The sequence below is a fragment of the Burkholderiales bacterium genome, from assembly GCA_015075645.1.
In the GTDB taxonomy this organism is placed as follows: domain Bacteria; phylum Pseudomonadota; class Gammaproteobacteria; order Burkholderiales; family Casimicrobiaceae; genus VBCG01.
In genome coordinates this window covers 1-115,343 of record JABTUF010000002.1, presented here as the reverse complement: position 1 = coordinate 115,343, position 115,343 = coordinate 1, and the positions used below count along the sequence as shown (strand labels likewise).

Genomic DNA, 115,343 nt, shown 5'->3' with positions numbered 1-115,343 from the left:
GGCCCTCGATGCGCACGATTTCGAGCGTGAGCCCGCGCACGCCCTGCGCGCGTACCCAGCGCTCGGCCTGACGGATCGCCGCCTCGATGTGGCCGTGCGCACGCCAGTCGGCGTCGAAGTGCGGCGACTTCGCCGGCAGGCGGATGTACTCGGTGATCTCGCCGACGATCTCGTCGTCCCAATGCCCGGCGATGCGCCGTTCGAGTGCCGCGGAATCGATCATGGTGGAGGTCCTTCCGTCATCACGCTTCGAGCAGGCCCTTGCGTGCGCATTCATCGAGCGCGCGCTCGACGAACGCGCGCGCGTCGGGGTGTGGTTCGAGCGACGCGGCGAGCGCGCTCCGGTCGCGTGTGCCGTCGAGCCGGGCGAGCAGCGCGCGCGCCTCGGGCTCGTCGATGCGCACCGGCTCGTGCAGGAGGTTGATGAGCGCGCCGCCGCGCGCCGCCTGCCAGCGCGCGAAAGCGAACGCGCGCGGACGCGCGCCGGCGCGCGCTGCCACCGTGACGGGCGTCGCATGCAGGACGAGTTCCCCGCCGAACGCCGCACGCACGACCCGGGCGCGCGCCTCTTCGCTGCGAACACCGTTGGCTTCCAGCACCGAGCGCAGTTCGGGGACCGGCACGCTGCCGGGACGGTGTTCCGTCAGGGTTCGTGCCACCAGCGCGTCCCTCGCGCTGCCATCCTCGATTCCCGCCGGCGCGGTGGCATGAAGCGCATCGATCGCCTGCGGCGAGAGTCGCGCGTGCCGCAGCGCTTCGGCACGCACCAGCAGCGATCGTCGGATCGCGCGCACGCGCGCGAAATCGAGATACTGCTCGCGCGCGATCGGGTCGCTCGAGGCGATGAGCCGCTGGAACGCCGGCGGCAGGCCCGCTGCGCCCATCGTGCCCAGGGCGGCTTCCGCGAGGAAGCCGAGTCCGTGTCGTGACGCCTGCCGCACGAAGGTCGTGAAGTAGACCGCCTCGCCTGCCTGCTCCCCGGGGTCGGCGGCGCGCGCGGTGGCATCGGCTTCGTCGTCCTCGGCGAGCCCGACCGCGAGTGCGGCCGCCATGCCGCCTGCCGTCCGCCAGGCGCTTGCGAGGTCATCGCGCACCCTCACTGCGCCGTCGCGCCGTTCGCGCTCCGAGGCGACGCCGGAGGTTTCCAGCCGGACCGCGTCCGCGCCGATGCGGTGCAGGTAGCCGCCCGGCAGCACGCGGTAGCTCGTCAGGACGACGCCCTGCGGCGCCAGACGCTGATGTGCCAGCGCGAACAACGCGTCGCGCTCGGCGGGTGCCATCGTCGAGCCGATGCCGTGTGCGACGACACAGTCGAATGCGCCCTCGGGCAGTGCGGCGTGGCGCACGTCGCCTTCGATGAGTTCGACGTTGGCGAGCCCGAGTTCCGCGGCCGCTTCGCGCGCACGCGCGAGCAGCGTCGCCGAGCGTTCGCACCCGACGAAACGCGCACGCGGATAGCGCACCGCCCAGGGCAGCAGGTTGGCGCCGTCGCCGCAAGCAGCGTCGAGGACATGCGCCGTCGCGGGATCGGCGGGAGTGAGGCCGAAGAGCGTGGCGATCGCGGCCATGCGATCAGGCGCGCTCGGCGCATCCGGGCGGCGAGGGTATGCGCCTTCGTCGGCGGTGATGGGCATGCTGTCCGGAATCGCTGCCGGCGTGGATCGCCTGGGCCGGGCCCGGCAACCGGCCCGCGGCCCCATTGTAGCGGTCGATGCGCTCAGGCCTCGATCACGCCGATCCGCGCGAAGTGGGCGAGGTGCTCTTCCACGGCAGCCACGCGCGTGCCTGAGCCCGCCGCCAAGCCTTCGAGTGCGGCGGCCAGATCCGCTCGCGTGCGCGTGCCGTCGAGAAGCGGCAGCAGGCGTCGCTGGACCGGGTCGTCGAGCCGCACCGATTCGTGTCGCAGGTTGACCACCCACCGATGCCGGCTCGCCTGCCAGCGGGCAGGCGCGAACGCGCGCGGTCGCTCACCCGCGCTGCGCGGAATGTCCACCGGCCAGGCGAACGGAACGAGGACCTGCATCAGGCACGCGGACAGCAGCAGCCGCTCGGCCTGCCCAGGCGCGGCGAGCGCGGAGCCCGGCCCGCTCCCGGTCGCGATCCAGGCTGCGAGGTCCGCCACCGGCTCGCTCGACGGATGGCAGGCGACGAGCCTTGCGATCAGCCGTCGCTGGATGGAGGACGGCGAGCGATCGCGCGCTGGAGGCGCCGGCGTCCGCGGATCATGCCGCTCGACCGTCGAGTTCGACGCCGCGACGTGCATCGGGGCAAGAGCCTCGGGCGCGAGCGGGTGGCCGAGGTCCCGTTCCGCGTGCACGAACAGCGATTCGCGGAAGCGCCGCATCCGCAGATGGTCGATCACGTGCTCGCGCTCCATCCGTTCCGCGCTCGCGAGCCACGCGTTCATCGTCTCGCCGTACGCAGGGGCGGGATGGCGGTAGGGATCCGCATCGGCGAGCCACGCGAGTCCGTGGTCCGATGCTTCCGCCGCGATGTCGCGCAGGAACACCGGGTGGTTGACCGGCGCGAAATCGTCGTGCATCAGCGCGAACGTCTCGCGCTCGACCACGTCGCGGAACTCCTGCGCGAGCCCGGCGGCAAGGCCCGGCTGGTTCGCCATCGCATCGGCGACGCGCCCGGCCATCGCGCGGATCTCGGCGACTTTCGCCACCGGATCGGCGATCCCCGCCACGTGCGGTCGCAGCAGGCTCCAGGCGACGCCGCGCAGCGCGCACCCGGGCAGCACGTTGTGGCTGACGAACGCGATGCCCTGCGGGGCGAGTCGCGCGCGGATCGTGTCGAACAGCACGGCCCGCACGGCGGCGGGTACCCACGAGTAGAAGCCGTGCGCGACGATGTAGTCGAAGCTTCCGACCTCCGAGGGAAGGTCGCGCAGGTCGCCGTCGATCAGTTCGACGTTCGCGAGGCCGAGTTCGCGGGCCATCGCGCGGGCGACGGCGATCGCGTCGGACGCGAGGTCGATGCCGACGAACCAGCCCTGCGGCGCATGCACCGCCATCGGCAGCAGGTTCCCGCCGTCGCCGCAGGCGATCTCGAGGACACGCGCGGTCGAGGGCTCGGGTGCGTCGAGGCCCATGAGCCGCGCGATCGTCGCGATGCGCGCGGGGGTGCTGTTCGCGCAGGGACGGCTGTCGTAGGGCACCGCCCGGTACGACGCGCGGATCTCCGCCGTCGCGGCGTCTCCTGCGGTGTCGTGCGCGCCTTCCTGCATCACGATCTGCGACGGGCGACCGCTGGAGCGACGATGCAGGCGCGCGCGAGCCCGCCCGACCACGCCACGATGGTTCCGCGCAGTCGCGCCGGCTACTTGCGCCAGTAGCCGTTGGCGGCGGCGATCGTCTGGAAGTTGAGCGCGACCACCTGCGACGACGCGATGAGCGCGTCCGCGTCCTCGGCATACGCCGGGCGCAGCTTCTTCAGCACCGAGGTGTCCGGCTGCGTGTACTTGACGCCGCGCCGCGAGAGCGTGATGGCGAGTTCGAATCCCGCCTGCGGCGTGTCGGTGATGAGCGTGGAGAGCCAGGTGTCGGACATGGGAAATTCCTTCGCGAGGGGAGACGGGAAGCGTGACGCGCGCCCGGCGATGCAGCCGGGTGCGGGCGGGCACGATTGACGGCCCGGATGCGGCATTGGCGGCATCTGGCGTCCCCACGGGGATTCGAACCCCGGTTACCGCCGTGAAAGGGCGATGTCCTAGGCCTCTAGACGATGGGGACCCGGTTGCTGCGAATGCCGCCGGCTGTTCCGCCCGTGCGATGACGCGTACACGCGCGGGGCCGTTCGTTCGGTGGTGGAGGTAAGCGGGATCGAACCGCTGACCTCTTGCATGCCATGCAAGCGCTCTCCCAGCTGAGCTATACCCCCACGGCGAATCCGAAATTATACACGGGGCCGGCCGTCGCCACAATTGCGCGCGCGCGGCCCGCCGACACCCCGGCGCGCTGCGCTATCATGCCGCGCGCGCCTCCGCCGATCATCCTCGTGCCGCTTCCCGATTCCCGCAACGCCAAGCCGCCCGACCTCGCCGGCCGGGTGATCCTCGTCACCGGAGCGACCGGCGGCTTGGGCGAGCCGCTCGCCCGCGCCTGCGCGGCCCTGGGTGCGACCGTCGTGCTCCACGGCCGCCACGTGCCGAAGCTCGAATCGCTCTACGACGCGATCGTCGCGGCGAACCATCCGGAACCGGTGATCCTGCCGCTCGATTTCGCGAAAGCGGAAGCCGCCGACTTCGGCAACGTCGCCGCCGCGCTCGAAGCGCAGTTCAGGCGCCTCGACGGAATCGTGCACACGGCGGCGATGCTCGGTTCGCTCGGCCCGATCGAGCACCAGTCGTTCGACGCCTGGCTCGCGCTTCTGCGTGTCAACCTCGCCGCGCCGATGGGCATCACACGCGCCCTCGCGCCGCTGCTCGCGAAAGCGGCCGATGCCTCGGTGGTGTTCACGCTCGACGATCGCGGCATCGCGCCGCGCGCCTACTGGGGCGGCTACGGCGTGACCAAGGCGGGCGTCGCGGCGCTCGCGCGTGAACTCGCCGACGAATGGGAGTCGCGCGCCAACCTGCGCGTCAACGCGGTCGTTCCCGGCCCCATCCGCTCGCCGCTGCGCGGCCGCACGCACCCGGGCGAGGATCGGACCAAGCTGCCCGAGCCCGGCGAACTCGTCCCGCTCTATCTCCACCTCCTCGCAGGCCAGCCGAAGAACGAGAGCGCACGGCTGATCGAGGCGCGCGCCTGGCTCGCCGGGGCTCCTGCCTCGACTCCGCTCGTCGCGTAGCGGAGCAGCACCCGCAGCGCCCGGTGCGCCTCGCGCGAAACCGCGTCGGCGGGTACCGCCCGCGAGCGGGTCCGCCGTTCGCCTTCCGCGCGCCACACGATCGTGGCGGACGCAGGAAACACGACGCTGCCCGCGGCCAGCGCCCCGGGGATCGCCCGTCCGTCGGCACTCAACGCCACGACCGAGCCATCGGAGCGCACCACCATCCCGACGATCGACTCGCTCGCGCGGGCCAGCGCCTGCGCCCCGAGCGCGACGACCAGCGCCGCGAGCGAAGTGCGCAGCGGGAACGAGAGCGGCAGAAGCGTCACCAGCGGCAACGTGACCGCGCACGCGCCCGTGACGAACGCGCGCAACGCGCGTGAATCGGCGAAATCGAATCGGCAGGAAACGACCCGGCGCATCGGCTCATCGGAACGCAACGGTCCCTTGCCGCGCCATCGGCCGGACGGCCGATGCGCCGGCCGTCGCGAAGGATCCGGAATCGTCAGCCGGGCGCGGGAGCCTCGCGCGTGGCGGCCGCGTGCTTCGCGAGTTGGAGCCAGGTGTCGACGACGGTATCGGGATTGAGCGACATGCTCTCGATCTTCCGGTCGACGAGCCAACGCGCGAGGTCCGGGTGGTCGGAAGGACCCTGGCCGCAAATGCCGACGTAGCGGCCCTTGCGCTGGCAGGCGTCGATCGCCATCGCGAGCATCGCCTTCACCGCGTCGTCGCGCTCGTCGAACGTCGTGGCGATCGGGCCGCCGGCGTCGCGGTCGACGCCGAGCGTCAGCTGCGTCATGTCGTTGCTGCCGATCGAGAAGCCGTCGAAGTGCTCGAGGAAGCGGTCGGCCAGCACGGCGTTGGACGGCAGCTCGCACATCATGACCACGCGCAGACCGTTCCGCCCGCGTTCGAGCCCGTTCTTCGCGAGCAGGGCGTTGACGTCCCTCGCCTCGGCGAGCGTGCGGACGAACGGCACCATCAGCTCGACGTTGGTGAGCTCCATGTCGTCGCGCACGCGCAACATCGCGCGGCATTCGAGCGCGAAGCAGTCGTAGAACGACTCGGCGAGGTAGCGCGACGCGCCGCGGAAGCCCAGCATCGGGTTCTCCTCGTGCGGCTCGTAGCGCTCGCCGCCGACGAGGCTGCGGTACTCGTTGGACTTGAAATCGGACAGGCGGACGATGACCTTCTTCGGCCAGAACGCGGCCGCGATCGTCGCGACGCCCTCGGCGATCTTCGCGACGTAGAACTCGACCGGGTCGCCGTAGGCGGCGATGCGCGGCGCGATCTGAGCCTTGAGATCGGCGGGCAGCGTCGCATACTCGAGGAGCGCCTTCGGATGGATGCCGACGTTCCGACCGATGATGAACTCGAGGCGCGCGAGTCCCACGCCTTCGTTGGGCAGGCGCTGGAACGAGAACGCGAGTTCCGGGTTGCCGACGTTCATCATGATCTTCGTCGGGCACGGCGGCATGCGATCGAGCGCGACGTCGGCGATCTCGATCCCGATGATGCCCCGATAGACGTGGCCGGTGTCGCCCTCGGCGCAGGACACCGTGACTTCGGCGCCCTCGGCGAGCGTGCGCGTGGCATCGACGCAGCCCACCACCGCCGGAATGCCGAGTTCGCGCGCGATGATCGCGGCGTGGCAGGTGCGCCCGCCGCGGTTGGTCACGATCGCCGCGGCCCGCTTCATCACCGGCTCCCAGTCGGGGTCGGTCATGTCGGTCACGAGGACGTCGCCCTCGCGCACGCGATCCATCTCGGCGGCCGACTTCACCAGCCGCACGACGCCCTGCCCGATCTTCTGTCCGATGGCGCGTCCGCTCGCGAGCACCGGTCCGGTTCCCTTCAATCGGTAGCGCCTCAGTTCCGAGCCGCTCTCCCGCGACTTCACGGTTTCGGGCCGCGCCTGCAGCACGTAGAGCCGGCCATCGACGCCGTCGCGGCCCCATTCGACGTCCATCGCCCGCCCGTAATGCCTCTCGATCGCCACCGCGATGCGCGCGAGTTCGACGACCTCGTCGTCGGAGATCGAGAAGAGGCCCCGCTCCGCTTCGGGAACCGGCACGGTCGCGGTCGAACGTCCTGCCGAGCGATCGTCCGCGAACACCATCTTCACCGCCTTGCCGCCGACGTTCTTGCGCAGGATGGCACCTCGCCCCAGCGCGAGCGTGCGTTTCGACACGGTGAACTCGTCCGGATTGACGGCGCCCTGCACCACGGTCTCGCCCAAACCGTAGGACGAGGTGATGAACACCACCTGGTCGAACCCCGACTCGGTGTCGAGCGTGAACAGGACGCCCGAGGCACCGCGGTCGCTGCGGACCATCCGCTGGACGCCGGCCGACAGCGCGACATCCGCGTGCGCGTAGCCCTGGTGCACCCGATAGGCGATCGCGCGATCGTTCCACAGCGAGGCAAATACCTCGCGAATCGCGTGAAGTATATTGTCCAACCCGCTGATATTGAGGAACGTTTCCTGCTGTCCGGCGAACGATGCGTCGGGCAGGTCCTCGGCGGTCGCGGACGACCGGACGGCGTAACTGCCGCCGGGCGACGCGTTGTCGAGGCGCGCATGGGCCGCGCGGATTTCCGTTTCCAGCGCGGCGGGCAGTGGCGCCTTCGCCACCCAGCCACGGATCTCCGCACCGGCCTTCGCCAGCGCAGTCACGTTGCCGACATCGAGCGATGCGAGTCTCGCCGCAATGCGCTCACCCAGTCCTTCGTGGGCAAGGAATTCGCGGAAGGCGTCGGCCGTGGTGGCGAATCCTCCCGGAACCCGGACGCCGGCCCCGGCGAGCTGGCCGATCATCTCTCCGAGCGATGCATTCTTGCCGCCGACGCGGTCGACGTCGCTCATTCGCAGCCGTTCGAACGGAACGACGCGCGCTTCCCCACTCATCCTCGACTCCCGCGGCGCATGGATCGGATTGCGCCGCCTGCCGCGTTGCAGCAACGGGTCGCCGGCGCGGCGCTCATTCTACCGCGCGCGGATGGGAGAGGCCGGTTTGTTGCGCCGCGATGGCGCGCGTTCAGCCGCGAGGCAGGTCGCCGGCGAGCGGAATCTCGTCCGTGCCCCCGCCCTCATCGTCGCCGGTCATCGTGGCCACGCCCTGCGCGTTCCGTCGGCCGCGCGCGGCGCGCCGCAGGTTCCGGTAGAGGTCCGGATGCGATTCCTTGAGGTAGCTGATGATCTCGAAGTCGATCCGCTTGACCTGCGTGAGATCGATCTGCTCGACGTGGACCAGCCGCAGCAGTTCGCGCACCGGTCGCGGCATCTCCCGGCCGCTCTCGTAGCGGGATCCTCCGCTTTGCGTGACGCCGATCTGGGTCCAGAACTGTTCCTGGTTCAGGCCCAGCCTGCGCCGGATCTCGCGCGGATTCAGGACACGGTCGAGCAGCTTCACCTTCCGATCCCTCCGTGATGCGTGCCGGGCGGTGCGACGGTCGCCGCACCTATCCCAATGGCATATTTTTCACCGGATGACCCGGTTTCCGCAAGGGTCGCCGACAGGCGGCGATCCGCCGGGGTTCCCGGAGCGCGGCTGTTAGAATGCCACGATGATGCCGCGGTACGACCTCCACTGCCATTCGACCTCATCCGATGGACTTCTATCCCCAGCCGCGGTGGTCGCCCGCGCCGCCTCCCGCGGCGTCGACGTTCTCGCGTTGACCGACCACGACGACATCTCCGGCCTTGCCGAGGCCTCGCGGGCGGCGGTCGACGCCGGGATCGGGTTCGTCCCGGGCAGCGAACTGTCGGTCAACTGGGAGGACCTGACCGTCCATGTGGTGGCGCTCGGCATCGATCCGGGCGACCGGACGCTCACCGCCGGCCTGCGGTCGATTCGGGAGGGACGGACCGGGCGCGCGAAACGGATCGGAGAGTCGCTCGCCGCCGCGGGCATCCCGGGCGCCTACCAGGGTGCGCTCGCCTTCGTCACGAGCGAGGAACTCGTCTCGCGTACCCATTTCGCGCGCTGGCTCGTCGAGACCGGCCGCTGCCGCGACATCGGCGACGTCTTCAAGCGCTACCTCGTGCCCGGCAGGCCCGGCTACGTCGAGCACGAGTGGACGACGTTGCCGCAGGCCATCGGCTGGATCCACGGCGCCGGCGGCGTCGCGGTCCTGGCGCATCCGGGCCGCTACAAGGTCGGCGGCGAACGCCGCATGACGCAGCTCATCGACGAGTTCACCGCCGCAGGTGGCGACGCGCTCGAGGTCCTGTCGCCTTCGCATTCCGCGGCGCAGGTGGCGCAGTTCGCGACCCACGCGCGGTTGCGCGGCCTCGCCGCGTCGACCGGGTCGGACTACCACGGACCCGGCGAGAGCTGGCTCGACCTGGGCGACCTGCCGCCCCTGCCCGCCGGCCTCGAGCCGGTGTGGTCGCGCTTCTGACCGGACAACGGCCGCCCCGCCCGCGCTCGCGGCCCCCACCGATGCCGTCGCGGCGCACCGTGTTCTTCCTGTCCGACCGGACCGGCATCACCGCCGAGATGCTCGGCAACAGCCTGCTCTCGCAGTTCGAGGACGTCGCGTTTCACCGGGTGACGGTGCCGTTCGTCGACTCGCCGGAGAAGGTCGACGAGGCGATCCGGCTCGTCAACGACACCGGCACGAAGGAAGGTCGGCGCCCGATCGTGTTCTCCTCGGTCGTCGACGAGGCGGCGAGCGAGGCGATCCGCGTGCGCGCGGAAGCATTGACGCTCGACCTGTTCCAGATCTTCATCGCGCCGCTCGAAGCCGAACTCACGGCGAAGAGTTCGCACGCGGCCGGACGATCGCACGGGCTCGCGAACAGCCACGAGTACTTCGCGCGGATGGAGGCGATCAACTTCGCGCAGGCGCACGACGACGGCGCCGCCACCCGGGACCTCGGGAAGGCGCAGGTGATCCTCGTCGGCGTCTCGCGCTGCGGCAAGACGCCGACCTCGCTCTATCTCGCGCTGCAGTTCGGGGTCCGGGCGGCGAACTTCCCGCTCACGCCGGACGACTTCGCCGATCGCCGGCTGCCCGGCTCGGTGCTGGGCCACCGGCCGAAGCTCTTCGGGCTCACGATCCAGCCCGAGCGCCTGCGCGAGATCCGCGAGGAACGACGCCCGGGCAGCCGCTACGCGTCGCTCGACAACTGCCGCTACGAAGTGCGCGAGGCCGAGGCGATGATGCAGCGCGAGGGCATTCCATCGGTCGACACGACCACCAAGTCGATCGAGGAGATCGCCACCACGATCCTCCATCGCGCGAAACTCGAACGGCACGTCTACTGAAGCGAGGACCGCGATGCTCAAGGGAATACCGCCGCTCCTGACGCCCGACCTCCTGCACGCGCTCGCGTCGATGGGGCACGGCGACGAGATCGCGATCGTCGACGCCAACTTTCCCTCGGCCTCGCTCGGCCGCCGCGTGATCGAGACCGTCGGCGCCGGATCGCACGAGGTGCTGGCGGCGGTACTGGCGTTGATGCCGCTCGACACCGGCGGAGACACCCCGGTCTGGACGATGGAAGTGATCGGCGATCCGGAGGCGATCCCCGAGCCGGTGGCCGATTTCGCCGCGGTGCTCGCCGACCAAGATCTCGGCGACGTCGAAATCGGGCACCTCGAACGCATGGCGTTCTACGCGCGCTCGCGCGAGGCCTACGCGGTCGTCCGCACCGGAGAACTGCGCCCCTACGGCAACGTGCTGCTCGTCAAGGGCACGGTGAACCGTCTCGGCGCGCTCACGCCCGCCGCGTGATCGTCGTCTTCGGTTCGATCAACGCGGACCTGGTCGCGCGTGTCGCGGCGCTGCCGCGCGAGGGCGAGACGCAACTCGCCCGAGGATACGCCGTCCATGCGGGCGGCAAAGGGGCGAACCAGGCGCTCGCCGCCCGCCGTGCCGGCGCGGACGTGGTGCTCGCGGGTGCCGCCGGTGACGACAGCTTCGCCGAGGTCGCACTTTCGTCGCTGCGCGCGGCGGGCGTCGATCTGTCGCGTGTGGCCGCGGTCGACGGCCCGACCGGCCTCGCACTGATCCACGTCGACACCGAGGGCCGCAACACGATCACCGTCGTGCCGGGCGCCAACGCGCGCGCCCGGGAGAACCTGATTTCCGACGCCATCCTGACGCCTGCGACGACGCTCGTCCTGCAACTGGAAGTGCCGAAGGGCGAGGTCGATGCGCTCGCAGGCCGTGCGAAAGCGCGCGGCACGCGGGTGATCGTCAACGTGGCACCTCCGATGCCGCTGCCCGCGACCCTGTTCGAGGCGACCGATGTGCTGGTCGCGAACGAGCACGAAGCGGCGGTCGTCGCTCGAGCCGCCGGCCTTCCCGCGGAGCCGGACGCGTTCTGCGCAGCCGTCGCGGAACGCTTCGGCCGCGCCGCGGTCGTGACGCTGGGCGCGCAGGGGCTCGTCGCGGCCGACGCGAACGCAGGCTATCGCGTGCCGGCGAGAAGCGTCGCGGTCGTCGACTCCACGGCGGCGGGCGACGCATTCGTCGGCGCGCTCGCGGCGGCGCTCGATCGGGGTTCGCCGTTCGTCGAGGCCCTGGCCGAGGGATCGGCGGCCGGCTCGCACGCCTGCACGCGCGAGGGCGCGCAGCCGTCGATCGGCGCGCGTTCCGAGTGGATCGATGCCGCGCGCGAACTCGCCGCGCGGGCGATCGTTCGGGCGCGCTAGAATCCGCCATCGCCGCACGGGAATCCGACATGCTCCGCCGCCTCGCCCTGGTCACGTTCGCCGCAGCGTTCCTCGCAGCAGCGCCGGCACGTGCCGCCGATCCGGACTACTCCGACATCTGGTGGGCCACAGCAGGCAGCGAATCCGGCTGGGGAGTCAACTTGGTCCAGAGTCCAGGCTTCATCTTCGCCACCTTTTTCGTCTACGGCCAGGATGGAAAGCCGACGTGGGTCGTCGCGTCGTTGTATCAGGCCGGTGCCGGCAGCTACTCCGGCATTGTCTACCGCTGCGTGGGGACCTGGTATGGCGCGCCATGGGTGCCGGGCAACGCGAGCTGCACGCCGGCCGGCGACGCCCAGTTCGTCGCGCAGAGCGTGACCCGCGGCTCCTTCACCTATCGCATCGATGCGGTGCAGGTGGCGAAAACCATCGAACGCCAGAGTCTCACGCCCATCGATCTCGGCGGCGTCTACCTCGGCGGGATGCTGATCAAGAACTCCGCGCAATGCGCGTCGGGCGCCAGCACGACGCCGTACGCCTACCAGCTCATCGTCACCGAGAAAGCCAACTCGACGCTCGAAATCGACCAGATCACGCTCGAGGGCGCCACCGACTGCATCATGGAAGGCATCACCTTGCAGACGGGTCGGGTGCGGACGATGCCGAGCGGGAACTACAGTTGCGGCGGCACGACCTCGCCGGTGAACATCACCGACATGCGGCGCACGTCGAACGGCGGCATTGAACTCGCCTGGACCGCGCCGCTCGGCAACGGCTGCATCGAGGCCGGAACCTTCAGCGGTACGCCGCAGCAGTGATGCGCCGCGAACGACCCCGGCGTCCCTGCCGGGTTCACCTGGACGTTCCGACCCTTCCGCGCGCGATCTCGTAGAGCGCCACCGCCGCCGCAGCTGCGGCGTTGAGCGACTCGGTGCCCCCGGGCATCGGGATCGTCACGACCTCGTCGGCTTCAGCCAGAAGCGCCGCCGAAAGTCCCGATCCCTCGTTGCCGATCGCGAGCGCGATGCGGCCGTCCGCACGAACCCGCGGCAGCGGCACGCCCCCGTCCACCACCGTCGCGAGCATGCGTCCGCCGGCGGCGCGAAACGCGCGCGCGGTCGCGATCAGATCCCCGTCCTCGTGAATCGCCACCCGGAAATGCGCGCCCTGCCCGGCGCGCAGCACCTTCGGCGCCCATGGGAATGCGCAGTCGGGCGACAGGACCACCGCATCGACGCCGAAGGCGGCGGCCGAGCGCAGCATCGAGCCCAGGTTCCCGGGATCCTGGATCGCCTCCAGGAACAGCACCAGCGCGCCGCCGATCGCGGAGATCGCCGCAGGGGCCGGTGCGGCCGCGACCGCCAGTACGCCGATGTCCGGGGGAAGCGCACCCAGGCCGTCGAACAGTGCCCGCGGCAGCAGGAGCACGCTCGCCGCGGGCACCCTTGCAACCAGCGCGGCGATGCCCGGCCGGATTGCGGCGTCCTCGTTCACGACCAGCGCCTCGGGAGCACCGAAGCGCGCGAGGTACTCGGAGACGACGTGCTCGCCTTCGAGGATCGCCCGCCGGGCCCGGCGACGGTCGCGCGACGATGCGATGAGGCGCGCCACCTCGCGCAGCCGCGGGTTGTGGCGCGACGCGATCCGGATCATGCGCCGCCGTGCGTCAGCGCGCGGCCGGCGCGGCCTTGGGCAGGGCGCCGGGCTGGATCTGGAAGAATACTTCGTCGTTCCGGATCATGCCGAGTTCCGAGCGGGCGCGCTCCTCGATCGCCTCGCTGCCGGACTTGAGGTCGCGCACGTCGGCGTCGAGCGCCTCGTTGCGGGCCCGCAGCTTCTCGTTGCCCGCACGCTGCAGGGCGACCTGCCGGTCGAGCTCGCCCACCGCGAGCCAGCCGCCCTTGCCCAGCCACATCGGTATCTGCAGCGCGGCGATCGCGGCCAAGAAGATCAGGGCGAGCCAGCGCATTACTCGTCAACGTCCTGCTTCGGGAGGGGGCGTCATCCCTCGAGGTTGAAGAAGGCGTCGCGCCCCGGATAGGACGCGGCGTCGCCCAGGTCCTCCTCGATGCGGAGGAGCTGGTTGTACTTCGCGATGCGGTCGGAGCGCGAGAGCGACCCGGTCTTGATCTGGCCGGCGTTGGTGCCCACCGCGATGTCCGCGATGATGCTGTCCTCGGTCTCGCCCGAGCGGTGCGAGACGACCGCGGTGTAGCGGGCCCGGTTCGCCATCGTGATGGCGGCGAAGGTTTCCGAGAGCGTGCCGATCTGGTTGATCTTGACGAGGATCGAGTTCGCGACGCCCTTCGCGATCCCCTGCTTCAGGATCTTCGTGCTGGTGCAGAAGATGTCGTCGCCGACGAGCTGCACGTCGCGGCCGAGACGCTCGGTCAGCGCCTTCCAGCCGTCCCAGTCGTGCTCGGACATGCCGTCCTCGATGCTGACGATCGGATACTTGCCGCACCAGGTGGCGAGCACGTCGATCATCTGCGCGCTCGTCAACACGCGGTTCTCGCCCTCCAGCCGGTAGGCGCCGTCGACGAAGTACTCGGACGCTGCGCAGTCGAGCGCGAGCGCGATGTCGCGCCCCGGCTCGTAGCCGGCCCGGTCGATCGCCTCGACCAGCAACTGCAGCGCCGACTCGTTCGACGGCAGGTCCGGCGCGAAGCCGCCTTCGTCGCCCACCGTCGTCGGCATGCCGCGCGCGTCGATCAGCTTCTTCAGCGTGTGGAACACCTCGGCGCCGTAGCGCAATGCCTCGCGGAACGAGGGCGCGCCGAGCGGCACGAGCATGAACTCCTGCAGGTCGATCTTGTTGTTCGCGTGCGCCCCGCCGTTGATCACGTTCATCAGCGGCACCGGGAGCTGCATCTCGCCCGCGCCCCCGAGGTAGCGGTAGAGCGGCAGCGAGGACTCCTCGGCCGCGGCCTTCGCGACCGCGCAGGACACCGCGAGGATGGCGTTCGCGCCGAGCCGGCCCTTGTTCTCGGTGCCGTCGAGCTCGCAGAGCGTCTTGTCGATGAGTCCCTGCTCGGTGGCGTCGAGCCCGAGGATCGCCTCGCAGATCTCGGTGTTGACGTGCTCGACCGCGCGCGTGACGCCCTTGCCGCCGTAGCGCTTCGCGTCGCCGTCGCGCAACTCGACCGCCTCTTTCGACCCGGTCGAGGCGCCGGAGGGCACGGCCGCGCGGCCCGACACGCCCGATTCCAGCACGACGTCGGCTTCGATGGTGGGATTGCCGCGGGAATCGAGGATCTCGCGGGCGATGACGTCGACGATGGCGCTCATTGGCAGGGATCAGGGATCAGAGGTCAGGGATCAGAAGCGGCAGCGGCAATCGAACGCCGGTGGCGCGGCATCGAGCCGCGATGGGAGCCCGCGATGTGCGATGAATGGAGGGATCATGCACCGTCCAGGGCGCCCACGCGGGTGGGCATGATGGTGGCCGGTACGGATCATCGCGAGGCCATCAGTTCGGCTTCAGGCAGGCTGCGGCGCTTGACCGAGACATCGAGTTCGACGAGCGTCTCGAGCAGCGCGCGCATCCGCGGCAGCGGCCAGGCGTTCGGGCCGTCGGAGAGTGCCTTCGCGGGGTCGGGGTGGGTCTCCATGAACACGCCCGCGACACCGGCCGCGACCGCCGCACGCGCGAGCACCGGCACGAACTCGCGCTGTCCGCCCGACGAGGTGCCCTGCCCGCCCGGAAGCTGCACCGAGTGCGTCGCGTCGAACACGACCGGGCATCCGGTTCCGCGCATGATCGCGAGCGAGCGCATGTCCGAGACGAGGTTGTGGTAGCCGAACGACGCCCCGCGCTCGCACACGAGGATGTTGTCCGCGCCGCTCGCGGCCTTCGCCTTAGCTACGACCTGCGTCATGTCCTCCGGCGCGAGGAACTGGCCCTTCTTGATGTTGACCGGCCTGCCCGAGCGCGCGACCGCCTGGATGAAGTCGGTCTGCCGGCACAGGAACGCCGGCGTCTGCAGCACGTCGACGACTTCCGCGACCGTGGCGATCTCGTCCGCTTCGTGGACGTCGGTCAGCACCGGCACGCCGACCTGCCGCTTCACTTCGGCGAGGATCGAGAGCCCTTCGTCGATCCCCGGGCCGCGGTAGCTCGCGTGCGAGCTGCGGTTCGCCTTGTCGTAGCTCGACTTGAAGACGAACGGAATGCCGAGCGCCCCGGTCATCTCCTTCAGCGCACCGGCCACGTCCACCTGCAGCGTGCGCGACTCGACGACGCAGGGACCCGCGATCAGGAACAACGGCCGGTCGAGGCCGACGTCGAAGCCGCACAGATTCATGAAGCGCGAAGGGGGAAGGGGGAAGGGGGAAGAGTGCCGCGTTGCCGACGCGAACGCTCCCGTAAAGGTGACGAACCGAGTTCGACCCCGACGCGCGCATCACGCCGCCGCACCCTTCCCTCTTCCCCCGTCCCCCTTCCCGGCATGTCCCCTTCTCCCTTCCCGGCACTTCAAAGGGAGGCGACCAGTTCCGCCACCGCCGAAGCGGAATCCCCGCCGGCGCCGCGACGCGCGAGCCCGGCGCGCACGAAGCTCACGAAGAGCGGATGCCCGCGGCGCGGGTTCGACGTGAACTCGGGATGGAACTGGCAACCGAAGAACCACGGGTGATCGGCGAGCTCGATCATCTCGCACAGGTCGCCCGCGGTTTCGCTCTTCGCGCGCGCGCTCACCACGAGACCGGTCGCCTCGAGGCGAGGCAGGTAGTGGTTGTTGACTTCGTAGCGGTGGCGGTGGCGCTCGGCCACCGTGATCGAACCGTAGATGCGGTGCGCGAGCGAGCCGGGCACGACCTCGCAGGGTTGCGCGCCCAGGCGCATCGTGCCGCCCAGGTCCGAACTCTCGGTACGCCGTTCGATGTTGCCATCGCGGTCCTGCCACTCGGTGATGAGCGCGACCACCGGATGCGGCGTGTCGGGATCGAACTCGGTCGAATTCGCGTTCGCGAGACCGGCGCGGTGGCGCGCGTGCTCGATCACCGCGAGCTGCATGCCGAGGCAAATGCCGAGGTAGGGGACGTGGCGCTCGCGGGCGTAGCGGATCGCCCGGATCTTGCCCTCGACGCCGCGCTTGCCGAACCCGCCAGGCACGAGGATCGCGTCCATGCCCTCGAGCGCCCCGACGCCGTCGCGCTCGATCGCCTCGGAGTCGACGTAGTGGATCTCCACGCGGCTTCGCGTGTGGATGCCGGCGTGGATGAGCGCCTCGGAGAGCGACTTGTACGATTCGGTCAGATCGACGTACTTGCCGACCATCGCGACGCTCACCGTGTGCTCGGGATGCTCGAGGGCGTCGGTGAGCCGGTTCCATCCCGACAGGTCGGCCGGCCTCGGGTCGATCGCGAGCTTGCGGCACACGATCGTGTCGAGGCCCTCCGCGTGCAGCGCGGCGGGGATCTTGTAGATGGAATCCGCGTCGAGCGCCGGAATGACGGCCTCGGGCGCGACGTTGGTGAACAGCGCGATCTTGCGCCGGTCGCCGTCGGGAATCGGACGGTCGGCGCGGCACAGCACGACGTCGGGCTGGATGCCGATCTCGCGAAGCTCCTTCACCGAGTGCTGCGTCGGCTTGGTCTTCATCTCGCCCGCGGTCGGGATGTACGGGACGAGCGTCAGGTGGATGTAGCAGACGTTCTCGCGGCCGACCTGGATGCCCATCTGCCGGATCGCCTCGAGGAACGGCAGGCTCTCGATGTCGCCGACGGTGCCGCCGACCTCGACCACCGCGACTTCCGCGTCTCCCGCGCCCGCCGCGATCCACGCCTTGATCTCGTCGGTGATGTGCGGAATGACCTGCACGGTGCCGCCGAGGTAATCGCCCCGCCGCTCCTTGCGGATGACGCTCTCGTAGATCTGGCCGGTGGTGAAGTTGTTGCGCTTCCCCATCCGCACGTCGGTGAAGCGCTCGTAGTGCCCGAGGTCGAGGTCGGTCTCGGCGCCGTCCTCGGTCACGAACACCTCGCCGTGCTGGAACGGCGACATCGTGCCGGGATCGACGTTGATGTAGGGGTCGAGCTTGAGGTTGGTGACGCGGACGCCGCGGGAAGTGAGGATCGCGGCCAGCGACGCGGCGGCGATGCCCTTCCCCAACGAGGAAACGACGCCACCGGTCACGAAGACGTACTTGGGCATGGAATGCCTAAGGGGCCGGAAATTGTCATTCTACCGAATGCCCCCGTCCGCGCCAAGACGATTCGCCGGAGAGCGATACGCGGGACTACAATGGCGCCGCGTCTTCGTCGATCGAAGCAGCGAATGGGTGTTTCACTCCTTCGCGCACCGGAGGTTCGCATGAACGACACCACGCTCGCCCGCCAAGACCCCCGGCTCGACCCGTCACGCGTCATTCGCGCGCCGCGCGGCACGGCGCTCACCTGCCGCAGCTGGCTCACCGAAGCCGCGTACCGGATGATCCAGAACAACCTCGACCCGGAAGTCGCCGAGCACCCGCAGCACCTCGTCGTCTACGGCGGCATCGGCCGCGCGGCGCGCGACTGGCCGTCGTTCGACCGTATCCTGGCGACGCTACGGGAGCTTCGCGACGACGAGTCGCTGCTCATCCAGTCGGGCAAGCCGGTCGGCGTGTTCAAGACCCATCCGGACGCCCCGCGCGTGCTGATCGCGAACTCGAACCTGGTGCCCAAGTGGGCCACCTGGGAGCACTTCCACGAGCTCGACCGCAAGGGCCTGTTCATGTACGGGCAGATGACCGCGGGCAGCTGGATCTACATCGGCAGCCAGGGCATCGTGCAGGGCACCTACGAGACCTTCGCGGAGGCCGCGCGCCAGCACTACGGCGGCGACTTCGCCGGCCGCTGGATCCTCACCGCGGGACTGGGCGGCATGGGCGGCGCGCAGCCGCTCGCCGCGAGCTTCGCCGGCGCGACCTCGCTCGTCGTCGAGTGTCAGCAGGCGAGCCTCGACTTCCGGTTGCGCACCCGCTACCTCGACAAGCAGGCCCGCGACCTCGACGACGCGCTCGACCTCGTGCGCCACCACACCGCCCACCGCGAGGCGGTGTCGATCGGGCTCCTCGGCAACGCCGCCGACGTGCTGCCCGAACTCGTGCGCCGCGCGAAGGCCGGCGGCCCCCGCCCCGACCTCGTCACCGACCAGACCTCCGCGCACGATCTCGTCCACGGCTACCTGCCGGCGGGCTGGAGCGTCGAGCGGTGGAAGGACGCGCAGCGCGATCCCTCGCTGCACGCTTCGCTCGTCGACGCCGCGTCGGCTTCCTGCGCGGTCCACGTGCGCGCGATGCTCGACTTCCACGCGATGGGCGTGCCGACGGTCGATTACGGCAACAACATCCGCCAGGTCGCGCTCGACCGTGGCGTGCTGGACGCCTTCGCCTTCCCCGGTTTCGTCCCGGCGTACATCCGCCCGCTCTTCTGCGAAGGCAAGGGCCCGTTCCGCTGGGTGGCACTGTCCGGCGATCCCGAGGACATCCGCAGGACCGACGCGAAGGTGAAGGAACTCTTCCCGGAAAACCGGCACGTCCACCGCTGGCTCGACATGGCGGGGAGCCGCATCGCGTTTCAGGGCCTGCCCGCGCGCATCTGCTGGCTCGGCCTGGGCGAGCGCGACCGGGCCGGACTCGCGTTCAACGACATGGTCGCCTCGGGCGAGTTGAAGGCGCCGATCGTCATCGGCCGCGACCACCTCGACACCGGCTCGGTCGCGAGTCCCAACCGCGAAACCGAGGCGATGCGCGATGGCACCGACGCGGTGTCCGACTGGCCGCTCCTGAATGCGTTGCTCAACACCGCGGGCGGCGCGACCTGGGTGTCGCTGCACCACGGCGGCGGCGTCGGCATGGGCTACTCGCAGCACGCCGGCATGGTGATCGTCGCCGACGGCACCGAGGCGGCGCGCCGCCGGCTCGCGCGCGTGCTGGTGAACGACCCCGGATCCGGCGTGATGCGCCACGCCGACGCGGGCTACGACTCCGCGATCGAGACCGCGCGTCGCCACGGACTCGTCCTTCCGATGCTGGGCGCCTGAGCAGGTCGGCCTTCAGGCCGACATCTGCCCCTGTAGGTCGGCCTTCAGGCCGACAGGTTCCGAAGCGCGCCGCATCGCGTCGGGCTGAAGCCCGACCCACGGGAGCGGTTGTGCGTCGGCCTTCAGGCCGACAGGTTCCGAGCGCGCCGCATCGCGTCGGGCTGAAGCCCGACCCACGGGAGCGGTTGTGGGTCGGCCTTCAGGCCGACGGGTTCCGAAGCGCGCCGCATCGCGTCGGGCTGAAGCCCGACCCACGGGTTCGCGATGTCGGGCTGAAGCCCGACCCACGACATCTTCGTAGATCGGCCTTCAAGCCGGCGCCTTACCCTCCGACCAACGCGCGAGACCCGCCGCAATCCGGGAGCGCACCGCATCGCGCCCGACGAGTTCGAGCACGGCATCGAGCGACGGAGTCTGCGTCGTCCCCGCCACCAGCATCCGCAGCGGCATGAAGAGCTGCGGCGGCTTGAGTCCGTGCTTCTTCGCTTCGGACTTGAGGCGCTCGCCGATCGCCTCGCGCGTCCACGGCAGGTCTTCGAACGCTTCGGCAATCGCCGCAACCGCAGGCCGGTTCTGCTCGGTCAGGTGTTCGGCGACCTTGTCGCGCGGCGGATGCGGCATCGCGTAGAAGTAGTGCGCGGCGTCGGCCATTTCAGTGAGCGTGCGGACCCGATCGCGGAGCAGCACCGCGACCGCGCCGGGATCGGGACCTGTCGCAGGGTCGAGGCCGGCGCGCTCGAGGTACGGTCGTAGTCGCGCGCCGAGTTCGGCGGCGTCCATCCGCTTCATGTGCTCCTGGTTGACCCAGTGGAGCTTGTCGGTGTTGAACCGCGACGGCGCCGGATTGATCGCGTCGAGGTCGAACCACGACACGAACTCCGCCGGCGAGAAGACCTCGTCGTCGCCGTGCGCCCATCCGAGGCGCGCGAGGAAGTTCACCATCGCCTCCGGCAGGTAGCCCGCGGCCTCGTACTCCATCACCGACACGGCGCCATGGCGCTTGGAGAGCTTCTGCCCGTCCTCGCCCAGCACCGTGGGCACGTGCGCGAACACCGGCGACTCGCGGCCCAGCGCCCGGAAGATGTTGATCTGGCGCGGCGTGTTGTTCACGTGGTCGTCGCCGCGGATCACGTGGGTGATGCGCATGTCGATGTCATCGACGACCACGCAGAAGTTGTAGGTCGGCGTCCCGTCGGCGCGCGCGATGACGAGGTCGTCGAGTTCCGCGTTCGCGAACTCGATGCGGCCCTTGACCCGATCGTCCCACGCGACACCTCCGCCGTCGGGATTGCGGAAGCGCACGACCGGCGCGACGCCCGGCGGCGGCACGAGCCCGTTCGCCGCCGCATGCTCGGGGCGCCAGCGACCGTCGTAGCGCGGCTTCTCGCCCGCGGCCATCTGCCTCGCCCGCAGCGCATCGAGTTCGTCGGTCGACATGTAGCAGCGGTAGGCGAGTCCGCGCGCGAGCATGTCGTCGATGACCGCACGGTAGCGATCCATCCGCTGCATCTGGTAGTACGGGCCTTCGTCGTAGTCGAGCCCGAGCCAGGCCATGGCGTCGAGGATCGCCTGCACCGCCTCCGGCGTCGAACGTGCGAGGTCGGTGTCCTCGACACGCAAGACGAAGGCGCCGCCGTGCCGGCGGGCGTAGGCCCACGAGAAGAGCGCCGTGCGGGCGCCCCCGAGGTGCAGGAAGCCGGTGGGGCTGGGGGCGAAGCGGGTGCGGACGTCAGTCATCAGGTATCAGGTATCAGGTATCAGGTATCAGGTATCAGGTATCAGGTATCAGGTATCAGGTAACAGGTATCAGGTAACAGGTATCAGGTAACAGGGAACAGGGAACAGGGAACAGGGAACAGGGAACAGGAATCGGGGGTCGACAATGGATCGCCACAGAATGTGCACAGTTTACGTGCCTGTCCCACGCTCGCCCATTGCGCGAGCCGCGGCCTCTGATCCCTGTTACCTGTTACCTGTTACCTGTTGCCTGACGTCGATCGCCCGCCGCACCAGCGCGACGTGCTCGCGCAGCGTGTAGGCCTCGCTGGCGTGACTCGCGGGCACGCGTATCCGCACGGCGGCAGCCTCGAGCAGCAGGTTGATGAGCGCAGGCGGCAGGTCGTCGCGCGCGACGAGCATGGCCTCGGTGGAGATGAGCGTCACGTCCTCCGGAGGGAGGTCGAGCCCGAAATCGACGACCCCCATCGGCAGCACGAGCCTCGTGATGTGGTCGAACCTGCGCTGGTAGGCCGCCGCGCGCCGGAAGTTCATGAGCTTCAGGTCCCGGTCGTGCAGTGCCTGGAAGATCGCCGGCGCATGGACGCCACCCACGAACATCGCGGCGTCGACGCGCCCCTGCTGGAGGGCGCGCAGCGCCTCGACGCCTCCGATCGGATCGAGCGTGGTGTTGAAACCGGTCAGGTTGTTCGCCGCGAGGAGCGGTTCGATGAACGGTTTCACACCCTCTTCAGGATGGCCGATGGCGATCTTCCGGTAACGCAGTTCGTCCAGGCGGTCGAGCGTCCGGGGGCCGCGAGTGAACACCCAGAGCGGCTCGTAGTAGAGCGCGGCGAGCATGACGACGCGGTCCGGTTTCCTCATCACGCCGCCATGCATGAACGCCACGTCCACGCCCGACCCGGGATCGGCGATGAGCCGCGCGTTCTCGGCGACACCCTTGGACCCGCGCTCGACCAGCGTCACGCCGTCGCGCGCGAGGGTCGCACGATAGCGCGCCGCGAACGCCGAGTACTGGCTGCCCGCCGGACCGGTCGCGATCGTGATCGTGCGCGGGATCGACGCCTGCAGCATCCATGCTCCGATCGCCGCGAGCAGGATGAGCATGCCCACCACCGCGGTGCCTCGAAGGAGCCTCGTGTGGGTAGGGCTCATGGCATCACAGCATGGCCGCCGTCGGGAAACGACCATGGCGGGCATCGGGAGGCTCGGTCGCTCCGGCCCGACGGGCGTGCCGACCATGCGGTCGCGCGGTCCGATCGGGATCCGGCATCTCGACGCGGCAGGCGGCGGCCATTCGCCTGGGTTCGGGACCCTTCATGGCGCAATCGGGAAGCCTTGGGCAAAATCGTTGGAAAATCCAGCAATTGGGTACTGCCCTATCGCTGCGGAGTCGTTAACGCACCAGGATGCGGCACTTTCACGCACCATTCTGGTGCGCCTGGCTCTGGACCAGCCTCCGGCGCGCTTCCGCCGTTTACTCGCCGCCGCCCTTTGTGCTCTAATGCAGGCTCCTGTCTGGGTTCGCGGGGCGTTTAGCTCAGTGGTAGAGCACTGCCTTCACACGGCAGGGGTCGCTGGTTCGAACCCAGCAATGCCCACCACATCGAACCAAGGGGTTATGCGCAAAGCGTAACCCCTTTTTTTTTGCCGGCCGCGCCCACGCGATCCCGATTGCCCGGCGCTCAGGAACGCGAACCCGCGCGCGGAGCCTGCGGGCGGATCGAGGCGACGGCGCGCCTGATCGCCTCGATCGCCTTCGGCCGCGGGAAGCTCTTGCGGCACGCCACCGCGATCCGGCGCGTCGGAACCGGCTTCGCGAACGGCACCGGCACCACGAGCTGGCTGTGGAAACGCGGCGTCAGCGCATCGCGCGGCAGCACCGACACGCCGAGCCCGGACGCCACCATGTTGCGGACCGTCTCGAGCGAATTGGTGCGCGCGGTCGGCACGTCCTGGCGGTTCAGTTCCGGACAGGCGTCGAGCACCTGGTCGCGGAAGCAGTGCCCGACGTTCAACAGGATCGCGTGTTCGCCGGCGAGTTCGTCGGGATGGACCGACTTGCGTTTCGCCCACTTGTGGTTCGACGGTACGACGACCTGGAACGGCTCCTCGTAGAGAAACTCGCTCTGCACGCCGGGCGGGGCGAACGGCAGCGCGATGATCGCCGCGTCGAGCCGCCCGCTCTTCAGCTCGATTTCCAGCACTTCGGTCAGGTTCTCCTCCAGCTCGAGCGGCATCCCCGGCGCGAGCTCGTGGAGCGCGGGCACCAGGTCCGGCAGCAGGTAGGGGGCGACGGTGTAGATGACGCCGAGCTTGAGCGGTCCGGCGAGCTGGTCGCGTCCCGCCTGCGCGAGTTCGCGGATCCGGGAAGCTTCCTCGAGCACGCGCTGCGCCTGCTCGACCACGCGCTCGCCGACCGCCGTGATGCTCACCTCCGACTTGCCCCGCTCGAAGAGCTGCGCGCCCAGTTCATCCTCGAGCTTCTGGATCGCGACCGACAGCGCCGGCTGGCTGACGAAGCACTTCGCCGCCGCGCGTCCGAAGCTCCGCTCCTGGGCGACCGCGACGATGTAGCGCAGCTCGTTTAACGTCACGTCCGCCTCGTGGCGAGGTAGCGGGCGAACGCCGCGCCGGTTTCCGGATGCTTGAGTCCGTAGTCGAGCGTCGCCTCCAGGTAGCCCAGGCGCGAGCCGCAGTCGTAGCGCCGGCCGTCGAACGCGTAGGCCAGCACCTTCTCGTCGGCGCACAGCCGCGCGATCGCGTCGGTCAGTTGGATCTCGCCCCCCGCGCCCGGCGGCATCGTGCGCAGGTGATCGAAGATGCGAGGCGAGAGCACGTATCGGCCGACCACGCCCAGGCGCGAGGACGTCGCGCCCGGCTTCGGCTTCTCGACGATCCGGTCGACCGGCGCGAACCCGCCCGGAAGCGCGTCCGCCTCGACGATGCCGTAACTCTGGACCTCCTCGGGCGCCACGGTCATCACGCCGATCACCGAAGCCTCCTCGCGGGCGGCGAGGTCGACCATCTGCTTCATCACCGGTACGCGCGCGTCGATCAGGTCGTCGGCGAGGAACACCGCGAACGGCTCGTCGTCGATCACCGGCTCCGCGCAGAGCACCGCGTGTCCGAGCCCGAGCGCCTCGGTCTGGCGGATGTAGATGCAGTTGATGCCGGCCGGCGTGGCCGACTGGACCTGTTCGAGCAGCCGGGTCTTGTTGCGCAGCGCAAGTTCGGTCTCGAGCTCGTAGGCCTTGTCGAAGTGGTCCTCGATCGCCCGCTTGCTGCGCCCGGTGATGAAGATCATGTCGGTGATGCCCGCCGCCGCGGCCTCCTCGACCGCGAACTGGATCAGCGGCTTGTCGACGATCGGCAGCATCTCCTTCGGGCTCGCCTTGGTCACCGGCAGGAACCGGCTGCCGAGCCCGGCGACCGGGAACACCGCCTTGCGGATCCGTCTCATCGTTTTCCCTTCCCCGCGATCAATGCCTTCAGTCCGTCCTCGTCCAGCACCGGAATGCCGAGTTCACCGGCCTTCGCGAGCTTGCCGCCCGCGTCGGCTCCGGCGACCACGTAGCTCGTCTTCGCCGAGACGCTGCCGGCAGCCTTGCCGCCCGCAGCCTCGATCATCGCCTTCGCCTCCTCGCGGCTCAACGTCGGCAGCGTGCCGGTCAGCACCAGCGTCAGGCCGGCGAGCGCGCCTTCCACCTCGCTTCGCGCCGGGGCGTGTTCGGTCCAGCGCACGCCCGCCGCGCGCAGCCGTTCGATGCCCTCCCGGTTGTGCGCCTCGGCGAAGAAGCGCGCGATGCTCTCCGCGAGCACCGGCCCGACCTCGTTCACTTCGAGGAGCGAAGCCTCGTCCGCGTCCATCAGCGCGTCGAGCCCGCCGTAGTGGCGCGCGAGGTCGCGCGCGGTCGACTCGCCGACGTGGCGGATGCCGAGCGCGTAGATGAAGCGCTGCAGCGTCGTGTCCTTGCTCCGTTCGATCGCGGCGACCAGGTTGCCGGCGCTGCGCTCGGCCATCCGGTCGAGTGCGGCGAGCTTCGCGACGCCGAGCGTGTAGAGGTCGGCGGGCGTGCGCACGATGCGGCCGTCCACCAACTGGTCGACCAGCTTGTCGCCCAGGCCTTCGATGTCGAGCGCCCGCCGGCTCGCGAAGTGCAGCAGCGACGCCTTGCGCTGCGCCGGGCACACGAGTCCGCCGGTGCAGCGGGCGACGACCTCGCCCTCGAGGCGCACGATCGCGGAATCGCATTCCGGACACCGTGTCGGCATCTCGAAGGGCCGGGCGTCGGGCGGACGCCGCTCCGGCAACGCGCGCACCACCTGCGGGATGACGTCGCCGGCGCGGCGCACGATCACCGTGTCCCCGATCATGAGGTCCCTGCGCCGGATCTCGTCCTCGTTGTGCAGCGTGACGTTGGTGACCGTCGTGCCGCCGACGAACACCGGATCGACGCGCGCGACCGGCGTGATCGCGCCGGTCCGCCCGACCTGCACGTCGATGGCGACGAGGCGTGTCGCCATCTCCTCCGGCGGGAACTTGTGAGCGATCGCCCAGCGCGGTTCGCGGGTGCGGAAGCCGAGCCGCTCCTGCAGCGCGAGGCTGTCGACCTTGTAGACGACGCCGTCGATCTCGAACGGCAGTTCGTCGCGTCGCGCCTCGACGGCTTCGTAGTACCCGGCGAGCGCTTCGCCGCCGCGGGCGATCTCGCGGTCGCCATTGACCGGCAAACCGAATGCCGAGAGCGCGTCGAGCAGCGCGGACTGCGTCGCCGGAAGCGTCCAGCCTTCGGTCTCGCCGATGCCGTAGGCGAAGAAGTGCAGGGGGCGCTGCGCGGTCATCGCCGGGTCGAGCTGGCGCACCGCGCCCGCCGCCGTGTTGCGCGGATTGACGTACAGGCGCAGTCCGGCCGCCTCCTGCCGCGCATTCAGCTCCGCGAAATCTTCGCGCGTCATGTAGATCTCGCCGCGCACCTCGAGCACCGGCGGCACCCGGCCGTCGAGCTTCTGCGGGATCTCGCCGATGGTTCGGACGTTGGCCGTCACGTCCTCGCCGGTCTCGCCGTCGCCGCGCGTGGCCGCGACCCGCAGCACGCCGTCCTCGTAACGCAGGCTCATCGCGAGGCCGTCGAACTTGAGCTCGGCCATGTACTCGACCGGCGGATCGTCCGGCAGAAGGCCGAGTTCGCGGCGCATGCGCGCGTCGAAGGCGAGCGCACCCTCGGCCGTCGTCAGGGTCTCGGTCTGGATCGAGAGCATCGGCACGCGATGGCGCACCGGGGCGAACTGCGCAGCGCGGCTGCCGCCGACGTGCTGCGTCGGCGAGTCCGGAGTCACGAGCGACGGGTGCGCCGATTCCAGCGCCTCGAGTTCGCGATAGAGCGCGTCGTACTCGGCGTCGCTCACCGAGGGCGCATCTTCGTCATAGTAGCGCCGGTTGTGCTCGACGATGGCGGCGCGAAGCGCCGCCGCCCGCTCGCGTGCCGCGGCGCTCGCGCCGCGTTCCCGGGCGGTGCGCGAGGCCGCCATGGCCGTTCAGGCCGCGAAGAGCTTGTGCGCGCGCGGGCTGCCCGGGTCGATCTGCGCGCGGGCGAGGAGTTCGCTCGCCTGGGCCACCTGCGTACGGATCGCCGCCAGCGCGGTATCGGTGAGCGGGCGCTGGTTGTCGTCGACGAGTTCCCCGCCCAGCGTGTGGGCCATGCGTTTCGCGGCGAGCCGGAGCTGGTCGAAGGCGCGCGGAGGGTCGGCCACGCGCGGCACGTCGAGTACCAGCACCACCCCCGGGAACGACGACGCGCGCATCGCGTCCGCGGTGAACAGCTCGCCCCTGGCGTTCTGCAGCGTGTAGAGCACCGCGCCGGTCTCCTCCTGCACGTACTCGAAACGCCCGGTCGGGGCGAGGCGGAATCCCGCGGCCTCGGCTACGCCGCGGAGCTTGGTGCCCGGGATGGGTGAACCGTCGGCCTTCTGGATCGTGAGCCCGATCTGCATGTCGAGTTCCGCGCACAGGCGGTCGAGTTCCTCGGCCCGCACCGCCTCGTCCTCCGCAGTCGCCGCGGACCAGGCCGCCGGGAGACGGGGCGCAAGTTCTGCGACCACCTGGTGGAACGCCTCGATCTGCGCGCGGGTCGCCGCGCCGTTGCGGTCGGCGAGCAGCAGGCAGGCCGCGAACTCGCCGAACTCGCCGGGCGTGTCTCCGGTCACCCGCTGCCAGGTCGCCTGCGCGTCGCGCCGGCCGAACCAGCGCAACGGCTTGCCCAGTCGGGCGTGCAGTCCCGCCGCCAGCGTTCCCGCCGCGGCAGGCTTCACCGGCTGCAGCGTCACGACGCATTCGATCTCGGGGTCCGGCTGCGGATGGGTGCCCTGCGCGGCCGGCGGATCGGCCATCGCGCTGCGGGTGATCGGTGCCGCCAGGCTCTCGCCGGCGTCGGCCGCCTCGTCCGCGAGCGTTTCGGTCTCCTCCATCGGAATGCCGAACGGCTCGCCGCTCACCGGTATCGTCGACGCGGGCGACGCGGCGCTCGCCGGGCCATTCGCGAGCGTCGGCTCGACACGCCCGCCGGGTCGCGCACCGCCGTTCGCCCGCGCCGGCGCTTCAGGCCGATGCCGCGCGCGGCGAAGCTGCCAGGCGTTGTAGACGACCACGCCCAGGACGAGCGCGATGCCCGCGACGATGAGACCGATCTGGAGCGTGGAGAGCCGCATGGGCACCGGACGGAAAGGAGCCGTCCGATTATAGACCCGCGTCGGGCGATAGCCGACGCGCCGCGGCCATCAGGCCGCCTGCGGCGTCCGCATCGCGAAGTCGATCGCGTCGGCGATGTCGACGGCGACCACGCGCGAGACGCCCGGCTCCTGCATCGTGATCCCGACGAGCTGGTTCGCGATCTCCATCGTGATCTTGTTGTGCGAGATGAACAGGAACTGGGTCTCGCCCGACATGTCGCGCACCAGCCGGCAGAAACGTTCGGTGTTCGGATCGTCGAGCGGCGCGTCGACCTCGTCCAACAGGCAGAACGGGGCCGGGTTGATCTGGAACAGCGCGAAGACGAGCGAGGTCGCGGTGAGCGCCTTCTCGCCGCCCGACAGCAGATGGATCGAACTGTTGCGCTTGCCCGGCGGCTGCGCGAAGACCTGGACCCCGGAGTCGAGGATCTCCTCGCCAGTGAGGACGAGTCGCGCCTGGCCGCCGCCGAAGAGCGCCGGAAACAACTTGCCGAAGTTCGCGTTGACCACGTCGAAGGTCTGCTGGAGCAGCGCCCGTGACTCCCGGTCGATCTGGCGGATCGCGGCTTCGAGCGTGCCCATCGCCTCGGTCAGGTCGGCGGCCTGCCGGTCGAGATAGTCCTTGCGCTCGCGCGACTGGGCGAGTTCGTCGAGTGCCGCGAGGTTCACCGCGCCGAGTTCGGCGATCGCCGCGGTGAGTCTCGTGATCTCACCGGGCAGGGTCGATGCGCGTCCCCATGCCTTCAGGGCATCGGGCAGGCCGACCAGGTCGGCGTTCGCCTCGGCGAGTTGCTCGGTGAACTGCGCCTCGGCGAGCATCGCCGCCTGCGTCTTCAGTTGCAGGTCCTGGATGCGGGTACGCGCCGGCTCGAGCGCCTGCTCGCGGGCGAGCCGCGATTCGTCGCCGGCGCGAAGCTCGGCGCCGAGCGTCTCGACCCGGTCGCGCGCGGCGGCCAACGCCTGCTCGGCCTCGGCACGACGCGCGAGCTGGCGCTGCAGCGCCTCCTCGACCGGCGACCAGTCGATCGCCTCCCGTTCGCCCGACAGGCGCGCGAGCATCGTCTGCTGGCGGCCGGTCTCCGCGACGAGCCCGGCACGGCGCCGTTCGAGTTCGGCGAGGCGGTCGCGCGCGCTGCGCTCGGCGAACTCGGCCTCCTGCGACGCACGCTCGCAGGCACGCAGGCGCTCCCGCCCCGCGGCGAGCGCGGATTCCTTCATCGCCCGCTCGTCGCGGGCGACATCGCGCGCCGCCCGCCGGTCGTGGAGCCCCGACTGGAGGTCCGCGATCGCACGCACGATCGCCTCGCGCTGCGCCTGCTCCTGCTGCAGGGCGGCGTCGAGATCGGCATCGTCGCGGGCGAGTTCCGCCCGCCGCTTCGATGCGGCTTCCGCGGCTTGCCGCAACTGCGCGAGTTCGAGCTCGAGTTCGTGGCAGCGTCGCTGCTGCGACGCCAGCGCCTGCGATTCGAGGTGCCAGGCCTGCTGGCGGTCCGCCTGCTCGCTCTCGACCGCATCGAGGCTCGCGCGCGCGGCCGCCGCCGCTTCGCGCAGGCCCGGAAGCCGGGAGGCGAGCGCTTCGAGTTCGGACTGGCGCGCGAGCACGCCGTGCAGGTCCCCGTCGGGGCGAAACAACGTCACGCTTTGCGCGGTCACGAGGTGCCCGGCCGGCGTCACGAACGTCTCGCCCGCGGCGAGCGACTCCCGGTCGGCGAGCGCGTGCGCGAGCGAGTCGCGGCAGCGGACGCCATGGAGCGTGTCGGCGAGCAGGCGGGCGAGTTCGGGACGTCGCATCCGCACGCGGGCGAGCAGGCCGTCGCCGCCCGCCGCAGGCAGCGGCTGGGCGGGCGCCGCCGCGAACACCGCCATCCGGACCGGCGGCGCCTCGCCCCTCTGCTCCCAATCGAGCGCACGGTCGAGCGTTTCGACCTCGACCGCTTCGAGCCGCTCGCGCAGCACCGCTTCGAGCGCGTCGTTCCAGCCCGGCTCGACGTCGAGCGCCGTGTAGAGCTGCGCCGCGCGCGCGAGCCCGGCCCGGTCGAGCCAGCCGTCGCGATCCTCGCCGTGGCCGACCTTCGCCTGCAGTGTCGCGAGCGCCTGCTCGCGCGCTTCGAGCTCCGCGAGCGCACGGCTCGTTCCCTGCCAGGCGTCGCTCGCCTCGCGCGAGCGCTCCTGCAACCCCTGTACGGCGGCGTGCAGCGCATCGAGCGAACTCTGCTTGCCCGCGAGGTCGGCCTCCTCCTGGGCGAGCTGTTCGGCGACCTCGCGCAGCGGTCCGCTCTCCTCGGTAGGCAGCGCTGCCAGTTCCGCCGCGACACGTGAGCGCCGGTCCGCGAGCTGCGCGATCATGCGCAGCGAATTTTCGCGCCGCGTCTCGGCCACGCGCGCTTCCTGCTCGGAACCCGCGATCGCCGATTCCGCGTCGGCGAGCGCGCGCGCCGCCCCGGCGAGCGCCTCGTCGAGCGCGGGCAACGCCTGCTTCGCCGCATGCTCGTCGGCGGCGAGACGTTCGCGCACGCCGATCGCCCGCTCGAGCGTCGCGTCGAGCGAGGCCCGCTCGCCGTCCAGGGATTCGGACTGCACGGCGAGCGAGGCGAGCTGGGCGGTGAGCTCGGCGACCTGTTCGCGGATGCGCGATTCGGAGTCGCGCGCGAACGCGAGTTGCTGCTCGAGACGCGACACCTCCGCGTTCGCTTCGAAGAACCCGCCCTGCCGCTCGTGCAGCGCGTCGCCGGCGGCGTAGTGATCGGCGCGCAGGGTCTCGAGCGCGGCCTCCGCGCCGCGAAGTTCCGCCTGCAGCGACTCCAGCGCGTTGGTCGCGGCCGCGAGTTCCTGGCTCGCCCGGTCCCGCGCGCGCATCGCTTCCTGCTGCTTCGCGTACCAGGCGAGGTGCTGCGCCTGCCTGAGCCGCGCCTCCAGTTCGCGGTATTCGGAGGCGACCTTCGCCTGCCGCTCGAGACGTTCGAGCTGCCCCGCGAGTTCGATGCGGATGTCCTCGACGCGCGCGAGGTTCTCGCGCGTGTCGGAGAGCCGCCCTTCGGTTTCCTTGCGCCGCTCGCGGTACTTGGAGACGCCCGCCGCCTCCTCGAGGAACACGCGCAGTTCCTCCGGCTTCGCCTCGATCACCCGCGAGATCATGCCCTGCTCGATGATCGCGTAGGCGCGCGGCCCGAGCCCGGTGCCGAGGAAGAGATCGAAGATGTCGCGGCGGCGAACCGGAATGTTGTTGATGTAGTAGGTGCTGTCGCCGTCGCGCGTCAGCACCCGCTTGATCGCGAGCTCCGCGTACTGGCCCCACTGGCCGCCGATCCGGCCGGCGCTGTTGTCGAACGAGAGCTCGACCGAAGCCCGGCCGACCGGGGCTCGGTCGCCCGCGCCGTTGAAGATGACGTCCTGCATCGACTCGCCGCGCAGCGCCGAGGCCTTCGACTCACCCAGCACCCAGCGCACCGCGTCGATGACGTTGGACTTGCCGCAGCCGTTCGGGCCGACGATGCCGACGAGTTGTCCGGGGGTCGCGATCGTCGTGGGATCGACGAACGACTTGAACCCGGCGAGCTTGATCTGGGTGAGGCGCAAGGGCGGGAAACGGGTCGGAAGCGGGGCGCGTAACGCTCCGGCGCAACGCGAAGCGGCACCGGGCAGGACAATCGGCGGATTATAGCGGAACCCGGTGTCCCGAATGAGCGGCTCCAGCCGCCCCGCCGACACGCCGCGCGCCTTGGCCGGTCAGGCCGCCGCGCTCGCGGCGCCCCGCGCGGGAAGGCGCCCTTCGGCGACCGCATGACAGGCGACTTCTCCGCCCGCGCCATCGGACGCCGGCGTCGGCGCCTCGCGCCGACAGCGCTCGTTCGCGTGGGGACAGCGCGGATGGAACGCGCAGCCCGCGGGGGGGTCGAGCGGATTGGGCACTTCGCCGGCGACCGCGATGCGGGAGGCGCCGGTCATCCGCAGGTCCGGCACGGCGTCGAGCAGCATGCGTGTGTACGGGTGCAGCGGCGCACCGAACAGTCGCTTCGTGGAAGCGATCTCGACCACGCGCCCGAGGTACATGACCCCGACCCGGTCCGCGATGTGGTGGACCACCGCGAGGTTGTGCGAGATGAAGAGGTAGGTGAGGCCCAGGCGGCGCTGCAGGTCGCGCATCAGGTTCAGCACCTGCGCCTGCACCGACACGTCGAGCGCCGAGGTCGGCTCGTCGCACACGAGGAACGCCGGCTCGGTGGCGAGCGCACGCGCGATCGAGATGCGCTGGCGCTGTCCGCCGGAGAACTGGTGCGGGTACTTCTCGCCGTCGGCCGCCGCGAGTCCCACCTGCGCGAGGAGCGTCCGTACCCGCTCCGCGATCGCGGCCCGCGGGGGCGGATCCTCCTGCGTGACGAGCGGCTCCGCGACGATGTCCGCGACTCGCCAGCGCGGGTTGAGGCTCGCGTAGGGATCCTGGAAGATCATCTGCATCGACCGCCGCGCGCGCCGGCGCCGGCGAGCGTCGATCGCCTCCGCGCCCGGCCCGGCGAGCGCGATGCCATCGTAGGCGATCGTGCCCTGCGTCGGAGCGTGGAGCCCGACGATGAGTCGTGCGACGGTCGACTTGCCGCAGCCCGATTCGCCGACGAGACCGAGCGTTTCGCCGCGATGGATCGCGAACGTCACGCCATCGACCGCGCGCAACAACGCACGCGGCTTGCCGCCGAGCACGCGGTCGAGCCACGGCGGCGACACGTCGAACGTGCGCGCGACGCCCGACAGGCGCACCAGCGCGTCGGTCACGGCCGCTCCGTGCGGCGCAGGGCGCGAACGCCTCGCGCAACCGCGGGGACGACGGCCCCGCGCCTCACGCCGCCACCGCGTCGGCCGCCGCGACCCAGCACGCCACCCTCGTCCCGCCGGCGGATTCGAGTTCCGGGCACGCGACCCGGCAGCGCTCGACCGCGACCGGGCAGCGCGGATGGAACGCGCACCCCGGCGGGATCGCGTCGAGTCGGGGCATGGCGCCGTCGATCTGCGCGAGACGCTCGACTTCCCCGCCGATCGACGGGATCGAACCCATGAGCCCTGCCGTGTACGGATGCCGCGGCCGGTGGATCACCTCGGCCACCGGACCGATCTCGACGATGCGTCCGGCGTACATCACCGCCACGCGGTCGGCGGTTTCCGCGATCACGCCCATGTCGTGGGTGACGAGCATCACCGCGGTGCCGTGCTCGCGGCACAGGCGCTTCAGCACCTGGATGATCTGGGCCTGGATCGACACGTCCAGCGCGGTCGTCGGCTCGTCGGCGACGATGAGCTTCGGCTGCGCGCACAGCGCGAGCGCGATGACCACGCGCTGGCGCATCCCGCCGGAGAACTGGTGCGGATAGTGGTCGACGCGCCGATCCGCGGCCGGGATGCCGACTTGGTCGAGCAGCGCGACCGCCCGTGCGCGCGCCTCGCCCTCGCTCATCGGCAGATGGGTCCGGATCGTCTCGACGAGCTGGCGGCCGACGGTGTAGAGCGGGTTGAGCGAGGTGAGCGGATCCTGGAACACCGCGCCGATCTCGCGGCCGCGGATCCTGCGCAGGTCGGACGCCGGCAACGCGTCGATGCGCCGGCCGTCGAGGCGGATCTCGCCCGCGGCGATCCGTCCCGGCGGATCGATGAGCCCGATGATCGCCGACCCGGTGATCGACTTGCCGGCGCCGGACTCGCCGACCACGCCCAGCACCTCGCCGCGAGCGATCTCGAAGCTCACGTCGTGGACCGCCACGAGCGTGGCGCGCCGCGTCGGAAACTCGACGCGGAGGCCCTGCACGGCGAGGAGCGGGCCGGAGGCCGTCATCGTCAGGTGCGCGACGGTCGCGGCCACACGCAGCCGGAGATCGGCTCCTCGTGGTCGATGACCGGCACGAACTGCGGCGACAGCGGGTTCGCGAACTGGGCGTTGACGTAGTAGCGGGTGCAGGGCGCGACCTCGAGTTCGAAGTCGACCGTGGTGCCCCGGAACCCGCCGTGCCGCGGCGACGAGATCACGATCCGGTGCAGGCCCGGTTCGACCTGGACCGGCGCCCCGCCGGCCCAGCCCGATGCGCTGCCGACCGAGACGATGTCGACCGCCCGCCGGTCCATGATGGTCACGTTGAAGCGATCGCCGGTGACTTCGCTGTAGGGCGTGGACATGCTGGCGCACGATGCGGTCAGCACCGACGCGACCATGGCGATGATGGGGGTACGCATGGGTTTGCCTCCTCGTGTCGGCGCCGGGGTATCCGGCCTCCGTCGTGCCCAAACGCGCGAGCCCACCGCTCCGCCTACCGGAGCCGGGGGTTGAGGGCGTCGCGCAGCCAGTCTCCCAGCAGGTTGATCGACAGGACGATGATCACCAGCGCCGCGCCCGGGAACACGGTGATCCACCACTCGCCCGAGAACAGGAAATCGTTGCCGATGCGGATCAGCGTGCCGAGCGAGGGCTGGGTCGGCGGCACGCCCACGCCGAGGAACGACAGCGTCGCTTCGATCACGATCGCGGTCGCGATGTTGATCGTCGCCAGCACCAGCACCGGCCCGAGCACGTTGGGGAGCAGGTGGCGGCGCATGATCCCCAGCGGGGCGACGCCGATGACGCGCGCGGCCTGCACGTACTCCTTGCTCTTCTCGACCATCGTCGAGCCGCGCACGGTGCGCGCGTACTGCACCCAGTTCGACGCCGCGATCGCGAGGATCAGCACCGCGATCGCCACCTCGCCGTGCGATTCGTGCGGCAGGACGGCGCGCGCCACGCCGTCGATCAGGAGCGCGATCAGGATCGCGGGGAACGAGAGTTGCACGTCGGCGATGCGCATGATCACCGCGTCGGTGCGCCCGCCGACGTAGCCCGCGACGAGCCCCAGCCCCACGCCGACGATCACCGCCAGCAGCACCGAGGCGAACCCGACGAAGAGCGAGATGCGCGCGCCGAACATGATGGTCGAGAGCACGTCGCGTCCCTGGTCGTCGGTGCCGAGCAGGAATCCGCTCTTCGCGCCGTCCTGCCATGCGGGCGGGGCGAGCGCGTCCAGCAGGTTGAGCGACGCGAGGTCGTAGGGATGCTTCGGCGCGAGCCAGGGCGCGAACAGCGCCGCCACCACGCATACCACGAGCACGGCGAACGACGCCATCGCCACCGGGGAGCGCCGGAAGCTCCACGCGACGTCGCCGTCCCAGAAGGTGCGCGCCTTTGCCGCGAGCGATGCACGCGCGGGCGCGGTGGCCGTCATCGGATGGACTCCGCTCCGGCGTGGAGATGCGCGCGACCGGATCGGCCCGTGCCGGCGCCCGTCCGCACGGCAACCGGGCTCATGCCGGGGCGAGCGGCATCGCCCGCTCGGCGAGCGTGGCGAGGTATCCCGCGCCGACCGGGATCACCTCGTCGTTGAAATCGTAGCGCGTGTCGTGCAGGAAGCAACCGTGTCCATCGCCCGCACCGCCCTGCCCCAGCCGCGCGTACGCGCCCGGCCGGCGCTGGAGCATGAACGAGAAGTCCTCGGCGCCCATCGACGGATCGAGGTCGCGGATCACCCGGTCGCTGCCGACGATCTCGTCGGCGACCTGCGCCGCGAACTCCGCCTCGTCGGCCGAGTTGATCGTCGCCGGATACAGGCGCTCGTAGTCGAGCGTCGCGCTCGCGCCGAACGCCGCGGCGACCGAGCCGACGAGTTCGCGCAGGCGCATCTCGATCGTGTCCTGGACCGTCGCCTTGAACGTGCGCACCGTGCCCACGATCTGCGCGGTCCTCGGCACGACGCTCATGGCGCCGGGGTGTCCCGCCTGCACCGAGCACAGGCTGACCACCGCCGTGTCGATCGGCGAAACGGTGCGCGACACGATCGACTGCGCCGCGGTGATGATGTGCGCCGCGACGACGACCGGATCGATCGTGCGATGCGGGTGCGCGCCGTGGCCGCCCTTGCCGGCGATCGCGATCGTGACCCGGTCGGCGGCCGCCATCATCGGGCCCGGACGGACCGCGATCGTGCCCGCCGGCAGCCCCGGCCAGTTGTGGAGCGCGTAGACCTGGTCGGCGGCAAAGCGCTCGAACAGCCCGTCCTCGATCATCGCGCGTCCGCCCGCGTAGCCCTCCTCGCCGGGCTGGAAGATGAGCGTCGCCGTGCCGTCGAACGCGCGCGTCTCGTGCAGGTAGCGCGCTGCCGCGAGCAGCATCGTCGTGTGCCCGTCGTGCCCGCAACCGTGCATCCGCCCGTCGTAGCGCGAACGGTGCGCGAACTCGTTCTCCTCCTGCATCGGCAGTGCGTCCATGTCGGCGCGCAGGCCGACCGAGCGCCCGCTCGCGGTCGATCGTCCGCGCACCACCGCGACGATGCCGGTCTTGCCGACGCCGGTGTGGTACTCGATGCCGAGCGACGCCAGCCGCTCGACCACGATCCGCGCGGTCCGGTGCTCCTCGAAACCGAGCTCGGGATGCGCGTGGAGGTCGCGCCGGACCGACGTGAACTCGTCGTGCCAGCGGCGGATGTGCGCGACCGCGGGGTTCACGGAAATGATCCCGGGTTCAGGGCGATGCCGCGGCGCGGCGGGCCGACTTCCGTCATGCGTGCTCCTAATGCGCGGAACCGCGCTCGATGCGCAGCCGCGGATCGACCGCGTAGTACAGGAGGTCGACCGCGAGGTTGATCACGACGAACACGACCGCGATGAAGCACAGGTAGGCGGCCATGACCGGAATGTCGGCGAAGTTGACCGCCTGGATGAACAGGAGTCCCATGCCCGGCCATTGGAACACGGTTTCGGTGATGATCGCGAACGCGATGATCGCCCCGAGCTGGAGTCCGGTGATCGTGATCACCGGGACCAGCGTGTTGCGGAGCGCGTGGCCGAAGTGGATCGCGCGGTCGGTGAGCCCGCGCGCGCGCGCGAACCGGATGTAGTCGGTCCGCAGCACCTCGAGCATCTCCGCGCGCACCAGCCGCATGATGAGCGTGGTCTGGAACAGCGCGAGCGTGATCGAGGGCAGGATCAGCGACTTGAGTCCGCTCGCGGTCAGGAGCCCGGTCGTCCACCCGCCGATCGACACGACGTCGCCGCGCCCGAAGCTCGGCAGCCAGCCCAGTTGCACCGCGAACACCAGGATCAGCAGGATGCCGATCAGGAAGGTCGGCAGGCTCACGCCGACGAGCGAGGCCGCCAGCAGCACGTGCGCGCCGACGCTGTGCCTTCGGAGCGCCGTATAGACGCCGGCCGGGATGCCGATGGCGAGCGCGAGGATCGCGGCAGCCATCGACAACTCGAGCGTGGCGGGCAGACGCTCGGCAAGCAGGACCGACACCTTGCGGCCCTGCCGCAGCGACACGCCGAAGTCGCCCTGCACGGCGTTCTCCACGAACCGCGCGAACTGCACGTAGAACGGCCGGTCGAGGCCGAGTTCGTGACGCAGGCGGACGCGATCCTCGGTCGTCGCGTCCTGGCCCACCATGAATGCGATGGGGTCGCCGGTGTAGTTGAACAACGCGAACGCGATCAATGCCACCACGCCGAGGACGGCGAAGGTCTGCGCGATGCGGCGAAGGACGAACGCGAGCATCGTCAGCCGATCCGGGTTGCCCGCCCGGACGACCCACCGGGCCCCGGCCGTGATGCGGTCAGGGTCAACGAGTGTCGCGCGGTCATCGGTCCGGGTCGTCTCTCCGTCCTGCGGTGCGGCGGATCATGCCCGAATCCCCCGGGCGACTCAACGCGGTGCGGCGACGCGCGCGGCCTTCGTCCGCGCCGCGCGCGTCGCGAAGAGGCAGATGCCCGCGGCGACCGAGACGTTGAGGCTCTCGACGCTGCCGACCTGCGGGATGCCGACGATGCGGTCGCATGACGCGCGCGTCAGCCGGCGGAGCCCGCTGCCCTCGGCGCCCAGCACCCAGGCCACCGGTCCAGAGAGATCGGCGTCCGCGATGTCCTCGCCGCCGGTGTCGGCGCCGAGGATCCACACGCCGCGCGCCTTCATCGCCGCGAGCGCGCGGGCGAGATTGGTCACCGTCACGACCGGCACCGTGTCCGCCGCCCCGCTCGCGGCCTTCGCGACCGTCGCGTTCAAGCCGACCGAACGGTCCTTGGGGACGATGACCGCCTGCGCGCCGAAGACGTCCGCATTGCGCAGGCACGCGCCGAGGTTGTGCGGATCGGTCACCCCGTCGAGCACCAGGAGGAGCGCAGGTTCCACGAGCGCGTCGAGGACGTCGTCGAGCGTCACATGCGGCAGCGCCGCGTCGATCTCGGCCACCACGCCCTGATGGCCGGCATGGCCGGCGAGTTCCCGCAGGCGCGCATCGTCGACCGGATGCACCGGAATGCCTGCCGCTGCGGCGCGCGAGGCGAGATCGCGCATCCGCGGATCGTGACGCCGGGCGTCGGCGTAGATGCCGCGCACGCTCGACGGATGCGTGCGCAGGCGGGCGGTGACGGCGTGAAAGCCGTAGAGGAGGCGCGTGGGCATCGGGAGGGTCGTCCACCCCCATGCTAACGTACCGGCCCGATGCTCGCCGACGCCCGCCAATTCCTCGAGGTGACGCTGCTGGCGATCGCCGCGCTGCTGCCGATCGTCAATCCGATCGCCGGGGCGTCGGTGTTCCTGCAGAAGACCGCCGATCTCTCCCGGGACGACCGGCGCAAGACCGCGCTGCGCGTCGCCCGCTACGGATTCGCGCTGCTCCTCGCCTCCGCGTTCGTCGGCGCCTACGTGCTCGACTTCTTCGGCCTGTCGATCCCGGTGGTGCAGGTCGCCGGCGGACTCGTCGTGTCGTCGCTCGGCTGGGCGCTCCTCGCGCAGGGAACGTTCGTCGCCGAGAAGGCGCGCGCCGATGCCGCGACGCCCACGCCCGAGGACCTGCGCAGCCGGGCGTTCTTCCCGCTGACGATGCCGTTGACCGTCGGCCCCGGCTCGATCTCGGTGGCGATCACGCTCGGCGCGAACCCGCCGGGGAACTACCGGATGCTGGCGGTCACGCTCCTCGCGCACGCCGCGGGACTCGCGATCGTGGCGCTCGCCATCTACCTCACCTACGCCAAGGCCGACGTCGTGCTGCGGCGCCTCGGGACGACCGGCGCGGTGATCGTGACGCGACTGTCGGCGTTCATCCTCTTGTGCGTCGGTGTCCAGATCGTCTGGAACGGCGTGCGGGCGCTCCTGCTCACGCTTCCCGTCCGATGAGCGCGGTCCGGCTGCGGCAGTAGCGGCTGGCGGGTCGCGATTCGGTCGGCTATAATGGAAGGCTGTGCTGTTGTAGCTCAGCTGGTAGAGCAACTGATTCGTAATCAGTAGGTCGGTGGTTCGAGTCCACTCAACAGCACCACCTCCCCCGGGCCGCCGTGGGTAGCGCCCCGACCCGCGTTCCCGCCACGCGTTGATGCCGACCTGCGGGTAATCGCCCGCGTCCCGGATCAGTACGGCACGCAGGCGAACACACGCGTCGCGCCCTGCCCTTCGAAGATCCACCCGTCGGAGGCCATCGCCTCGGCGGTGGCCATCGACGTCGTGTAGCGGTGGTTCGGCGCGCCGCCGGCCATCGCGTTGAACAGCCGGTAGAGCGCGCGCGTCCCCGGCGGACACCCGGGCGCGGGATCGGGCGACGGCAGCGCAAGCGCGAAGGCGATCTTCTCGAAAGTCCACGCCGGATCGGCTTCGAGCAGGCTGCACTCGTGCGCGTAGGGCGAGTAGAAGTGCGACGACAGCGGCGCGAAGCCGACGCCGAAGAGCCGGCACACCGGCTCGTTGCCCGGCGAGGGGGCCTGAGCGACGCGGAATCCCTCGCCGGTGCGCATCCAGCCGGAGAACGCGCCGGCGTCGAGCCCGGCGATCTCGTCGGCGTCCGCCGAGACGAAGTAGTGATCCATGGCGCCATGGTGATACTCGATGGCGCGCCGATCGCCGGTCGGATAGGCGACACGCGCATCGGCCTCGTGGAGACCGGAACCGGTCGACGCATAGAGCCGGTAGGCCACGAACGGATCGAACGCCGCGGAAAGCACGACGTCGTCGTCGAGACCCTCGTCGAGCGCGGTCCAGGACGCGCCGCCGTTGCCGCTGCGAAAGATCCCGCCGCCCGCCTGCGTCAGGTGCAGCGCGCCCGCGGTCGACGGATCGGGCACGATCGACGTCACCGCACCCGTCCCGAGCCCGCTGGTGCGGCGCGACCATGTGGCGCCGCCGTCGCCGGAGAACATCACGTAGTCCGGATCGCGGAAGCCCACCCAGATGCGTTTCGGGTCGGCCTTGTCGACCACGATCGTCGTGATCTCGTTGCCGAGTTCGGTCGCACCGGGGAAGGTCGCGACCGCGGTCCAGGTCTCTCCGTCCGACGACTTGTAGAGCTGCGGCGCCCCGGCGGTCATCGCGATGCCGCCCGCGTAGATCATGACCGGCGCGGCCTGCGTGGTCGCCATCGCCCGGACCAGGACCGGCGGCGGATCGCGCGGCACCCACGACCCGCCGTCGTCGGTGGACACGAAGATGCGGGCGTCGAGTCCCGCTTCGTTGGGCGAGTAGGCGTACAGGTACACTTCGCCGGAGAGCGCGCCGTACGCGAGCGGCCCGAAGCGCGTCATCGGGCCGAACGCCGCGATCCGCTGGTACCAGGTGATCCCGCCGTCCTCGCTCTGGCTCAGTTCGGCGTCGCCGCCCTCGCCGTCACCGAGCGCGCCGAACGCGACCTCAGCGCGGTCCCGGCTGGCGGCGAGGAGCCGCCGCCCGCCGCCGACTTCGGTCCAGGTGGCGCCCGCGTTCGCGGAGCGGGCGTAGCCGGCGCCGACACCCGGCGGATCGGTCAGGTAGCGCACGACCGCGCTGCGCGTGTCGAGGATCAGCACGCGCCCGCGGCCCGGGGCGCCGGTCGAGCGGTCGAGCGGCGTGAACGAGGCGCCGCCGTTCGTGCTGAAGAGCACGCCGCGCGATGTCGCCACGTAGACGCTCGCCGGGTTCGCCGCGTCGACCGCGACGGCAGAACTCATGGTGCCGGACGCAAGCACACCCGCCACCGCGAAGCTGGCGCCGAGGTCGTGGCTCACGAGCACGCGGCGCGTCGCGCATTCGAGGCCGTAGACGCGCGACGACGGCGCGCTCGCGAACGCGAGCTCGCACAGCGCGAGCGGCCCGGGGACCTGGGCCACGGGCAGGAACGTCGCACCGCCATCGGTCGAGCGCAGCAGCGATCCGGCGCCGTTCTGGATGAGCGCGACGCCCTGGCCGGCGGCGAGCACGCGCACATCGGCCGCGGCGGTGGCCCATGACGCCGGAGCGTCGAGCAGCCGGTGCGCGATCGTCGCGGGCGAGCGCAGCGCGGCGTACACCGTCCGCGTCGACCAGTCGACGGCCAGCGCGTCGAGGTCCGAGGGAGTCTGGTCGAGCGTCCAGGTCGCGCCGCTGTCGTTCGAATGCGCGATGTCGCGCCCGGCGCTCACCACGAGTTCGCGGCCGTCGACCGGGTTGACCGCTCGGACCACGGGCGGCGCGTCCCCGCCCGCGGCGAACGGCAAGGTGAGCGGTGCGAAGCTGCGGCCGGTGTCGAGGCTCCGCAGCACGCCGCCTTGCGTCGCGGCATAGATCGTCACCGGCGCGCCCCCGAGGAACGGGCGGCCGGTGACGCCTTGCCGCGCGCTCGCGGCCCAATGCGCGCCGCCGTCCGAGGTGAAGAAGGTCGCGGCAGGCGCGACGCCCTCCACGGCACCCGCGACGAGCAACGCGACGCCGCCGGTCGCAGGATGCGTGGCGACGGTGCCGAGCGAAGGCGCGCCGCCGCCGTCGGCCGGTCCTGCGGGCGTCCACGGAGCGGCCAGCGCGGCAGCCCCGAAAGCGCAGGCCATGCCTGCGAAGGCCGCGCGGACAAGGACGGACGTGCAGCGAAGCGAACGGACCATCGCGAAGACTCCCCTTCGGCGTCCCCGGCACACTACCGCAGATGCATCAGGCACAGTGCGCGAAGGCGACGAACGGGCGGGCGAATATTCCGCGTCGCGTGAGCGTACGGGGTCGCAAGATCCGACCGGGCGTCAATCCGCCGCCCTCGTCAGCGCGGCGTCGCGCATGCACAGCGCGATCCACTGCGCGGTCAGCTTCTCCTGCACCGCGTTCTGCGCGAGGCGCGCCCCGAGCGCGGGGAAATCGACCCGGTCGAGGTCCTGGTCCTGGTTGAAGCAGGAGAACACGTAGCTCGTCCGGCCGGTGACCGGGTCGCGGTGCACCTGCAGGCATTGCGCGCAGATCTCCTTCATCATGCACTGCATCGGCGAGTTGATCGATCCGATCGCCGCGTGGCCAGGCTTCATCCACGGGGCGAGCACGGTGTGGCGCGCCGCGGCGACGGCCGCCATCATGCCGTCGGACCCGATCGCGACGATGCGGTCGGGCCGGTTGAACGCAATCGCCTGCGGCCCGAGGTCTCCGCGCGCGTAGGCCACCATCGCCTCGACGATGTTGCCGACGCAGGCGCGATCCTGCGGCCGGGTCGGGACGAATCCGGGTGCTTCGTCGCAGCACCAGACGACGACATCCGCCGCGGCTTCGATCTCGGCGACCTTGTAGCGGTCGATCCGGTGGCGGTAGCCGGCGAAGTACAGGACCTTCGATCCCGCCGCACGGAACGCCCTGCCGATCGAGAGCAGCACCGCGTTGCCCAACCCGCCGCCCGCCAGCACGACCGTCTCCCCCGGTTCGATGTCCGTGGGCGCTCCGGTCGGTCCCATCAACACGACCGGCTCGCCTGGCTCGAGGTTCGCGCAGAGGTCGGATGAGCCGCCCATCTCGAGCACGATCAAGGACACGAGTCCCCGCTCCGGGTCGACCCATGCACCGGTGAGCGCGAGCCCCTCCATCGCCATGCGCGTGCCGCGGCGCACCGGCGCGAGGACCTCGTAGTTCTGCAGCCGGTAGAACTGGCCGGGCCGGAAGTTGCGTGCGGCCGAAGGCGCATGCACGACGACCTCGACGATGTCGGGCGCGAGCCGCTCGACTCGTTCGACGCTGGCGCGCAGGCTGCGGTCGAGCGTGGCGAAGAACGCGGCATCGGCGAGCGGCGACGCCGGCGCGACGCGCGCGAGCATCCGCGACACGATCGGATAGCCCTGCTTCGCGCTCGACATCGCCTTCACGACGTTGCCGAAATAGGACGGATGCAGGTCGCCGAAGAAGCTCGTGGCGCGGCCGTCGTCGCGGATCGAGGTCAGCACCGCGGGCACCGCCGGCTTCGGGAGGCCCTTGACCGGCTTGACCGGCGCTCCCTGCTCGTCGACGAGTTCGAAGTACTTGCCGTCGAGGCGGAAACGTTCGCCGTCCTCGCGCGCGAGCACGGTGTTGGGCTGGGTTCCGGCGGCGACGAGGATCGTGGCGGCAGGGATCGTCGTCCGCGCGTACTCGTGCCAGACGCCGTCGCCGTCGTTGTGCTGCGCGGAGACCTCGAGGCCGCACGCCCGGCCGTGCTCGTCCACCTCGACCCCGAGCGGCGTCAGGCCTTCCGCGAACCGGATGCCTTCCTCGAGCGCTTTCTCGACCTCCTCGTGGTTCAGCGTGTACGACGGGCTGTCGACGAGCCGGCGGCGGTAGACGATCGTCGCTCCGCCCCAGTCGCGGAGGAGCCGCGACACCTGCGCGGGCCGTCCGGCGCGCGCCGCGGTCTGCCGCTCCGCGCGAATCGCGCGCCCGTGTTCGAGGAATCGCTGAGCGACCGAGCGTTCGGCCGGCGTCCACGTACGCTCGACCGCTTCGCGCCCGTGGGTTTCCGTCAGGATCTCGTAGCGCGACAGGAACTTCTCGACCTGCACCGGGTAGTAGGCGAGCGATTCGGTCGCCGCGTCGATCGCCGTGAGCCCGCCGCCGATCACCACGATCGGCAGGCGCACTTCGACGTTCGCGAGCGAGTCGGCCTTCGCGGCGCCGGTGAGTTGCAGCGCCATCAGGAAATCCGACGCCGTGCGCACGCCGTTCGCGAGCCCGTTGGGGAGGTCGAGGATCGTCGGGCGCCCGGCGCCGGCGGCGAGCGCGATGTGATCGAACCCGGCGGCGAAGGCGTCCTCGGCGGTCAGCGTGCCGCCGAAGCGCACGCCGCCGTAGAGCGCGAACGACGCTCGGCGTTCGAGCAGCAGGCGGATCACCTTCAGGAAGTTCTTGTCCCAGCGCACGGTGATGCCGTATTCGGCGACACCGCCGAAGCCCGCCATCACGCGATCGTCCAGCGGTTCGACGAGCGCCGAGAGGTCGCGCACCGGTTCGAACGCGACCCGCTCGCCGGCGAGCGTGACGCCGGACAACGACGGCGGCAGCGGCTCGATCTTGAGGCCGTCGATCGCCGCGACCGCGTGCCCATCGTTCATCAGGTGGTGCGAGAGCGTGAACCCCGCGGGCCCCATGCCGACCACCAGCACCCGCCGGCCGGAGGCTTCGCGCGGCACCGGCCGGCGCAGGTTGAGCGGATTCCAGCGGGTCAGCAGCGAATAGAGCTCGAACCCCCAGGGCAGCGCGAGCACGTCCTTCAGCACGCGGGTCTCGCTCTGCGGTATGTCGACCGGGTCCTGCTTCTGGTAGATGCAGGCCTTCATGCAATCGTTGCAGATGCGATGGCCGGTCGCGGCCAGCATCGGGTTGTCGACGCAGATGGTGGCGAGCGCGCCGATCGCCCAGCCGCCGGCACGCAGCTTGTGGAACTCGGATATCCGCTCCTCGAGCGGACATCCCGCGAGCGTCACGTCGAACGGGCTCTTCCGGAACGGAATGCCCGGGGTCGAACCGTCGGCGGACTTCTTCTCCGGTAACCCGCGCGAGCAGGAATCCTTGCCCTGCTCGTGGCACCAGATGCAGTAATTCGCCTGGTCGAGTCCGCCGACGAGGTCGGTGCCCGGGTCGGTCAGCGCGAAACCGGTTCGCTCGCGCCGATGCGACGCGTCGAGTTCCAGGGCCGCGACACCGGCGTGGGTCGCCGGCACGACCGGGACGAGCTTCATCGGATCGAGCTTGCGCGGCGCGCGGAACAGCACACCATCGCGATGCACCGCCCTGCCTTCCGGCGTGTGGGCGGCCCACGCGGCATAGCGCAGGGCGAGATCGAGGGCGTCCGCGTTCGCCGCCTCGTCCCGCTGCCAGGCGGCCACCGCGTTGGCGAACGCCAGTTCGTGCCGGCGGCCGACGATGGGCGCGCCGATGCGGGCCTCGAGCGCGGCGCGCAGGGCCGGACCGTCGAACGACTGCGCGGCATCGGCCTTGTGGGCGTTCATCGCCTTGCGCTGCACGAACAGCCGCTTCGCCGCGTAGAGCGGCGCGAGTTCGTGCTGCGCGGCTTCGAGCGCGCGCACCTCGTCCTCGATCCCGAAGAGCGAGGCGACGAAGTCCTCGACGTGTGGGCCGAGGTCGACCATCAGGTCGCCTTCCGCCTTCGTCCCGAGCGCATCGGGCGCGTGACGGGCATCCCGCAGCCGCGCTGCGAGCGTCGCGTCGGCGGCGTCGAGATGCGCGAGGAAGGCGGCGTCGATCCGCCGCGCGCCCGCGGTCGAATAGAGGTCGGCGAACGCGAGTCCGTGGGCGAGACGCAGTGGCCGGACGGTGGTGGCGGTCATCGTCGATTGCGGCGGAAGCGGTGGCCGATCATGGCATGCGTCCGGCGGGTCCGACCGCGGGTCCGGAAGCCGTTCGCCGGGACTTGATGCGCGTCAATCGAGGCACGCTGCCGGCTTCGCCGGTCGTCGCGGCATGCGCGCGATTTCGGCGGCCCGAGCGAGGGCGTCGCACGCGCGGCGACCGGCCGCACGCCTTCAGGACGCGGCGGCCATGCGCCGGAAGCCGTCCTCGAAGTCGGCGATCAGGTCGTCGGGATCCTCGAGGCCGACGTGCACGCGCAGGCAGGGGCCGCCGGGCTCGAGCCGAGATACCGAGCGCAGCCGGTCGGGGTCGGTCGGAATGACCAGACTCTCGAAGCCGCCCCAGCTCCAGCCCATCCGGAACAGGCGCATGTGGTCGAGCATCGCGGCGAGGGACTCGCGCCGCGGGCCGGGCTCGAGGACGACCGAGAAGAGCCCGGTCGCGCGGCGGAAGTCGCGTCGCCACAGCGCGTGACCGCGCGCGCCGGGCAGCGCCGGATACAGCACCTCGCGCACCTCGGGGCGCCCCGAGAGCCACGTCGCGACCTTCGTCGCGCTCGCCTGATGGCGGTCGAGCCGCGCGGCGAGCGTGCGCAGGCCCCGCAAGCCCAGGAAGGCGTCGTCCGACGAGACCGCGACGCCCATGTCGGTCCACAGCCGGTGCATCGGTCCCGCGGTCGCCTCGTTGCAGACGATCACGCCCAGCAGCACGTCGGAATGTCCCCCGAGGTACTTGGTGCCCGCGTGTACCGACACGTCGACGCCGTGGTCGAACGCGCGGAAGCCGAGCGGCGTCGCCCACGAGTTGTCGAGCACGACGAACGCGCCGTGCCGGTGCGCGATCTCGGCGATCGCGGGGATGTCCTGCACTTCGAACGACAGCGACCCCGGCGACTCGGTGAACACGACGCGCGTGTTCGGAGTCATCTGCGCTTCGATCGCCGCCCCGGCGAGCGGGTCGTAGAACGCGACCTCGATGCCGTTGCGCACCAGGTGGTTCGCGGCGAAGCGGCGCGTCGGCCCGTAGACCGAATCGGTGATGAGCACGCGGTCGCCCTGCGACAGCAGCGCGAGGAGCGGCAGCGTCGTCGCCGCGAGCCCGCTCGGCACCGCGAATCCGCGCGCGCCGCCCTCGAGCGAGGCCACCGCCGCCTGCAGGTCGGTGACCGTCGGCAGGCCGTGCAGGCCGTAGCCGATGCCCGGATGGCGTCCCTCCGCCGAGGCTTCGAGCACGTCGAGCGTCGGGAAGACGATCGTCGAGGCCCGGTAGACCGGCGTGTTGACCGCACCCAGGTGCTTCGCCGGTTCGCGTCCGAGGTGGACGACTTCGGTCTCGGGCTTCATCGATCGAGGTGCGTCGCTCATGCGTGGGTCGCCTTCGTGGCCGGTGGGCAAGCCAAGGCGGCGCAAATGGCATCGACCTGGGCCTCGAGGGGCAGGGTCACATCGATGTCGAGCGCATCGTCCGGAGCCTCCAGCGTCGCGAACTGGCTCGCCAGGAGCGATGCCGGCATGTAGCGATGCTTGCGGACGGCGAGCCGCGCGGCGATCGTCGCCTGGTCGCCGATCAGGTGGACGAAACGGACGGCCGATCCCGCCGCGATGCGCGCCCGATACGCCGCCTTGAGCGCCGAGCAGGCGAGCACCGCGCTGCCTCCGCCCGCGTCGATCGCGCGCAGCTCGGTCGCGAGGCGGTCGAGCCAGGGCCAGCGGTCTTCGTCGGTGAGCGGCGTTCCCGACGCCATCTTCGCGACGTTCTCCGGAGGATGGAAGTCGTCGGCGTCGAGGAACGGGCAGCCGAGGCGCGACGCGAGCGCCGCACCGACCGTGCTCTTGCCGCAGCCGGTCACGCCCATCATGACGACGATCATCGCTTCGGACCCGCGCCGGCGCCCTGGACCGCGTGACCGCCGAACGCCTGCCGCATCCGCGCCAGCATCCGGTTCGCGTAATCGCCCTTGCCCTGGCTCGCGAACCGGTTCATCAGCGCGACGGCGAGCACCGGCGCGGGCGTGCCCTGCTCGATGGCCTCGGCGACGGTCCAGCGGCCTTCGCCGGAGTCGGCGACGTGCGGCGCGATCGCGTCGAGGTCGGCGTCGCTCGCGAGGAACTCGGCGGTCAGGTCGAGGAGCCAGGATCGCACGACGCTCCCGCGGCGCCAGGTCTCGGCGAGACGCGCGACGTCGATGCCGAACTCGCGCTTGCCCTTCAGGAGCGCGAAGCCTTCGGCATACGCCTGCATCATCCCGTACTCGATCCCGTTGTGGATCATCTTGGCGAAATGTCCGGCGCCGGCGGGGCCGCAGTGCATCCAGCCCGCATCGGGCGCGGGCGCGAGCACGCGGACGAACGGCTCGACCGCGCGCGCGCCCTCGGCCGAGCCGCCGAACATCAGCGTGTAGCCGTTCGCGAGGCCCCACACGCCTCCGGAAACGCCGCAATCGACGAACAGCAGCCGGCGCGCCGCGAGGTCCTGCGCGCGCCGCTGCGAATCCCGGTAGTTGGCGTTGCCGCCGTCGACGATCGTGTCGCCCGGGGCGAGATGCGCGGAGAGCGTCGCGATCGTGGTCTCGGTCGCCGAGCCCGCGGGCACCATCGTCCACACGACCCGCGGGGCCGGCAGGGCGTCGACCAGCGCGGCGGGCGACGATGCCGCGGACAGCACGCCTTCAGCAGCGAGTGCATCGGCGGCGCCGGGCGTCGCGTCGTGCCCGACCACGCGGATGCCGCCGCGGGAAAGACGCCGCGCCATGTTCCCGCCCATGCGGCCGAGCCCGACGAGTCCGATCGAGGGAGCAGTCATGCGTAGGCGCGCGAGCGCGCGGTGGCACGGCGGATGACGCCGCTCAAGGCGCGATTGTACCGGCTGGCCCGCCCCGCGACGCGGCAGCGTCGCGCGACGCGACGAGCGCGGCGATCACGAGCAGGCCGCACCCGGCGAGCATCGCCGCGGTCGGCCGTTCCCCGACGAGGACCGCGGCGAGCGCGATGCCGTAGACCGGCTCGAGTGCGGCCACGACGCTCGCCGCATGGGCCGTTACCCCTGCCAATGCCGCGACGAAGAGCGTGTGGGCGAGCGCCGTGCAGCCGAGCCCGAGGATGAGCAGCAGTCCCAGTTCCGCGGGTGTCGGCCACCGGACACCCGCAGGCCACCACGCGAGCACCGGCACGAGCACGGCCGCCGCGAATGCGTTCTGCCACAGCGCGATCGAACGCGCCGCGACCGTGCGGGCGTAACGGCGATTGCGGACCGCGAGCCAGGCGAAGGTCGCACCCGAGAGGACGCCCCACGCGAGACCGCGAACCGCGGCGTCACGAACGTCGATGCGCGGCACGGTGAGCACGAGGCCCGCGACGACCAGGACGGCGACGGCCCAGTCGCGGCCGCGCCCGCGCCGCTCGCCGGTCGCGCGCTCCAGGATGAGGGTGAACAGCGGGAAACTCGCGTACCCGATCAAGCCGACCGCCACGCCGGCGTCCTGCACGGCCGCGAAGAACGCGACCCAGTGCAGCGCGAGGACGAGACCGTTCGCCGCGAGGCCGGGCGCCGGCCGGCGCAGTTCGCCCATCGCGACGGCGACGAGCGTAAGTGCCGCGGCGGCGATCGTCGTTCGTCCGAAGACGATCACGACCGGCGGGAGCGCGAGCCAGGCGCCGAACAGGCCCGCCAGGCCGAACAGCGCGACGGCGAGGTGCAACGCCACGAGGTGTCGGAGGGAAGGCATCGCCGGTCGCCGGGCCGATTCTGCCATGCACGGGCCGCTCTCCCCTGGGGCTCGAACGCCCCGCTGCGCTAGAATCCGGCGCTTCCGCCCTGCCCCGCCCGTTCCCCTGGAGAAGCCGATGCCCGTAGCGCGCAATCCCAAGGCCGTGCTCGCCGACGTGATGAAGTCCCCCACGCCCGGCGTCAAGGTCGCCGTGTCCGACATCGACGGCATCCTGCGCGGCAAGGTGTTGCACAAGGACAAGTTCGCTTCGGCGCTCGAAGGCGGGTTCGGCTTCTGCGACGTCGTCTACGGCTGGGACATGCACGACGTCTGCTACGACAACACGACGACGACCGGCTGGCACAAGGGCTATCCGGACGCGATGGTGCGGCTCGACCTCGCGACCCACCGCAACGTCCCCTGGGACGGCGGGATCGACTTCTTCCTCGGCAACTTCGTGCGGATCGAGAACGGTCGCGAGGTCCCCTACCCGCTCGACGGCCGCCAGGTGCTGAAGCGCGTGCTCGCGCGCGGCGAGCGGCTCGGGCTGAAGCCGATGTGCTCGCTCGAGTTCGAGTTCTTCAACTTCGCCGAGACGCCGCAGACCTGGGCGGCGAAGAAAGGCGTCGGCCCCGAACCGATCACGCCGGGCATGTTCGGCTATTCGCTCCTTCGCGCGAGCCACGCGCGCGACTACTTCAACGCGCTCTTTTCCGAACTCGCCGCGTTCGGCGTGCCGATCGAGGGCCTGCACACCGAGACCGGTCCGGGCGTGTACGAAGCGGCGATCGCCTATTCGGACGCGCTGGAGGCAGGCGATCGCGCGGTGCTCTTCAAGACCGGCGCGAAGGAGATCGGCGCGCGCTTCGGAATCATGCCGAGCTTCATGGCGAAGTGGAGCCAGCACTACCCGGGCTGTTCGGGCCACGTCCACCAGAGCCTCTCGGACGGCTCGAAGAACGTGTTCCACGATCCCAAGGGCCGCGCCGGCATGAGCAAGCTCTTCGAGAGCTATCTCGCCGGTCAGGTCGACACGCTGCTCGCGTTCGCCCCGATGTTCTGGCCGACGGTCAACAGCTACAAGCGCCTGGTCGACGGATTCTGGGCGCCGGTCAAACCGACCTGGGGCATCGACAACCGCACGGTGAGCTTCCGCGTGATCCCGGGAAGCGCCAAGTCGACCCGGCTCGAGACGCGCTGCCCGGGCGCGGACGTCAATCCGTACCTCGCGCTCGCCGCCTGCGTCGCCGCCGGACTGCACGGCATCGAGAAGAAGCTGAAGCTCACCGTCCCGCCGATCGAGGGGACGAACAAGGGCGCCGAACACATCCCGCGGGCGCCGCGCTCGCTCGCCGAGACCACCAGGGTTTTCCGCGCGTCCGAACTCGCGCGCGACTGGTTCGGCGACGAGTTCGTCGACCACTTCGCGGCGACGCGCGAATGGGAGCACCGGCAGTGGCAGGACGCGGTGACCGACTGGGAACTGAAGCGCTACTTCGAGATCGTCTGATGCGCGTCGTGCGGCACACGGTCCGGCTGGCCGGCGCGCTGCTCGCGGCCGCGGCCCTCGCCGCCGCGCCGATCGCCCCGGCGGCGACGCTGCGCATCGCGAGCGCGAACGACCCGCAGTCGCTCGACCCGCATGCACTCGCCCTGCTCTACCATTCGCGCGTCGTCACCCAGATCTACGAATCGCTCGTCAACCGCGACCGCGACTTCCGGCTGGAGCCTTCGCTCGCGCTCTCCTGGCAGGCGGTCGACGCGCGCACCTGGCGCTTCCGGCTGCGACCGGGCGTGCGCTTCCACGACGGCGCTCCGTTCACCGCCGACGACGCCGTGTTCTCGATCGAGCGCGCGCTCGCGAAAAACTCGCAGCGGGCGTTCCAGTTGCGCGGCGTGACCGCGGTCCGGAAGGTCGACGACCACACGATCGATGTCGCGCTAGCCGCGCCCGACGTCGTGCTGCCGGAGAAGCTCATCTTCATCGGGATGATGAGCAAGGCCTGGGCCGCGAAGCACGACGTCCTCAAGCCGCAGGATTACAACGCGAAGCAGGAGACCTGGGCGGTACGCCACGCCAACGGGACCGGGCCCTACAAGCTCCAGTCCTACGAGTCCGACCACCGCGTCGTGCTGGTCGCGCATCCTGAGTGGTGGGGCAAGCGCGGCAACGTCGACGAAGCGGTGTTCCTCGTCATCGGTTCGGACGCGACGAGGCTCGCGGCGCTCGCGTCGGGCCAGGTCGATTTCGTGATCGACCCGCCGTTCCAGGACGTCGGGCGACTGAAGAAGGATCCGCGCTTCCGGATCACCGAGACGGCCGATATCGGCACCCAGTACCTGGGCTTCGACCAGGCGCGCGCGGAGTTGCCGGGCTCGGACGCGAAGGGCCGCAATCCGTTCCGGGACCTGCGCGTGCGCCAGGCGGTCGCGCACGCGATCGACACCGACGCGATCGTCGCCAAGGTGCTGCGCGGCCAGGGCACGCCGATCGGCTCGTTCGTCTCGAGGCTCGTCGACGGCTACGACCCCGCGCTCGACCGGAGGCTCGCCTACGATCCGGCGAAGGCGCGCGCGCTGCTGAAGGACGCGGGCTGGGCCGAGGGTTTCAGCGTCGGCATGGACTGCGTGTCGATCACCTGGCGCGCGGCCGCCTGCCAGGCGATCGCCGGCATGCTCGCGCAGGTCGGCATCAAGGTGAGCCTCGCGACCGCCCCGGCCGCGCAGTTCTTCCCCAAGCTCACGCAGGCGCAGTCGTCGCTGTTCGAGTTCGGCTGGACGCCGACGACCGACGCCTGGACGATGCTCAACTCGACCGTGCGTTCGTTCGACGCTGCGGGCACCGGCACGTTCAACGCCGGCCGCTACGTGAACCCGAAGCTCGATGCGACGATCGACGCCATCCGCATCGCCCCTTCGATCGAAGCGCGGCGCGCGCTGGTGCGCGACGCGCTCGCCATCCTCCACGCCGACCTGCCGCTCGTCCCGCTCTACCGGCGCACGCTCGCCTGGGCAATGCGGCCGGGCATCGAGGCCGCGATGTGGCCCAACGACATCCTCGAACTGCGCCTCGTGCGCGTCACCTGACCGACATGACCCTCGACAAGTTCTCCTTCCCCACCGCGATCACCTTCGGCCCCGGCGCAGCGAAGCTCGTCGGACCGCATCTGCGGGAGCACGGCATCGCGCGCCCGCTCGTGGTCACCGACCGCGCGCTCGCGGCGCTCCCGGTTGCGAAGTCGCTCGTCGAATCGCTCCGGCACGCGGGACTCGAGGCCGCCGTGTTCGACGGCATCTGGGGCAATCCGACCGTGGCCCAGGCGAACGCCGGGGCCGCCGCGTTCCTCGCCCACCGCGCGGACGCCGTCGTGGGCCTGGGCGGCGGCGCGGCGCTCGACGTCGCGAAGATCGTCGGCGCCGTGGCGAAAGGCGGCGGCAGCGCGCTCGAATACGCCTGGGACCATCCGCAGGTCCGCCCGATTCCCGACGCGCTGCCGTACTTCGTCGCGCTGCCGACGACCGCGGGCACCGGTTCCGAGGTCGGCCGCTCGGCGGTCGTGTCCGAGGACGACACGCACGTCAAGCGGATCGTGTTCTCGCCGAAGATCCTCGCGAAGCAGGTGTTCGCCGATCCCGAACTCACCGTCGGCCTGCCCCCCGCGGTGACCGCCGCGACCGGGATGGACGCGCTCACCCACAACGTCGAGTCCTGGCTCTCGCCGGCCTACCATCCGCTGTGCGACGGCATTGCGCTCGAAGGGGCGAGAATCGCGGCGCGTGCGCTGCCGACGGCCGTTCGCGACGGCGCGAACTTGCACGCGCGCGGCGAGATGCTGATGGCCTCGATGATGGGCGCGATCGCGTTCCAGAAGGACCTGGGCGCGGTCCATTCGTGCGCGCACGCGCTCTCCACCGTCGCCGACCTGCACCACGGGCTCGCGAACGGCGTGATGATCGACCACGTGATGGGCTTCAACCTGCCCTCCGCGGTCGCGAAGATGGCCGAACTCGCACGGGTGTGCGGCGCGCCGGGCGCCGCGTCGGGCAGCGAAGAGGCCCGCGCCGCGTCGTTCCTGCCGTGGCTGCGCGAACTCAAGGCTTCGATCGGCATTCCCGCGAAGCTCTCGCAGATCGCGGGCGGCCGGCCGGTGACCCGCGCCGATATCCCGCGACTGGTCGAGGTCGCGTTCGCCGACCTCTGCCACCAGACCAATCCGCGCAAGTGCGGCAAGGCGGACTTCGAGGCGCTGTTCGCGAGCGCGCTCTGACCGGAGGACCCGATGATCCCCGACATGGTCAAGATCGGCATCTCCGCGTCGTTCTTCCACGAGGATCCGAAGCGCGCGATCTTCAAGGGGATGACGCTGCAGTACATCGAGCAGAACGTCGCGCACTGGCTGATGCAGCGCGACGTGCTGTCGTTCATGATCCCCTCGCCCGACGGGCGCACGCGCCGCGAGACCTCGCGCGTCACGCTCGACGCCTACGCGCGCGAACTCGACGGACTGGTGCTGATGGGCGGCTCGGACGTGTGCCCCGAGACCTACGGCGAGAAGGCGTTGCGCCCCGAGTGGAACGGCGACCGCATCCGCGACGAGTACGAGATCGGGCTCATGAACGCGTTCGTGAAGCTGCACAAGCCGGTCCTCGGCGTCTGCCGCGGCGCGCAGGTCATCAACGTCGCGATGGGCGGCACGCTGTGGCAGGACATCGGCAGCCAGCTCCCGAACGCGCTGGTCCACCGCAACTGGGAGATCTACGAGCAGAACACGCACGCCGTCTCGATCGTGCCCGATACGCCGCTGGCGAAGCTCTACCCGGGTATTTCCGTCGTGAAGACCAACTCGATCCACCATCAGGCGGTGAAGGACCTCGGACGCAAGCTCACCGTCGAGGCGTGGTCGGAGCCCGACCGGATCGCCGAGGCGATCCGCTGGAGCGGCCCGTCCTACGTGTTCGGCGTCCAGTGGCATCCCGAATTCCACCCCGAGGGCGATCGCTCGTACATCGACGACCGCCCGATCCTCGACGATTTCCTGCGCCACGCGCGCAACCACAAGTCCGCCGCCTACGCCCTATGAAGATCGTCAATCCCTGGTCCGGCGCCACGATCGCCGACGTTCCCGCCGACAACGCCCGCTCGGTGGCCGCGAAGTACGCGCGGGCGCGCGCCGCGCAGCCGCGCTGGGCCGCCGTGCCGATGAAGAAGCGTCTCGACGCGATCGCGAAGTTCCGCGCGGCACTGGTCGCGCGCGAGGACGAGCTCGCGAAGACGCTCACGCAGGAGGTCGGCAAGCCGATCCGCCAGTCGCGAAACGAGATCAAGGGGCTCCTCGGCCGGATCGACTTCTTCCTCGCGCAGTCGGCGAAGACGTTGCGCGACGAGAAGGTGTTCGAGGACAGGGGCGGCAAGCTCGAGGAGCGCATCAGCCACGAACCTCTCGGCGTGATCGCGAACATCTCCGCGTGGAACTACCCGTATTTCGTCGGCGGCAACGTCTTCGTCCCGGCGCTCATCGCGGGCAACGCGATCCTCTACAAGCCGTCCGAGTACGCGACGCTGACCGGCCTCGCCATCGCCGAGATGCTGCATGCGGCGGGCGTTCCCGACGACGTGTTCCTCCCGGTGATCGGTGCGGGGGACGTCGGCGCCGCGCTGCTGAAGCAGCCGGTCGACGGCGTGTTCTTCACCGGGTCCTACCCGACCGGGCAGAAGATCGCCGCGGCGGCGGGCAAGCGGATGGTGAAGGTCCAGCTCGAACTGGGCGGGAAGGACCCGGTCTACGTGTGCGAGGACGTCGACATTCAGGCAGCCGCGGCTGCCGTTGCCGACGGAGCGTTCTACAACACCGGCCAGTCGTGCTGCTCGGTCGAGCGCGTCTACGTGCACGAGGCGATCGCGAAGCCCTTCATCGAGGCGTTCGTCGAGGAGGTCGCGAGCTTCCGGATCGGCGATCCGATGGACGAGGCCACCTACATCGGCGCGATCACGCGCAAGCCCCAGCTCGACGTGCTGAAGAGGCAGGTCGCCGACGCGAAGAAGAAGGGAGCGACGCTGCTCCTCGGCGGCAAGCCGCTGCCCGGCAAGGGCAACCGCTTCGAGCCCACCGTGCTCACCGGCGTCGATTCGACGATGGCGGTGATGCGCGACGAGAGCTTCGGCCCGATCATCGGCATCGAGACGGTCGCGGACGACGACGAGGCGCTCGCGCGGATGAACGACTCCGAGTACGGCCTGACCGCCGGCGTCTACACGAGCGACGCGAAGCGCGCGAAGGCGATCATGGCGAAGCTCGAAGCCGGATCGGTCTACTGGAACTGCTGCGACCGCGTGAGCCCGCGCCTGCCCTGGTCGGGCGTCAAGCATTCCGGCATCGGACTCACGCTGTCGACCTACGGCATCCAGACGTTCACGCGGCCGAAGGCCTGGCACCTGCGCGGGGGGTGATTCGGCCTGCGGCGGGGTACCGCCGCCAGCGTGCATGTCGACGAAAGGCGTTCGGCTGAAGCCGAACCCACAGGGTCTCCGATGCCTCCGAGCCTCACGTGGGTCAGGCTTCAGCCTGACGCGACCTCTCGCACAGCTCTGCCGCCCGCAGCGTGTTCGCGAGCAGCATCGCGATCGTCATCGGCCCCACCCCGCCGGGCACCGGCGTGATCCAGGATGCGCGCGCTCGCGCGGCATCGAAGTCCACGTCCCCGACGAGCTTGCCGTCGTCGCCGCGATTGATGCCGACGTCGATCACGATGGCGCCCGGCTTGATCCAGTCGCCGGCGACGAACTTCGCCCTGCCCACGCCCGCCACGACGATGTCGGCCTGCCGCACGACGCCAGGCAGGTCGCGCGTCGCCGAGTGGCAGATCGTGACCGTGCAGCGCGCCATCAGCAGTTCGAGCGCCATCGGGCGGCCGACGATGTTCGACTGGCCGATGACCACCGCGTGCTTGCCCGCGAGCGGCTCGTCGGTCTTCTCGAGGAGCTTCATGCACCCGAGCGGCGTGCAGGGGCGCAGCGTCGGTCGCTTCAGCACGAGCCGCCCGACGTTGTACGGATGGAAGCCGTCGACGTCCTTCCCCGGATCGATCCGCTCGGTGATTCGCTCCGGGTCGATGTGCGCAGGCAGCGGTAGCTGCACGAGGATGCCGGAGACCGCGGAGTCGGCGTTGAGGCGATCGATCAGCGCGAGCAACTCCGGTTCGGGCACGGTCGCGGGGAAATCGTAGGCGAACGAGCGCATGCCCACGGCCTCGGTCGTCCTGCGCTTGTTGCGCACGTAGACCTGCGACGCCGCGTTCTCGCCGACCAGCACGACCGCCAGGCCCGGCGCGGACCGTCCGGACGCGACGCGCGTGGCCACCGCGACGCGGACGCCGTCGGTCGCCTCGGCCGCGACCGCCTTGCCGTCGAGGATCCGGGCGGTCATCGTACGGGTCTCCTGCGGCGGAACGGATCGCGCGGCATCGCTACAATGGGCTCGTGATCGAGGCCCGCATTCTACCCGCGCTCCACGCGCGGCTCGCCCGCGCGTTCGCGCCACCACCGGTCCCGCTCGTTCCGTTCGACGTCGACGGCTTCACCGTCGGCGAACTCACGGTCGAACGTGCCAGACGCATCGCGGCGTTCGACGACGTCTTCGAGATCGACGAGCGGCGGGTCGCGTTCACCGCCACCTGCAGGACCGCCGACGATCGCACCGCGGCGATGGCGCGCGTCGCCCGGACGCTCGCGTCCGAGGGTGCGCTCAGCGCGTGGCGCGACGAACGCTACGACGTTCGTGCCGGGGCCGGCGGACCGGTCGCCTTCCTGCTGGAACGCGCCGCGGCGCGCTACTTCGGCGTGCACACGGCGGCGGTCCACGTGAACGGCCTCGTCGACGAAGGCGCGCGCGCCTCGATGTGGGTCGCGCGGCGCAGCCCCGCGAAGGCGATCGATCCGGGCTTGCTCGACAACCTCGTCGGCGGCGGCGTCGCCGCGGGAGCGAGCGTCGCCGCCATGCTCGCGAAGGAGGCCTGGGAAGAAGCCGGCATCGACGCAGCCCTGGCGGCGCAGGCACGACCCGAGGGCGTCGTCACGATCCGCAGGCTGCAGCCGGACGGCGTGCAGCACGAGACGATCCACGTGCACGATCTCTGGCTGCCGCGCGGATTCGTCCCGGCGAACCAGGACGGCGAGGCGGTCGAACACCGGTTGGTTCCGCTCGATCGTGTCGCCGCGCTCCTCGCGAACGACGACGGCGACGAGGTCGTGACGGCCGATGCGAGCCTCGTCGCCCTCGACGCGCTCATCCGCCTCGGCGCGATCGACGCCGACGACCCGTTCTACTCGTGGCTCGCGGCGCTGTGCGGCGAGGGGCGTTGAGCGGCGTCGGTGGGTCGGCCTTCAGGCCGACATCAGGGATCAGGAATCAATCAGGACGCAAAGGACAGACGCGCCGGCGACTCCCGGGGCGGCGCATCGAGCGCCGGTGAGCGTCCTCGGTGTCAGGCTGAAGCCCGACCCACAGCGGGGCTCCCGTCGGGCTGGAGCCCGACCCACAGTGCCCAAGCCCCAACCCCGTCGGGCTGAAGCCCGACCCACAGCGGAGGCTACGCGGCGACGCGCGCCGAGGACGGCGTCACCGTGCGGATGCCCATCGCGCGCAACGCATCGCCGATCGCGAGCGTCGCCAGGTGCATCTCGGAGGGCCCGATGGCGCCGATGCAACCGACGCGGAACGTCTCGAGCTGCGTGAGCTTGCCGGGATAGAGGACGAAGCCGCGTTCCCGCACCTCGGCGTAGAACCGCTTGAATTCGTAGGCGGGATCGGCCGGAGCATGGAACGTGTAGATGATCGGCGCCTGGATCGCCGGATCGAGGAACACGCGGAACCCCATCGCCTTCATGCCGGCGACGAGCGCCGCACCGTTCGCCGTGTAGCGTGCGAGCCGCCCGGCCTGGCCGCCTTCGGCCGCATGCTGTTCGAGCGCCGCATGGAACGCCATGACGACGTGCGTCGGCGGCGTGTAGCGCCATTGCGTCGTCTTCTCCATGTAGGTCCACTGGTCGAAGAGGTCGAGCGCGAGCGAACTCGACCGGCCCTCGCAGCCCTCCAGCGTCGCGCGCCGCACGACGACGAAGCCCATGCCGGGGGGGCCTTCGATGCACTTGCCGGACGCCGCGATCACCGCGTCGATCGGGGTGGCCGCGAGGTCGATCGGCAGCGCGCCGAACGAACTCATCGCATCGACCAGGAGGCGCCGGCCGTGGCGCGCCACCACCGACGCGATGCCGGCGAGCGGATTTGCGATCCCGGTCGAGGTCTCGCAGTGGATGAGTCCCACATGGGTGATCGATGCGTCCTTGCCGAGCAGCCGATCGACGTCCTCGGCGGTCGTCGGCACGTCGTCCGCGGTCTCGAACACCGAGACGCGCCGCCCCATCATCTGCGCGAGCTTCGCCATGCGCTTGCCGTAGGCCCCGTTCACCAGCACGAGCAGGTGGCCGTCGCGCGGCACGAGCGAATTGACCGCGGCCTCCACCGAGAAGGTGCCGCTGCCCTGCATCGGCACGCAGACGTGGGTCGCGTGGCCGTTGACGATGTCGAGCACGCGCGCGCGGACCTTCGCCGTGACCGCGTTGAACGCGGCATCCCACGAGCCCCAGTCGCGCAGCATCGCCGCCTTGGTTTCGAGCGTGGTCGTGAGCGGTCCGGGGGTGAGCAGGATCGGATCGCGGGATTGGTTCGCCATGTCGATGTTCTCCGGGAAAGTCAGGTCCGCGCGGCCGCGCGCCAGGCCTGGGTGCGGCGGAGCAGCACCCGCGTGACGATCGCGTAGAGGACGCACACCGCGGTGGACGACGCGACGATCAGCGTCGCCATGCCCGCCGCGGCGCCGATCTCGCCCGCCTCGTCCATGTTGAGGATCGCCACCGAGGCGACGCGCGTGTCGGGCGCGTAGAGGAAGACCGCCGCGGAGATCGTCACCATGCCGTTGACGAACAGGTAGCGGCCGATGTCGAGGACCGCCGGCAGGCACACCGGCACCGTCACGCGGAAGAAGGTCCGGTAGAACGGCACCTTGAGCGAGGCCGACACCGACTCGAACTCGTCGTCCATCGCCTTCAGCGCCGTGACCGCGGTCATGTGGCTCGACGTGTAGTAGTGGACGATCGTCGAGAGCACGAGGATCGTCATCGTGCCGTAGAGCCCGTTCAACGGATTGTCCGGGTGGTTGAAGAAGAAGATGTAGCCCAGGCCCAGCACCAGGCCCGGCACCGCCATCGGGATGGTCGCGACGAGCCGCACGAATCCCTTCAGGGTCGCCATGCCGCGGGTCTTCTCCAGCAGATAGGCGACGGCGAAGATGAACACGGTGCCGAAGAGCGCCGAATAGAACGCCATCTTCAGGCTGTTGAAGTAGTCGACGATCACGCCCGCGTCGATCAGCCCGTAGACGTAGTGGCGCAGGCTGAACGACAGGTCGTAGGGCCAGAGCTTGATGAACGACGTGTAGACCGCCATGCCGAGCACGGCGAGCAGGAAGAGCGCCACCAGCGAGCAGAAGGCGAGCATCGCCCGGTCGAAACCCGGCGACGGCCTCGGAACGTAGGGCACCGCCCGCGACGAGAACTGGGCCTGCAGGCGCCGCCGCATGATCCAGTCGACGGTGAACGCGAACAGGACCGGGAGCAGCAGCACCAGGCTCACCACCGCGCCCTTGTTGAAGTTCTGCTGGCCGATCACCTGCTTGAAGATGTCGATCGCGAGCACGTCGAAACTGCCGCCGATCACCTTCGGGATGCCGAAGTCGCTGACCGTGTAGGAGAACACCACCATCGTCGCGCTGACCAGGCCGTACTTGGCGCCCGGCAGCGTGATCGTGAAGAACCGCCGCCAGGTCGGCGTGCGCAGCGATTCGGCGGCCTCGTAGAGCCGGCCGTCGGCGAGCAGCAGCGCGGTCAGCACGATCATCAGCGCATGCGGAAAGGTCGCGTAGACGGACGACAGGATGATGCCGATCGGGCCGTAGACCGAAGCGCCGAACAGGAGCCCCTTGAGCAGGCCCTGCGTGCCGAACCACTGGATGAACGAGATCGCCGACATGAGCGACGGCGCGAGGATCGGCGTCAGCGCGATCACGCGGAAGACCGTCTTGCCCGGCATGCACGAGCGCGTGAGCGCGTAGGCGTAGGCGAACGCGAGCGGCACGGTGACGAGCGTCACCGTGGTCGCGACCCAAAGCGTGTTCCAGACCGACTGCTGCAGGGCGGGTGTCGCGAAGTACTCGCGGAACAGCGCGAAGCCGATGAACGCGCCGTCCTTGTCCTGGACGCTCTTCACCAGGATCATCGCGAGCGGCCCGATCAGGCACAGCGCGAGCGCGGCGCAGCACACGACGAGGAGGCCCTGCGCGAGCCGGTCGTGCCAATGCATCGTCGGGCCCGCCACCGCGAACCGGCCCGGAGGCAGGGCGACGGCAGGCGTGGCCACGTCAGGACAGGACGCGCATGGCCGACGCGGGCAGGCTCACCCGCACCGCCGAACCCGGCTCGAGCCTGCCCGCATCCACCTGCTGGCGCGGCACGCTCGCGATCAACGCGGGCGTGCCCTCGGCATCGAGCGCGATGCCGACCATGCAGAACGCGCCGAGGAACTCGACCTTCGCGACCTTCGCCGCCAGCGCGTCGGCCGCGGCATGGCCATTGACATGAACGCCGATCTCCTCCGGGCGGAGGTAGAGCTTGACCGGCGTGCCAGGCGCGACGTCGGCCCGCTCGGCCGCGAGCATCACGCTGCCGACCCGGTACCGCCCTGCTCCCTCGGCGACCGCCGGCAGCACGTTGATCTTGCCGACGAAGTCCGCGACGAACGGCGTGGCGGGCCGCTCGTAGACCTCGCGCGGCGTACCGACCTGCTCGATGCAGCCGGCGTTCATCACGACGACGCGGTCGGCCATCGACAGCGCCTCCTCCTGGTCGTGCGTGACCATGATCGTCGTGACGCCGAGCCGCTGCTGCAACGCGCGGATCTCGCCGCGCAGCCGCACACGCTCCAGCGCGTCGAGCGCGGAGAGCGGCTCGTCGAGCAGCAGCAGCCCCGGCGCGGTCGCGAGCGCCCGCGCCAGCGCGATCCGCTGCTGCTGCCCGCCCGAGAGCTGCCCGGGATACTTGGGACCGGCGTCGGGCAGGCCGACCAGCTTCAGCAGTTCGGCGACGCGCGAGCGAACGGCGTCGCGCGCGGTGCGCCGGTTGACGAGCCCGTAGGCGACGTTGTCGGCGACCGTCAGGTTGGGGAACAGCGCATACGACTGGAACACGATGCCGTAGTCACGCCGGATCGCCGGCAGCCGCGTGATGTCGCGGCCGTCCTGGACGATGCGGCCCTCGTCCTGGTGCTCGAGGCCGGCGACGATGCGCAGGAGCGTCGTCTTCCCGCAGCCCGAGGGCCCGAGGAACACCATGAGTTCTCCGCGCGCGGCGTCGAGCGACACGCCCTTCAGCGCCTCGAAGCGCCCGAAGCTCTTGCGGATGCCGGTCAGTTCGAGGTAGCGCGCGTTCGCGTCGGCCACGTGCGGTCCCGGTGTCGGCGATGGAAGCGAAACGGGCGTCCCGCGGCCGCGGGACGCCCGGCCCGTCTTGCGGTTACTTCTTCTCGGACTTCGCGTCGTAGCGCTTGGTCCACTCGGCGAGGATCTTGTCCCGATTCTTCGCCGACCACGCGAAATCGTTCTTCGTCAGGCGCTGCTCGTAGTCCGCCGGCACGTAGTCCAGCGGCTTCGCGATGCCGGGCACCGCCACCACCGCGAAGTTCTTCGAGAACAGCTCCATCGCCTCGGGAGTCGCGAGCCAGTCCATCAGCTTCTTCGCGGCGTCGAGTTTCTTGGTGTTCTTCATGATGCCCGACGACTCGAGGTCCCAGCCCAGGCCCTCGGTCGGGAAGATGATGTCGATCGGCGCGCCGGACTTCTTCGTGGTGACCGCGCGGTACTCGAAGGTGAGCCCGATCGGGAACTCGCCCGCGCCGGCCTGCCGGCAGGGCTTGCTGCCCGAGTGCGTGTACTGCGCGATGTTCTGGTGCAATCCGTCCATGTACTTCCAGGCCTCGGCCTCGCCCCACATCTGGATCCAGGCGGCCACGTCGAGGTAGCCGGTGCCCGACGACGCGGGATTGGGCATCACGATCTTGCCCTTGTAGACCGGTTTCAGCAGGTCCCTCCAGGTCGAGGGCTTCGGGAGGCCCTGCTTCTGCGCTTCGACCGTGTTGAAGCAGATGGCGGACCCGTAGACGTCCATCCCCACCCACGCCGGGGGATTCTTCGGATCGCGGTACTTGGCCGAGATCTTGTCCAGCCCCTTCGGCGCGTAGGGCAGAAGCATGCCTTCGTTGTCGAACACGGCGAGGCTCGAGGCCGACACGCCGACGACGAGATCGGCCTGCGGATTCGCCTTCTCGGCGAGGAGCTTCGACGTGATGACGCCGGTCGAATCGCGCACCCACTTGATCGCGATGTCGGGGTGCGCCTTGGTGAACGCCTGCTCGTAGGCCTTGATCTGGTCGGTTTCGAGCGCGGTGTAGACGAGCAGTTCGGTCTTCTGCGCGGTCGCGGCGCCGGCAACGGCGAACGTCGACGCGGCCAGCGCGGACAAGAGCCAGCCCAGGGGTCGTGCGGGTTTCATCGGTGTGCTCCTCGGATTCTCGAAGGGATTGCGACGGCGGCGCCCGTCGCTGCGGGCAGGACGATCAGCGCGAATGCTACGCGGGGAGCCACGAGCGGGCAACGCGGACCGTTCATCCGCGGCCTGCCCGGTCGGCGAGGGACGGGGCCGGCCAACCTGGCGCGGTCGTCGGCGCCGCGGCCCGGTTCGCATATTGCATCGCAGCGCCCCTTTCGGTTTTGCAGATTGTTGACAATCTACACCCGGACGATTCCAATAGGCAACATGCCCAAGACACCCGAACGCCCGCGCGAAGCCGCACGCGACGCGACCGACACGCTGGCGCTGGTGCGATCCAGCTCGCTGCCGACGCTGGCGCAGCGCGAAATCGAGCGGATGATCCTTTCGGGCGAACTCGCGGTCGGCGCCAAGCTGAACGAGGCCGACGTCGCGGAGATGCTCGGCGTGTCGCGCGGCCCCGTGCGCGAGGCCTTCCGTGCGCTCGAAGCCGCCGGCCTCGTCCGCCTCGAGAAGAACCGGGGCGTGTTCGTCCGGCAGATCGGCGTCGCGGAGGCGGACGAGATCTACGAGTTGCGCGCCGTCCTGGACGAGTTCGCCGGACGCCGCGCGTCCGAGCAGGCCGGCGCGCTCGATGTCGCGGACCTCCGTTCGCGGGTCGACCGGATGGAACGCGCCATCGCGGCCAACGACCTCGACGCCTATCACCGGGCGAACCTGGCGTTCCACGATCGCGTGATCGAACTCGCCGGCAACGCGAAGCTCGCCGCCCTCTACCGCCGCCTCGTCAACGAGCTGTCGCTGTACCGTCGCACCACGCTCGAAGGCGAAGGCAACTCGATGCGCTCGCTCTCCGAGCATCGAGCGATCGTCGACTGCATCGCGTCGGGCCAGGCCGCCGCCGCCGGGCGCCTCATGCGAGACCATGTCCTCGCGAGCCGCGAACGGATGCACCGAAGCAACGATTCCGCGCACGTCGCCACCTGGACAGAGCGCAACCGCACGTCCGCGTGAGGCGCGCGCGGCGACCCTCACCCGATCCCCCGACCTTCCATGAATCCCGTCTCGCTGAACGGACGCAGCTACCACCCCCCCCGCGGCCCGGTCGTCGTCGTGTGCGTCGACGGCTGCGAGCCCGACTACCTGAACCTCGCGATCGGGGCCGGCGCCGCGCCCTGGCTCGCCGGCCTCGTCGGCCGCGGCACCTGCCTCACCGCGGATTGCGTGGTGCCCTCGTTCACCAACCCCAACAACCTGTCGATCGTCACCGGCGCGCCTCCTTCGGTCCACGGCATCTGCGGCAACTACTTCTGGGACCGCGACCTGCAGGCCGAGGTGATGATGAACGACCCGAAGTACTTGCGCAGCCGCACGTTGCTCGCCGCGTTCGCGGACGCGGGCGCGAAGGTCGCCGTCGTGACCGCGAAGGACAAGCTGCGCGCGCTGCTCGGCCACGAGCTCAACGGCATCTGCTTCTCCTCCGAGAAGGCGGACCAGGTCACGCGGCAGGACAACGGCATCGAGGACGCGATGTCGCTCACGGGCATGGCGCTTCCCTCGGTGTACAGCGCCGCGCTCTCCGAGTTCGTGTTCGCCTCGGGCGTCGCGCTCATGGAACAGCGGCGCCCCGACCTCATGTACCTGTCGACCACCGACTACGTGCAGCACAAGCACGCCCCGGGCACGCCCGGCGCGAACGCGTTCATCGCGATGATGGACGGCTACCTCGAGAAGCTCGACCGCCTCGGCGCCACGGTGGTGCTGACCGCCGACCACGGCATGAACGCGAAGACCGACGCGTTCGGCCGGCCGAACATCGTGTTCCTGCAGGACCTCGTCGACCACTGGTACGGGCCCGGCGCGGCCCGCGTCATCCTGCCGATCACCGACCCCTACGTCGTGCACCACGGCGCGCTCGGGTCGTTCGCGACGATCTACCTGCCGCAGGAGAGCGTCGGCGATTGCGAAGTGCGCCTGCGCTCGGTGCCGGGCATCCTGCAGGTGAATGGACGCGACGAGGCGTGCCGGCGCTTCGAACTGCCGCCCGACCGCGTCGGCGACATCGTCGTGGTGTCCGAACGGCTGTGGGCGCTCGGGACCGGCCGCACGAAACACGACCTGTCGGGTCTCGACGCGCCGCTGCGCTCGCACGGCGGCGTGTCCGAGCAGCAGGTTCCGCTGATCGCCAACCGTCCGGCGCACGCGCTGCCCGAGCGGCGCTGGCGCAACTTCGACGCGTTCGACCTCGCGCTCAATCGCCTGGAGCGGGTCGCATGAACATGATGGCGGAACTCGCCGGCGTGCGCGACGGCCACGTCCTCCGCGAGAAGATGCGCATCGGCGGCGCGCGCGCGGGCGGCGTGCGCACGCTCGACGTGGACAACCCGTACACCGGGGCGGTCATCGGCACCGTCCCCAAAGCCGCGGTCGAGGACGTGCGCCGCGCCTTCGCGATCGCGCGCGCGTACAAGCCGACACTCTCGCGCTTCCAGCGCTACGACATCTGCAGGCGCGCCACGGAGTTGATTCGCTCGCGCACCGAGGCGATCTCCGACCTGATCACCGCGGAATGCGGGATCGGCAAGAAGGATTCGCGCTACGAGGTCGGGCGCGCCTGCGACGTGTTCACCTTCGCCGGCAACGCGGCGCTGGCCGACGACGGTCAGGTGTTCAGCTGCGACCTCACGCCGCACGGCAAGTCGCGCAAGGTCTACACGCTGCGCGAGCCGCTGCTGGGCGTCATCAGCGCGATCACGCCGTTCAACCATCCGCTGAACCAGGTCGCGCACAAGGTCGCGCCGTCGATCGCGACCAACAACCGGATGGTGCTGAAGCCCGCCGAGAAGACGCCGCTCTCCGCGATCCTGCTCGCCGACATCCTCTACGAGGCCGGCCTGCCTCCCGAGATGTTCCAGGTGGTCACCGGGGACCCGCGAGAGATCGCCGACGAGATGCTGGTCAACCCCGACGTCGATCTCGTGACCTTCACCGGCGGCGTCCCGGTCGGCAAGTACATCGCCGCCAAGGCGGTCTACAAGCGGCAGATCCTCGAACTCGGCGGCAACGACCCGATCATCGTGATGGAGGACGCCGACCTCGACGAGGCTGCCGCGCTCGCCGCGGCGGGCTCGTACAAGAACTCCGGCCAGCGCTGTACGGCGGTGAAGCGGATGCTCGTCCACGAGAAGGTCGCGGACGCGTTCGTCGAGCGGCTCGTCGCCCGGACGAAGGCTTGGTCGTACGGCGACCCGATGGACGATGCGCTCGAGATGGGTACGGTCATCGACGAGACCGCCGCGAAGGGCTTCGAGGCCCGGGTCGACGACGCGGTCGCCCGGGGCGCGCGGCTCCTCGTCGGCAACGTCCGGCATGGCGCGGTCTACTCGCCCACCGTCCTCGACCGCGTGGACCCGGCGATGAACGTCGTGGCGACCGAGACCTTCGGCCCGGTCTCACCGGTCATCCGCTTCCGCGACATCGCGCACGCGATCGCCATTTCCAACGGCACCCCGTACGGTCTATCCTCGGCGGTGTGCACCAACCGCCTCGACTACATCACGCGGTTCGTGCGGGAACTGAACGTCGGCACGGTGAACGTCCGCGAGGTGCCGGGCTACCGGCTCGAACTCACGCCGTTCGGCGGCATCAAGGACTCGGGATTGGGCTACAAGGAGGGCGTGCAGGAGTCGATGAAGAGTTTCACCAACGTCAAGACCTATTCGCTGCCGTGGTAGACAGATCCGTCGCTGCCGACCATCCCGCGGCGGACGGCACGCGCACGGTCCCGCGGCAGGCAACACGCGTCCCGGACACGAGCGAGGGGGACGTGAACCTCTCGCCGCTGCGGCAGGCGTGGGAACGCGACCACGTGCGCGGCGCCACCCGCGCGCTGCTCGACCGTGACGCGGCGGCCTACCTGCATCAGTCGCTGTCCACGCCCTGCTTCGACGCGCTGGTCGAGGCCGACGGCATCTGGCTGACCGACGCGGACGGCCGCCGTTTCATGGATTTCCACGGCAACAACGTCCACCAGGTCGGCTACCGCCATCCGCGCGTGATCGACGCGGTCAAGCGCCAGCTCGACACGCTGCCGTTCTCGCCGCGCCGCTTCACCAACGCGACGGCGGTCGAACTCGCCGAGCGGCTTTGCGCGCTCGCCCCCGATCCGCTCGGCAAGGTGCTGCTCGCGCCGGGCGGCACGCTCGCGATCGGCATGGCGCTCAAGCTCGCGCGCCTCGCGACCGGACGCCACAAGACGGTCTCGATGTGGGATGCGTTCCACGGCGCCTCGCTCGACGCGATCTCGATCGGCGGCGAGGCGATCTTCCGCCGCGACATGGGCCCGCTCATGCCCGGCGCGGAGCACGTCCCGCCCTGCGACCCGCACGCCTGCCGCTTCCGCTGCGGCGGGATTTGCGATGCCAGTTGCGCCGACTACGTCGACTACGTGCTGGGCAGGGAACAGGACGTCGCCGCGGTCGTGGTCGAAACCGTGCGTTGCACCGACGTGCAGATCCCGCCCGAGTCCTACTACCGCCGCCTGCGCGCGGCCTGCGACCGCCACGGGGCCCTTCTGATCCTCGACGAAGTGCCGATCGGGCTCGGACGCACCGGGACGATGTTCGCGTTCGAGCGCTACGGCATCGTTCCCGACATGGTCGTGCTCGGCAAGGGCCTGGGCGGCGCGGTGTTCCCGATGGCGGCGTTGATCGCGCGCCGCGACCTCGACCTCGCCGGCGACCGTGCGCTCGGCCACTACACGCACGAGAAGAGTTCGGTCGGATGCGCCGCGGCGCTCGCGACGCTCGACGTGATCGAGGACGAACGGCTGCTCGAGCGCGCCCGGAGCCTCGGCGCCCGCGCGATGGAACGCCTGCGCGCGCTCGAGTCCCGCCATCGCCTCGTGGGCGAGGTGCGCGGCGTCGGCCTGCTGCTGGGCGTCGAACTCGTCCGGCCCGACGGTTCGCCCGCGCGCGACGAGGCCGAGCGCGTGATGTACGGCTGCCTCGCGCGTGGCCTGTCGTTCAAGATCGGACAGGGCAACGTCGTCACGCTCTCGCCGCCGCTCGTGATCGGAGAAGGCGATCTCGATCGCGCGCTCGACATCCTCGAAACCGTGATCGGCGAGGTCGAGTCGGCCGCAACGGCCTGACCGGCACCATGCAGACACTCCTCAATCTCCTCGCCGGCGTCGCGCTGCTCGTCTGGGGCACGCACATCGTGCGCACCGGCATCCTGCGGCTGTACGGCGGGGACCTGCGGCGCATCCTGCGCAAGAGCGTCGCGCGGAACCGCATCGCGGCCTTCGCGGCCGGCGTCGGCGTCACCGGGCTGATCCAGAGCTCGACCGCCACCGCGCTGATCGTCGCCGCCTTCGCCGGCCAGGGCCTCGTGACGACGACGAGCGCCCTCGCGGTGATGCTCGGCGCCGACGTCGGCACGTCGATCGTGACCGCGGTCCTGTCGTTCGACCTCTCGTGGCTCGCACCGCTCCTCATCTTCTCCGGCGTGGTCCTGTTCCTCGCGCGGCAGTCGACCAACGCCGGCCGCTTCGGCCGCGTCCTGATCGGACTCGGCTTGATCCTCTTCGCGCTGCAGTGGATCCGCGTGGCCGCGCAGCCGATCGTCGACGCCGCCGGCGTCAAGGTGCTGTTCGCCTCGCTCACCGGCGACGTCCTCCTCGACGTGCTCGTCGCCGCGCTGGTGACCATCCTGTGCTATTCAAGCCTCGCGGTCGTGCTGCTCGTCGCGACGCTCGCGCACCTCGGGGTCATAAGCCCCGCGGTCGCGCTCGGCCTCGTGCTCGGCGCCAACCTCGGCAGCGGCGCGCTCGGCATGCTCTCGACGCTGAGTTCCCCTCCGGAGGCGCGCCGCGTCACGCTCGGCAACTTCCTGTTCAAGCTGATCGGTTGCGCGATCGCGATTCCGCTGGTGGATTCGATCCAGCGGTTGGTCGAGAGGATGGCCCTCAACCCCAGCCAGGAGGTCGTGGCCTTCCACGTCGTGTTCAACCTGGGCATCGCGCTCGCGTTCATCTTCTGGACCGAGAAGATCGCGCACGTCGCCGAGCGCCTGCTGCCGGCGAAGCCGATCGAGGACGACCCCTCGAAACCGCGGTTCCTCGACCCGTCGGCGCTGGAGACGCCGACGCTCGCGATCAGCAACGCGGCCCGAGAGGCGATCCGCATCGGCGATGTCGTCGAGCAGATGCTGACCGGGACGCTGACCGTGCTGAAGACCAACGACAGCGCGCTCGCCCGCCGCCTGCGCGACATGGACGACGTCGTGGACTCGCTCTATACCGCGATCAAGCTGTACCTGACCCAGATCTCCCGCGAGGCGCTCGAGGAGAAGGAGGGTCGCCGCTGGGCCGACATCGTCTCGCTGACGATCAACCTCGAGCAGGTCGGCGACATCATCGAACGCATCCTGTCCGACGTCGAGGAGAAGAAGATCGAGAAAGGCCGCAGCTTCTCCGAAGCCGGCATGGCCGAGATCTGCGACCTCCATGCCCGGCTCGTCTCCAACCTGCGCCTCGGCATGAGCGTGTTCCTGAACGGCGACCTCAAGAGCGCGCAGGAACTGCTCGCCCAGAAGGTGCTGTTCCGCGACCTCGAGCGCGCCTACGCCGACTCGCACCTCGGCCGCCTCGCCGGCAACACGGTCGAGAGCATCGAGACCTCCTCGCTCCACCTCGACCTCATCTCGGACATGAAGCGCATCAACTCGCACGTGTGCTCGATCGCCTACCCGATCCTCGAGCAGGCCGGCGTGCTCGCGCACACGCGGCTCAAGACCGCCGAACCGGACTCTGCGCCGGGCGGCCGCGGGCGGCGCTGGAACAACAAGAACAAGCCCACGACGGCGTGATCTCCGAGCGATGACGCCGGCGGACATCACGCTGCCGGTCACCCTCGCCGTGCTCGGCGCGGGCTTCCTGCACGCGCTGTGGAACGCGATGCTCAAGGCCTCCGGCGGCGATCCGCAGCTCGACATGGCGCTGATCGTGGCGGGCACCTGCGTCGTCGCTGCGGCGTGCCTGCCGTTCGTGCCTGCGCCCGCCGGGGCCGCATGGCCGTACATGGCCGCCTCGGCGATCGTCCATTTCGGCTACTACGTGACCCTCGCCGGCGCGTATCGGCGCGGCGACCTGTCGTTCGCCTATCCGCTGATGCGCGGCGTCGCGCCGCTCGTCGTCACGCTGCTCGGTATCCTGTTCCTGGGCGAGCATCCGAGCTCTTCGACGCTCACCGGCATCGTGCTGATCTCGCTCGGCATCCTGGTCATCGCGTGGTACGCGGGCGGCCGCCATACTGCCGCGTCCGCCGGCTGGGCGCTGGCGAATGCGGTCATCATCGCGATGTACACGCTGGTCGACGGCGCCGGTGCGCGGGCCTCGGGCAGCGCGGCCGGATACGTGGTCTGGCTCTGCTTCCTCGAGGGGTTCCCCTATCTCGGCTGGATCGCGGCCACCCGCGGCCGTGCGGCGCTCGCCTACCTCACGCCGCGCTGGCGCCGCGGCATCGCCGGCGGCGCCGCGAGCCTCGCCTCCTACGGCATCGCGCTGTGGGCGATGACGCGCGCGCCGGTGGCCGTCGTGGCGGCACTGCGCGAAGTGTCGGTGCTCTTCGCCGCGGCCATCGGCGCGATCGTGCTCAAGGAAGGATTCGGCTGGAAACGCATGGCCGGCGCGGCGGCGGTGGTCGCCGGCGTGGCCGCGCTGCGGCTGTGACGACGAGGAACCCGTGACTCCTTCTCTCCCCTCGCATGCGCGCGTCGTGGTCGTCGGCGGCGGCATCGCCGGATGTTCTACCGCCTACCACCTGACCAAACTCGGTTGGGGGGACGTCGTGCTGCTCGAACAGGGCAAGCTCACCTGCGGCACCACCTGGCACGCCGCGGGGCTCGTCGGCCAGTACCGCGCGACGCGCAACGCGACGCGCATGAGCCGCTACGGCATCGAGCTCTACTCGACGCTGGAGCAGGAGACCGGACTCGCCACCGGCTGGAAGCCCTGCGGTTCGCTCAACGTCGCGCGGACGCCGGAGCGCCTGAAACTCTTCCGCAGGCAGATGGCGCGCGCCAGGAGCTTCGGCATCGCCTTCGAATTCATCTCCCCTGCCGAAGCCGGCCGGATCGCGCCGATCCTGCGCACCGACGACCTCGCCGGCGCGGTGTGGATTCCCGGCGACGGCAAGGCGAACCCCACCGACCTCACGCAGTCGCTCGCGCGCGGGGCACGCATGGGCGGCGCCCGCATCGTCGAGGGCGCGCGCGTGACCGGCGTCAGGACGGAACGCGGCCGCGTCAAGGGTATCGACGTGTCCTGCGACGGAGCAACGGCGTCGATCGACTGCGAAGTGATCGTCAACTGCGCCGGCCAGTGGGCGCGAGCGTTCGGAGCGATGGCCGGCGTCGAGGTGCCGCTGTACGCCGCGGAGCACTTCTACATCGTCACCGAACCGGTGCCAGGCGTCACGCCGGACCTGCCGGTCATGCGCGACCCGGACGGCTACATCTACTACAAGGAGGAAGTCGGCGGCCTCGTGATGGGCGGATTCGAACCGGTCGCCAAGCCCTGGACGGTCGACCCGATCCCCGAGGGCTTCGAGTTTCGGCTGCTGCCCGAGGACTGGGACCACTTCGAGGTCCTGATGACGAACGCGATCCACCGCACCCCCTGCCTCGAGACGGCACAGGTGAAGCTCCTGCTGAACGGGCCGGAGAGTTTCACCGGCGACGGCAACTTCATCCTCGGTGAAGCGCCGTCGCTCGCCGGCTACTTCGTGTGCGCGGGGTTCAATTCCGCGGGCATCGCCAACTCCGGCGGCGCGGGAAAGCTCGTTGCCCAATGGATCGTCGACGGCGAGGCGCCGCTCGACCTGTGGGACGTCGACATCCGCCGCTTCGCGCCGTTCCACGCGAACCGCCGGCACCTCGCCGATCGCACCGTCGAGTCGCTGGGCCTGCACTACGCGATGCGCTGGCCGCGCGAGGAACTGCGGACCGTGCGGCCGCTGCGCCGCTCGCCGCTGTACGATCGCCTGGCGGCGAAGGGCGCCGCGTTCGGCAGCAAGCTCGGCTGGGAGCGCGCCAACTACTTCCTGCCGCCGGGCGCGAGCGAGCCTCCGCCCACGCTCGACACCCCGGAGTGGCTGCCGTGGGTGCTCGAGGAGCAGCGGGCCTGCCGCGAGGACGTGGTGGTGTTCGACCAGACCTCGTTCGCCAAGTTCGTGCTGAAGGGGCGCGACGCGCTCGCGGTGCTCCAGCGCCTGTGCGCGAACGAGATCGACGTCCCGCCCGGCCGCATGGTGTACACCGCGATGCTGAACGCGCGGGGCGGATTCGAAAGCGACCTCACGGTGCTGCGCGTCTCCGAGCGCGAGTTCTTCCTCCTCACCGGCTCCGCGCAGGCGACGCGCGACTTCTCGTGGATCGAGCGCCACATCGAGCCGGACGAGCACGCGTCGCTCGTCGACGTCACCGGCGCGTGGTCGGTGATCTCGGTGATGGGACCGAAGTCCCAGGCGCTGCTCGCCTCGCTCTCTCCGGATGCCCTCGGCAGGGACACCCTGCCCTTCTCGCAGGTCCGCACGGTCGACGTGGGGTACGCGCGGGTCCGCGCCGCGCGCATGAGCTACGTCGGCGGGCCGGGCTACGAGCTCTACGTGCCGGTCGAGCAGGCGCTGACCCTGTACGACACGCTCATCGACGCCGGAGGGCGGTTCGGACTGAAGGACGCCGGGTACTACACGATCGACGCGCTGCGGATCGAAGCCGGACGCCGCGCCTGGGGCGCCGAACTCTCGCCGGACGAGACGCCGTGGGAAGCCGGTCTGGACTTCGCCGTGAAACTCGACAAGGCCACGCCGTTCCTCGGACGCGACGCGCTCGTGCGGCAGCGCGAGACGGGCGTGCGCAAGCGGCTGGTCCAGTTCACGTTCGACGATCCCGCGGCCTTTCCGTGGGGCGGGGAGCCGCTGTTGATGGACGGACGCAACGTCGGCGAGCTGACGAGCGCCGGCTACAGCCGCAAATTCGGTCGCGCCGTCGCGCTGGCCTACGCGCGCTCCGAGGTCCCGCTCACCGACGAGGCGATCGCCGCGGCGCGCTACGTCGTGGACATCGCGGGCGTGGCGTTCGCGGTGACGCCGCGGCTCGGTCAGGCGGGCAAGGCCTGAGCTTCGCGCGTCCGCCGGTCCGTCAGCGTGCCGGATGTCCGACGGCTCGAGCCATGCGGCCGGTCATTTCAGGACCTTCTCGACCTTCCCGGTGTTCGCGTCGACGATGACGAGCGGCGGCGAGGTTCTCCCGTCCGCCTTGGTGAACTGGACGTTCCAGGTGGCGTGACGCGTGGACGGCGCGGCTGCGGTGCCGATCTGCACGAAGAAGCCGTCGGCGAGCGGCTTCGCGCCGTGCTCCTGCGCGATCGCGAAGAGCTTCGCGCCGTCGAGCACGAATCCCGCCTTCAGGTCGGGAAGCCTCCCGGCCGATCCGGGCTGCGCCCAGCAGTTGAGGCCTCCGCGAAAGGTGTTGATCGACACGTTGGCGTTGGCCGACGGCGAGAAGAACGTGACCGTCCAGGCCTCCGACGAACCGTCGGCCTCGAGCGGCCCGAGGATGGTGTTCGTGATGCGCGCGGGAACGACGTCGGCCTTCCAAGCCTTCGCGCGCCCTTCCGCCATCCGGTAGATCTCGTCCAGCTTCACGGCTGGCGCCGCGAGCGTCAGCGGCCGGCACGCCTCCTGGGCGTTCGCCGTCGCGCTCCAGGCGAGCGCGATCGCCAGCGTGATCGGCGCGGCACGATTCATGAACATCCTCGGCCTCCAGGCGGACGGGGCGAGCGCGTTACTCTACGCGAGTTGCGACCGCCCGTGACGGTTCCCCGCCGTCGAATGCGCGCGCTGCCCGGCGGGCGCGGCGCGCGCGGGTAGAATGCGGTCAGGACGCGCCGATGATCCAGCACCGCCCCTCGCCGCCCGCCCGCCGCGGACGAACGCCGTCGGAGACGTCGACCGGCGCGGCCCAGGTCCAGAGCCTCACCCGCGGGCTTTCGATTCTCGAGTGCCTCGCCCGCGCCGAAGGCGGGCTCACGCTGACCGACATCGCGCATCGCGTCACGCTGCCGCCGTCCACGACGCATCGGCTGCTGTCGACGCTCGAGCGCGGCGGCTACGTCTACCAGGCGGGCGACCTCGGGCTGTGGTACGTGGGGCTGCACGCGTTCACCGTGGGCTCGAGCTTCCTCGCGTCGCGCGACTGGGTGGCGCAGAGCCATCCGTACATGCGGAGGCTGATGGAGCAATCCGGCGAGACCGCGAACCTCGCGATCCTCGACGGCACCGAGGCCGTGTTCATCGACCAGGTGCAGTGCCGCGAGACGATGCGCACGATCGTGCGGCTCGGCAGCCGCGTGCCTCTGCACGCGTCCGGCGTCGGCAAGGCGATCTTCGCCGCGCTCCCCGACGAGCAGATCGAGGCGATCCTCAAGGTCAAGGGCCTGCAGCGCATCACCGAGAACACCATCACCGTGCCCGAGACGATGTGGGCGAGCCTGCGGGTGATCCGGCAGCGCGGGTTCTCGTTCGACGACGAGGAGCACCTGATCGGCACCCGCTGCGTCGCCTCGCCGATCTACGACGAGCACGCGGAGGCGCTGGGCGCGATCTCGCTCGCCGGACCGGTGTCGCGCCTGCCGGACGCGCGCATCCGGCACCTCGGTCCGGTCGTCGCGCACATCGCCGAGGACATCACCCGCACGCTGGGCGGCAAGTGGCCGCATCCGCATTGACCGCGTCGCAGCGTCCGCCGGCTCCGGGCGCGGCGAGCGGTGCATGATCGCCTGCCCGCGCTTCCGTCGCGCGGGCAGTGTCGCTGACGACCGTCACCCCATGCCGAAGGATGCGTCCGCCACAGCCGGCACCGGCTGGCTCGAAGCCGCCGGTTTCGTGTTCGCGATCGGGGCGCTCTCGCTCGTGTACGCCATCGGGCACCAGCAGGGATCCCACCCGGTCGCGTTCGTGCTCTACGCGATCCTGGGTTCGTCGCTCCTGATCCTCGCCGCGACCGGTCTCGGGGGCGACGTGATCGCCATCGCGCGGCACAAGATGAGCTGGCTCGCCGGCACGGCGATCATCCTGGTCGAGTTCTTCTACTTCCTCACCATCTCGTACGTGTCCCCGGCGCACGGCAATCTCGTGCTGCGCTTCGCCATCCCCATCGCGATGGTCGCCGGCTTCGTCCTGTTCGGCCGCCGTGCGACGCCGCTCGCCGCCGCCTCGACCGCCGTCGTGACGCTCGCCACGCTCTACGTCGTCGCGATCACCGATCCCGACGTACGCCTTCCGATGACCGCGACCGGGCTCGCCGGGAGCGTGGCGCTGGTCGTGCGCGGCTTCGCGGGGGAATTCCATCCGTGGAATCGTGCCGCGACGAACGTGCGCGAGAAACTTCGCGTCACCGGCATCCTGCTGCTGTTGGCCTCGATCCTGTGCCTCGCATTGGCATCGGTCACGGCGGTGGCGATCGCCGCGTGGGCGCTTCCGCCGCTGCGGTTCGTGCCGACCGGGGCGCAGATGCTGCACCTGCCGACGATCGTGCTCGGCGCCCTCGCGGGCGGCGGCGTCTTCGCGCTGATGAACGCGCTCAACTTCTCCGCCGTCGTGAAGATCACGACCGAGAACATCATGGCGGTCATGGCGCTGTCGCCGCTGACCGTGTGGCTGTTCCAGGAATTCGGCGTGGCGGCGGGCTGGATCGCGGTGACGCGTCCGGAACCCCGGCTCGTCGCCGCGATGGCGGTCATCGTCGCCTCGGTGCTGGTGATCGTGTTCGCCAGCCGCCGCGGCACGCCCGACTCCCGGAATGCCCACTCCCGCCGCCGGGCTCGCGTGTGATTTCGGTCGCGCTCCCGCCGGTATGCACCGGCGCCCGAGCGCGAGACAATGGCTGCGTACGGATTGGAGCCACGTCCTGCCCATGGTCGATGTCGCGCGCGCCTGCGCTCTCCTCGCGATCGCCTCCGCAGCCGGGTTCGCGCAGGCGCGGCCGCTCTCCGGCCAGGCGCCACCGCCCGATCCCGCGCTGCGCGCGCGAATCGCCGGAGCCGACGTCGCCGCCGGCGAGCGGACATTCGAGCGGCGTTGCGCGACCTGTCACGACATCGCCAGCGACGGCGCGCACTCGAAGGGGCCGCTATTGTGGAACGTCGTGGACCGCCGCGCCGGAGCGTCGCCCGGCTTCGCCTATTCGGACGCGATGCGCCGCTCGGGCCACCGGTGGACGCTCGAAGCGCTCGACTACTATCTCGCCGACACCGAGCGGGCGGTGCCGGGACGCTCGATGGACTTCACCGGTATCCTGGACGCGAAGTCGCGCGCGGACCTGATCGCCTACCTGCGCACGATGAGCGACGCGCCGCGCTAGCCGAGCGAGGCCGCGGGGCAGAGCTTCGTTTCGCGCGCACGAGGCGCTGCCCCGGCCCTCCCGCCCGCGCCCTCGCCCGCGACGTGCAGGCCGGACGCCGGATTCACCGGCGGACCATCCGCTCCCACCGCCGCGCGAGGTTCGGCTTCGCCGGCGGCCGCCAGCGTGACAACAGGTCATCCATCGCGCGAAAGTCGTTGCACAGGAGCGCGACGTCGCACCCTGCGGCGAGCGCGGCGTCGGCGCGCGCCACGATGTCTCCGGCGCCCCGCGCTCCGGCCATCTCGAGATCGTCCGAGAAAATCAGGCCGTCGAAGCCAAGCCGCTCCCGCAGGATCTGTTGCAGCCAGACGGCGGAAAAGCCGGCGGGCTGCGCGTCGACCTCCGGGTACACGACGTGCGCCGGCATGATGCCCTCGATCCCCGCCTTGACGAGCACGCCGAACGGAACGAGGTCCCCGTCCGCGATCGCGCGCATCGGCCGTTCGTCGACCGGGATCTCGTGGTGCGAATCGGCCGCGACGTGGCCGTGCCCGGGAAAGTGCTTGCCGACCGCGGCCATCCCGCGGGAGCCAAGGCCCCGGCACAGCGCCACGGCGAGGTAGGCGACCGCATTGGGGTTGCGGTGGAACGCCCGGTCGCCGATGACGCCCGAGGCGCCCCAGTCGAGGTCGAGCACCGGCGTGAACGCGAAGTCGACGCCGTGCGCTCCGAGTTCGGAGGCGATCGTGGCGCCCAGGGCCTCGGCCTCGCGGGCCGCGCGCTTCACGTCGGCGTCGAAGGACTCGCCGAGCGTACGCATCGGCGGAATCGCGGTGAAGCCCGCGCGGAAACGCTGGACGCGCCCGCCCTCGTGGTCCACCGCGATCGGCAGCGCGGGGGCGCGCAGCGCGCGGATCGTGCCGATCAGCGCCTTCAACTGCGCCGGCTCCGCGTAGTTCCGGGTGAACAGGATCACGCCACCGACGAGCGGATGGGCGAGGCGCTCGCGATCGCCGGGGGTGAGTTCGAGCGCCTCCACGCCGAGCATCGCCGGTCCGCGCGGCATGCCGGTCATGCGGCGCCCTCGCGGATCAGGCGCTTCATCTCGCGGACCGCTTCGCGCATGCCGACGAACACCGCGCGCGACACGATCGCGTGGCCGATGTGGAGTTCGCGCACCCCCGGCAGCGCAGCGACCGGCTGCACGTTGAAGTAGTTGAGCGCGTGACCGGCGTTGAACCGCATGCCGGCGGCGCGGATCGCCTCGCCCGCCGTGCGGATCTTCGCGAGTTCGGCCACCACGGCGCGACTCTCGGCATCGCGCCCCTTCACGTGGAACGCGTCGGCGTAGGGACCGGTGTGGATCTCGCACACGCGCGCGCCGATCGCCGCCGCGGCCTCCACCTGCCGCAACTCGGCGTCGATGAACACGCTCGTGTTGATGCCGGCGTCCGCGAGCCGCAAAACCGCGTCGGCGAGCGCGGCGCGCCGCCCCGCGACGTCGAGCCCCCCCTCGGTGGTGATCTCCTGCCGCCCTTCGGGGACGAGCATCGCCATCTCGGGCTTCACACGGCAGGCGATCGCGACCATCTCGGGCGTCGCCGCCATCTCGAGATTGAGCTTGATGTGCGTGAGTTCGCGCAACCGCCGCACGTCCTCGTCCTGGATGTGCCGGCGGTCCTCGCGCAGGTGCACGGTGATGCCGTCGGCGCCCCCCAGATGCGCCTCGACCGCGGCCCACACCGGATCGGGCTCGTAGGTACGCCGCGCCTGGCGAATCGTGGCGACGTGGTCGATGTTGACCCCCAGTTCGATCATTCCGGTCCTTCCTCGTCGAGCGCCTGCAGGTCGCGCACCACCTTGCGGCTCATGATCGTGCGCGACTCGAGATGATGGTCGATGACTTCGCGCATGAGCCGCTTCGCCTCGACGGCGGTGGCGGCATCGTCGAAACGGCCCGAAGCGAGCGCGACGAGCGTTGCCCCGCGCACGAGCGGCCAGCGCACCCCCGGCGGCGGCTGGCGCCGCTGCGCGCCCTTGTCGAACGCGTAATGGTAACGCGCGCCGGGATCGATCGCCGCGCCGCTGTCGGCCTCGACCGCGAGTTCGAGCGCGTAGCCGAGTTCCGCGAGCAGCCCGACCTCGAAGCGGCGCAGGACCGGCGCCTGCGCGTCGCCCCGCGCGAGCGACGCGAGCGCAGAACGGTACGCGTCGAAGAGCCGCGGATGCGGATCCTCCCGCGGCAGGAGCTTGATCAGGAGTTCGTTCAGGTAGAAGCCGCACAGGAGCGAGGAGCCGGACAGGAGCGGCAGACCGCCGCGCCATTCGGCACGCAGCAGGGTCTTCAGGTCGCCCGCGCCGGACCACGAGATACTCACCGGCTGGAACGCCTGGAGCACGCCGTGAAGTTCGGATCGCGGTCGCTTCGCGCCGCGCGCGACCATCGCGACGCGACCGTCCTCGCGCGTCAACGCCTCCACCAGCAGGCTCGTCTCCTTGTACGGCCAGCGGTGCAGCACGAACCCCTCGCGGTCATCGCGCCGGTCGATCTCGCGGCGAGGCATCGCGTCGGGACGAGCGGTCAGTAGCCCAGGCGCGCGAGCGTGGCGTCGCTGCTCGCCCAGCCCTTCTTCACACGCACCCACACCTCCAGGTGCACGCGCCCGCCGAAGAGGCGCAGCATCGACTTGCGGGCCTCGGTCGCGATGGTCTTCATCGTCGCGCCGCCCTCGCCCAGGAGGATCGCCCGCTGGCCGGGCTTGTCGACCCATACGACGGCGTGGATGCGGCGCGCGTCGCCTTCGTGCTCGAACGACTCGATCCCGACCGTCGTCGCGTAGGGCACCTCGTCGCCCAGGCGCCGGAAGATCTGCTCGCGCAGGTACTCGGCGGCGAGGAAGCGCTCGTCCCGGTCGGTGAGTTCGTCGGGGCCGTAGAGCGCCGGACCGGGGGGCAGCAGCTTCACGATCTCGGCCTCGAGGAGCGCGAGCGCGGTGCCGCGTTCGGCGGAAATCGGCACGATCGCCGCGAACTCGCGCATCGCCGCGACCTCCGCGATCCGGGGCAGCAACGCCGTCTTGTCCGCGATCGCGTCGACCTTGTTCAGCGCCGCGATGACGGGCTTGCCTTCGGGAACCAGGGCGAGCACGCCGCGATCGGGTTCGGCGATGCGCGCGCCGTCGACCACCCACACCACCGCATCGACGTCGGCGAGCGCCTCTCGCACCGCGCGATTCAGGCGCGTGTTGAGCGGTGAGGCGTGCCTCGTCTGGAAGCCGGGCGTGTCGACGAACACGATCTGCGCCTGTGGCCGGCTGACGATGCCGTTGATTCGGTGGCGCGTCGTCTGCGGCTTGCGCGACGTGATGCTGATCCGCTCGCCGACCAACGCGTTGAGCAGCGTCGACTTGCCGACCGACGGCCGGCCCACGATCGCGACGTGTCCGCAGCGATGCCCCGACGGCGCGGCGAAGGTCATGGCGTCACGCGGACCGGCCGCGAGCGTCGGTGCCGGGCGCAGCGACCTCCGACCACGCGCGGCTCGCGGCGTCCTGCTCGGCCGCGCGACGGCTCGATCCCGCGCCGCCCGCGGAGATACCGAGCGAGGGGATCCTGCATTCGACCGCGAACTGCTGCGCATGCGCTTCACCGTGAACCCCGACGACCGCGTACTCGGGGACCGGCAGCCGGCGCGCCTGCAGCCACTCCTGCAGGCGGGTCTTCGGATCCTTGTGCAGCGTGGTGGGATTCGCGTTGGCGAGTTCCTCGCCGTAGGCCGCGATGATCACCCGGCGCGCGGCCTCGAAGCCGGCGTCGACGAACACGGCGCCGAACACCGCTTCGAGCGCATCGGCCAGGATCGATCCGCGCTTCGCCCCGCCGCTCTTCAACTCCCCCTCGCCCAGGCGCACGTCGTCGCCGAGTTCGAGGCGTCGGGCGATACGGGCGAGCGTCTCGCCATTGACGAGGCTCGCGCGCGCGCGAGAGAGGTCGCCTTCGTCGGTTCCCGGGAAACGTTCGTAGAGCGCGAGCGCGACGACGCAGTTCAGAACCGCGTCGCCCACGAACTCGAGCCGTTCGTTGTGGCGCGCGCCGTGGCTGCGGTGGGTCAGCGCCTGGGCGAGCAGCTCCGGCCGGCCGAAAGCGTGTCCCAGGCGGACGGACGCGTCGGCCATGCGCGGCGCTAGCGCTGGACCGAGACGTCGAAGTCGAGCAGCAGGCTCACGTTGCCGACCAGGTGGAGTTCGCGCTGCCACGCGACGGTCGCCGTGATGACGTTGCCTTCCTTGACGACGTTGAGATCCGCGGAGGTGACCGAGTCGATGTAGTCGGCCGCGACGTACTTGTCGAACGACTTCTTGATGACCGGCAGCGTCGGGTCCGGCGCGTCGCGCAGCGCCTTCTCGACGGCGGAGCGTACCGTGAAGTACTCGATGTAGGCGGGCACCACCCGGAAACCGATCGCCGCGACGATCACGATCACCGTCGCGACGAACAGGAACGCGATCATCGACAACCCGCGCTGCGAGCCTGCCTTGCCCCTCATGTCGCCTCCCCTCACCGGATGCCGCTCCCGACCCGCTTGAACGCGAGGCTCGAGATGTCGTCCCAGTTGAACCAGATGAAGAACGCGCGGCCGCGAATGTGGTCGTCCGGCACGAAGCCCCAGTAGCGGCTGTCGTCGGAGAAATCGCGGTTGTCGCCCATCATGAAATAGTGCCCCGGCGGCACTTTGCAGGTGAAGCCCTGGCTATTGTATTCGCAGTGCTCCCGCCCGGGGAACGACCGGACGTTCTGCGGGTAGATCGACGGCGCCTGCGGGCTCACCGAGATGGTGTAGGCGTGCTCCTCGTTCCCGGCGTCGGCACGCTCGATGAACCGGTCGGTCGTCTCGAACCGCAGTCCCTCGAGCCAGCTGTAGGTGCCGTCGGGCGAGCGCGGCAGCGGCTTGCCGTTCACCGTCAGCGACTTGTCGCGGTACTCGACCACGTCCCCCGGCAGGCCGACCACCCGCTTGATGAAATCCTGCGACGGGTTGACCGGATAGCGGAACACGACCACGTCGCCGCGCCTGGGATTTCCGGTCGGAATCACCTTCTGCTCGACGATCGGCAGCCGGATCCCGTAGGCGAACTTGTTCACCAGGATGAAATCGCCGACCTCGAGCGTGGGGCGCATCGACGACGACGGGATCTTGAACGGTTCCGCGACGAAGCTCCGCAGCAGGAACACCACGAGCAGCACCGGGAAGAAGCTCACCGGGTACTCGATCCAGGCCGGCGCGGGAACGTCGGGCGCACGGCGGCGTGCGAGCACGAAACGGTCGAACGCCCAGACGACTCCGGTCGCGAGCGTGAGGAGGAAGAGGATCAGCGCGAAGTTCATCGTGGAAGGCGGTCCTGCCGCGGCAAGGGTTCGGGCGGGCGGGCGGATTCTCTCATGGCGCCCTCGCGAAGGGCGCGCCGCCGGTATCCGGGGATGCGGTTTCCGTCGCCTCGAACCGCGTCACTTCTCGCCCACCTTCAGGATCGCCAGGAACGCTTCCTGCGGGATCTCGACGCTGCCGACGGCCTTCATCCGCTTCTTGCCGGCCTTCTGCTTCTCGAGCAGCTTGCGCTTGCGCGTGATGTCGCCGCCGTAGCATTTCGCCAGCACGTCCTTGCGCATCGCCTTGACCGACTCGCGGGCGATGATCTGCGCGCCGATCGCCGCCTGGATCGCCACGTCGAACATCTGTCGGGGAATGAGACCGCGCATCTTGTGCACCACCTCGCGGCCGCGGAACTGCGCGACCGCACGGTGCACCATCACCGACAGCGCGTCGACGCGGTCGCCGTTGATCAGGATGTCGAGCTTCACGACGTCCGCCGCGCGGAACTCGAGGAACTCGTAGTCCATCGACGCGTAGCCGCGCGACACGCTCTTCAGCCGGTCGAAGAAATCCATGACCACCTCGGCGAGCGGCAGTTCGTAGTGGATCACGACCTGCCGCCCCCGGTACTGCATGTCCTTCTGCACGCCGCGCTTCTCGGTGCACAGCGTCAGCACCGGGCCGACGTACTCCTGCGGCACGAGGATCGTGACGGCGATGACCGGCTCGCGGATCTCCTCGACGCGCGAGAGGTCGGGGAGCTTCGACGGGTTGTCGATCTCGGCGAGGGTCCCGTCGCGCAGGAGCACTTCGTAGATCACCGAGGGCGCCGTGGTGATCAGGTCCATGTCGTACTCGCGCTCGAGCCGCTCCTGGACGATGTCCATGTGCAGGAGCCCGAGGAAGCCGCAGCGGAAACCGAAGCCCAGCGCCTGCGACACCTCCGGCTCGAAGTGGAGCGACGCGTCGTTCAGCTTCAGCTTGGTGAGCGCCTCGCGCAGCGCCTCGTACTGGTTCGACTCGACCGGATAGAGACCCGCGAACACCTGCGGCTTCACCTCCTTGAACCCGGGGAGCGGCGCGCCCGCCGGACGCTGCGCGTGCGTGATGGTGTCGCCGACCTTCGCCTCGGCGAGCTCCTTGACTCCGGCGACGATGAATCCGACCTCGCCCGCCGAAAGCGATTCGCGCGCCACCGATTTCGGCGTGAACACGCCGACCTGCTCGCAGAGGTGCACCGCGCCCTTCGCCATCAAGAGCACCTTGTCCCGCGGACGAAGCACGCCGTTGACGACCCGCACCAGCATGACGACACCGACGTAATTGTCGAACCACGCGTCGATCACCAGCGCCTGCAGCGGCGCGTCGTCGTCGCCCGAGGGCGGCGGCACGCGCGCGATCACCGCCTCCAGGATGTCGTCGATGCCGAGACCGGTCTTCGCGGAAGCGCGGATCGCGTCGGTCGCCCCGATCCCGATGATGTCCTCGATCTCCTCGATCACACGCTCGGGTTCCGCCGACGGGAGATCGATCTTGTTGAGGACCGGAATCACCTCCACGCCCTGCTCGATCGCCGTGTAGCAGTTGGCGACGGTCTGCGCCTCCACGCCCTGAGAGGCGTCGACGACGAGGAGCGCGCCCTCGCAGGCCGCGAGCGAACGCGACACCTCGTAGGCGAAGTCGACGTGGCCCGGCGTATCGATGAGGTTCAGGCGGTAGGCGACCCCGTCGCGGCCGGTGTAGGCGAGCGCGGCGGTCTGCGCCTTGATCGTGATGCCGCGCTCGCGCTCGAGATCCATCGAGTCGAGCACCTGCTCGGACATCTCGCGGTCGGCGAGGCCTCCGCAGCGCTGGATGAAGCGGTCCGCCAGCGTCGACTTGCCATGGTCGATGTGCGCGATGATCGAAAAGTTGCGGATGGGTTTCAAGGGTGGCGGCAAGCGCGGGACCGGCGGCAGGCGCCGTCGGGTCCGCTGACCGGAAAACCTTGAATTCTAACGGATTTCCAGATTGCCCGCGACCGATGCGCGCGCGAGGCGGCGTTCGAGGGCCGGCGCGTCGAGCGACAGCTCCGCCAGCGGCTCGCCGTCGGGTGCCGCGCCGAAGAGCAGCACCGGCACCCGCGTGCCGAATCGCGGTTCCCACTCCGGGTGCAGGTCGAGGTCGATGTCGACGATGCGATAGCCGTGGCGCGCGGCGACCGGAGCCGCGGCGTCGCGCATGACGTCGCACAGGCTGCACCAGCGGCGCACGAGGAGCGTCAGCGCAGGCCCGCGCTCCTCCGCGGGTGCCTGCGGTACCGCAGGATGGAGCAGGTGGCGGCGACGTGTCATCGCATTGCCCGTGGTGCCGGCGTCAATCGGGACGTCGCAACGGCGCTCGACGCGCCGCACCCGATGAATCCGGATCCGCCCCTGCGCGGCATCGACGCGAAACGCGTCCGGCTGAAGCCGGACCCACGAGGATGTCGCAGCGGCGCTCGATGCGCCGCCACCGAAGACTTCGCCGCAACTGCCAACTGTCAACTGTCAACTGACTACGGTTCGCCGTTGAGCATCCGCACCGTCGCATAGAACTGGTTGTCGCCGCGCCGCAGGCGCAACGTCACCGCCGCCCCCTTCTCGAGCTTCGCCAGGAACTCGTTCACCTGCGCCGCGCTCCTCGCGTCGGACGCGACGCCCTTGCTCACGATTTCGAGGATGACGTCGCCGGGCTGGATGTTGCCGCGCACCGTCGGGGCCACGTCTTCGATGAGCACGCCCGCGCGCACGTCGAGTTCGCGTTTCTGCTCGTCGGTGAGGTCGGAGAGCACGAGCCCCATGCGGTTGGGCTTGGCTTTCTCCTTCGGCGCCGGGGCGGTACGGCGCTGCGCCTGTTGCGCGTCCTCGCGCAGTTCGGCGACGGTGACCGACATGTCGCGCTGCGAACCCTTGCGCCAGACCGTGATCTTCACCGTTTGCCCGGGACGCAGTGCGGTGATGATGCGCGGCAGATCGTTCGACGCCTTCACGTCGCGTCCGTCGGCCTTGAGAACGATGTCGCCCGGCTCGACGCCCGCCTTCTCGGCCGGACCGCCCTTCTCGACCGAGTTCACGAGCGCGCCGACCGGGCCCCTGAGCCCGAAGGCCTCGGCCGCTTCCTTCGACACTTCCTGGATGGTGACGCCGATGCGTCCGCGCGTGACGCGCCCCTTGTCCTTGAGCTGGGTCACCGTGTTCATCGCGACATCGATCGGGATCGCGAACGCGAGCCCCATGTAGCCGCCGGTGCGCGAGTAGATCATCGAGTTGATGCCGATGACCTCGCCCTTCAGGTTGAACAGCGGGCCGCCGGAATTGCCGGGGTTGATCGCGACGTCGGTCTGGATGAACGGGACGAGGTTCTCCTGCGGCAGGTCGCGCCCCTTCGCGCTGACGATACCGGCCGTCATCGTGTTCTCGAGGCCGAACGGCTTGCCGATCGCCACGACCCATTCGCCGACCTTGAGCTTGTCGGGGTCGCCGATCGAGACCCTGGGCAGGTCCTTCGCGTCGATCTTGAGCAGCGCGACGTCGGTGCGTTTGTCGGCGCCCACGACCTTCGCGATGTACTCGCGGCGGTCGGACAGGCGCACCTTGACTTCGTCCGCGCCGTCGACCACGTGCGCGTTGGTCACGACGAAGCCATCCGACGCGAGGATGAATCCCGAGCCCGTGGCCTGCGCTTCCGGATCCCGCGGCGCGCCGCGACGCGGAGGAATCGGTCCGAAACGACGGAAGAACTCGTAGAACGGGTCGTCCTCGGAGAGTTCGGGCATCGACGGCGCGCGCCGTGCGCGCTGCGTCACGTCGATCGACACGACCGTCGGACTCTGCTTTTCGTAGAGTTCGGTGAAGTCGGGAAGTCCCGCGGCGAGCCGGCCCTGCGCGGCGGCCGGCGCCGCGGCGAACGGGCCGGCGAGCGCGAAGGCGAAGAAGGCGGCGGCAAGGGAAAGGGACGTCGTTCGGATCATGGATTCCTCGTGACGGAAGGGATGCGTCCGTCGGTCGCTCGTTCAGGTGGCTCCGGTCGGGTTCGAAACGCCGGGCGCGGCCACTCGTCCGGCGAATGCAGAAGGCGCGGTTCGACGCGCGTGGCGATCGCGGCAGACCGTCGCGTCACCGGCGCGTCACCGAGTTCGCGAGCATCCGCACCGTCTCGGCCGGAACCTCGCCCAGCGCGGTGATGACGTAGTCGTCCAGCTTGACGGAATACTGATTGATGCCGCCCATCCGGGCGCGCCCGATGCCGCGCTGCCGACCGCCGCGCTGCTCGATGAACACGCTGATCGACACCAAGCCATCCGAGAACACGATCTGCGACAACGCCCCCGGCCGGTCGCGCAGGTCGCGGCGCACTTCCATGATCTTCACGAAGCCGTCCGGCACCTTCGGCACGACCCAGCCCGTGTCGACGATCTCCTTCGCGTCGAATTGCGCCCGCTTCTCGCGCCAGCCCGCGGGGAGATCGGTGAACGTCGGGCGCGCCGCTTCCGGATCGATCGCCCTGCCGATCGCGAGATCGGAGAACGCGAATTGCTCCACCGGCTCGCCACGCTCGTTCAGCGTTCGCGCCTTGAGCAGCATGCCCGTCGCGGGGTCGGTCCAGAATTCGTGGCTGTAGCGCAGGCCGTCCTTCGGCTCGAAGCGCCACGAGCGGGCGTCGATGCCGGCGACTCGTCCGCCCTCGCCGGCCTTCACGCGGTAGTACTGCGAGAGCGAGGCGAGCTGCTGCGGAGAAAGCGACGGGAACGCGTTGCGAAAGGTGCGCGGCTCGGTGCGGACGAGCTTCGCGTCCGGATAGTAGCAGCGCACCTCCCCTTTCGCGCGAATCACCTCGCGTGCCGGGCCGTCCAGACTCACGAGCTTCTCCTGCTCCTCTCCGGCGTCGTTCACGTGGACGATGCGCGAGGACTCGACCGAGTATCCGCGCTGGTAGACGATCGTGCCGGTGTAGCTCAGCGTGCGCGCGGCCTCCGCCGCGCGGGTCAGCACCGTCTTCGCATCCTGCGCCGCCAGCACGGCGGACGCCGACGCGAGCGCCGCGCTCGCGACGGCGATCGCCGCGGCACGGCGGACGAACCGCGCGATCGCAGGCGCGGTCGGTGCGTTGCCCGGTGTCATCGCGCCGGTGCCTGGACCGGCACGAAGTCCGCTCGCTGGATCGGCGCGATACCCTGGATCGGCGTCGACGGAGAGAAGTCGCTGTGCGCGGTCAGGTATTCGGCGGGGATGACCTGCGGACGGAGCGCCTCCGAACGCATGCCGGCGGCGTCGCGCGCGAAGGCGACCGCCTGGTTCGGCGCGTCGGTGATCGAGACCGCCGTCCAGCCGACCACGGCTACCGCGGCGACGGTCGCCGCGGCCGCCCAGGCCCAGGCGGCGGGCCGCTCGGCCCGCCTGCGGGGCGCGAGCACCGTGGGCTCCTGCGCGAGCGCGATCGCGACGCGCCGCGACACGCGTGGCGCGACGGTGCACTCGCCGCGCAAGGCATCGCCGATCGCGTGGTAGCAGGTCCAGGCCGCGGCCGCGCCGGACGACCTCATGGCGCCGAGGACGCGGTCGACCGCGTCGTCGTCCAGTTCGCCGTCCATCAGGCGCGAAATGTCCTCGTTCATCACCATCTCCGGTTCTCGTCCGTCCCGAGCAGCGGACGCAGGTCCGCGGCGATCGCCTCGCGCGCCCGGAAGATCCGGGATCGCACGGTACCGATCGGGCAGTTCATCACGTTCGCGATCTCTTCGTAGCTCAGGCCCTCGATCTCGCGCAGCGAAATCGCGGTCCTCAGATCCTCGGGCAACGCGTCCATCGCCTTGTTCACGGTCCGGGCGATTTCCCGTCCCAGGAGCTCGCCTTCGGGCGTCGCGGCGTCCCGCAACCCCACCGCATCCTCGAACGACTCGGCCTCCTCGTGATCGAACTCCGTCGACGTCGGAGCCCGTCGCCCGAGCGCGACCAGGTAGTTCTTCGCGGTGTTGATCGCGATGCGATAGAGCCACGTGTAGAACGCGCTCTCGCCCCGGAAGTTCGGGAGGGCGCGGTAGGCCTTGATGAAGGCCTCCTGCGTCACGTCCTCGACCTCGCCGGGGTCGCGCACCATCCGCGACAACAGCCGCCCCAGCTTGCGCTGGTACTTCATCACCAGCAGCTCGAACGCGCGCTTGTCTCCCCGCTGCGCCCGCTCGACCAGCTGCTGGTCGACTTCTCGATCACCCATCCGCCGGTCTGCTCTTCCCTGAGGGGCTGGTTGTCATGCCCGCCGGCCGGCAGGCGCGAGTCCGGATCGACCCGTCACAAGATCCGGTCGGCCGCCCTCCGCGGACTCCGGACACGCGCTTGCGAACACAGACCGCCGGCGAGGCGCCGAGTTCACCGGGATGGTGGGGAGGCCCGCATTGCGCCTGCCGCTCAACCTTTGTCCAGGACAACAACGCTTCTGAGGACTCCCGTGGCCGTCCCGCGCGCATTGTGCAGCACCTCGGTCGCGAACGGCAGCAGTTCTTCACGAGCCTCACCCACGAGGAGCCCCAAGGCGTCCAGCACGCCCACGGCAATCGCCATCCGGGCACGACCGCCGCCGTCGGCGACCTTGATCGCGATGCCCATGCCCTGGTGCACGAGTCCGATCGCCTGCACGCCTTCGGCCCCGACCTTCGAGATCCAGGCGCCGCGGCCCGAACGCATCAACGCGAGGTCCCCGCCCCCGGTACCGGACACGTACTCCGGGTGCGCGACCATCGCTCCCGCGAGCGTCCGGCAAGCCGCGGCATCCTCTCCCGGGTGCCCGGATGCGATGCGTGCGAACGCCAGTGCGAGCCTGGAAAGCGGCAGAGCATAGTTCGGCGCCGAGCAGCCGTCGACGACCGGAACGAGATCGTCGACCCGCACGTCGGCGAGACGACCGATCGCTGCGCGGATGGCCTGTTGCAGCGGGTGGCCGGAAGCCAGGTAATCCGCCCGCGACCAGCCGTGCAAAACGCAGCAGGCGAGCATGCCGGCGTGCTTGCCCGAGCAGTTGTGCCCGAGCGGCGAATAGGGGGGCGGCGGCGGCGCCTCGCCCAGCGCATCGTAGACGTACGGGGCATGACTCCCGCACCGGAGGTCGGCGACCGTGCATCCGGCGCGCGCGAGCACTTCGGCGACCGCCGCCTGGTGACGCGCTTCGCCGGAGTGGCTCGCGCAGAGGAGCGCCACCTGCTCGCCCGAGAGACCGAAGCGCTCCGGGCCGCCGGCCACGACGAACGGCAGCGCCTGCAGCGGCTTCAGCGAACTGCGCGTGAACGTCACGTACCCCGGATCGCCCGCGGACGCGACGAGGCGCCCGTCGGCATCGACGACCGCGACCGATCCGGCGTGCACGCTCTCGATGCGCCCGCCGCGTTCGACGACCGCGAGCGAAACGTGCGGCCAGGCGCGATCGGCGATTCCGGTCATGCGCCTAGCCTCTGCCGACGATGTCGCGCCCGGTCATGTCCGGGCACCGGTGGCCCGGGCGAGGGCGTCGCGCACCAGCGACGCGATGTCGCCGACGCGTTCGGTGAGGATCGACGAGTGCGTGCCCGCCAGGACGTGGCTTTCGACCGACCCGGCGTGGGCGCTCCAGCCCATGTCCTCGGCAACCTGGCGCATGCGCTGCTGGGCGCGCACGACCACGACGTGGCCACGGTACCGGCCCGCGGCATACCGGTCGATCGCGCGGGCGTAGCGCAACTCGGCGTCGGAGAGCCGGTCGCGCGGCTCCACCGCTTTCGCCTGGCCGTCTGCGTCGAACTTGAAGTAGGCGCCCTTCCCGTCGCCCTCCGGGGCACCGGGTCGCGGCGCGGCGGTCTCGACGAGCACGACGGCGGGAACACACTCGCCTTCTGCCTCGAGTTGGCGCGCCATCTCGAACGCGACGAGGCCCCCCGCGCAGTGGCCTCCCAGCAGATACGGGCCGGTGGGCTGGACGGCGCGCAGCGCCGCCAGCCGTTCCTTCGCCATCGCCTCGATCGATTCGGGAATGGCGGGTTCGGCGAGACCGTGCGGATGCACGATGAACGTCGGCTGCTCGGGCCCCAACGCGCGGGCGAACGTCTGGCTGTAGAAACCGCCGCCGGTGAAATCGCCGTGCAGGTAGGTGAACGGCGGCAACGAGCCGGTCTCGTTCACGCGAAGGATCGGATCGTCCGGCGCGCGAGCGCCGCTGCGGATCGCGTTCGCGAGTCCCGCGATCGTGTCGTCGGTGAACATCGTCGTGAGCGGCAGCGCGTAGCCGGTCTTGCGCTCGATCGCATCGATCAGCCGCGCCGCGAGGAGCGAGTGTCCGCCGACCTCGAAGAAGCGGTCGTGCACGCCGACGCGAACGCCCAGGAGGTCGCGCCAGAGATCGGCGAGCACGCGCTCGAACATGTCGCGCGGCTCGACGTGCACGCCATGGTTCGGTTGCGCGGTGTCGCCCGGCGGGGGCAGCGCACGACGATCGACCTTGCCGTTCGCGCTGAGCGGCAGCTTCGGCATCCAGACGATCGCTCCCGGCAGCATGTACTCGGGCAGGCGCTTGCGCAGTTCCCGCAGCAGGTTCGGCGGCGCGGTCGCGGGATCGGCGGGCACGACGTAGGCCACCACCTGGCGCGTGTCGGCCGTCGTCCCCGCGAGTTCGACGACCGCCTCGCGCACCGACGGGAGTTCGGCGACCGCCGCCTCGACTTCGTCGAGTTCGATGCGGTGTCCGCGGACCTTCACCTGTCGGTCGAGGCGGCCGAGGTACTCGATCGCGCCGTCGTCGCGCATGCGCACCCGGTCGCCGGTCCGATACAGCCTGCGTCGGCCGAGCCCCGGGTGTTCGAGCTCGGCAAAACGCTCTCCGGTGAGATCCGGATGCCCGAGGTACCCCAGCGCGAGTCCCGGCCCGCCCAGCCACAGTTCGCCGCCCTCCCCCGGTGCGGCGAGGCCGCCGTCGGAGCGCAGGACGAACGCGTCGGTGTGCGAGATCGGCCGGCCGATCGGCACCGACGCGCTGGCTTCGTCCACCGCACGCACCTCGTGCCAGGTCGCGAAGGTCGTGGCTTCGGTCGGTCCGTAGACGTGCAACAGCCGCTCCGGCGGACCGGCGCGAAGGACTTCGCGCACGAAACGAGGCTCCACCGCCTCGCCGCCGAACAGCACGCAACGCACCGGCGCGAACGCGGCGGGGACGTCGCGGGCGACGGTGTTGAACAGCGCGGTGGTGATGAACAGGACCGACACGCGCTCCGCCGCGAGGGTCGCGGCCAGCGCACGCGGCGCGAGCGCGGTGGTTTTCGCGATCGGGACGATGCGCCCGCCGTTCAGGAGCGCGCCCCACAATTCGAACGTCGATGCGTCGAACGCGGGGTTCGCCATCTGCGCGACCGCGTCGCCCTCGCGCACCTGCAGGTAGTCGGTGTCGAGCACCAGTCGCAGGACCGCGCGATGCGGCACGACGACGCCCTTGGGCGTGCCGGTCGATCCGGATGTGTAGATGACATAGGCGGCGTCCGCCGGATCGATGGCCACCTCCGGGGCCGACGCGGGGAACAAGGCGATGCGCGCGCGTTCGGCGTCGGGGCAAAGCATCGCGACGCCGTCGTGCGCCATGCGCCCGGCCGGCACGTCGTCCGCAACGACGGCCGACACTCCGGCATCGCGGAGCATGAATCCGATCCGCGCGGACGGCAGGTCGGAGTCGATCGGCAGGTACGCCGCGCCCGCCTTCAGCACCGCGAGCCAGGCGATCGCGATGTCGGCGGCCTTCGCGCGAGCCACGGCGACCCGGTCGCCCTTGGCCACGCCCGCCGCAACGAGCGCATGGGACAGCCGATTCGCCTCTTCGTCGAGTTGCCGGTACGCGAGCGTGCCCACGGCGTGCGCCTCCGGGTGGCGCGACACCGCGTCCGCGAATCGCGTCACGATCGTTCCGGACGGCGCGTCGGCGGTCGTGCGCAGGTTGATCGCGACCATCCGCGACCGGTCGGCGTCGTCCATCAGCGCGAGCCGTCCGATCGGCGTCGCGGGAGCGTTTGCCGCGTTGACGACGAGCGATTCGAACTGGCGGGCCATGCGCTCGATGGTCGGCGCGTCGAACAGGTCGGCGCAGTACTCGAAGTGGGCGATGAGCCCGGCCGGTTCGTCGGAGAGCGTCAGCAGCAGGTCGAACTTGGCGTGCGGCCGCAGCGCAGGCTCGCGTCGGACTCGCACGCCTTCGAACGCGAGTTCGGCCTCCCCCGCCTCGCGCATCGCGAACGTGACCTGGAAGACCGGATTGCGCGACGGGTCGCGCGGCAGGGCCAGCGCGTCGACGAGCCGCTCGAACGGAACTTCCTCGTCCCGGTACGCCTCGACGAGCCGATCGCGCACGCGTCCGACGAATTCGGAGAAGCCCGCATCGACCGACAAGTCGATACGCACCGCGAGGGTGTTGGCGAAGAACCCGATCAGGCCGGCCAGTTCAGGGTGCGTGCGCGCGGCGATCGGCGTGCCGATCGCGAAGTCGCCCTCGCCCGAGAGGCGCGCGAGGAGCACCGCGTACGCAGCGAAGAACACGATGAACGGAGACACGCCGAGTTCCCGCCCGACGGTCTTCAGTTCGTCGGCGGCCGCAGCCGGCAGAGCCCGCGACACGACGGCGCCGCGGAAGCTCTGCAGCGGCGGGCGGACGCGATCCGTGGGCAACGCGAGCACGGGCACGCCGGCGAGGCGCGCTCGTGCTGCGTCGAGACGCCGTTCGATCGCCCCCGCGCCGGCACGGACATGTTGCCACGCCGCGAAATCGAGGTAGTCGATGGGGAGCTTCGTCCAGCGCGGCGACGCGTGGGCACGCGCCGCCGCGTAGGCGGCCGTCAGGTCGCGCTGGAAGACCTGCGCGGAGAGCCCGTCGCTCATGATGTGATGCCACACGCGCAACAGGGCATGCCGATCCTCGCCCAGCCGGAACAGCGTGAACCGGACCGGGGCGGCGGCGGCGAGGTCGAAGGGCCGCGACGCGCGCTCATCCACCGCGACGGCGAGCGCGGCCTCCGTTCCCGTCTCCGCGCCCGCGACATCGACGATCTCGAGCGACGCCGCGGCCGCCGGGTCGCTCACCTGGTGCGGCACGCCATCGACCGACAGATAGCGCGTGCGGAGCATCGCCTGGCGATCCACGACGGCCGCGAACGCGGCTTGCAGCGCCGCGACGTCGAGCGGCCCGTCGAGGTACCACAGCCGCGACTCGTGGTAGGCGTCGCTCGCCGGATCGAGCCGCTGCAGGAACCAGGCGCGCGCCTGCGTGTGCGTGAGCGGCACCGGCCCGCGCCCATCGCGCGGGCGAATCGCCTCGGGCGCCGCCGGTCGCCCGCGTGCCTCGCGCGCCGCGTCGATGCGGCGCGCCATGCCCTCGATCGTGCCCGCGTCCTCGAACAGCGACTCGACCGGCAGCGTCACTCCGAACACCGCGCGCACCTGATCGAGCAGCGCCGCACCGCGCAGCGAATCTCCGCCGAGCATGAAGAAATTCGCGTCGCGCCCGATCGCGCCGGTGCGCAACGCCGCCGACCACAGTCCCGACAACGCGATCTCGAGCGGCGAGGCCGGACCAACGACAACAGGCGGCGGCTCGGGCGCGGGGTCGGTGCCGAGCCCGACGAGCGCGGGAAGCGAGCCGCGCATCACCTTGCCGACGCGGTTGCGCGGCAGCGCGTCGACGATCCACAGGCGCTTGGGCGCGGCCCTGGCGCCGAGCGTCGCGCGCGCGCGTTCGAGCAACGCGGCGGCGTCCGGCGTCGTCCCCGGCGCGGGCACGATCGCCGCGACCACTTCCTCGCCGAGACTCGGGTGCGGCATGCCGAACGCCGACGCGTCCGCGACCCCCGGCAGCGCGCGGAGCGCATCGTCGATGCCGGTGGGCGCGATTTTCTCGCCGCCGCGATTGATGACGTCCTTCACCCGATCGACGATGCACAACTCGCCTGAGGGGTCGAAGCGCGCGAGATCGCCGGTCCGAAAGCCGCCGTCGAGCCACGCGTCCGCGGCCCCATCGTCGCCATCGAGGTAGCCGTCGAAGACCTGCGGGCCGCGGGCCACGATCTCGCCCACCGCTCCAGCGGGCACGTCCCGGCCGGCGCCGTCGACCAGACGCACGTGGGCGTCGATCGGCCGCCCCGACCCCCCGGGCAGCCGCCGGGCCGGCGGCAATTCCTGGATCGACACGGTGCCCGCCTCGGTGACGCCGTAGTGCTGCAGCACGGGCGCCCCGAGCGCGGACTCGAGCCGGTCGCGTTCGTTCGCGCTGAACGCCCCGGTGGCGACCACGGCGAACCGCAGCCGTCGGGCCGGCAACCGCGGACCCGGGGGCAGGCGCACCAGCAATTCTCGCGCGGCGGCGAAGGTGAGCGGGAAGTAGCCGACCGGGTCGCGCTCCACCACTGCCCGCAGTGCCGCGATGTCGGAGTCCGGCAGCACGTGCACCGACCCGCCGTTCGACACGCAGAGCAGGAAGGCGGTACGCGCGCCGAACGCATGATGCAGCGGGACGGCGTGCCAGGCGACGTCCGCTGGCGACATCGCGAGCCGGGAGCCCATGTCGCGCGCCTGGGCCATCAGCGACCGGTGCAGCAGCGGCACGAGCTTCGGCCTGCCGGTGGTGCCCGACGTCGCGGTCACGAGCGCCACCTCCGGGCGCGCGAGCGGAGGATGACGCCGGTCCGGAATCGGCGCGATCGGCTCGAGCGCGAACGCCCCGGCCACGCCCGGCTCATCGTCGATCGCACGGAGCAGAATCGCCGGCGAGCGACGCGCCGCCCGCGAGAAAGGATGCGACGCATCGTCGGGAACGATCACCGCGCGGGCCCGGGCGCGCGCGAGCACCTCGACGTACTGTTCCTCGCTCGACGCGCTCCCGAGCAGCAGGAAGCACGACGCGGCCGGGGCGGCGGCGAGGAGCGCCATGTCGCGCGCGCGATCGCCTGCCGCGGCCACGACGACATCGCCGCGCCGTATGTCCCACGCCGCGAAACGATCGCGCAGTGTCTCGACGCGCCGCGCGAACCCGGCCCAGGTCATCAGCGCACGGCCGTCCTGTCGGATGAACGGTGCGTCGGGTTGTCCGCGTGCGATCGCGAGGAGCCTCGCCGTCAGGTCGGGATCGTCACTCATTTCGAACGCGCGCCCGCGGTACCTCGCGGCGCGTCCGCTCGCGGGGTTGCTCCCAGCGCACGTTCGATCGACCGCGCCATCCCGTCGAGCGTCTCGTCGCCATGGCCGGGTGTGGGCGCCGGCACCTGGACACCGAACGCCGCATGGATGCGCGCGACCAGGTCCTCGGCCGACCCTGCGTCCCCCCCCAGCGAATGGAAAGTCGCGCCGGAAGGCACCCTGGGCACCCCCAGCACCGAACACCACAGGGCCATGAGGGCCGCCGCGAACGGGGACGGCGGCGGATCGTCCGGCGACGCCGCCGATCCGACCGACGCGGCAGACGCGAATCGCACGCGCAGCGACGTGCGCAGCACCTTGTCGGCGCGATTGCGCGGCAATGCGTCGACGAACCACAGCCGGCGCGGCGCCCGGCGCGCACCGAGCCGCACGCGCACCGCGTCGAGCACTTCGTGCTCCGTGACCGTCGCCCCTTCGCCACGCACGACCGCCGCGACGATTTCCTCGCCCAGCGTCGGGTGCGGGATTCCGAATGCTGCCGCATCGACGACGCCCGGAATCGCGCGAAGCGCCGCGTCGATCTCGAGGGGCGCGATCTTCTCGCCACCCCGATTGATGACTTCTTTCACCCGGCCGACGACGTAGAGGTCGCCGGCCTCGTCGAAACGCGCGAGGTCGCCGGTGCGAAACCAGCCGTCGAGGCGCGATCCCGCATCGAGCGCCGCGTCATCGAGGTAGCCGTCGAATACCTGGGGCCCGCGCACCAGGACCTCCCCTGCTGCGCCACGAGGAGGAACTTCGCCGTCATCGCCGAGCAGGCGGATTTCCGCCAGCAGCGGGGCGCCTGCGCTGCCGGGCGTCCGCGGTTCGGGAGGCAGGCGCTGGTGCGTGATCACGCCGGTCTCGGTCGTCGCGAGACCGGTCACCACCGGCACCGCGAACCGATCCTCCAGACGACGGATCTCGTCGGGGTCGAGCGTTCCGGACGCGACGCGCAGGAACCGCAGCGCCGGCGACCGCAGCGACGAGTCGCGGTCGGCACGTTCGAGCAGCGCCCGGAGGATCGTGAACGTCGCGCTCAGGAAGGTGATCCGGCCCCCGCGCAGCGCGGCGACGAGCGATTCGACGCCGCCCTCGGGCAGGCAGATCACAGAGCCGCCGTGCATCACCGGCAGCAGGAACGCCGTCCGCTGGCCGTTCGCGAGGTGGATCGGTGTCACCAGGGCGGAAACGTCGTCGCGCACGATCCGCAGCACCGCTCCGAGGGCATCGGAGATCCGGACGATCGCGCGATGACTGTAGGGAACGAGTTTCGGCCGATCGGTCGTGCCGGACGTAATGCCTACGTACGCCCAGCCTGGCGGATGGATCGGTCGCCTCGGCGTCGGCACGGGGGAGGGCGCGTCGCACGACAATTCGAATGCTCCGGCGTCCTCGCAAGGGCTCGCGACGATCGTCGGGAGGCCGAGTGCACGCGCCGCGGCCCCGAGCGCCCCGAATGCGCCCGCCGGAACCACCACCGCACGCGCCGACATGCGCGTGAGGAGCACCCTGCATGCATCCTCGGTCGGCCCGCCCGGGATCATGGTCACGGTCGACGACACCGGCGCGCAGGCGAAGAGCGTCGCGGCCATCGTGCGGTCGGCCGTCGACACCGCCACGATGTCGCCCCGGGCCAGGCCCCAGGCGGTGAACCGTTCGCGAACCTGCGCGACATGGCAGGCGAGAGCGCCCCAGTGCATGGTCGGGCGGCCCGGCACAGCGAGGAACGGTGCCCCCGGACGCGAAGCCGCGTGCTGAAGCAACCGGGCCTGGACGTCTTCGGTCATCGCGTGGTGGGCGGAGGGTTCGACATGGCAGGCGCGATCATAGCCTTCCGCAGGTCGGCGCGGCCTGCGCGACGATACAATGGGGCGCATGGACTTCCGGGTCGCACGCGTGCCCCTCTTGTTCATCCTCGCCGTGGGCACGGCGACGGCCCAGACGGATCCTCCGGGAGTCGTCGTCGACGCGTTTCCGGTCCGGACCGTTCGCATCGTGGCCGCACAGCAGCCCGGCAGCGCGAACGACAACGTTGCGCGCATTCTCGCCGACGCACTCGCGGAAGCCTGGGGCCAACCCACCGTCGTGGAGAACCGCCCGGGGGCGAGCGGTGCGATCGGCACCAAGTTCGCCGCCCAGTCGGCGCCCGACGGCTACACGCTGCTCGTCGGCGGCATGAGCAACATGCTGAGTTCTCCTGTGCTCGATCCGCGATATGGCATCGACGCTGCGCGCGACTTCGTTGCGATCGGACGCATCGCCTGGGTGCCGTTCGTGCTCGCCGTGCATCCGGACGTGCCCGCACACACGATGACCGCCCTGGTCGAGCAGGCGCGCCGCCATCCCCGCGGACTGGTCTTCGCCACCTCCGGGCCGACAGCGTTCTCCCGGCTGTGCGTCGAACATTTCGCCCGGCGGGCCGGCGTCGAATTCCTCACGGTCGAATACCGCGGCGCACCCGCGGCGACGCTCGACCTCGTCGCCGGCCGCGCGCAGCTCCAGATCAACGAGGTCGCCACGATGAAACTGCACGCCGACGCAGGGCGGGTGCGGCTCCTCGCCGTCGCCGGCGACCGGCGCACGGCGAAGGTTCCCGCGCTGCCGACGTTCGCCGAGGCGGGGATGAGCGCGATTCCGTTGACGCCGTGGTACGGCCTTTTCGCGCCCGCCGGCATCGCGCCCCCGATCCTCGCGCGCGTCGAAGCCGCCTATCTCGCAGCCATGCGCAGCCCGGAGCTGCGCGCGCGACTCGAAGCGCTGGGTTACGAGCCCGTCGTCGACGAACCCGGCGAGTTCCCGCGAGCGTTTCGCGCCGACCTCGAGGCGATCCGCGCGCTGGCGCGCGGAGCCGGTTTGCTTCCGCCCTGAGGCCGCAGCCTAGGCGGTGCCCAGCGCCGCGCGGATCTGCTCGAGCGCCCCCGGATCCTCGATCGTCGTGAGGTCGCCAGGGTCGCGCCCCTCGGCGAGCGCCTGGATCGAGCGGCGCAGGAGCTTGCCCGAGCGTGTCTTCGGCAAGAGCGTCACGAAGTGCACCTGGCCGGGGCGCGCGATCGCGCCGAGTTCGCGATCGACCGTGTCCATCACTTCCTTGCGCATGGCGGACGCGGCCTCGGGGGTCGCGGCGCGCGCGGGATCCTTGAGCACGGCGAAGGCGACCGGGACCTGGCCCTTGACCGGGTCCGCGACGCCGACGACCGCGACTTCGGCGACGCCGCTGTGCGACTGCACCGCCTCCTCGATCTCGCGCGTGCCGAGGCGGTGTCCGGCGACGTTGATCACGTCGTCGGTGCGGCCGAGCACGAAGTGGTAGCCGTCCGCGTCGCGCGTCGCCCAGTCGAAGGTCGAGTAGAGGAGCTTGCCCGGGATGGTGCCGAAGTAAGTCTTGACGAAGCGCTCGTCGTCGCCCCACACGGTGGTCATGCAGCCGGGCGGCAGCGGCGGCGCGATCGTGAGGACGCCCTTCTCGTCGGTGCCCGAGTCGCGTCCGGTCGCCTCGTCGACGAGCCTCACGTCGTAGCCGTGCACCGGGAACGAGGGGCTGCCGAACTTGCGCGGCGTGTCCTCGACGCCGGGGAGCGCCGAGAGGATCGGCCAGCCGGTCTCGGTCTGCCAGTAGTTGTCGACGATCGCGACGCCGAGCGCCTCGCTCGCCCAGCGCGCGGTGGGCTCGTCGAGCGGCTCGCCGGCGAGGAACAGCCAGCGCAGCGACGACAGGTCGTGCATCGTCATGTACTTCGGGTCCTGCTTCTTCAGCACGCGGATCGCGGTCGGCGAACTGAACATCGTCTTCACCTTCCGCTCCTCGACGATCTTCCACCAGACCGCCGGGTCGGGCCGGATCGGCAGCCCCTCGTACATGATCGTCGTCGAGCCGTTGATGAGCGGCGCGTAGACGATGTAGGAGTGGCCGACCACCCAGCCGATGTCGGAGGTCGTGAACATCGTCTCGCCGGGCGCGAGGTCGAAGATGCGGCGCATCGAACTCGCGAGCGCGACCGCGTAGCCGCCGGTGTCGCGCTGCACGCCCTTGGGCTTCCCCGTGGTGCCCGAGGTGTAGAGGATGTACGACGGCTCGGAGGACTCGAGCCACGCGCAGGGCACGCGGGCGTCCAGGTGCCGCGCGCGGAGCTCCGCGTAGTCGACGTCGCGGCCGGCCGTGCGTGCCATCGCGCGGTCGATGCCGCGGTCGACGATCAGGACCTTCGCCGGCGGGTGCTTCGCGAGCGCGAGCGCTTCGTCGACCAGGTGCTTGTACGGGACCGGCTTGCCGCCGCGCATGCCCGCGTCGGAGGTCACCATGGCCTTCGGACGCGCGTCGTCGATGCGGGTCGCGAGCGAAGCCGCCGCGAAGCCGCCGAACACGACCGAATGGATGGCGCCCAGGCGCGCGCAGGCGAGCATCGCGAACGCGGCTTCCGCGATCATCGGCATGTAGACGAGCACGCGATCGCCCTTCGCGACGCCGAGCGACGCGAGCACCGCGGCCATCCGGTTCACTTCCGCGTGCAGCTCGGCGTAGCTCCAGGTCCGTTCCTCGCCGGTCTCGCTCGACAGGTAGACGAGCGCGGGCTGCGATGCGCGGTCCGCGAGGTGCCGGTCGATCGCGTTGTGGCAGAGGTTGGTCCGGCCGCCGACGAACCAGCGCGCGAACGGCGGGCGCGAATAGTCGAGCACCTCGCGGAACGGCTCGTGCCAGTCGACGAGCGCGGCCTCCGCGCGCCAGAACGCGTCGCGTTCCTTCAGGGAACGGCGGTGGAAGTCTCGATAGCTGTCCATGGGTCGGGGCCCGGGCGGGTTTCGGTCGTCGAGGAGCTACGCTATGCCCGTCCGGCCGCGGCCGGAAATGATCGGGGTCAATCCCGGAGCAACGGGAGCCTTCGCGGGCGCGGTGCCGGACCCGGGATCAAGGGTGAGAATCCTTGCCCACGCGCACCACCGTGCGGCCGCGCACCATGCCCTTCAGGTACGCGTCGAAGTGGGTCGGCAGGTCCTCGAAGTCGATCGTGCGCACTTGGTCGTGCACGCGGTCGGGCCGCCAGGCGACCGCGAGCTTGTTCCAGAGCGTCTGCCGCAGCGCCATCGGCGTGTTCGCGCTGTCGACGCCGAGCAGGTGGACGCCGCGCAGGATGAACGGCGCGACCGTCGTGTGGAGCTTCATGTCGGCGGCGAGGCCCACGGCACCGACCGTCCCGCCGATCTTCTGCATCGACAAGAGCCAGGCGAGGATGTCGCCGCCCAGGTTGTCGATCGCCCCCGCGTAGGTCGCCGGTCCGAGCGGCCGGATCTTCGCGAGGTCGATCGACTGGCGCGAGAGCACCTCGGAGGCGCCGATCGACTTGAGCCACGCGCCCTCCTCCTTCGCCTTCCCTGTGATGGCGACCACCTGGTAGCCGAGCTTCGAGAGGATCTCGACCGCGACGCAACCGACGCCGCCGGTCGCCCCGGTCACCGCGACCGGGCCGTTCGCGGGCTTCAACCCGTTGTGCTCCATCAGGTGGATCGCGAGCGCCGCGGTGTACCCCGCGGTGCCGAGCGTCATCGCGTCGAACGCCGTCATGCTCTCGGGACGACGCACGATCCAGTCGCCCGGCACGCGCACGAACTCGCTGTAGCCGCCGTCGTGCGCCACGCCCATGTCGTAGGCGTGCACGATCACCTTGTCGCCCTTCTTCCACCGGGGATCGGACGACTGCTCGACGGTGCCCGACATGTCGATGCCCGCGACCGTCGGGAACTTGCGCATGATCCGCCCGGTGCCGTTGTGCGACAGCGCGTCCTTGTAGTTGATCGTCGAGTACTTGGTCCGCACCAGCACGTCGCCCGGGTCGAGCTCGTCGACCTTCATGTCGACGAAGCGGCTCGCGACGATGCCCTGGTCCTCGTAGGTGCGATAGGCCTTGAACGACGTCTGCGCGTGGGTCTGCACGGGGGTCTCCTCCGGTGGGTCGGTGTCGTGGCTCAGGCGGCCTCGGCCGCCGCCGCGTCGCGGCTGGCGTGCGGTTCCGCCATGTAGTCGCGGGTGCGCATCTCGATCAGGCGGCTCACGGTGCGCGGGAACTCGTGGGACGCGGGACCCTCGCGGTAGAGCGCGTCCGCCTCGACCGCGGCCGAGGCGATGAGCTTCACACGATGATCGTACAGGATGTCGACGAGCCAGGTGAACCGCCGCGCGAGGTCCGCGGTCGCCGGCCCCATCGCCGGCACGCCGGACAGCAGGACGACCGAGAAGCGTCGCGCGATCTCGAGGTAGTCGCGCTGCGAGCGCGGACCGTCGCACAGCGAGGCGAAGTCGAACCACGCCGCGCTCCCGGCGCGCCTGCGTGCGACGATCGTGCGTCCCTCGATCGCGAGCCTGCGGTCCTCGTCGGGACCGTTCGCCATCGCCTCGAACGAGCGGGCGAGTTCGGCGTCCGCCGCGGCGCCGGGGGGCACGAGCCAGGTCCGGGCCTGCGAGAGCGTGCGCAGCCGGTAGTCGACGCCGCCGTCGACCTCGATCACGTCGAGTTCGCGCTCGATCAGCGCGATCGCCGGCAGGAAACGCTCGCGCTGGATGCCGTCGGGCCACAGCCGGTCGGGCCGGAAGTTCGAGGTCATCACGAAGACCGTCCCGCGCGCGAGGAGCGCCTCGAGCAGCCGTCCGAGGATCATCGCGTCGGCGATGTCGGACACGTGGAACTCGTCGAAGCACACGAGGCGGTGGCGCTTCGCGATGCGGTCGGCGACCCTCGCGAGCGGGTCGGCTTCGTGCTTGAGGCTCGCGAGCGCCTCGTGGGTGTCGCGCATGAACGCATGGAAATGCACGCGCGTCTTCCTGCGGATCGCGACCGCGCCGTAGAAGGCGTCCATCAGCAGGCTCTTGCCGCGGCCCACGCCGCCCCACAGGTAGACGCCGCGCGGCACGGGCGGCGGCACCAGCAGGCGGCGCAGCGTCGACTGCCTGGCCGCCCGGAACGAGGCGAGTTCGGCCGCGAGACGGTCGAGCCGTGCGGCGGCGGCGCGCTGCGGAGGATCCGGCGCGCTTCCCCGCGCGGCCAGGTGCCGCTCGAGGTTCGCGCCGACGGTCTCCCCCGCCGCGGCTTCGTGTTCCCCCACGCCGGCGATCTTACGCCCAACCGCCGCGCGGTTCATGCGGCGGTGCGAAACCGTGGCAAAGGCGGCCGGACCGGTGCATCCGATCGCTCGAGGCGGCGGGCGGATCGGCGCGGCGCTTCAGAGGTTGAGCGTCCGCTTCGCCACCGCGAGGGCCGCCTCCTTCGTCGCCTCCGACAGCGTCGGGTGCGCGTGGCAGATCCGCGCGATGTCCTCGGACGAGGCGCCGAACTCCATCGCCATCACGCCCTCGGCGACGAGTTCGGAGGCCATCGGCCCGATCGCGTGGAGTCCGAGGACCCGGTCGGTCGCGGCGTCCGCGAGGATCTTGACGAATCCGGTGGTGTCCCCCATCGCGCGCGCCCGGCCGTTCGCCGAGAACGGAAAGGTTCCCGCCCTGTAGGCGATGCCCGCCGCCGCGAGTTCGCGCTCGTTCTTCCCGACCCATGCGATCTCGGGCGAGGTGTAGATGACCCACGGAACCGTTCCGAAGTCGACGTGCGGCTTCTGGCCGGCGATCCGCTCGGCGACCGCCACGCCCTCCTCTTCCGCCTTGTGCGCGAGCATCGGCCCACGGACCACGTCGCCGATCGCCCAGACGTCGGGCAGGTTCGTGCGGCACTCGTCGTCGACCGCGACGAAGCCCCGGTCGTCGAGCGCGAGGCCCACGGCGTCGGCGCGAAGCCCGGCGGTATTCGGCGCTCGGCCGATCGACACGATCAACCGGTCGAAGGCGGCCTTCTGCGCCGCGCCCTTCGCGTCGGTCCAGTCGACCGTCACGGTGCCCTTGGCCGAACGCACCGTAGCGATCTTCGCTCCGGTGTGGATCGCGAGCCCCTGCTTCGCGAACGCCTTCTGCGCTTCCTTCGCGACGGCGTCGTCGGCGGCGCCGAGGAAGTTCGGCAGCGCCTCGAGCACGGTCACCTCGGCGCCCAGCCGCCGCCACACGCTGCCCATCTCCAGTCCGACCACGCCGGCGCCGACCACGCCCAGGCGTTTCGGAACCTCGGGTATCGCGAGCGCCCCGGCGTTGTCGAGGATGCGATCGCCGTCGAACGGCGCCCCGGGAAGCGCGCGCGGCACGCTGCCGGTGGCGACGATGACGCGCTTCGCGGCGAGCGTGGCCCTTGCGGCGCCCTCGACTGCGATCGTCCAGGCGTCGCCTTCCTTCCCGGCGAAACTGCCGCGCCCGTGGAAGAACGCGACCTTGTTCTTTTTCAGCAGGTAGAGGATGCCCTCGTTGTTCTGGAGGACGACCTTGTCCTTCCGCGCGAGCATCGTCGCGACGTCGATCGAAAGGCCCTTGACCGCGATCCCGTGCTGCGCGAATCCGTGTCCCGCGTGCTCGAAATGCTCCGACGACTGCAGAAGCGCCTTCGACGGGATGCAGCCGACGTTCGTGCAGGTGCCGCCCGGGGCCGGCTTGCCGTCCGCGCGCGTCCCGTCGTCGATGCAGGCGGTGGTGAATCCGAGCTGGGCGGCACGGATCGCTGCGATGTAGCCGCCGGGCCCGCCGCCGATCACGACCACGTCGAAGGAATCAGCCATGCAAACTCCAGGTTCCGGGTTCCGGGTTCGACGCTCCGGGTCGGGGCGGGCGCGGCAGGGGTCAGACGTCGAGAATGAGCCGCGCCGGATCCTCCAGCGCGTCCTTGATCGCGACGAGCGACAGCACGGCCTCGCGGCCGTCGATGATCCGGTGATCGTAGCTCTGCGCGAGGTAGTTCATCGGCCGCACCACGACCTGGCCGTTCTCCACCACCGCACGGTCCTTCGTCGCGTGCACGCCGAGGATCGCCGACTGCGGCGGATTGATGATCGGCGTGGAGAGCATCGACCCGAACACGCCGCCGTTGGAGATCGTGTAGGTGCCGCCGGTCAGTTCCTCGACCGTGAGCTTGCCCTCCTGCGCGCGCTTGCCGTAGTCGGCGATCTGGAGCTCGATCTCGGCGATCGAGAGCTGGTCGGCGTCGCGGATGATCGGCACCACCAGTCCGCGCGGGCTGCCGACCGCGATCCCGATGTCGTAGTAGCCGTGGTAGACGATGTCGTTGCCGTCGATCGACGCGTTGACGAGCGGGTATTTCCGGAGCGCGTGCACCGCCGCCTTCACGAAGAAGCCCATGAAGCCGAGCTTGACGCCGTGTTCCTTCTCGAAGCGGTCCTTGTAGCGGTTCCGCAGCTCGATCACCGGCCCCATGTTCACTTCGTTGAACGTGGTCAGGATCGCGGCGGTCGACTGCGACTGGACCAGCCGCTCGGCGACGCGCTGGCGCAGCCGCGACATCGGCACCCGCTGCTCGGGCCGTGAGCCCTGCGCGACCGGCGCGAGGGCCGCGGGCGCGGCGAAGGGCGCCGGTGCGGTGGGCGTCGGGAGCGGAGCCTTCGCCATCGCGGCGAGCACGTCGCCCTTGGTCACGCGACCGCCGCGGCCGGTGCCGGCCACCTCTCCCGCGGCGAGTCCTGTCTCGGCCATGAGCTTGCGCGCAGCCGGCAGGGCCTCTGCCGCTGTCGCGGGCATCGCTGCCGCGGGCTTCGCGGCGGCGGGCTTGGCCGCGGCGGCGGCCGGCCCCGACGCGGCCGCGGGGGCGGCCGCTGCGCCCTTCGCTTCGGTGTCGATCACCGCGATGACGTCGTTCGACGTCACCGTCGACCCGTCGCCTTTCAGGATCTCGACCAGCACGCCGTCGCCGGGCGCGGGCAATTCGAGCACGACCTTGTCGGTCTCGACGTCGACCAGGTTCTCGTCGCGGCGAACCGGCTGGCCCGCCTTCTTGTGCCAGCTCACGAGCGTCGCCTCGGCGACGGATTCGGGGAGCTGGGGTACCTTGACTTCGAGTTTCATGGCCTCACCGCGCGCGCGGTCCTCGTCAATGGGCGACCAGCATCTCGCCGGAGGCGAGCTTCGCTGCGAACGCGTCCTCGATCAACTGCTTCTGCTCGGCATTGTGCTTCGCGGCATAGCCGACCGCGGGCGAGGCCGACACCTTGCGGCCGGCGTAGGCGAGCACCTGCGAGTCGAGCGCATCGGCGCGCAGGTACGCCCGCAAGCGGTACCAGGCGCCCTGGTTCTGCGGCTCCTCCTGGCACCAGACGACCTCCTTCGTCTTCGGGTATTTCGCCATCTCCGCCTTGAACTCGGCGTGCGGGAACGGATACTGCTGCTCCAGCCGGACGATCGCGATGTCGTCGATCTTCTGCTCGCGCCGGTGGGCCAGGAGATCGTAGTACACCTTGCCGGAGCACACGATCACGCGGCGCGTGCGCGAGGGGTCGATCGCGTCGGTCTCGCCGATCACGCACTGGAAGCGGCCCTCGGCGAGCTCGTCCATCGTGGAGACCGCGTCCTTGTGCCGCAAGAGGCTCTTCGGACTCATCACGACGAGCGGCTTGCGGTAGGGCCGGATCATCTGCCGGCGCAGCATGTGGAACACCTGCGCCGGCGTCGAGGGCACGACGACCTGCAGGTTGTGCTGCGCGCACAGTTGCAGGTAGCGCTCGGGCCGGGCCGAAGAGTGCTCCGGCCCCTGTCCCTCGTAGCCGTGCGGCAGCAGGAGCACGAGTCCGCAGATGCGGCCCCACTTGACCTCGCCCGAGCTGATGAACTGGTCGATCACGACCTGCGCGCCGTTCGCGAAATCGCCGAACTGGGCCTCCCAGATCACGAGCTGGGACGGCTCCGACGTCGCGTAGCCGTACTCGAAGGCCATCGTCGCTTCCTCGGTCAGCACCGAGTCGATCACCTCGAAGACGGGCTGGTCCGGCTTGACGTGCTCGAGCGGCACGTAGATGCCGCTGTCCCAGCGCTCGCGGTTCTGGTCGTGCAGCACCGCGTGACGGTGCGAGAAGGTGCCGCGGCCGACGTCCTCGCCGGTGAGCCGCACGCCGTAGCCCTGGTCGATCAGGCTCGCGTAGGCGAGGGTCTCGCCCATGCCCCAGTCGAGCTTCTGCGTCCCTTCGCCCATCGCCCGGCGGTCGGCGATCACCTTGTCGACGCGCGAATGCAGCTTGAACTGCGCGGGGATCGTCGTGAGCTTCGCGGCGAGTTCCGCGAGGCGCTTCCTCGGGACGCGCGTGTCGCAGGGATCGGTCCAGTGCGTGTTGCGGTACGGCGACCAGTCCACGGTGAACGGCGGCTTGTAGTTCGACAGGATCGTCTTGTTGGTGTGCTGCCCGCGGTCCATCGCCGCGCGGTACGCCGCGACCATCGCGTCGGCATCGCCGGCGGCCACCACGCCGGCCTGCTCGAGGCGGTCGGCGTAGAGCTTGCGGGTGCCCGGGTGCTCGTGGATCTTCTTGTACATGAGCGGCTGCGTCACCATCGGCTCGTCGGCCTCGTTGTGGCCGTAGCGGCGGAAGCACACGAGGTCGATGAACACGTCCTTGTGGAACTTCTGCCGGTACTCGAGCGCGATGTCCACCGCCAGCAGGCAGGTCTCGGGGTCGTCGGCGTTCACGTGCAGGATCGGCGCGTCGACCATCTTCGCGATGTCGGTGCAGTAGGTCGTCCCGCGCGTGTCCCGCGGGTCCGACGTCGTGAAGCCGATCTGGTTGTTGACGACGATGTGCACGGTCCCGCCGGTCGTGTAGCCGCGGGTGTGCGCCATGTTCAGGCACTCCTGGTTGACGCCCTGCCCCGCGATGGCGGCATCGCCGTGGATGACGATCGGCAGCACCTGGTCGCCGGTGCGGTCGCCGCGGCGGCGCTGGCGCGCGCGCACGCTGCCCTCGACCACCGGGTTCACGATCTCGAGGTGCGACGGGTTGAACGCGAGCGTCACGTGCGCCGGACCGCCGGGCGTCGCGACGTCCGACGAGAAGCCCTGGTGGTACTTGACGTCGCCCGCCGGCAGGTCGTGCGCGGCCTTGCCCTCGAATTCGGCGAAGAGATCGGCGGGGATCTTGCCGAGCGTGTTCACCAGCACGTTCAGCCGCCCGCGATGCGCCATGCCCATCACGATCTCCTGCACGCCGGCGGCGCCCGCGCGCTGGATCAGGTGGTCGAGCATCGGGATCATCGTGTCGCCGCCCTCGCCGGAGAAGCGCTTCTGCCCGACGTACTTCGTGTGCAGGTAGCGCTCGAGCGTCTCCGAGGCGGTCAGCCGCTCCAGCACGTGGCGCCGCTGCTCCGGCGTGAACGACGCGCGGGCGCGCGAGGGCTCGACGCGCTCCTGCAGGAAGCGCTTGGTCGCCGTGTCCGAGATGTACATGTACTCGAGACCCAGCGTGCGCGTGTAGGTCTCCTTCAACGCCGCGTGGATGTCGCGCAGCCGCATGCGGGCGGGGCCGGCGCGGAACGACCCGACGTCGAACTCGGTGTCGAGGTCCGCGTCGCTGAAACCGTAGGTCCGCAAGTCGAGGTCCGCGAGGTACGGCGGCTCGAGCCGCTTCAACGGATCGAGGTCGGCGTGGAAGAATCCGAGCGTCCGGAACTTGCTGATCAGCCGCAGCACCAGCACCTGCTTCGCCATCGTCGTGGCGTCGACCATCGCGCCGCGCACGCGGCCGCTCCGCCCCAGTTCGACGAACGAGGCGACGACCGGCGCGTGCGGCACGTCGGGCGCGTCACCCTTGAGTTCCGCGAAGTACCCGGCCCACTCGGCCGGCACCGCGTCCGGATGGGCGAGCCAGTTCTCGTAGAGTTCCTCGATGAACGGCGCGTTCGCGCCGAACAGGCTCGAGGTCGATTCCCACGCCTTCATGACGCCCATGACGCCACCTCCCGTTGCCGGACCGCTGTCCCGCACTTCGTGTCCCGGCGTCGGACGGGGCGTCCGGCGCGCGGGGATTCGATCAACGCTCGTCGAGCGGCGGCACGCTGCGACGCGTCGCCCCGTGGTAGAGCTGCCGCGGCCGGCCGATCTTGTACTCGGGATCGGCGATCATCTCGTTCAACTGGGCGATCCACCCGACCGTGCGCGCCAGCGCGAAGATCGCGGTGAACAGCGACACCGGGATGCCGATCGCCTTCTGCACGATGCCGGAGTAGAAGTCGACGTTCGGGTACAGACGTCGCTGGACGAAGTAGTCGTCCTCCAGCGCGATCTTCTCGAGCGCCATCGCGAGCTTGAACAGCGGATCGTCGTGCAGGCCCAGCGCCTCGAGGACCTCGTGGCAGGTCTCCCGCATCAGCTTGGCGCGCGGGTCGTAGTTCTTGTAGACCCGGTGCCCGAAGCCCATCAGCTTGACGTTCGAGTTCTTGTCCTTCGCCTTCGCGATGAATTCGCCGATCCTCGCGACACCGCCCTGCGCCTGGATCTCGTAGAGCATGTTGAGCGCGGCCTCGTTCGCGCCGCCGTGCGACGGGCCCCAGAGGCACGCGACGCCGGCCGCGATCGCCGCGAACGGATTGGTGCCCGACGAGGCGCACAGCCGCACGGTCGAGGTCGACGCGTTCTGCTCGTGGTCGGCGTGCAGAATGAAGATCCGGTCGAGCGCGCGCACCAGCACCGGGTTCACCCGGTAGTCCTCGCAGGGCGTCGCGAACATCATGCGCATGAAGTTCGCGGCGTAAGTGAGTTCGTTGCGCGGGTACATGTACGGCTGGCCCATCGAGTACTTGTAGGCCATCGCGACCAGCGTCGGCATCTTCGCGATCAACCGGATCGCCGAGATGTCGCGCTGCTTCGGGTCGTGCAGGTTCATCGAATCGGGGTAGAACGCGGACAACGCCCCGACGAGGCCGGTCAGCACGGCCATCGGGTGCGCGTCGCGGCGGAAGCCGCGCAGGAAGAACTGCATCTGCTCGTTGACCATCGTGTGGGCGGTCACGCGCGAGTCGAACTCCTTCTGCTGCGCGGCGTTCGGCAGTTCGCCGTAGAGCAGCAGGTAGCAGATGTCGAGGAAGTCGCACTTGACGGCGAGTTCCTCGATCGGATAGCCGCGGTAGAGGAGTTCGCCCTTGTCGCCGTCGATGTAGGTGATCTGCGACTGGCAGGCCGCGGTCGACATGAAGCCCGGGTCGTAGGTGAACTTGCCGGTCTTGCCGTAGAGCGTCCGGATGTCGATCACCTCCGGGCCGGTCGAGCCGGCGATCATCGGGAAGGTCACCGAAGGCGAGCCGTCGGAGAACGAGAGCGTGGCGGTGCGGTCGGTCATCGGGGTGCTCCGGGTGCGGTCGTCGTGATTCGGTTTCGGGTCCTGCGCAGCGCGCGGATCAGCACGCGCGAAGCGCCCGCACCATCGGCGCGAGCGCGTCGTCGGGGGGGTCCGCGCGCCCGGCGATCAGGTCCCACAGGTCGCTGTCGGTCAGGTCGAGCAGACGGTCGAGCATCGCCACTTCGTCCTCGGTGATCGCCGCGCCGCGAGCGTCGAGGAAGCGCTCCAGCACGAGGTCGTTCTCGAGCATCCCGCGCCGGCAACGCCAGCGCAGCCGCGCGAGGCGCCGGGAATCCCCGACGCGGCGATCGCGCTGCGACGGGTCGTGTACGGGCATGGCGCCGACCATCGACCCTACACCGCGCGCTTCAGCATGACCTCCTTGATCCTGCCGATCTGGAGCGTCGGGTTGAGACCCTTCGGGCAGACGTCGACGCAGTTCATGATCGAGTGGCAGCGGAACAGGCGATACGGGTCCTCGAGGTTGTCGAGGCGCTCGTTGGTCGCGAGATCGCGCGAGTCGGCGATGAACCGGTACGCCTGCAGCAGGCCCGCCGGCCCGACGAACTTGTCCGGGTTCCACCAGAACGACGGGCACGCGGTCGAGCAGCACGCGCACAGGATGCACTCGTAGAGGCCGTCGAGTTCCTCGCGCTCCTCCGGCGACTGCAGCCGCTCCTTCTCCGGCGGCGGCGTGTCGTTGACGAGGTAGGGCTTGATCGAGTGGTACTGCTTGAAGAACTGGCTCATGTCCACGATGAGATCGCGGATCACCGGGAGCCCCGGCAGCGGCTTCAGCACGACCGGCTCGGTGAGCGTCTTCAGGTTGGTGATGCAGGCGAGCCCGTTCTTGCCGTTGATGTTCATCGCGTCGCTGCCGCACACGCCTTCGCGGCAACTGCGCCGGAACGCGATCGTGTCGTCGACCGACTTCAGTCGCACCAGCGCGTCGAGCAGCATGCGGTCGTGCGGATCGAGCGCGACCTCGTAGTCCTTCAGGTACGGCTTCGCGTCCTTCTCGGGGTCGTAGCGGTAGATGCGGAACTTCATCGGGGCGATTCCGGGTGGCGGCCGCGCGGCGTACGCAGGTTCTCGTTCGCGCCGGCCGGCGTCAATAGGTCCTGGCCTTGGGCGGGAACGACTCGACCGTGAGCGGTTTCAGGTTCACCGGCTTGTAGTCGAGGCGGTTGCCCTCGGAATACCACAATGTGTGCTTGAGCCAGTTCGCGTCGTCGCGCGACGGATGGTCGCTGCGCGCCTGCGCGCCGCGGCTCTCGCGCCGCGCCTCGGCCGACACGATGGTCGCCTTCGCGGTCTCCATCAGGTTGTCGAGTTCGAGCGCCTCGACGCGCGCGGTGTTGAACGTGCGGCTGTGGTCTGCGATCGCCGCGCGCTTCGCGCGCTCGGCGAGTTCCATCACCCGGCCGACGCCCTCGGACAGGAGCTTCTGGTTGCGGAACACGCCGCAGTGGCTCTGCATCGTCCTGCGCAGGTCGGCGGCGACGTCGGCCACCGACTCGCCGGACTTCGCCCCGTCCAGCCGGGCGAGCCGCTCGAGCGGCCGGTCGGCCGCGTCCTTCGGCAGGTCGGGATGCGACCGCGACTTCAGGTTCTCCGCGACGATGAAATCGCCGGCCGAGCGTCCGAACACGATGAGGTCGAGCAGCGAGTTGGTGCCGAGGCGGTTGGCGCCGTGCACCGACACGCAGGCGCATTCGCCCACCGCGTGGAAGCCCGGCACGACCGCGTTCGGGTCGCCGTGGCGCGGCGCGACGACCTGCCCGTGGATGTTGGTCGGGATGCCGCCCATCTGGTAGTGGATCGTCGGCACCACCGGGATCGGCTCGCGGATCGGGTCGACGTTCGCGAACTTGATCGCGATCTCCCGGATCGACGGCAGGCGCTTCATGATCACCTCGGGGCCGAGGTGGTCGAGCTTCAGCAGCACGTAGTCCTTGTGCGGGCCGCAGCCGCGCCCTTCCTTGATCTCCTGGTCCATCGACCGCGACACGACGTCGCGCGAGGCGAGGTCCTTGAGGTTCGGCGCGTAGCGCTCCATGAAGCGCTCGCCGTCGCTGTTGAGCAGGATGCCGCCCTCGCCGCGCACGCCCTCGGTGATGAGCACGCCCGCGCCGGCCACGCCGGTGGGGTGGAACTGCCAGAACTCCATGTCCTCGAGCGGGATGCCCGCGCGCGCGGCCATGCCGAGCCCGTCGCCGGTGTTGATGAACGCGTTGGTCGACGCGGCGAAGATCCGTCCCGCGCCGCCGGTCGCGAACACCGTCGCCTTCGCCTGCAGGATCGAGACCTCGCCGGTCTCCATCTCGAGCGCCACGACGCCCAGCACCTCGCCCTCGGCGCCGCGCACGAGGTCGAGCGCCATCCACTCGACCAGGAACTGCGTGTGCGCGCGCACGTTGCGCTGGTAGAGCGTGTGCAGCAGCGCGTGTCCGGTGCGATCCGCGGCGGCGCAGGCGCGCTGGACCGACTTCTCGCCGAAGTTGGCCGAATGCCCGCCGAACGGGCGCTGGTAGATCGTGCCGTCCGGGTTGCGGTCGAACGGCATCCCGAAGTGCTCGAGTTCGTAGACGACCTTCGGCGCCATCTTGCACATGAACTCGATCGCGTCCTGGTCGCCGAGCCAGTCGGAGCCCTTGATCGTGTCGTACATGTGCCACAACCAGTGGTCCTCGCTCATGTTCCCGAGCGAGGCGCCGATGCCGCCCTGCGCCGCGACCGTGTGCGAGCGGGTCGGGAACACCTTCGTCAGCACGGCGACGCGAAGTCCCGCCTGCGCGAGTTGCAGCGACGCGCGCATCCCGGCGCCGCCGGCGCCGACGATGATCGCGTCGTAGCGGTGGACCGCCGGCGCGCTCACGACCGCCCCCAGAGGATCTGCATCGTCCAGCCGAGATACACGACGAGCACGGCGATCACCGCGCACTGGAACGTGACGCGCACCCAGTCCGGCTTCAGGTAGTCCATCGCGATGTTGCGCACGCCGACCCAGGCGTGCCACAGGACCGCGACGGCGAACAGGAACGAGACCAGGCGGAACGGGTTCGACGACCACAGCGCCTTCCAGGCCGCGTGGTCGAGGCCGCCGTACCACAGGAGCGCGCCCAGCAGCACGATGAGCCACAATGCCATGACGATCGCCGTCACGCGCTGCGCGAACCAGTCGGTGAGCCCGTAGTGCGCACCGACGACGTGCTTGGCCTTGAGGTTCACCATAACCGGACCGCCACCGCGAGCGTCACGAGGAGCGCGAGCACGAGCGCGATCGCGCTCGAACGTCGCGCGGCCGGGAGGGCGATGCCCACGTGCAGGTCGAGGAACAGGTGCCGCAGGCCCGCGAACAGATGGTGCAGCAGCGCCCACAGGAGCACGAGCGCGACGAGTTTCCCCAGCGGATGCGCGACGACCGCCGCGAACGACGCGTAGGCGTCCGCCGAACCCAGGCTCGACTCGAGTCCCCACAGCGCCAGCGGGATGCCGGCGAGGAACAGCAGTGCACCGCTGATGCGATGCAGGATCGAGACGATCGCCGGCAGCGGCTGGCGGATCGACAGCAGGTCGAGGTAGACCGGAGACGTGCGGCGTGCGGTCGGACGGGGACTCGCCATGGCTACGCGCACGCCTTTCGAGAAGCGGCACATGCATGCGGGGACGCTGGCATCGTCGAAGGTCTGGGCATGGTTCCGCGCATCGGTCGAACGTTCCGGTACGGCCGACCCCCCCCGGAATCGGAGATCGCGCCGGCCGTCGCGGTGCGCAATGCACAATTATAGCGAAACGCGGCGTTTCGGGGGTCGGCACGCGCGAACGGTTCATTCCGCGCCCCTTGCGCGCGCGAAACGATGCGCGTGCGACTGCAGCTGCCCGGGCGCGCGCCCCTGGCATCCCGCGTGCCGGCGCGGCGTCAGCCGAGCAGGTTCAGGTAATGGCAGCGCGCGGTCGCGCACAGCCCGCGCCGCAGTTCGACCGGTCGCTCACCGTAGGTCGTCGTGACGCGCTCGACCGCGAGGAGCGGGGTTCCGGGCGCGACGCCGAGGAGCGCCGCGCTCGCCGGGTCGGCCGCGACCGCCTTCAGCATCTCGCGGGCCTTCAGCATCCGCACGCCGAACTCGCTCTCGAAGAATCCGTACATCGACCCGTGGTAGGCGAGGACGCGGTCCTTCGTGAGCCCGCGAAACAGCGCCGCCGGCAGCGTGATCTCGTCCAGCACGGCGGGCGCGAGGGCGAGTTCGAGCACGCGGCGCAGCACGATCACCGCGTCGCCGGCCTTGAGGTCGAGCAGGCGTGCCGCTTCGGCCCCCGCCTTCGCCCGACGCACGTCGACGAGCCGGCTCGCCGGGTACTCGTCGACGCCGTCGTCGCGCCGGATGCGCAGGAAGCGCGGCACCGAAGTGCGCTCCTCCGTGTGGGTCGCGACGAACGTCCCCTTCCCTTGCCGCCGGACCACCAGGTTCTCGTCGGCGAGCGCGTCGACCGCGCGGCGCGCCGTGCCGAGCGACACGCGATAGCGCGTCGCGAGTTCGAGTTCCGAAGGGATCGCCTCGCCCGGCTTCCACGCGCCCGACTCGAGTTCGCGGACCATCAGCGCGCGGATCTGCTGCCAGAGCGGCCGGAAGGTCGGGGCGTTCATCGGGGTGATCGACGCTCGGATCGGCGGATCCTATATCTTATATCAGTTATAGGACATGATTGACACCCCCCGATCCCGCGCCTAGAATTCCCCTGTTCGCCGGCGGCGCGCCTGCGCTAGGGCGCACCGCACTCGCCGGCCGGGTCTGCCCCGTATCCCGCCTCTTCCAGGAGTCCTCGATGAAAGCACCCATCCGCGTCGCCGTGACCGGCGCCGCCGGCCAGATCGGCTACAGCCTCCTCTTCCGGATCGCCTCGGGCGAGATGCTGGGCCGCGACCAGCCGGTCATCCTCCAGTTGCTCGAAGTGCCGGTCGACAAGCCGCAGGCGGCGCTGAAGGGCGTGATGATGGAACTCGAGGACTGCGCCTTCCCGCTCCTCGCCGGCATGACCGGTGGCGGCGACCCGAAGGTCGCGTTCAAGGATGCGCAGGTCGCGATGCTGGTCGGGGCGAAGCCGCGCGGTCCCGGCATGGAGCGCAAGGACCTGCTGCTCGAGAACGCGAAGATCTTCATCGAGCAGGGCAAGGCGCTCGACGCGGTCGCCGCGCGCGACGTCAAGGTGCTCGTGGTCGGCAATCCCGCCAACACCAACGCGTACATCGCGATGAAGTCGGCGCCCTCGCTGCCGAAGCAGGCGTTCACCGCGATGCTGCGGCTCGACCACAACCGCGCGCTCTCGCAGGTGGCGGCGAGGGCCGGCAAGCCGGTCGGCGCGATCGAGAAGATGGTGGTCTGGGGCAACCACTCGCCGACGATGTACGCCGACTACCGCTTCGCGACCGTCGACGGCAAGTCGGTCCGCGACCTGATCGGCGACGAGGCGTGGAACCGCGACACGTTCCTGCCGAAGGTCGGCAAGCGCGGCGCCGCGATCATCGAGGCGCGCGGCCTGTCGTCGGCCGCGTCCGCGGCGAACGCGGCGATCGACCACGTGCGCGACTGGGTGCTCGGCACCGGCGGCAGGTGGGTGACGATGGGCATCGCCAGCAACGGCGACTACGGCATCCCGAAGGACGTGATGTACGGCTTCCCCGTGACGTGCGCCGACGGGCGCTTCGCCGTCGTCGGCGACCTGCCGATCGACGACTTCTCGCGCGAGCGCATGAACGCGACGCTGAAGGAACTCGAGGAGGAGCGCGCCGGCGTGGCGTCGCTGCTCGGCTGATGGACGCGCTGCCCAGCGGCCGCGGCCCCGTGCGATGAGCGAACCGAGTCCCGGCGCGCGGTTCCGTGCCGCGGTCGCCGCCGAGCGGCCGCTGCAGGTGCCCGGCGCCATCTGCGCCTATCACGCCATCCTTGCCGAAAAGTCCGGGTTCCGGGCGATCTACCTGTCCGGCGGCGGCGTCGCCGCCGGGTCGCTGGGGCTGCCCGACCTCGGCATCAGCAACCTGGACGACGTGCTGGTCGACGTGCGCCGCATCACCGACGTGTGCGGCGTGCCGCTGCTCGTCGACGTCGACACCGGCTTCGGCGCGTCCGCGTTCAGCATCGCGCGGACCGTGCGGTCGCTGGTGAAGTCCGGCGCCGCCGCGCTGCACATCGAGGACCAGGTCGGCGCGAAGCGCTGCGGCCACCGGCCCGGCAAGGCCATCGTGACCAAGGACGAGATGGTCGACCGGATCAAGGCGGCCGTCGACGCGCGCACCGATCCCGCGTTCGTGGTGATGG

94 protein-coding genes and 4 tRNA genes (1 of these 98 running past the window's edge) are annotated in these 115,343 nt (G+C 70.4%); 29 read left to right on the top strand and 69 right to left on the bottom strand.

The window, feature by feature from the left end; all coding sequences use genetic code 11:
- The 6 genes from HS109_03980 to HS109_03955 all read right to left on the bottom strand — a co-directional run.
- Positions 1-220 carry the start of a M20/M25/M40 family metallo-hydrolase gene (locus tag HS109_03980; protein MBE7521526.1) on the bottom strand. 1,205 nt of this gene lie to the left of the window's left edge, so the window shows 220 of its 1,425 coding nt (coding positions 1-220); the start codon lies at positions 218-220; the stop codon falls past the left edge of the window.
- 22 nt (positions 221-242) lie between these two features.
- On the bottom strand, positions 243-1,568 hold the full coding sequence (locus tag HS109_03975) for a methyltransferase domain-containing protein (GenBank protein ID MBE7521525.1): 1,326 nt from the start codon (positions 1,566-1,568) through the stop codon (positions 243-245).
- A gap of 149 nt (positions 1,569-1,717) precedes the next feature.
- Positions 1,718-3,232, bottom strand: a complete 1,515-nt coding sequence (locus tag HS109_03970) for a methyltransferase domain-containing protein (protein MBE7521524.1) — start codon at positions 3,230-3,232, stop codon at positions 1,718-1,720.
- A gap of 92 nt (positions 3,233-3,324) precedes the next feature.
- Complete coding sequence (locus tag HS109_03965) at positions 3,325-3,555, bottom strand: peroxidase (GenBank protein MBE7521523.1); 231 nt, start codon at positions 3,553-3,555, stop codon at positions 3,325-3,327.
- A gap of 106 nt (positions 3,556-3,661) precedes the next feature.
- Positions 3,662-3,737 (bottom strand) — tRNA-Glu (locus tag HS109_03960).
- A gap of 72 nt (positions 3,738-3,809) precedes the next feature.
- A tRNA-Ala gene (locus HS109_03955) sits at positions 3,810-3,885 on the bottom strand.
- A gap of 87 nt (positions 3,886-3,972) precedes the next feature.
- Between HS109_03955 and HS109_03950 the strand changes: the two genes are divergently transcribed.
- Entirely contained in the window at positions 3,973-4,794 is an 822-nt protein-coding gene (locus tag HS109_03950; GenBank protein ID MBE7521522.1) for an SDR family NAD(P)-dependent oxidoreductase, read from the top strand.
- On the opposite strand, the gene HS109_03945 is transcribed toward HS109_03950, so the two are convergent.
- From HS109_03945 to HS109_03935, 3 genes are all read right to left on the bottom strand, one after another.
- Positions 4,689-5,198: a hypothetical protein gene (locus HS109_03945; GenBank protein ID MBE7521521.1), complete on the bottom strand. Its 510-nt coding sequence runs from the start codon at positions 5,196-5,198 to the stop codon at positions 4,689-4,691. The genes HS109_03950 and HS109_03945 overlap by 106 nt on opposite strands.
- Before the next feature lie 83 nt (positions 5,199-5,281).
- Positions 5,282-7,687 (bottom strand): phosphoenolpyruvate synthase, encoded by a 2,406-nt coding sequence (ppsA, locus tag HS109_03940; GenBank protein MBE7521520.1) that lies wholly within the window; start codon positions 7,685-7,687, stop codon positions 5,282-5,284.
- 130 nt (positions 7,688-7,817) lie between these two features.
- On the bottom strand, positions 7,818-8,192 hold the full coding sequence (locus HS109_03935) for a helix-turn-helix domain-containing protein (protein ID MBE7521519.1): 375 nt from the start codon (positions 8,190-8,192) through the stop codon (positions 7,818-7,820).
- A 157-nt stretch (positions 8,193-8,349) separates the two neighbouring features.
- Between HS109_03935 and HS109_03930 the strand changes: the two genes are divergently transcribed.
- The 5 genes from HS109_03930 to HS109_03910 are packed head-to-tail and all read left to right on the top strand — an operon-like array spanning position 8,350 to position 12,262.
- Positions 8,350-9,183: a PHP domain-containing protein gene (locus tag HS109_03930; GenBank protein ID MBE7521518.1), complete on the top strand. Its 834-nt coding sequence runs from the start codon at positions 8,350-8,352 to the stop codon at positions 9,181-9,183.
- Positions 9,184-9,224: 41 nt separating this feature from the next.
- Positions 9,225-10,052 carry a kinase/pyrophosphorylase gene (locus HS109_03925; protein MBE7521517.1) on the top strand — a complete coding sequence of 276 codons (828 nt, stop codon included), beginning with the start codon at positions 9,225-9,227 and terminating at the stop codon, positions 10,050-10,052.
- 13 nt (positions 10,053-10,065) lie between these two features.
- Entirely contained in the window at positions 10,066-10,521 is a 456-nt protein-coding gene (locus tag HS109_03920) for a ribose ABC transporter (GenBank protein MBE7521516.1), read from the top strand.
- Positions 10,518-11,444 (top strand): ribokinase, encoded by a 927-nt coding sequence (locus HS109_03915; protein MBE7521515.1) that lies wholly within the window; start codon positions 10,518-10,520, stop codon positions 11,442-11,444. The genes HS109_03920 and HS109_03915 overlap by 4 nt, the downstream gene beginning before the upstream one ends.
- Positions 11,445-11,473: 29 nt before the next feature.
- Positions 11,474-12,262, top strand: a complete 789-nt coding sequence (locus HS109_03910; protein ID MBE7521514.1) for a hypothetical protein — start codon at positions 11,474-11,476, stop codon at positions 12,260-12,262.
- 34 nt (positions 12,263-12,296) lie between these two features.
- Here HS109_03910 and HS109_03905 read toward each other — a convergent pair whose 3' ends face one another.
- The 5 genes from HS109_03905 to HS109_03885 all read right to left on the bottom strand — a co-directional run bounded on the left by HS109_03905 (position 12,297) and on the right by HS109_03885 (position 17,598).
- On the bottom strand, positions 12,297-13,097 hold the full coding sequence (locus HS109_03905; protein MBE7521513.1) for an RNA methyltransferase: 801 nt from the start codon (positions 13,095-13,097) through the stop codon (positions 12,297-12,299).
- A 13-nt stretch (positions 13,098-13,110) separates the two neighbouring features.
- Positions 13,111-13,413 carry a cell division protein FtsB gene (gene ftsB, locus HS109_03900; protein ID MBE7521512.1) on the bottom strand — a complete coding sequence of 101 codons (303 nt, stop codon included), beginning with the start codon at positions 13,411-13,413 and terminating at the stop codon, positions 13,111-13,113.
- 32 nt (positions 13,414-13,445) lie between these two features.
- Positions 13,446-14,732, bottom strand: coding sequence for a phosphopyruvate hydratase (gene eno / locus HS109_03895; protein ID MBE7521511.1), 1,287 nt, complete (start codon positions 14,730-14,732; stop codon positions 13,446-13,448).
- A 167-nt stretch (positions 14,733-14,899) separates the two neighbouring features.
- Complete coding sequence (kdsA, locus tag HS109_03890; GenBank protein MBE7521510.1) at positions 14,900-15,748, bottom strand: 3-deoxy-8-phosphooctulonate synthase; 849 nt, start codon at positions 15,746-15,748, stop codon at positions 14,900-14,902.
- Between the two features lie 170 nt (positions 15,749-15,918).
- Positions 15,919-17,598 (bottom strand): CTP synthase, encoded by a 1,680-nt coding sequence (locus HS109_03885; protein ID MBE7521509.1) that lies wholly within the window; start codon positions 17,596-17,598, stop codon positions 15,919-15,921.
- Positions 17,599-17,757: 159 nt separating this feature from the next.
- On the opposite strand from HS109_03885, the gene HS109_03880 reads away from it, so the two are divergent.
- Complete coding sequence (locus HS109_03880) at positions 17,758-19,470, top strand: urocanate hydratase (protein MBE7521508.1); 1,713 nt, start codon at positions 17,758-17,760, stop codon at positions 19,468-19,470.
- A gap of 309 nt (positions 19,471-19,779) precedes the next feature.
- Here the strand turns inward: HS109_03880 and gltX are convergent, their stop codons facing one another.
- Entirely contained in the window at positions 19,780-21,210 is a 1,431-nt protein-coding gene (gene gltX, locus HS109_03875) for a glutamate--tRNA ligase (GenBank protein MBE7521507.1), read from the bottom strand.
- A 222-nt stretch (positions 21,211-21,432) separates the two neighbouring features.
- Positions 21,433-22,362 (bottom strand): hypothetical protein, encoded by a 930-nt coding sequence (locus HS109_03870; GenBank protein ID MBE7521506.1) that lies wholly within the window; start codon positions 22,360-22,362, stop codon positions 21,433-21,435.
- A 374-nt stretch (positions 22,363-22,736) separates the two neighbouring features.
- Between HS109_03870 and HS109_03865 the strand changes: the two genes are divergently transcribed.
- A tRNA-Val gene (locus HS109_03865) sits at positions 22,737-22,811 on the top strand.
- Positions 22,812-22,892: 81 nt separating this feature from the next.
- Here the strand turns inward: HS109_03865 and HS109_03860 are convergent.
- From HS109_03860 to rlmB, 12 genes are all read right to left on the bottom strand, one after another.
- The gene (locus tag HS109_03860; GenBank protein MBE7521505.1) at positions 22,893-23,804 is read right to left on the bottom strand and encodes a LysR family transcriptional regulator; all 912 of its coding nucleotides are present in this window, start codon (positions 23,802-23,804) and stop codon (positions 22,893-22,895) included.
- Positions 23,801-24,670, bottom strand: a complete 870-nt coding sequence (gene galU, locus HS109_03855) for a UTP--glucose-1-phosphate uridylyltransferase GalU (protein ID MBE7521504.1) — start codon at positions 24,668-24,670, stop codon at positions 23,801-23,803. The genes HS109_03860 and galU overlap by 4 nt, the downstream gene beginning before the upstream one ends.
- Positions 24,667-26,739, bottom strand: a complete 2,073-nt coding sequence (gene ligA, locus HS109_03850; protein MBE7521503.1) for an NAD-dependent DNA ligase LigA — start codon at positions 26,737-26,739, stop codon at positions 24,667-24,669. Before ligA ends, galU begins: the two co-directional genes overlap by 4 nt.
- Positions 26,740-26,745: 6 nt before the next feature.
- Complete coding sequence (locus HS109_03845; GenBank protein MBE7521502.1) at positions 26,746-27,915, bottom strand: cell division protein ZipA C-terminal FtsZ-binding domain-containing protein; 1,170 nt, start codon at positions 27,913-27,915, stop codon at positions 26,746-26,748.
- A 69-nt stretch (positions 27,916-27,984) separates the two neighbouring features.
- Positions 27,985-31,512 (bottom strand): chromosome segregation protein SMC, encoded by a 3,528-nt coding sequence (gene smc, locus HS109_03840; GenBank protein ID MBE7521501.1) that lies wholly within the window; start codon positions 31,510-31,512, stop codon positions 27,985-27,987.
- Between the two features lie 150 nt (positions 31,513-31,662).
- Positions 31,663-32,703: an ATP-binding cassette domain-containing protein gene (locus tag HS109_03835; GenBank protein ID MBE7521500.1), complete on the bottom strand. Its 1,041-nt coding sequence runs from the start codon at positions 32,701-32,703 to the stop codon at positions 31,663-31,665.
- 64 nt (positions 32,704-32,767) lie between these two features.
- Entirely contained in the window at positions 32,768-33,754 is a 987-nt protein-coding gene (locus HS109_03830; GenBank protein ID MBE7521499.1) for an ABC transporter ATP-binding protein, read from the bottom strand.
- Positions 33,755-33,756: 2 nt separating this feature from the next.
- Positions 33,757-34,149 carry a hypothetical protein gene (locus HS109_03825; GenBank protein MBE7521498.1) on the bottom strand — a complete coding sequence of 131 codons (393 nt, stop codon included), beginning with the start codon at positions 34,147-34,149 and terminating at the stop codon, positions 33,757-33,759.
- A 74-nt stretch (positions 34,150-34,223) separates the two neighbouring features.
- Positions 34,224-35,168, bottom strand: coding sequence for an ABC transporter permease (locus HS109_03820; protein MBE7521497.1), 945 nt, complete (start codon positions 35,166-35,168; stop codon positions 34,224-34,226).
- Between the two features lie 79 nt (positions 35,169-35,247).
- Positions 35,248-36,450 (bottom strand): amidohydrolase, encoded by a 1,203-nt coding sequence (locus HS109_03815; GenBank protein ID MBE7521496.1) that lies wholly within the window; start codon positions 36,448-36,450, stop codon positions 35,248-35,250.
- Between the two features lie 58 nt (positions 36,451-36,508).
- A complete protein-coding gene (locus HS109_03810; GenBank protein MBE7521495.1) occupies positions 36,509-37,489 on the bottom strand; it encodes an ABC transporter permease in 981 nt (326 codons plus the stop codon).
- Positions 37,490-37,636: 147 nt separating this feature from the next.
- A complete protein-coding gene (rlmB, locus tag HS109_03805) occupies positions 37,637-38,392 on the bottom strand; it encodes a 23S rRNA (guanosine(2251)-2'-O)-methyltransferase RlmB (protein MBE7521494.1) in 756 nt (251 codons plus the stop codon).
- A 39-nt stretch (positions 38,393-38,431) separates the two neighbouring features.
- On the opposite strand from rlmB, the gene HS109_03800 reads away from it, so the two are divergent.
- Together HS109_03800 and HS109_03795 are read left to right on the top strand one after the other, a co-directional pair.
- Positions 38,432-39,106, top strand: coding sequence for an NAAT family transporter (locus tag HS109_03800; GenBank protein MBE7521493.1), 675 nt, complete (start codon positions 38,432-38,434; stop codon positions 39,104-39,106).
- 66 nt (positions 39,107-39,172) lie between these two features.
- Positions 39,173-39,248: transfer RNA gene (locus tag HS109_03795), tRNA-Thr, on the top strand.
- Between the two features lie 88 nt (positions 39,249-39,336).
- Here the strand turns inward: HS109_03795 and HS109_03790 are convergent.
- The 6 genes from HS109_03790 to HS109_03765 all read right to left on the bottom strand — a co-directional run bounded on the left by HS109_03790 (position 39,337) and on the right by HS109_03765 (position 49,238).
- Positions 39,337-41,754 carry a hypothetical protein gene (locus tag HS109_03790; protein ID MBE7521492.1) on the bottom strand — a complete coding sequence of 806 codons (2,418 nt, stop codon included), beginning with the start codon at positions 41,752-41,754 and terminating at the stop codon, positions 39,337-39,339.
- A 186-nt stretch (positions 41,755-41,940) separates the two neighbouring features.
- On the bottom strand, positions 41,941-45,492 hold the full coding sequence (locus tag HS109_03785) for an FAD-dependent oxidoreductase (GenBank protein MBE7521491.1): 3,552 nt from the start codon (positions 45,490-45,492) through the stop codon (positions 41,941-41,943).
- A 195-nt stretch (positions 45,493-45,687) separates the two neighbouring features.
- The gene (metC, locus tag HS109_03780) at positions 45,688-46,878 is read right to left on the bottom strand and encodes a cystathionine beta-lyase (protein MBE7521490.1); all 1,191 of its coding nucleotides are present in this window, start codon (positions 46,876-46,878) and stop codon (positions 45,688-45,690) included.
- On the bottom strand, positions 46,875-47,384 hold the full coding sequence (locus HS109_03775; GenBank protein MBE7521489.1) for a gluconokinase: 510 nt from the start codon (positions 47,382-47,384) through the stop codon (positions 46,875-46,877). The genes metC and HS109_03775 overlap by 4 nt, the downstream gene beginning before the upstream one ends.
- Positions 47,381-48,316, bottom strand: coding sequence for a decarboxylating 6-phosphogluconate dehydrogenase (gnd, locus tag HS109_03770; GenBank protein MBE7521488.1), 936 nt, complete (start codon positions 48,314-48,316; stop codon positions 47,381-47,383). The genes HS109_03775 and gnd overlap by 4 nt, the downstream gene beginning before the upstream one ends.
- Positions 48,317-48,359: 43 nt before the next feature.
- Positions 48,360-49,238: a DMT family transporter gene (locus HS109_03765; GenBank protein ID MBE7521487.1), complete on the bottom strand. Its 879-nt coding sequence runs from the start codon at positions 49,236-49,238 to the stop codon at positions 48,360-48,362.
- A gap of 118 nt (positions 49,239-49,356) precedes the next feature.
- Between HS109_03765 and HS109_03760 the strand changes: the two genes are divergently transcribed.
- Genes HS109_03760 through HS109_03740 form a run of 5 tightly spaced genes read left to right on the top strand, consistent with a single transcriptional unit; the run spans position 49,357 to position 55,668 of the window.
- Positions 49,357-50,730, top strand: coding sequence for a glutamine synthetase (locus HS109_03760; GenBank protein ID MBE7521486.1), 1,374 nt, complete (start codon positions 49,357-49,359; stop codon positions 50,728-50,730).
- A complete protein-coding gene (locus HS109_03755; GenBank protein MBE7521485.1) occupies positions 50,730-52,307 on the top strand; it encodes an ABC transporter substrate-binding protein in 1,578 nt (525 codons plus the stop codon). The genes HS109_03760 and HS109_03755 overlap by 1 nt, the downstream gene beginning before the upstream one ends.
- Before the next feature lie 5 nt (positions 52,308-52,312).
- On the top strand, positions 52,313-53,488 hold the full coding sequence (locus tag HS109_03750) for an iron-containing alcohol dehydrogenase (GenBank protein ID MBE7521484.1): 1,176 nt from the start codon (positions 52,313-52,315) through the stop codon (positions 53,486-53,488).
- A gap of 12 nt (positions 53,489-53,500) precedes the next feature.
- Positions 53,501-54,301, top strand: a complete 801-nt coding sequence (locus HS109_03745; protein MBE7521483.1) for a type 1 glutamine amidotransferase — start codon at positions 53,501-53,503, stop codon at positions 54,299-54,301.
- Positions 54,298-55,668 (top strand): aldehyde dehydrogenase family protein, encoded by a 1,371-nt coding sequence (locus tag HS109_03740; protein ID MBE7521482.1) that lies wholly within the window; start codon positions 54,298-54,300, stop codon positions 55,666-55,668. The genes HS109_03745 and HS109_03740 overlap by 4 nt, the downstream gene beginning before the upstream one ends.
- Positions 55,669-55,771: 103 nt before the next feature.
- Here the strand turns inward: HS109_03740 and folD are convergent, their stop codons facing one another.
- Positions 55,772-56,644: a bifunctional methylenetetrahydrofolate dehydrogenase/methenyltetrahydrofolate cyclohydrolase FolD gene (gene folD, locus HS109_03735; protein MBE7521481.1), complete on the bottom strand. Its 873-nt coding sequence runs from the start codon at positions 56,642-56,644 to the stop codon at positions 55,772-55,774.
- A 53-nt stretch (positions 56,645-56,697) separates the two neighbouring features.
- Between folD and HS109_03730 the strand changes: the two genes are divergently transcribed.
- A complete protein-coding gene (locus HS109_03730) occupies positions 56,698-57,579 on the top strand; it encodes a DUF4743 domain-containing protein (GenBank protein ID MBE7521480.1) in 882 nt (293 codons plus the stop codon).
- Positions 57,580-57,806: 227 nt separating this feature from the next.
- On the opposite strand, the gene HS109_03725 is transcribed toward HS109_03730, so the two are convergent.
- From HS109_03725 to HS109_03710, 4 genes are all read right to left on the bottom strand, one after another.
- Complete coding sequence (locus HS109_03725; protein MBE7521479.1) at positions 57,807-58,949, bottom strand: 2-aminoethylphosphonate--pyruvate transaminase; 1,143 nt, start codon at positions 58,947-58,949, stop codon at positions 57,807-57,809.
- 20 nt (positions 58,950-58,969) lie between these two features.
- Entirely contained in the window at positions 58,970-60,634 is a 1,665-nt protein-coding gene (locus HS109_03720; protein MBE7521478.1) for a putative 2-aminoethylphosphonate ABC transporter permease subunit, read from the bottom strand.
- Positions 60,635-60,692: 58 nt separating this feature from the next.
- Positions 60,693-61,769, bottom strand: a complete 1,077-nt coding sequence (locus HS109_03715; GenBank protein MBE7521477.1) for a putative 2-aminoethylphosphonate ABC transporter ATP-binding protein — start codon at positions 61,767-61,769, stop codon at positions 60,693-60,695.
- Positions 61,770-61,842: 73 nt separating this feature from the next.
- A complete protein-coding gene (locus HS109_03710) occupies positions 61,843-62,877 on the bottom strand; it encodes a putative 2-aminoethylphosphonate ABC transporter substrate-binding protein (GenBank protein ID MBE7521476.1) in 1,035 nt (344 codons plus the stop codon).
- 264 nt (positions 62,878-63,141) lie between these two features.
- Between HS109_03710 and HS109_03705 the strand changes: the two genes are divergently transcribed.
- The 7 genes from HS109_03705 to HS109_03675 are packed head-to-tail and all read left to right on the top strand — an operon-like array spanning position 63,142 to position 73,055.
- Positions 63,142-63,888, top strand: a complete 747-nt coding sequence (locus tag HS109_03705) for a phosphonate utilization associated transcriptional regulator (GenBank protein MBE7521475.1) — start codon at positions 63,142-63,144, stop codon at positions 63,886-63,888.
- 39 nt (positions 63,889-63,927) lie between these two features.
- Positions 63,928-65,151, top strand: coding sequence for a phosphonoacetate hydrolase (gene phnA / locus HS109_03700; GenBank protein ID MBE7521474.1), 1,224 nt, complete (start codon positions 63,928-63,930; stop codon positions 65,149-65,151).
- A gap of 2 nt (positions 65,152-65,153) precedes the next feature.
- A complete protein-coding gene (gene phnY / locus HS109_03695) occupies positions 65,154-66,608 on the top strand; it encodes a phosphonoacetaldehyde dehydrogenase (GenBank protein ID MBE7521473.1) in 1,455 nt (484 codons plus the stop codon).
- On the top strand, positions 66,602-68,026 hold the full coding sequence (locus tag HS109_03690; GenBank protein ID MBE7521472.1) for an aspartate aminotransferase family protein: 1,425 nt from the start codon (positions 66,602-66,604) through the stop codon (positions 68,024-68,026). The genes phnY and HS109_03690 overlap by 7 nt, the downstream gene beginning before the upstream one ends.
- A gap of 8 nt (positions 68,027-68,034) precedes the next feature.
- Positions 68,035-69,744: a Na/Pi cotransporter family protein gene (locus HS109_03685; protein MBE7521471.1), complete on the top strand. Its 1,710-nt coding sequence runs from the start codon at positions 68,035-68,037 to the stop codon at positions 69,742-69,744.
- A 10-nt stretch (positions 69,745-69,754) separates the two neighbouring features.
- Positions 69,755-70,606 carry an EamA family transporter gene (locus tag HS109_03680; GenBank protein ID MBE7521470.1) on the top strand — a complete coding sequence of 284 codons (852 nt, stop codon included), beginning with the start codon at positions 69,755-69,757 and terminating at the stop codon, positions 70,604-70,606.
- A 13-nt stretch (positions 70,607-70,619) separates the two neighbouring features.
- Positions 70,620-73,055, top strand: coding sequence for an FAD-dependent oxidoreductase (locus tag HS109_03675; protein ID MBE7521469.1), 2,436 nt, complete (start codon positions 70,620-70,622; stop codon positions 73,053-73,055).
- Between the two features lie 63 nt (positions 73,056-73,118).
- Here the strand turns inward: HS109_03675 and HS109_03670 are convergent, their stop codons facing one another.
- On the bottom strand, positions 73,119-73,685 hold the full coding sequence (locus tag HS109_03670; protein ID MBE7521468.1) for a hypothetical protein: 567 nt from the start codon (positions 73,683-73,685) through the stop codon (positions 73,119-73,121).
- 143 nt (positions 73,686-73,828) lie between these two features.
- Here HS109_03670 and HS109_03665 point away from each other — a divergent pair, with 143 nt between their 5' ends.
- The 3 genes from HS109_03665 (at position 73,829) to HS109_03655 (ending at position 76,299) form a co-directional block, all read left to right on the top strand.
- Entirely contained in the window at positions 73,829-74,665 is an 837-nt protein-coding gene (locus HS109_03665; GenBank protein ID MBE7521467.1) for a helix-turn-helix domain-containing protein, read from the top strand.
- Positions 74,666-74,765: 100 nt separating this feature from the next.
- On the top strand, positions 74,766-75,770 hold the full coding sequence (locus tag HS109_03660) for a hypothetical protein (protein MBE7521466.1): 1,005 nt from the start codon (positions 74,766-74,768) through the stop codon (positions 75,768-75,770).
- An 82-nt stretch (positions 75,771-75,852) separates the two neighbouring features.
- Positions 75,853-76,299, top strand: coding sequence for a c-type cytochrome (locus HS109_03655; protein ID MBE7521465.1), 447 nt, complete (start codon positions 75,853-75,855; stop codon positions 76,297-76,299).
- A 103-nt stretch (positions 76,300-76,402) separates the two neighbouring features.
- On the opposite strand, the gene nagZ is transcribed toward HS109_03655, so the two are convergent.
- The 16 genes from nagZ to HS109_03575 all read right to left on the bottom strand — a co-directional run bounded on the left by nagZ (position 76,403) and on the right by HS109_03575 (position 96,626).
- On the bottom strand, positions 76,403-77,347 hold the full coding sequence (nagZ, locus tag HS109_03650; GenBank protein MBE7521464.1) for a beta-N-acetylhexosaminidase: 945 nt from the start codon (positions 77,345-77,347) through the stop codon (positions 76,403-76,405).
- 5 nt (positions 77,348-77,352) lie between these two features.
- Entirely contained in the window at positions 77,353-78,099 is a 747-nt protein-coding gene (locus HS109_03645; protein MBE7521463.1) for a pyridoxine 5'-phosphate synthase, read from the bottom strand.
- On the bottom strand, positions 78,096-78,845 hold the full coding sequence (recO, locus tag HS109_03640) for a DNA repair protein RecO (GenBank protein ID MBE7521462.1): 750 nt from the start codon (positions 78,843-78,845) through the stop codon (positions 78,096-78,098). The genes HS109_03645 and recO overlap by 4 nt, the downstream gene beginning before the upstream one ends.
- Before the next feature lie 17 nt (positions 78,846-78,862).
- Complete coding sequence (era, locus tag HS109_03635; GenBank protein MBE7521461.1) at positions 78,863-79,759, bottom strand: GTPase Era; 897 nt, start codon at positions 79,757-79,759, stop codon at positions 78,863-78,865.
- A 4-nt stretch (positions 79,760-79,763) separates the two neighbouring features.
- Positions 79,764-80,456 (bottom strand): ribonuclease III, encoded by a 693-nt coding sequence (rnc, locus tag HS109_03630; GenBank protein ID MBE7521460.1) that lies wholly within the window; start codon positions 80,454-80,456, stop codon positions 79,764-79,766.
- A gap of 8 nt (positions 80,457-80,464) precedes the next feature.
- Positions 80,465-80,827, bottom strand: a complete 363-nt coding sequence (locus tag HS109_03625) for a DUF4845 domain-containing protein (protein MBE7521459.1) — start codon at positions 80,825-80,827, stop codon at positions 80,465-80,467.
- Between the two features lie 11 nt (positions 80,828-80,838).
- A complete protein-coding gene (gene lepB / locus HS109_03620; protein MBE7521458.1) occupies positions 80,839-81,666 on the bottom strand; it encodes a signal peptidase I in 828 nt (275 codons plus the stop codon).
- 120 nt (positions 81,667-81,786) lie between these two features.
- On the bottom strand, positions 81,787-83,580 hold the full coding sequence (gene lepA, locus HS109_03615; GenBank protein ID MBE7521457.1) for an elongation factor 4: 1,794 nt from the start codon (positions 83,578-83,580) through the stop codon (positions 81,787-81,789).
- Positions 83,581-83,646: 66 nt separating this feature from the next.
- On the bottom strand, positions 83,647-83,985 hold the full coding sequence (locus HS109_03610; protein MBE7521456.1) for a glutaredoxin family protein: 339 nt from the start codon (positions 83,983-83,985) through the stop codon (positions 83,647-83,649).
- A gap of 203 nt (positions 83,986-84,188) precedes the next feature.
- Positions 84,189-85,643: a DegQ family serine endoprotease gene (locus HS109_03605; protein MBE7521455.1), complete on the bottom strand. Its 1,455-nt coding sequence runs from the start codon at positions 85,641-85,643 to the stop codon at positions 84,189-84,191.
- A 145-nt stretch (positions 85,644-85,788) separates the two neighbouring features.
- Positions 85,789-86,793: a MucB/RseB C-terminal domain-containing protein gene (locus HS109_03600; GenBank protein MBE7521454.1), complete on the bottom strand. Its 1,005-nt coding sequence runs from the start codon at positions 86,791-86,793 to the stop codon at positions 85,789-85,791.
- Complete coding sequence (locus tag HS109_03595; GenBank protein MBE7521453.1) at positions 86,790-87,287, bottom strand: sigma-E factor negative regulatory protein; 498 nt, start codon at positions 87,285-87,287, stop codon at positions 86,790-86,792. Before HS109_03595 ends, HS109_03600 begins: the two co-directional genes overlap by 4 nt.
- Positions 87,287-87,886 (bottom strand): RNA polymerase sigma factor RpoE, encoded by a 600-nt coding sequence (gene rpoE, locus HS109_03590; protein ID MBE7521452.1) that lies wholly within the window; start codon positions 87,884-87,886, stop codon positions 87,287-87,289. Before rpoE ends, HS109_03595 begins: the two co-directional genes overlap by 1 nt.
- Positions 87,887-88,077: 191 nt before the next feature.
- Positions 88,078-89,103 (bottom strand): asparaginase, encoded by a 1,026-nt coding sequence (locus HS109_03585; protein ID MBE7521451.1) that lies wholly within the window; start codon positions 89,101-89,103, stop codon positions 88,078-88,080.
- A gap of 33 nt (positions 89,104-89,136) precedes the next feature.
- Positions 89,137-94,797, bottom strand: coding sequence for an amino acid adenylation domain-containing protein (locus tag HS109_03580; GenBank protein ID MBE7521450.1), 5,661 nt, complete (start codon positions 94,795-94,797; stop codon positions 89,137-89,139).
- Positions 94,794-96,626: a non-ribosomal peptide synthetase gene (locus HS109_03575; protein ID MBE7521449.1), complete on the bottom strand. Its 1,833-nt coding sequence runs from the start codon at positions 96,624-96,626 to the stop codon at positions 94,794-94,796. The genes HS109_03580 and HS109_03575 overlap by 4 nt, the downstream gene beginning before the upstream one ends.
- A 109-nt stretch (positions 96,627-96,735) precedes the next feature.
- Between HS109_03575 and HS109_03570 the strand changes: the two genes are divergently transcribed.
- Positions 96,736-97,707: a tripartite tricarboxylate transporter substrate binding protein gene (locus HS109_03570; GenBank protein ID MBE7521448.1), complete on the top strand. Its 972-nt coding sequence runs from the start codon at positions 96,736-96,738 to the stop codon at positions 97,705-97,707.
- Between the two features lie 9 nt (positions 97,708-97,716).
- Here HS109_03570 and HS109_03565 read toward each other — a convergent pair whose 3' ends face one another.
- The 13 genes from HS109_03565 to HS109_03505 all read right to left on the bottom strand — a co-directional run bounded on the left by HS109_03565 (position 97,717) and on the right by HS109_03505 (position 113,674).
- Complete coding sequence (locus HS109_03565; GenBank protein MBE7521447.1) at positions 97,717-99,615, bottom strand: propionate--CoA ligase; 1,899 nt, start codon at positions 99,613-99,615, stop codon at positions 97,717-97,719.
- A gap of 127 nt (positions 99,616-99,742) precedes the next feature.
- On the bottom strand, positions 99,743-100,765 hold the full coding sequence (locus HS109_03560; protein MBE7521446.1) for a YhdH/YhfP family quinone oxidoreductase: 1,023 nt from the start codon (positions 100,763-100,765) through the stop codon (positions 99,743-99,745).
- Positions 100,766-100,797: 32 nt separating this feature from the next.
- Positions 100,798-101,967 (bottom strand): cell division protein ZapE, encoded by a 1,170-nt coding sequence (locus tag HS109_03555; protein MBE7521445.1) that lies wholly within the window; start codon positions 101,965-101,967, stop codon positions 100,798-100,800.
- Between the two features lie 81 nt (positions 101,968-102,048).
- On the bottom strand, positions 102,049-103,476 hold the full coding sequence (gene lpdA, locus HS109_03550) for a dihydrolipoyl dehydrogenase (protein MBE7521444.1): 1,428 nt from the start codon (positions 103,474-103,476) through the stop codon (positions 102,049-102,051).
- 61 nt (positions 103,477-103,537) lie between these two features.
- Entirely contained in the window at positions 103,538-104,773 is a 1,236-nt protein-coding gene (gene odhB / locus HS109_03545; protein MBE7521443.1) for a 2-oxoglutarate dehydrogenase complex dihydrolipoyllysine-residue succinyltransferase, read from the bottom strand.
- A 25-nt stretch (positions 104,774-104,798) separates the two neighbouring features.
- A complete protein-coding gene (locus HS109_03540) occupies positions 104,799-107,639 on the bottom strand; it encodes a 2-oxoglutarate dehydrogenase E1 component (protein ID MBE7521442.1) in 2,841 nt (946 codons plus the stop codon).
- 82 nt (positions 107,640-107,721) lie between these two features.
- Positions 107,722-109,026 (bottom strand): citrate synthase, encoded by a 1,305-nt coding sequence (locus HS109_03535; protein ID MBE7521441.1) that lies wholly within the window; start codon positions 109,024-109,026, stop codon positions 107,722-107,724.
- A gap of 58 nt (positions 109,027-109,084) precedes the next feature.
- Complete coding sequence (locus tag HS109_03530) at positions 109,085-109,363, bottom strand: succinate dehydrogenase assembly factor 2 (protein ID MBE7521440.1); 279 nt, start codon at positions 109,361-109,363, stop codon at positions 109,085-109,087.
- 17 nt (positions 109,364-109,380) lie between these two features.
- The gene (locus tag HS109_03525) at positions 109,381-110,076 is read right to left on the bottom strand and encodes a succinate dehydrogenase iron-sulfur subunit (protein ID MBE7521439.1); all 696 of its coding nucleotides are present in this window, start codon (positions 110,074-110,076) and stop codon (positions 109,381-109,383) included.
- 61 nt (positions 110,077-110,137) lie between these two features.
- A complete protein-coding gene (locus HS109_03520) occupies positions 110,138-111,916 on the bottom strand; it encodes a succinate dehydrogenase flavoprotein subunit (protein ID MBE7521438.1) in 1,779 nt (592 codons plus the stop codon).
- On the bottom strand, positions 111,901-112,260 hold the full coding sequence (sdhD, locus tag HS109_03515; GenBank protein ID MBE7521437.1) for a succinate dehydrogenase, hydrophobic membrane anchor protein: 360 nt from the start codon (positions 112,258-112,260) through the stop codon (positions 111,901-111,903). Before sdhD ends, HS109_03520 begins: the two co-directional genes overlap by 16 nt.
- The gene (gene sdhC / locus HS109_03510; GenBank protein MBE7521436.1) at positions 112,254-112,652 is read right to left on the bottom strand and encodes a succinate dehydrogenase, cytochrome b556 subunit; all 399 of its coding nucleotides are present in this window, start codon (positions 112,650-112,652) and stop codon (positions 112,254-112,256) included. Before sdhC ends, sdhD begins: the two co-directional genes overlap by 7 nt.
- 296 nt (positions 112,653-112,948) lie before the next feature.
- The gene (locus HS109_03505) at positions 112,949-113,674 is read right to left on the bottom strand and encodes a GntR family transcriptional regulator (protein ID MBE7521435.1); all 726 of its coding nucleotides are present in this window, start codon (positions 113,672-113,674) and stop codon (positions 112,949-112,951) included.
- A gap of 179 nt (positions 113,675-113,853) precedes the next feature.
- Here HS109_03505 and HS109_03500 point away from each other — a divergent pair, with 179 nt between their 5' ends.
- Both HS109_03500 and HS109_03495 read left to right on the top strand, forming a co-directional pair.
- Positions 113,854-114,840, top strand: coding sequence for a malate dehydrogenase (locus tag HS109_03500; GenBank protein MBE7521434.1), 987 nt, complete (start codon positions 113,854-113,856; stop codon positions 114,838-114,840).
- A gap of 34 nt (positions 114,841-114,874) precedes the next feature.
- Positions 114,875-115,343, top strand: a 469-nt coding sequence (locus HS109_03495; GenBank protein MBE7521433.1) for an isocitrate lyase/phosphoenolpyruvate mutase family protein, incomplete at its 3' end; no start/stop codon positions are given.

Bases quoted from the DNA above. Each gene is read 5' to 3' on its own strand.
- HS109_03710 (MBE7521476.1), bottom strand. From the start codon at position 62,877: ATGAAACCCGCACGACCCCTGGGCTGGCTCTTGTCCGCGCTGGCCGCG.
- HS109_03595 (MBE7521453.1), bottom strand. From the start codon at position 87,287: ATGAACGAGGACATTTCGCGCCTGATGGACGGCGAACTGGACGACGAC.
- ligA (MBE7521503.1), bottom strand. From the start codon at position 26,739: ATGGCGGCCTCGCGCACCGCCCGGGAACGCGGCGCGAGCGCCGCGGCA.
- HS109_03705 (MBE7521475.1), top strand. From the start codon at position 63,142: ATGCCCAAGACACCCGAACGCCCGCGCGAAGCCGCACGCGACGCGACC.
- HS109_03785 (MBE7521491.1), bottom strand. From the start codon at position 45,492: ATGACCGCCACCACCGTCCGGCCACTGCGTCTCGCCCACGGACTCGCG.
- eno (MBE7521511.1), bottom strand. From the start codon at position 14,732: ATGAGCGCCATCGTCGACGTCATCGCCCGCGAGATCCTCGATTCCCGC.
- HS109_03800 (MBE7521493.1), top strand. From the start codon at position 38,432: ATGCTCGCCGACGCCCGCCAATTCCTCGAGGTGACGCTGCTGGCGATC.
- HS109_03625 (MBE7521459.1), bottom strand. From the start codon at position 80,827: ATGAGGGGCAAGGCAGGCTCGCAGCGCGGGTTGTCGATGATCGCGTTC.
- HS109_03970 (MBE7521524.1), bottom strand. From the start codon at position 3,232: ATGCAGGAAGGCGCGCACGACACCGCAGGAGACGCCGCGACGGCGGAG.
- phnA (MBE7521474.1), top strand. From the start codon at position 63,928: ATGAATCCCGTCTCGCTGAACGGACGCAGCTACCACCCCCCCCGCGGC.
- HS109_03790 (MBE7521492.1), bottom strand. From the start codon at position 41,754: ATGGCCTGCGCTTTCGGGGCTGCCGCGCTGGCCGCTCCGTGGACGCCC.
- galU (MBE7521504.1), bottom strand. From the start codon at position 24,670: ATGAGACGGATCCGCAAGGCGGTGTTCCCGGTCGCCGGGCTCGGCAGC.
- HS109_03600 (MBE7521454.1), bottom strand. From the start codon at position 86,793: ATGACACCGGGCAACGCACCGACCGCGCCTGCGATCGCGCGGTTCGTC.
- HS109_03885 (MBE7521509.1), bottom strand. From the start codon at position 17,598: ATGCCCAAGTACGTCTTCGTGACCGGTGGCGTCGTTTCCTCGTTGGGG.
- HS109_03925 (MBE7521517.1), top strand. From the start codon at position 9,225: ATGCCGTCGCGGCGCACCGTGTTCTTCCTGTCCGACCGGACCGGCATC.
- rpoE (MBE7521452.1), bottom strand. From the start codon at position 87,886: ATGGGTGATCGAGAAGTCGACCAGCAGCTGGTCGAGCGGGCGCAGCGG.
- ftsB (MBE7521512.1), bottom strand. From the start codon at position 13,413: ATGCGCTGGCTCGCCCTGATCTTCTTGGCCGCGATCGCCGCGCTGCAG.
- HS109_03575 (MBE7521449.1), bottom strand. From the start codon at position 96,626: ATGACCGAAGACGTCCAGGCCCGGTTGCTTCAGCACGCGGCTTCGCGT.
- HS109_03750 (MBE7521484.1), top strand. From the start codon at position 52,313: ATGACCCTCGACAAGTTCTCCTTCCCCACCGCGATCACCTTCGGCCCC.
- HS109_03685 (MBE7521471.1), top strand. From the start codon at position 68,035: ATGCAGACACTCCTCAATCTCCTCGCCGGCGTCGCGCTGCTCGTCTGG.
- HS109_03910 (MBE7521514.1), top strand. From the start codon at position 11,474: ATGCTCCGCCGCCTCGCCCTGGTCACGTTCGCCGCAGCGTTCCTCGCA.
- HS109_03540 (MBE7521442.1), bottom strand. From the start codon at position 107,639: ATGGGCGTCATGAAGGCGTGGGAATCGACCTCGAGCCTGTTCGGCGCG.
- HS109_03720 (MBE7521478.1), bottom strand. From the start codon at position 60,634: ATGCATTGGCACGACCGGCTCGCGCAGGGCCTCCTCGTCGTGTGCTGC.
- nagZ (MBE7521464.1), bottom strand. From the start codon at position 77,347: ATGCCGCGCGGACCGGCGATGCTCGGCGTGGAGGCGCTCGAACTCACC.
- HS109_03670 (MBE7521468.1), bottom strand. From the start codon at position 73,685: ATGAATCGTGCCGCGCCGATCACGCTGGCGATCGCGCTCGCCTGGAGC.
- rnc (MBE7521460.1), bottom strand. From the start codon at position 80,456: ATGGCCGACGCGTCCGTCCGCCTGGGACACGCTTTCGGCCGGCCGGAG.
- lpdA (MBE7521444.1), bottom strand. From the start codon at position 103,476: ATGGCTGATTCCTTCGACGTGGTCGTGATCGGCGGCGGGCCCGGCGGC.
- gnd (MBE7521488.1), bottom strand. From the start codon at position 48,316: ATGACTGCTCCCTCGATCGGACTCGTCGGGCTCGGCCGCATGGGCGGG.
- ppsA (MBE7521520.1), bottom strand. From the start codon at position 7,687: ATGAGTGGGGAAGCGCGCGTCGTTCCGTTCGAACGGCTGCGAATGAGC.
- sdhC (MBE7521436.1), bottom strand. From the start codon at position 112,652: ATGGCGAGTCCCCGTCCGACCGCACGCCGCACGTCTCCGGTCTACCTC.
- lepB (MBE7521458.1), bottom strand. From the start codon at position 81,666: ATGAACTTCGCGCTGATCCTCTTCCTCCTCACGCTCGCGACCGGAGTC.
- HS109_03505 (MBE7521435.1), bottom strand. From the start codon at position 113,674: ATGAACGCCCCGACCTTCCGGCCGCTCTGGCAGCAGATCCGCGCGCTG.
- HS109_03605 (MBE7521455.1), bottom strand. From the start codon at position 85,643: ATGATCCGAACGACGTCCCTTTCCCTTGCCGCCGCCTTCTTCGCCTTC.
- kdsA (MBE7521510.1), bottom strand. From the start codon at position 15,748: ATGAATCTGTGCGGCTTCGACGTCGGCCTCGACCGGCCGTTGTTCCTG.
- HS109_03645 (MBE7521463.1), bottom strand. From the start codon at position 78,099: ATGATCGAACTGGGGGTCAACATCGACCACGTCGCCACGATTCGCCAG.
- HS109_03905 (MBE7521513.1), bottom strand. From the start codon at position 13,097: ATGATCCGGATCGCGTCGCGCCACAACCCGCGGCTGCGCGAGGTGGCG.
- HS109_03500 (MBE7521434.1), top strand. From the start codon at position 113,854: ATGAAAGCACCCATCCGCGTCGCCGTGACCGGCGCCGCCGGCCAGATC.
- HS109_03950 (MBE7521522.1), top strand. From the start codon at position 3,973: ATGCCGCGCGCGCCTCCGCCGATCATCCTCGTGCCGCTTCCCGATTCC.
- HS109_03825 (MBE7521498.1), bottom strand. From the start codon at position 34,149: ATGCGTACCCCCATCATCGCCATGGTCGCGTCGGTGCTGACCGCATCG.
- HS109_03530 (MBE7521440.1), bottom strand. From the start codon at position 109,363: ATGCCCGTACACGACCCGTCGCAGCGCGATCGCCGCGTCGGGGATTCC.
- sdhD (MBE7521437.1), bottom strand. From the start codon at position 112,260: ATGGTGAACCTCAAGGCCAAGCACGTCGTCGGTGCGCACTACGGGCTC.
- HS109_03665 (MBE7521467.1), top strand. From the start codon at position 73,829: ATGATCCAGCACCGCCCCTCGCCGCCCGCCCGCCGCGGACGAACGCCG.
- HS109_03880 (MBE7521508.1), top strand. From the start codon at position 17,758: ATGAACGACACCACGCTCGCCCGCCAAGACCCCCGGCTCGACCCGTCA.
- HS109_03525 (MBE7521439.1), bottom strand. From the start codon at position 110,076: ATGAAGTTCCGCATCTACCGCTACGACCCCGAGAAGGACGCGAAGCCG.
- HS109_03965 (MBE7521523.1), bottom strand. From the start codon at position 3,555: ATGTCCGACACCTGGCTCTCCACGCTCATCACCGACACGCCGCAGGCG.
- HS109_03870 (MBE7521506.1), bottom strand. From the start codon at position 22,362: ATGAGCCCTACCCACACGAGGCTCCTTCGAGGCACCGCGGTGGTGGGC.
- HS109_03740 (MBE7521482.1), top strand. From the start codon at position 54,298: ATGAAGATCGTCAATCCCTGGTCCGGCGCCACGATCGCCGACGTTCCC.
- HS109_03745 (MBE7521483.1), top strand. From the start codon at position 53,501: ATGATCCCCGACATGGTCAAGATCGGCATCTCCGCGTCGTTCTTCCAC.
- odhB (MBE7521443.1), bottom strand. From the start codon at position 104,773: ATGAAACTCGAAGTCAAGGTACCCCAGCTCCCCGAATCCGTCGCCGAG.
- HS109_03555 (MBE7521445.1), bottom strand. From the start codon at position 101,967: ATGAACCGCGCGGCGGTTGGGCGTAAGATCGCCGGCGTGGGGGAACAC.
- HS109_03760 (MBE7521486.1), top strand. From the start codon at position 49,357: ATGCCCGTAGCGCGCAATCCCAAGGCCGTGCTCGCCGACGTGATGAAG.
- phnY (MBE7521473.1), top strand. From the start codon at position 65,154: ATGATGGCGGAACTCGCCGGCGTGCGCGACGGCCACGTCCTCCGCGAG.
- HS109_03565 (MBE7521447.1), bottom strand. From the start codon at position 99,615: ATGGACAGCTATCGAGACTTCCACCGCCGTTCCCTGAAGGAACGCGAC.
- HS109_03755 (MBE7521485.1), top strand. From the start codon at position 50,730: ATGCGCGTCGTGCGGCACACGGTCCGGCTGGCCGGCGCGCTGCTCGCG.
- HS109_03765 (MBE7521487.1), bottom strand. From the start codon at position 49,238: ATGCCTTCCCTCCGACACCTCGTGGCGTTGCACCTCGCCGTCGCGCTG.
- recO (MBE7521462.1), bottom strand. From the start codon at position 78,845: ATGCCTCGCCGCGAGATCGACCGGCGCGATGACCGCGAGGGGTTCGTG.
- HS109_03830 (MBE7521499.1), bottom strand. From the start codon at position 33,754: ATGACGGCCTCCGGCCCGCTCCTCGCCGTGCAGGGCCTCCGCGTCGAG.
- HS109_03930 (MBE7521518.1), top strand. From the start codon at position 8,350: ATGCCGCGGTACGACCTCCACTGCCATTCGACCTCATCCGATGGACTT.
- HS109_03580 (MBE7521450.1), bottom strand. From the start codon at position 94,797: ATGAGTGACGATCCCGACCTGACGGCGAGGCTCCTCGCGATCGCACGC.
- HS109_03945 (MBE7521521.1), bottom strand. From the start codon at position 5,198: ATGCGCCGGGTCGTTTCCTGCCGATTCGATTTCGCCGATTCACGCGCG.
- HS109_03660 (MBE7521466.1), top strand. From the start codon at position 74,766: ATGCCGAAGGATGCGTCCGCCACAGCCGGCACCGGCTGGCTCGAAGCC.
- metC (MBE7521490.1), bottom strand. From the start codon at position 46,878: ATGAGCGACGCACCTCGATCGATGAAGCCCGAGACCGAAGTCGTCCAC.
- HS109_03680 (MBE7521470.1), top strand. From the start codon at position 69,755: ATGACGCCGGCGGACATCACGCTGCCGGTCACCCTCGCCGTGCTCGGC.
- HS109_03975 (MBE7521525.1), bottom strand. From the start codon at position 1,568: ATGGCCGCGATCGCCACGCTCTTCGGCCTCACTCCCGCCGATCCCGCG.
- HS109_03655 (MBE7521465.1), top strand. From the start codon at position 75,853: ATGGTCGATGTCGCGCGCGCCTGCGCTCTCCTCGCGATCGCCTCCGCA.
- rlmB (MBE7521494.1), bottom strand. From the start codon at position 38,392: ATGCCCACGCGCCTCCTCTACGGCTTTCACGCCGTCACCGCCCGCCTG.
- HS109_03775 (MBE7521489.1), bottom strand. From the start codon at position 47,384: ATGATCGTCGTCATGATGGGCGTGACCGGCTGCGGCAAGAGCACGGTC.
- HS109_03810 (MBE7521495.1), bottom strand. From the start codon at position 37,489: ATGCTCGCGTTCGTCCTTCGCCGCATCGCGCAGACCTTCGCCGTCCTC.
- HS109_03725 (MBE7521479.1), bottom strand. From the start codon at position 58,949: ATGGCGAACCAATCCCGCGATCCGATCCTGCTCACCCCCGGACCGCTC.
- HS109_03535 (MBE7521441.1), bottom strand. From the start codon at position 109,026: ATGACCGACCGCACCGCCACGCTCTCGTTCTCCGACGGCTCGCCTTCG.
- HS109_03845 (MBE7521502.1), bottom strand. From the start codon at position 27,915: ATGCGGCTCTCCACGCTCCAGATCGGTCTCATCGTCGCGGGCATCGCG.
- HS109_03920 (MBE7521516.1), top strand. From the start codon at position 10,066: ATGCTCAAGGGAATACCGCCGCTCCTGACGCCCGACCTCCTGCACGCG.
- era (MBE7521461.1), bottom strand. From the start codon at position 79,759: ATGACCTTCGCCGCGCCGTCGGGGCATCGCTGCGGACACGTCGCGATC.
- HS109_03820 (MBE7521497.1), bottom strand. From the start codon at position 35,168: ATGACGGCCACCGCGCCCGCGCGTGCATCGCTCGCGGCAAAGGCGCGC.
- HS109_03585 (MBE7521451.1), bottom strand. From the start codon at position 89,103: ATGACCGGAATCGCCGATCGCGCCTGGCCGCACGTTTCGCTCGCGGTC.
- folD (MBE7521481.1), bottom strand. From the start codon at position 56,644: ATGACCGCCCGGATCCTCGACGGCAAGGCGGTCGCGGCCGAGGCGACC.
- HS109_03610 (MBE7521456.1), bottom strand. From the start codon at position 83,985: ATGACACGTCGCCGCCACCTGCTCCATCCTGCGGTACCGCAGGCACCC.